Raw genomic sequence first — 114051 nt, forward strand, 5'->3', positions numbered from 1 at the left:
AACTACATCGAGATGTTCTACAACCCAACACGGCGCCATTCGAGCGCCAACGGACTATCACCGGTAGAGTTCGAACAACGTCATTCCCAACGGCTCGGGGGTGTCTAGGAAAGTCGGGGCGATTCACCTTTGCTGCCGGACGGTAGGCCCATCGTTACAATAGGACAAGCGCAACGGCAGGTTTCCGGGCGTTCATGAAGGGGATAGGGAAGAGATGACAAGGGCGCGCGCAGGTATGATGCGCCGCTTTTCCCTAACAGGCGTTTTCCTGTATGCCGAATCGCGTTGATCCATCCATGATTGAACTCAGCTCGGCCGTGATGCTGCGCCGACGGGCTGAAGCCATTGCGTGGGTCCGCATGCAGATTGCACGCTATGGCCTGAAGCATGCCGACCTAGTGGTGGCAGGGGTTTTCCCGTCGCGGCGGCGGATTGTCCGGAAAGACCGATACCGCAGCGCCGACGGCCAAACGTGGGACGGGGAGGGCGACATGCCGGATTGGCTCCAGCGAGCAGTCAACGCTTGCCAGAGTCCGGAGCACTTTCGGGTCTGAGCGAACAGGGGGGGAGTGGGCTCCCTGTGGTCCATCGCGGCTGCAGCAAGAATGTATGGGGCCAGCTCGGGCTGATGTCGATGGCCACGTAACGCTGCCAGCGGCGCTCACGTCATCGCCGCTTCGATGTGCCGCTTCATGCGTGCCAGCGGCGATTTGCCTGTCACCTTCGAGCCCTCGTCGCGGCAGCTTTTGACGTAATCGGGTTCCGTTGCGATGGTGACGGCGACTGCGTTGCGCACGAGCCGGTAGAAGGTCGCTGGATCGTCCGGTTCGATCGCCTTTTCGGAGTGGAAGTAGTCAAGATCGATGTCGAGGACGTAGGGTTTGGTCTCGACGGCCGGAACGGCGTCCTTCTGCGCCATGGTGTTGAGTTCACCCAGTTCGTTGTCGAGGTAGACCGATTCGAGAACCTGGCCTGAATGAACCGGCGCGCAATCGTCGTCGTGCGGCATCTTTTTGCAACCGATCGCGCAGATCGAACTGGTCAAGTAAATGATGCCGTGCTCGCTGTGGTTTTCGTTGGAGAGGTTCACCACGAAGCCATGGGACATGATTCCCCCCCCCCCCCATGATCGCCGTCCGAACGTGCTCGTCGTTATAGAGCTTGTAGATGGCCTCCAGCACCGAGGCTTTGTCGTCGTAGCGCAGTTCCGCGATCATGACGGGCAACAGAGCATCCATCGCATCGCGCTTGTCATCGCCCGGCGTCCGATGCGTGGCGTGGTATCGGTGCCGGAGGAACGGCTCGTATGCGTCCGTGTGATGATCGAGCGTGAGGAGGGCCGGCGCGGCTGACAGGCTGCGACGGATCTCAGCCCAAGATTGCAGGACGTGATGGTGTGACCTGACGATGTAGACGTCTTTGCCGCCAATGTTGATCTTCTCGTGAGGTTTGGCCATAGGCGATGCTCGCGTGCAACTGCATCAGCATACAACGGTGGTGTAGGGGGGGCGACCGACCGTCGAGCCGACGCCGCATTCACCGCGTTGGGGGTACGCTGAGCGCGGCATCCTCTGCGTCTAGAACCAGCGCGAAGGAGTCTCCACTGACTTCGGATTGCTTGGCAAATGCCGCTTTCACCCACGCCTCTGCTGCGGTGTCGGCGTTACATCTTTAATCTTGATATACACGTTCCAAAGCCAACAAGTCCCAAATTCGTTCATCCGAGGACTGCATGTTAAGGCGTGCTGCGTCGACGCATCCAATGATGCGGCATGGAGTAGTCCCAGGCATGCTTTGCCTTTGACGGTTTAGTTGCGGCTGTCGGTACTGTCGCTGGGCTAGAATGACCAATTGAGTTGCTGGGAGGTAGTCTCCCGGCACTGCGCTACAAAACTGGCTCGCTCTCGAACGCCAGCCGTGTCGGGGTTGATGGGGCAGCAACGCGTGCAGACGAAAATAAGGGCTACCGTGTCTATCGATATCCTAGTAACGACGGATCGCATCAACGATGATCCGATGGGGCGCGAGTTCGTTCGTCATTTGGAGACCCACGCGACAGCGCTGGGCCTCGATGACGCAGCACTCTACTACGATTTTCCAACGTACTCGGACTACGAAACCGTCACACACAAGCCAGACGCTCTGCTGCTGAGCCCCGTGCACGGTATCGTTGCGATCCGATTCGTCAGCGGGCATCAGGCTGAACGGCAACCGAGCCATGTGCTAACAGACCTAGACGAATCGCTTGGCCAGTTTTGCAGCATCCTTATTGGCCGGTTGCTGAAGAGCAAGACATTGCGGCGTGACCGCTCTAGTCTAAACATGGCTGTTACGCCTGTTATCTTCTGTGACACTTCTCGCGCCGACGAACTGTTCAATGAAGCTGAGGGCGAAGTCATCTCGTCATTAGCCGCATTTGACGAGTTTCTCGCCGCTCAAGCAGATACCCCAATGCCTGACAATGCTTTTGCCGAAGCTAGATCGGTATTGGAGGGGGCGAAAGCGCTAACGCGTGCCAGTAAGCGAGTCGTGGACGATCCGGAGGCGCAACGTCCTGCGGTAGCGCTCGCACAGCTTGAGGCGGAGATTGCCAATTTTGACCAAAAACAGCGTCGCGCAGCTTTGGTCACAATCAATGGTCCACAACGCATTCGCGGTTTGGCTGGTTCTGGAAAAACAGTCATTTTGGCAATGAAGGCGGCTCACCTTCACATGACTAGGCCAAGTGAGCGAATACTCGTGACGTTCTTTACGAAGAGCCTTCGCTCGCCGATCAAGAATCTGATCACGAAATTTTATAGGCACTATAAGGAAGTCGATCCGGATTGGAATCAGATCCATATCCGCCATGGGTGGGGAGGGGCCAATACCAGTGGAGCTTACGCTGATGCCTGTCGCCGTTCTGGAATAACGCCAAGATCGTACGGCTCAGCACGAGATGCAGCACCGGCTAAGACTGACCCGTTTGAGTTCGCATGCCGAGAGTTGCTGGACAATGCGAACATCGAGCCATATTACGATCACGTATTGATCGACGAAGGGCAAGATTTTCCTGCCGCTTTCTACAATCTTTGCTTCGAACTAGCTTCGGGCAATCGAGATAATAAAAACATCGTTTGGGCATATGACGAACTTCAAAACATTCTGAATGTTCGGATGCGCTCACCAGAGGAGTTGTTTGGTGACGACGCCGACGGTACACCGCGAATTTCACTTGCTCGTGCCGAACATGGGCTGCCGCCAGGCGCGACGAACGACACGGTACTAAGTAAGTGCTACCGTAATCAACGCGAAATCCTGGTGACCGCGCACGCGCTTGGATTCGGAATTTATTCGGACATCGTTCAGCTACTGGAAAGTCCTGATCACTGGCAGGACGTAGGATATGAAGTCCTGACGCCGGATTTTCGTGTGGGAAATCATATCGAAATCGTGCGGCCTGCCGAAAACAGTCCCGTATCGATCGAGCGAGAAGGCTTGCCGCCGCTCATTGAGCACATGATTGCAGGCAACCTTATCGAAGAGGTGGAATGGGTTGTGGAAAAGGCTCGCGAGTTCTTGCGAGGTGGACTACAGCCTGAGGATATTTTGGTCGTGGCGCTTGATGACCGAAATATGCGTGACTATTTTAAGCTGCTTTCAGCGAGTTTCGCTGGCCACCAAATTGCAACGAACAACATACATGCGGACCCATACACTGAGCCGCCTTTTACGATCCCTGGGAAGATAACGCTTTCGACGGTCTATAGAGCTAAAGGCAACGAGGCTGCCGTAGTTTTTGCTGTGGGTGTTGACGCGCTAGCGCTCAATTTGCGATCTGATCGGAATAAGTTATTTGCGGCATTCACGCGAACCAAAGCGTGGCTGCGGGTCTCCGGTTATAAGGATTCTGCTCGTAGAGTTGCTGCCGAAGTCGACGCTGCCGCAGCGTGTTTCCCGTCCCTGAAATTTGTAATGCCCGACCTCAGCAAGATCAACCTGATTCAGCGAGATCTGAGTCAACGATCGATTAGGGCAAAGCGGATTAGAAACGAATACTTTGCTAAGTTGAAAAGCGAAGGGTTCAGCGATGATGAGATCGCCGATCTGCTTTCCGCTGAGGAGAAAAATGGATCGTTCTGATGTGGTTCGGGGAATAAATCGGACTTGGGAGGCTGCGGAGCTTTTGGGTGTTGCGGAAGTTTTCGGGAGCGCCGGGCCTCTTCCTGTCAATGATGAGTTTCGTGACCTGCTATTTTCAGCCGACACGTCGTACATGGACGTGTATCTGGCCGGATTAAGCATGTCCCACTACAACGTATTGTTGGCGGACTACTCCTATTTTCAGTTCAGTTGGGAGCGCGAAGGCTACGTTCGTTATGCCTTCTATCCGAATCCTTTTATCTCGGGGAGGGAGGGGGGGCTGGCCAACTTTAAGCGCCTTAGGGAGCTTGTGGTGGCCGAAATGATTACCCATGAGGAGTATCTGTCGCTCATTGAGAACGGTTCGCTAAGCAGTGGTGTGCCGATGTTTAGATATGAAAACGCTCCCGATCAGCGAAAAAAATTTCGACATCCTTGTTCGCATTTTCACATCGGTTTTCATTCTGAAAATAGATGGCCTCTAAAGAGGGTTTTGACACCGCTCGCGTTTTCGCTGTTGGTATTCAAGGCTTACTACGGACTTCCGTGGAAAGCGAAGGGTGACGACGATGAAAAAGACGTAAGCAACGTCTTTGAGCGCATGCTTATCGAAGAAAAGGCTAACTGTCGGTTAGTCTCTAATGTGCTGTTCGAGGAAATCGAAGAACGAACTTTTTTCTTTAACTGAGGTTGATACGGTTCGTTGCTCCCCCATCCAAGCCTGCGATGTTGACCGTTCAAGACAGCTTGCCGCCGTCATTTCGTATTTGACCGGCCGCGACAAGCTTTTCCCGCAATTGCGAGTTCTCGCGCTCAAGCGATGCAATATGAGCATGGGCCTCGGCCAGAGCTTCCAGGGCGTGTTGAATTGTCTTGTTGTCTTCGTCGGATCGAGCAAGCAACGATTCCAGCAATTGGCGTGCGGCAGCGGGGAGCGCCGCACTAGTCTCGATCGCTAAAGGTGGACGAGGGTGTGCGCTACGAGCACCAATGGTCTCTTGGTTTGCTTCTCGATAGCGTTCAATTGCTCTTTGGATGGTAGGGGCCGATGGACGGCGCTTCGTGCCATTGACACCAAGTGCTGCCCGGATCAATCGGTCGTAAGTGGACTGGCCGTAAACCCGGCCAGTCACTTCCGCGATCTTGCCGATCAGCTCGCCGAGGAACTGTTCATTGTCAGTTGGGTGGTTTCGATGGGATCTATTGATCACATGCATGATCGCATCCATCTCGTCTTTCTGCCAACTGAGCGATGTGCGTCCCATTACGTTAGGCCCCCCGGCTTCAACTGCAAGTGCGGGAGCCAGTCCGACAAATCGTCCGCGACTGCACCTTCAAAGCCGTTTGGCCAGATACGTTTGTCGTGATTGGCTTCGATATAGGCGTCGAACTCAGGCAGGTCATCACTCTCGTCAGCTAGCAGAATCGGGCGCACGGCTTCGTGGCGCAGTTCCGCGAAAATCTCGCCGACCAGTTCCCCTCGATAGTGTTTGCGCATCGTGTGGAACGCAGTGGGGTGCAGGATGTAACGGGGCGGGTCGTTCAGTGCAATCGGAACACGGTGGCCACCGTACTCCAACTCGACGATGTTGATGTAGTAGCCGGTAAGACGAGAAGTCAGAGTGATCTCGAAAGTACGTATGGACGTGGTCAGGCGGCCGCGTGGCTGAAACCTGATTGTGTATTCGGATTCGTTGTCGGAGGACATCAGAAGAAACCTGTAGAGTGTGGCGGGTAGCCTAGGGCTGTAGATCCAGCGCTAAGGTGCTGGGGCTGATGACATTGTGGCACAGAGTTATAAAAATAACTATAAAAGTTATGCTGCTTGGCCGTCGTGTCTGTCGACTTTGCGTATGCCCTGTAAAGGGGCGATGGTCTCCGCCCGTACAAAAAAATGCCGGCCGTATAGGCCGGCACCATGCTCCGCCACGGTTAGATAAGTGGCTCAGGCCGGTGACAGCCCGCATTGGCTACGCCATTCGTTCATCATGTCGTTGCTGACAGGTGCTTCTTCCCCCATGCCGTTTCGGAAGTCCTTCAGCTTGGCGTCGTAGCAGTCTTGGCCTTTGCTGGACGGCTGAGGGGCGTTGATGCCCTTCGGGGCTGCTGGCGATTCTGATGCCGTGGGCTGCTGGCCGGGGACGATGTTGTCGGGGACGTTGAGCACGGCGTGAACGTGATCATCGCCCCGGTAATGGAGCAAATCCCACATCGTCTGACGCCAATTCCTGTCAAGGCGAGCGGTACTACCGTCCTGCTTCGCCAATTCGACGCCGGACCAAGCCGGCACGACTTCATCATCCTGCACGAACCACTGGAACACCTCGGTTGCCTTGGTGACGCCGCTGTATGCCTTGTCGATCTGCGCGAGCGCGTCTTTCTCGGCTTGCTCAAAACGGACGCGTTCTTGCTGCACGCCCATCTGGCTATTTCGGGCGTCATTCAGCTCCCGTTGTGCCCGCTCGACGGAGGACTGGGCCGCCTGCATTGCGCTTTCGTGGTTGACGATGGACTGTTTCAGCGCTTCAGGCGTGTCTGAACCCGATGGCGCACTATTGGCTTGCAAATGTGCAAGCTGCCTTTGGGCATCGGCGAATCGTTTCTCCAGCGTATCGGGATTCGTCTGGCGGATGCTCTCGGCGGTCTGATCGAGGCCGCGGTAATAGCCTTGATAGTCGTGCTGCGTATCGCTGACCTTCTGCTGTCGGAGCGCCGCAAGAAGCTCCGCGCCGTTTTTCAGAACACAGCGGTATTCCACCACCGTACGGCTCGTGTCGTCCTTGAACGAACGCCATTCGTCCTTCTCACACGAACTACGGTTCGACAGCGCAGTGTCGTAGGTATGCGTCGAATCTTGCGGAACGGCTGCAGCCTTGACCGTGTTCACCTCGGAATGACCGCAACCGGCCAGCGCCAGGAGCAGGACAGCCACCAAGGCAAGGGGGATGGATTTCATGTTCATAAGCGAAAGATGGTGCGGTGAGAAAGGCACATCGGCTGAGAAGTGGTCAGCCATCGCCAGATGGAGAAAGGCGCGGCGGACCGGAAGAACCAGCCCCTGCGCCGAGGGAATACGCCGCCGCCCGTCTGTAGGACGCGGCATAGGCAACGTGGTTACTGCGACACTCCGATCGTCACGTACTTGGTATCGGTGTCGAACGTGAGCGAGCTATCGGCGCCCGTCGTGCTGTTGACGGTGAGGTAGGCGTATTTCGTGATGCCGTTGGCCGTGTACTTGTAGACCTTGGCGTGCATGACCGAATGAAGAGCAGGGTCAGGACGACCCGCATAGGTGAGCGCCTGCACAATGCTGACTGGAGCGTCGGGCTGGCCGGGCGTGTCTTTGCTCGTGAACGTCGCATTGCCATTCGCATCGAACGTCGTCGTACCCGACTGCGTACAGTCTTCATACTCGGCAAAAACCACACCGCTAAGTTCTGCGAGGTTCGTCACTTCCACCATGTCGCTCGACACATAGACATACTGACCAGGCTGATTGGCGACGATCGCGCCGACGCCATTGGCCGTGCATAGCTGGCCGACACGGTTGCCCAGAGTGGACACGACGCCAGTGAACGAGCCTGCATCGGTAAACGAAGTCACGTTGCCGTCCGAGTCGATGGTTGCCTTCGCCACGTACTGGCCGCGATGCGGGTCAGCGATGGCGATGGCGAACGTGCCGTCGAGATTGATGGACGAACCGAGTCGGATGGCCGTGAGGCCCGGCGTGGTATACGCCGTCGCGGCATAGGCTTGCTGAGTCAGTGCCTGACCATTGGCCGTGTTCACTGATGCTTGGGTCTGGGTCAGACCAGAAGCCATCAGCGAAGCGCCATAGGTCTCAAGCAGGTTGTCACCCGCGTCGCCTTTTTCAGCCTTGAAGGCAGAATTGAGCGGGTTGAACCCGTTAGGCAAAGTTGGTTTGCCCGGCAGGGTCGTGAGCGCCGTTTTCAGTTTGCCCAGTGCACCGTTCAGGTTGTCCGACGTGACGGCACTGGCCAAGTCGCCGTTTTTCGCACTGTTGAACCAAGCGTCAGGGGCCTGCTTGCCGAGCACTCCGACGATGATGTCAGTCAGCGGCGTGATATTGGTCGTACCCGGCGCAGCAGCAACTGAGTGCAGCACGGTTGCCGGATCCTTGACATTGGCTTGACCACCGACAACACGGACAACACACGGATAGTCGCTGATCTTGAGCGAAGCGCTCCAAGTGCCGTCCGCGGCCGTGGTGGCAGAAGCCGTCGCACCCGATGCGCATTTCAGCATCACGCTACCGCCAATGATGGGAGCACCGATGGCGGCAACGCCAGTTGTGGTGACAGCCGCCGGGCCATCGTTGGATGCTGTGGGGCCGCCGTCGCCTCCGCCGCCACAGGCCGTCAGGGTGGCCGCCATCATGGCGCTGAGGACGAATTGACTACCCCCTAGATAGATGTTCTTCAATTTCAGATTCCTTGTTGATGGTTGGAGTGCGTGCCCGACAAGCAAACGCGAGCTCGATTCTGTCGTGTTTACTCTACAAAGCAGGGCATGAAGAAACCCGCACAAGGCGGGCGTGATGGTGTGACAGCATTGGATTGTAGAGTAAACACGTCCTAAAATGATGTGTTTACAGCGTCGTGAATCAGTCGTCAGGTGGGCATCCTGCACGCCATGACTGCCAAGCGCTCAGACACCCCGTCCGCTCGACCGGCCCCGATCTCGGTGGCCCTGGGCAAACGCATCAAGCAGTGCCGCCATGCCGCCGACAAGTCACAGGAAACGTTGGCGTTCGAGGCGCACGTCGACCGGACCTACATTTCCTCGATCGAGCGCGGGATTGCCAACCCTTCGGTGGAGACCCTGGCGAACATCTGCTACTGCCTGGGCGTGACGCTCGCCGAGTTGTTTGCGCCGCTCGATGGCGTGTCGCTCAAGCCGACCGGGCTGCGGCGCGTCAATGCCGCTACGCCGCCCGAGATCAAGCGCAGTCGCCTACGGTAGCTACGGGGGCTTGAGCCGGATCGACACGGCACCTTCCGCCGTCACGCGCCGCGTTGCCGTCGCGGTGAGCCGCAGCGGACGTTTGGCCGTCTCCAGGCGAGCGTTGAAGCCGGCCAATCTAGGCTCGGATGCGGCGGGATCGAGCAGCAGTAATGCAAGGGTCATGAATCGGCGATGGGACTGCTGTCCCTCGATGCCCACCGCCAGCGCCACATGGGTTCGCCGTCGGGTGCGCAGCGCCACGATTACCGGCCAACCTTTGGACAATTCCTGCACACAGAAGCGCAGCGCCGCTGACGGATTCCCTTCGGCGGTGACAGGCCGCACGCCGCAGTTCAGTTCAGCGAGTTGGCGGCGCAGGGCGATGGCCCGCGATTGGGAATAGCCAAGAAACTGGCGGATGCCGTTGACGGTCGGGCGCAGTTGTCCGGTGGCGAAGGCATGCTTGAGTTGCGTCACGTCGAGGTCGTGCGACGTGCCTGGCGGTACCCGTAACCGCCAACTGGTGCTGCACCTGGATTTGCACGTACTCCGGCACGCCGTCCTGCCAATGACGCGCACCGAATAAGCCCGCCGTTTGGCACTCCAGGATTTGCACATCGGGCACGCCAATGACTTCCCGATCCAGGTTGGCCAACATGAAGTCAATGGCAGGGTGTCGCAGCACGGCATTGACCTTGCGGACACGATGACCCGTCTGCTGGGTATAAGCCGCTGCCACGATCGGTTCGAGCCACGTTCCCCAATAGACAGGTTCGGTGGTGTCGTTCGGATCGGGCTTGGGGAGCTCGGCAACTTTGCCGGTCTTCTCCATCCACAACTCCGGCAGGCTCTTATAGGGGTTCAGGCCAACCGCTGCAGCGGCATCCGAGCCGCCAATGCCGGTCTTGCGAACTTCGAGCCAATGCGCGCGGGACAGCTCGATGGTCTTGACGAGCTTCAATGCGGCGCGCCGCGGCTTGTGCCGGGTGGATTCGGGTGCAGTCACGCAACCTCCAAAAAGAAGAAGGCCCGGTGAGCGAACTCCACCAGGCCGTCAGATAGGGAAAGGAGAGAGGGAAAGCTGGCTACACCACGAGCCGAAGGGCTTCATCCCACGCCTTCTGCTTGAGTGTTGCGCCGGCTCCAAACCAGGCTGAATCTCGCCGGTTATCGTCACTGCGTGCCCGGCGGTGGTGGTCCGTGTACTCGGTGATTGCATTCAACAGGCCCCACGCCGTACCGGTAGCCGATGCCATGTCGGCCCCCTTGCCGCGACCAGTGAACAGTTCCTGCACGGTCTTGATGGCACTGTCGTTGGTGGCCGGCACGCGCGTATTGGCTCCGGTTGCGTGATAGGTCAGCACGCGGCGGAAGAAGGCTTCTGCCGCTGTATCGTTGACCTTGCATTCGGACAGGGCTTTCATGCGGACCATGAACCCATCCCACGAGGACACAGCGATACCCAATTGGCGCTTCACAGCCTGCGCGTCGAATTGGCTGCGATGAGGCACTTTGACGGCGCCAGTGTTGTCGCCCAGCGCAATCGCCAGTGTGTTGTTGCAAACCACGCGGACGGAGGTGAACTGAGCAGTGGTCGCGAGCGTGCCGTCACACGCTGTTGCAAGTAGCAGATAGCCATTCACGCGATCAAGGCCCTTGAGCGTGGCGCTCTGGCCGGTCTTTGCGAGCGCCCACAGCTTCTTGCCGTCCTTCAACACACCTGCGGTCTCTAGTTCATAACCCCCTGCGTCCACCAAATCGCGATAGAACTCGATAATTTCGGCCGGCTGCACAACTTGGAATCGACGGGAGACGACCGACAACGGCAATTTCGTATCGCTTCGGTACAGCACCTTCTGCTCGGGGAAAGCGTGGATCGAACCGAGTATGGAGCCGGCGGCGCCGGAGACGAAGCGCACTTCGGCTTCTTCGATGGTCCAGTTCATGCCGGCACGTTCTGCCCACACGTCGATGGGTTGGTTGGGCGCGAGTTGGTTGCCGAGGCCGTGCCACGGAGTTTCGTTTGAGTAGGCCATACTGGTGACAAGATGCATAAAAAATCTCCTGATAGATAACGGGAAACAGAAAACAAAAATGCCTAGAGCCCGAAGGGCTCTAGGCATTGAGTAAGGAAAGGGAAAAGCGAAAGAGCCGTCAGGCGTCAGGACGCGTGTGGCTTGTCGAGAAAACATGACCACACGCCTGGCACTCGTAATTGTCGAGAACACTGGCGTCGATCTGCCCACCGATAGCCGAACCAGCGGCACAGCCGGCCGCGCTACCGAATAGCGCCCCCATCAGCCCGCCCGCCAAGCCACCGAAGATCGAGCCAACGGGACCAGCGATCATGCCGAGTGCGGCGCCGGCTTCGGCACCGCCGAGTGCGGCAGCGGCGCTACCGAGAGCGCCGGCAGCAGCGCCAACCGCACCACCAGCCTTGCGGGCATAGTCACGTGTGGCGATGCGGGTGGAGTTACAGCGGGGACAGGAAGAGCAAAGAGTCATATCAGCCTCATGAGAATTCAGGGCAAACGGCGTTGCCCAGGCATACCGGGATGGATGCTCAATGTGGTGATATATGTGCGAAATTTTCTGCGATTTAGTAAGTACCGTCGTCTGATGCCGCCCAGAGTTGGACGTCCGACGCGCGGAGCCACCATAGCGGAAGTGGCGCCGGACGGCACCATCTCCGCTTTCCATCAGGATTCTTTTGGGGCTGATGTTGCGGCCTGCAGGCCGGGCCATGGTTGTCGCTACGTGCTACTGCATTCTGGGTAGGAGTTAGTCGATTTTTCCGAGGACGAGGCCAAACAGGCCGGTTTATGATGGAAAGGAGCGCTCGCCGTTTCTCTCTCGTAACAGCCCCGAAATTCGGGCGTATTCCGAGATGGAGAAACGATGCACGTCAAACGCGCTAAGACCCTCAAGCCTTCCCAAATCCGTCATCTGCTTCGCGTCACCGAGGCCACCAGCCGCCATCCGGAGCGCGACGTTCTCATGCTGCTGTTGGGGCTCACTTGCGGCATGCGCGTGTCCGAGGTAGCCCGTATCGAAGTGGCAGATGTGATGTTGCCCGGTGGGCAGATTCGCGAAGAGGTAAGCCTGCGCGCCGCAATCACGAAAGGATGCCGACAGCGATGCATCTATCTCAGCCACCCGAAGACGATCGCAGCCTTGGAGCGCTACGTCGAACGGCGGTGGCAGAACAACAAGGGCACGGCAATGGACCGGAGCATGTGGCGCGGGCTGATGCCACAAACGACCCTGATCCTCACGCACAAGGGCGGCCCGTATGAGCTTAGCGTCAAGCGCCGTATCAATGATGCAGGCGAGCGGGTCGAGTATCTGGCGGCAGACAGCCTACAGAGCTATGTCACTGGCCTTTATCGTGCGGCAGGCCTCGGATCAGGTTACAGCAGCCACTCGGGCCGCCGCATCTTCGCTAGCCGACTGCTGGCGCAAGGGCACACGATCGAGACCGTTCAGCTTCTGCTTGGGCATGCGGAGCTGGATCACGTCGCCCCTTATCTGGAAGTGACGAAGCAAGAACTGCGAGAAGCGATGGCCGAGGTGGGCAATCACTGGGGGTAAATTACCCAGATTGAGTTAATCCATCTCTTCAATGGCTGAGCGTGCTCCTCAACCTATACCATTCAGGAAAGCTGATCGAGCGGGGCTGATATGACACGGTGCAGAGTTCGGGTGAGGGATGGTCGAATCATAGCCGGATATGCGCACGATGGAGCGCGCCTCCGAGTCATGCCTGGTGAATATGAGGCGCAATGGATTTCCATCGCCCGCGGGCAAGACCCTACCTTTCATGCGGCTCTTCGGATCATAGATGCGGATACTCGTGGCGGCGACCTCGACGTGTTCCGTACGGAATACGCTGACGATCTCCAAGATTTTCCGAATCTGCCTGAGGACAGCAAACTCGAGGTGCTTGCGATACTCGGATGACAGGGAAAAGATGACGTTTCCATCTGGTGCCACTCCCAGCAGCAACAACCCTCCAGTTATCCGATTGCTACGTTTTCGCCATGCCTGATACTCCGTCGAAGGATGCTTTGATTCGTGCGCTGACAACGCCCTTGTACTCGGACTTTGATGCAAGCAAGCACCTGCCGCAAAAGCGGCCGCTGCTCGCGCATTACACGTCGGTCGACAATATGCGCAACATCCTGATCGGCGAGGAGCTTTGGTTTTCCAACCCGCTGAGCATGAACGACTACGAGGAGCTGTATTTCGGTTTGCAGCACGGCATGCAGGCAATCCGCGCGCACAAGAATCTGTTTCAGACCTGCACCACGTTGGGCTGCTATGAGGAATTCACGGGCCAGCTTGAGGCCTGCCAGCACCGGTTTAACAGCGAACACGCACTTGACACTTACGTCGCCTGCTTCTCCGAGCACGATCCGCGCGAGGACGCAGATGGCCGCCTGTCCATGTGGCGCGGCTACGGTGGCAACGGCAGCGGTGCCGCGATCGTCATCGACACTGCGCGGTTGAACATGAATGAGCAATCCCCTTTGCTGATCGCACCGGTCGAGTACCTGAGCCGGGAAGCTCGCCTGGCGTGGATCAACCAGCGGCTGGACCTCTTCACTACCGCCCTACAGGGCTTGCGGATCAACAAGGACAACGTCAGCGTGGCCGCCACGGTGCTATTTCACCGGCTGCTCCAGGCTTCGCTCTTTTCGAAGCACCATGGCTTCTCAGAGGAGCGCGAGTGGCGGGTCGCTTATTTCCCCGGCAGGGATCGCGCGAACACCTTCAAGAGTATGTTCGGTTACTGGATCGGTCCCAGCGGCGTGCAGCCCAAGCTGAAATTTCGGCTAGCTCCGCTTGAGGGCATCACCGACCCGGATTTCGGGTTGGATAAGCTGGTGCACAGCATTATTCTCGGCCCAAGCCACAACCCCCTGTCGCAGCGAGCGACGTTGCGCATGCTGGAGCTGGAACGCCCCGTATTGGCCGAGCGCCTGCGCGTCTCGTCTACACCCTTCCGGCCAACCTGAACAACGTCAAGGAAAAACAGTATGGCACGTCGAAAATATCAACGGAAGAGTCATTTGGCCGAAGCGATAAATCGTTCCAGTCCGGGTTGGCAAGTATTTTGGGCCATCGTCGTCGCGCTGGCGTTTATCTTCTCGATAGTGATGTACTTCTCGCACTGAGAGCAAAGGAAAAGAAATGAATGATGACCCGAACGATGAGTTCGTTGCAGACCACGACGAATATGTCGACGTATGCGTCGGAGCAGCGACGTGGCAAACGGGAGATGGCCGCTACATCCTTGAGGAGGACTTTAAAGTGTCGGGCGAGGTTTGGCGCGTACACAAAAGCGATGCTGACCCGTATCCATCAAATCCGCATGCCCACTGTGTCGGCGGCGCAAAACGGTTCATCGGCTGCACCCTGCACCTCGGGACCGCACAACTGTATCGCAAGCGCGACGGTCTCGGCCGGTTCTTGGAGTCGTCACAGTTCGAGCGGCTTCTTGAACTCATTCGGCCCAAGTTTCCGGGAATTATTTTTCCGTTGGAGGCGTAGAAAAAATCCAATTTCACAAAACGTTAGAGAACATCGGTAATGAAAAGAACGGTCGCAATCGTCGGTACAGCATGCGTCTTCTACACCCTTGGCCTATTCACCCCACACTGGATTGCGCGTTACACACACAAGCAAGATATTCAGGGCATAGCCGACCACTGCAACAAACTCACTTCCGACAGCGGGAGAATGGGAGATGCCAGCAAGACCCTCTTCCGAGAGTGTTTCAGCCAGAATGTTGCCTCTTTGGTTGAGGCACGCGAGAAGTCGGCTGCGCGAGAAGCTGGTGATCTTGCAAGAAGACTGGACCAATTCTAGTAGTGGGTCGGAATAACATGAAGAAGATTTCATCTGCGCTCGCTGCCGTCTGCGGGACGGTAGTTGCTACACATGCTTCCATCACCAACGGTTCCGAGCCGACGAAGGCACCTCAATCGGTGTATGAGCACGACGTTCGTCGTGCCACGACGAGCGAGGGCCTGACGAAAGCAGACATCGCATGGCACGCGGTGAACACTTATGGCTGGGACTGCGAAGAGGTCGTCAAACAAGACGCGCCGACAAGGGATGGCTATTACGTCGTTACTTGTAGCAGCGGCAAGAAGCTGCGAGTCTATCCGCGGCCGCAACAGCATCCGCGCATCACGAATATGAGCGGCGACTACAAATAATTTGGATCGAAAAAAGCGATGCAAGCCCAAGGACCAAAGTGTCTCGCCGGTGCGATCGCGTTCGCGGTTATCGTATTTTCCGTGATGTTTCGATACGAATACCAGCATGCAGGAACCGTTCGTCTCAATCGATGGACCGGCGAGAGGTAGGAGATTTGCCAGCTTGCACGCGGCAACTGGATTTGGACGGTCGACTGCTTCGCGGCGCAAAGTGGGCGAGAACCAGGAAAAAAGTCATGAAGGTATTCGTTGTAATTGATAGCGCAATGGGTGGGAACGTGTACGCCGGTGTTCATCGGGCTCGACCTGATGCGCGGCCGGGAACCTGGGTGCTTGAAGTCAACGTCGTTGGCCTGCAGACGGACCCTGATTTTGTGTACGTCGCGCAGACCCTTGATCCGGTGATGGACGTCTATCGTTATGAAGGCGTGTACGGGGACTATGACAGGGCGCATCGCGCGTCTGGTCAAGGGGGCTCAGCGCTTCGCATCAAGATTTGAGCCTCGAAAAAGCAATGGCGGCATTCCCAGGCCCCGACAGAGAGACGTGGAAGAAGATGAGTCCATTGGCGCGCAAGGTGTATTGCGCGGCAGTATTTGCCGTCTTCCTGACTATCTGTGCGGTGTGGCTGAAGTAGCGTTGCGACAACGGAAAAGCAGATGAACGAACTCGACCTATTGAAGGCCATTCCTCCTGAGGTTGCAAAAGAAGCCTACAGCGATGCTGTGTCTGGGCCTCTAAGAGAGGCCGGCAAGATCGGGACCGACTTTGTAAAGACGGTTCGCTTGATTTTGTTCCCGTTGCAATATGGTGCCTACCTGCAGGATAGGCTCGCACGTCGGCTTAGTGAGGCTATCGCACGAGTGCCAGAAGAGAGGCGAGTCGCGCCCGTGGAGTCGATTGCGATAGAGGTGGCAGATCGTCTGAAGTACCAAGGTGACGAAAGCGTCATCGCAGAGATGTATGTGAGCCTACTGGCAAGAGCAATGGACCGCGAGCGAACTGGCGAAGCACACCCGGCTTTCGTTCATATTGTCAGCCAACTCGCTCCGGACGAGGCATTGTTGATCGAACAGATCTCCCGAGCGCAACCGTCAGCATACCTGCGCCCTCCTAACAACGGTCACGCAGTTTTCAAGGGAAGCGAGCGTGCATCCGTGATTCAAGCGTCAGCAATGTCAGATTGGCAACAACAGCAACTTCAGACTATCGCAGTTCGGCCTGAAGATCTCGCCCAGCCTAGTCTGCTGTACACATACATCGAGCATCTAGTGTCCTTGGGCATTGTGTCCTACACGAACGCACCATGGGGTCGGGACTTCCAAAATTCGAAGTCGAACGATTTCGAATTTTGGTTCATCGAACTCAATGGCCTTGGCGAGTTGTTCCATCGGGCATGCCTGTCGGATCGGGCCAAGCAGTTGCTTGGCTAGGAAAGCGATATGGCAATATCCTCGATCAGTGGCATGCCGCGCCGGGCCAAGATCTAGCAGAGTTCATGGAAGGCAACGTGCAAAACAGCGACCGCGTGCTCGTAGTTTGTACTGAACTTTACGCATATAAGGAACAGAAGCGGCAGGGTGGCGTCGCATACGAGCAGCTGCTCGTAACAAGCGAGATGATGCGGAATGTTGATACGACGAAATTCATTCCAATCGTAAGGCAGTCGACGCAGCAGCGCGTTTTGCCGCCGTGGTTGGCTGGGCGCATGCACGTCGATTTATCTGATGGCGCCGTCTACCACGGCGCCGTGGAGGACCTTGCTCGCCATTTGCACAATATCCGCCCGCCGATCCCGTCGCTGGGTCAACCGCCGATGGCGTTGAGAGGCTAGCCACCTGAAGGCCAACGAGGAGAAAGGGGGGCGTATGTCGGCTACTGGTCTATCGAGGCGGCGGCAGCGACGTTTCTGCTCGAACTGAACGATTCAAGCTACCGCGACCATCTGTTGTATCCGAAAGATCTCGTGGATTTCGCACGCAGATTCCCATCGGGCCAAGATGCAGTTGTCGACGGGGCGCACAGGCACAGTTTGCGTTGTGAAGCAGGCCAGCCATGTCCAAAGTCCGGCTACTGGTTGACCCCAGCCAAAGCAGGATCGCGACGTTCCTTCCAACTGGGCGACGTGATGCCCGAAGTCGCATCCGACTATGGAACCACCATCTGGCAGTGGGACAACGATCAATCTGATCCGAAGCTGTAGTCGTCTTCTTTTGATCGCGACGCATCGAGAACGAGCGCAGTACGTCGGAGTACTGTTGCGATAGAAAACAGAGTGAGGCGTGGTGTTCTCCAACCTGATGTGTCGCTCTCCGGCAAACATCGGGTTGAGCACATCTTGGCTACGGATTGTTCGGTCAATGTGGGTGGCCCGGGCGGGCCGCCCTTCTTAAGCACTATTTCCGCGATCTGCCCAGCGGTATTGGCCTCGTTGGAGGCAGGCTCGCCCTCCTGGGGTGATCAATAGGGCATTTTCTGTCGCTTCGCCCGGAGCGTTCGGCGTGGCCCGAGTGCGTATCGAGACGTGCGAGTAGTGGAGCTACGGTGAGTCAACGATCCGCATCAAAGCTTTTCATAGGTAGGTCCCTGAAGGGGTGGGTGCCTCTAGAATTAGATAAGACTAAATACTGAATCTTAATTTATTGAATTGGGCTCGCCGCGCTGCTGAGGTGAATGCTAACCCTTCCAATTGGGTAGATCGATTTAGGTAGATGCGACCTGATTCTCGATTTTGTTTGCCTCTTTCCCCGCTTGAGAGGGGTAAATGACGCATTAAGTTGTCGCTGCTTTCTCCGTTTACACCCCGAGTGTCCGTTGTCGCGATCACGGACTGCGTTACCCGCGAACAACTACAAAAACTGGGAGTGTCCCGCCTGATGCGGGCGGTGAAGCAGAGATGGCCGAGTCGATCCATATTGAACTGCGTGGCAAGCATGCCGTGTTTCGCCACATTGCATGCCTCTGCGCGCTCGCTTGGGGTATTCCCACATTTGGGGCGGGCGTGGTGCCAGACGGCGGAACTGTCACGACTGTGGTGTCGGGGGCAAATGGCCGGCAGATCGTCAATATCGCTCCTGCCGTGTCGGGCGTTTCGCAGAATACCTATACGCAGTTCAACGTCGGCACCGCCGGTGTCACCCTCAACAACGTCGGCATCAATGCCCGCACGATCGTCAACCAAGTCACCAGCACAAACCCCAGTCTGATCTCGGGTGAGCTGTCTGTAGCGGGGCCCAGGGCCAACGTCGTACTCGCCAATCCCAATGGCATTACGGTTGACGGAGGCTCATTCGTCAACACCGGCCACCTCGCACTATCCACAGGCCAAATCAGCTTCACCGACGTGCAGATCGCGCCGGGTCTCAATCAACGTAACGTCAACCTCGACACTAGCAGCGGCACCATCACCGTGGGGCCGAACGGTTTGACCGGGACGTTGATCGGTTTGGACATGCTGGCCAGAAACATCAATGTGCAGGGGCCAGTCACCAACACGTTTTCTTCCCCAACGGCAGTAACCCGGCTGACCGCAGGTACGAGCCGCGCCGTTATCAACACAGGTCTATCGCCAACGGACAACGGTCACGACTGGCTTCAACTGGCGCCGCCTAGTCAGCCGCAAACCGCAAGCAGCTATGCCATCGATATCACGGCGGCGGGCAGCCTTACCAGCGGCCGCATTGAATTGATCGTCACGGATAAGGGCCCGGGCGTACGCAGTGCCGGTGCATTGAATGCGTCGTATGGCGATTTCGTGCTCACGTCCAACGGAGGCGTTCAACTCACCAACGCTGCGCTGACTGCGGCTAACAACGTGAGTCTCACCGCCAAGGACGCGGTTCAGCTTAGTGGCATGAACATCAAGGCCAACAGTGGCGGATTCAACGTGGCCGCAATTGGAAACATTGGCCTGTCTGAAAGCAGCGTTGTCGCCAACGGCGCCGTGATTCTGGATGGCGCATCGGTTGCGCTTCAGAACAATGGATCAGGAACAAGCACGCTCGCATCGGTCAATAGCGGCGTGCTGATCAAGAGCGCAGGCGATATTTCCAACGTAAACACGCTGGTACAAGGTAATACCAGCATCAGCGCAAACTCGGACTCGCTCGGTGCGGTGACCCTGAATGCAGGCGGGAACGTACTGAACCAGACGACGCCAGGCAGTCAGTTGGGCATTCTGTTCGGCCAGAACGGCGACGTTTCGGTCAATGCCGCTGGCAACATCACGAATCGGAACGCGCGCATCCTGTCGAATCAACAGGTCGCCTTGTCAGCGGGTGGGGATCTCTTCAACGTCATTGACCATACCGATGGCGCTGGCGCAGGGACACCCGTGACCTATTCGAGCCGCGGCACGCGTTGGCTGGTTTTCTCCAAGCGTGAATCCGGCATGTCAGTCGACTATGGCGAGGTGATCGATCCTGCCCGGTTGGCTTACATCACGGCAGATGGCGGTAACGTCAAGATCTCCGCCAACAACGTTGTCAACGCTGGCGGTTCCATCCTGTCGAACAACGGTGATATCTCGATCCGAGCAGCCGGTGCGTTGACTACGTCGGCCGTCTTTACGGGTCAGGCGAGCTTTGGCCAGAGCTGCCTGTTCCTCTGCTCGTATCGTGCATCCAGCACTGTCCAGGCGTACGGCGGTGTAGTGCAGGCCGGCGGCAATATTGACATGACTGCCGGTTCGCAACTGTTGAACGTGGGCGGCATCGTTCAAGCCGTTGGGACATTGACGCTGTCGGCGCCAAAAGTCATTGCGCAGGGCGTGACGGGCTATTCGGGGTTTGTGCGCGAACACGACATGAAGGCTTGGTTCGGTAACAACTGGGCAGCCATCTACCGCACGGATACGGGCGGCATTTTTCAGGCAGGAACGGGGCAAATTCAGATTGCCGGCGAGGCTGATATCAACGGGGGACTGTTTTCGGCGCCGGGTGGCGTACAGGCAAGCAATGGGGTGGTCACCATTCGTCCGAGGCAGCGTACGCCCGTCACGATTCAGAACCATCTGGGTCTGATTTCCTGGGTCGGGTTCTGACATGCGACGCATCGGATTGGCTGCCGGCATGGCGGTGTTGAGCATGACCGGGGCCTTCGCGCAAACGCTTCCACCTGGGGCGTTCGTACTGCCGCGTCCTGAGCAAGACCCTGCTCAGCGTCTGCTGCAAGATCAGAGGAACCGGGAGCGTCAGCAGGAAGCGGATCAGGCGCCTGCGCAGATTGCTTTGCCACAGGCGCCCACAGTGCCAGACATTCCAAAAGATGCAGACGTTGACTCGCTAGCGGATGTCGAGCCCATGTTCGTGATTCGCGAAGTGGAATTCACCGGCGATAAAGTGCTGCCGCCCAGCGACATGCAGGCCATCGTGGCGCCGTTCCTGGGCCACAAGCTAGGTCGTAACCGAGTGAATCTGCTGCTGCGGCGGTTGACCGAGACCTTTATCGAGCGCGGGTATATCACCACGCGCGCTTACCTCGGGCCGCAGAACCTCGCTTCTGGTGTGATGAAGGTCAACATCATCGCGGGCCGGGTGGGCGGCTATACGCTGAACGGTACGCAGTTGCGTCCGCTACCGGCCGATGTGCACCCTTTCCAGACCGAAGGCGGCGGTGTGCTGACTGACGCGGGAACCGCATGGGCGTTCGGGAGCGGCGTGGGCAACGTGCTGCGCTTGCCTGACCTAGAGCAAGGCGTTGACCAGATCAACCGACTGCGCCGCAACCAGGCAGAGATTCAGATTCTGCCCGGGCAGTCGCCGGGTGACTCGATAATCGCTATCGCGAATCGCCCCGGCGACCGGTTCTTTTACGACGTGGGGATGGACAACTATGGCAGCACGCAGACCGGCAAGCAGCGCTACCGAGTGAGCGCCGAAGCGGACAACGTGATCGGCTTGCAGGAATCGATTGGGCTGAACTACGTCGGTACGCGGGACAGCAACGCAGTCGTCTTCTCGACCGCTGTGCCGGTGGGGTACCAGACCTTCAGTTACACCACGTCCATATCGGAGTATCAGCAACTAATCGGCGATGTAGCCTTGCTGCAGGGCCGGTCCTTCAGCCAGATTCTGGGCTGGAATTCAGTGTTGGGCCGCTCACGTGCAGGGCGATACAGCTTCGATCTGACGTTCACGAAAACGCGATCAGAACGCAGTGTCAACGGCCTTGATCTGTCGCCGCAAAGCCTATCGGTGCTGCGCGCCGCGCTCAACGGCTTCACGCGTTTTACAGCGTCGGGTCAACCCGCCACGGTGACGTACGAGGTCGGCTATTCCCGTGGTGTGCCATGGCTGGATGCAGACCATGATGCGCCGGGCATCACCAGTGGCGATGCACACAGTCAGTTCAACAAGCTCGATGCAACGTCGACTGTGCAAATGACGCTCGGCTCTGTCGGGCCAACATCGTGGGCGTACCGCGGGACCATTCACGGCCAACTGAGCCATGTTGCCCTGTTCGGGACGCAGCAGATCTTTCTTGGCGGCATGAGTTCGGTTCGCGGCTTCGCCGAGGGCGGCATTGCCGGCGACAGCGGCGTCTATGTACGCAACGAACTGGCTTTGCAGAACGCGCCCGTATGGCATGACGCACGCATCGAACCCTATCTTTTCCTGGACGGCGGTAAAGCGCATCTGGTGGCGCAAGGCGGCTGGCCGACGCTGGCGGGCACCGGCATCGGCGCTCGCCTCCAATGGAAATTCCGCAGTCAACTCATCACCAGCGAACTGCTGGTGGGGCAAGCACTGATTCAGCCCGCATCGCTGGGCAAGAAGGCCACCGTATTGCTGGCCACACTCAACTGGTCGATCTAATTGAAGGACTCTCCATGAAAAACCATCGCACTGTTCGCGTACTCGGGAATGCACTGCTGCTTGGCATGCTGGTGCTTGGCGCACAAGCGTCGTGGGCCGCAACGAAGGCCACTGCGCAAGCTGCCCCCGCAGACGCGGGCCCTCTGCCTGCCGGCGTGGTAGCACGAGTGAACGGCACTGCGATTACGCAGCAACAGGTGGATCAGGCAATCGCTGCAGCCAACGTGCCGGCCAGCCCGCAGGCACGCGAGGCCGTCAAGAGCCAACTGATTGCACGCGAACTCTTTCGTCAGGTCGCAGAAAAGGGCCACTACGATGCGCGGCCCAACGTGCGCGCAGCCATGGAGCAGGCCAAGACGCTGGCGATGACGCAGGACTACTTGCGTGACGCGGTGAAGCCCGCGCCGGTATCCGAAGCAGACGTACGCGCCAAGTACGACGCCATCGTGGGCTCGCTTGGCGAGTTTGAGTACAAGCCCAGCGCCATCGTTGTGAAAGACGCCGATACCGCGCAGAAGGTGCTCGACCAGATCAAGAAGGGGACGGACTTCGCGCAGTTGGCCAAACAGTACAGCCAAGGCCCCACCGCAGCGCAAGGCGGCGCGTTGAACTGGGTCTCCTTCAAGCTTCCGTTGCAAGAGGGGAAGACGCAGAACTGGCCCCTGCCGTTGGCAACTGCGCTGACGCAATTGCCTGACGGGGCAGCCTCGGCATCGCCGGTACAGGTCGACGGCGCGTTCTGGATTCTGCGTGTCGAGGCGAAGCGCCCGACGCAGATTCCGCAGTACGACCAGATCAAGGATGTCCTGCGCAAGCAACTTGAGCAGGTCGAAGTGCAAAAGGCGACCACCAAGATCGTGGTCGATCTGATGAAGAACGCCCGCATTCAGCAATAACGAAAGCGGCCCTTAGGCCGCACGACACTCGCGCACGCTCTTTTCTAGGGGGAGAGCTGCGGCTATCGCTCGAACAAGAAGCGCAACGACCATGAACACGCGCCAGCGACTCCATTTTCACCAACTCGAACAAGCCAATCTGGCACGGGATACCGCTTGCTCCGATGCGATGTTCTCGCATGCGGATGCGCAACGGCATCTTGCACAGCGCAAGTCACTGTGGAGGCGGGCTGTGGCGGGTTTGGTGGCGGTGTTCATGTGGCTGAGCCCGTTGACGGTCACCATTGAGCAGAGCCGCAGCGCTGCTGGGGTGTTGAATGCCGGCACGCACGCAACCAGCCCCGAGGCTTGGTCCGATTGGGCTGCAATGACGGCGCTGCGTATTCGCCTAGCTTGGCATGCAGCGCAGGCAGCCCCCATCGTCGACCCCAACGCACCGATTGTCTTCCGTCCCGGCGTGACGCAGACGACCGGCGTGGGCGGTGGCGTGCCGGTGGTCAACATCACGGCGCCCAACGCTGCGGGCATCTCGCTGAACCAGTTTCAGAGTTTCAATATTGATCCGGTCGGGTTGATCCTCAATAACAGCCTCATGGGCGGCACGTCTTTGACGGGCGGCCAACTGAGCGCTAACCCGAACCTGAGTAACCGTGTCGCCAGCACGATCATCAACGAGGTGACGGCAACCGGGGCGAACTACGCCAGCCTGCTTGCTGGACCGCTGGAAGTCTTCGGCGCGCCAGCCACCGTCATCATTGCCAACCCGAACGGCATCACCACGCGTGGCGTGGGATTCGTCAACACATTGGGTGTGACGCTCAGTACGGGCAAACCGCAATTCCTGTCAGGGCCGAACGGCACCACCACGGACTTCACCAACGCGCAGGCGATTGGCTACAACGTGACGGGTGGCCACATCCAGATCGAGGGAAATGCAGGTGTCAACGGACCGGGGCCCGGTATCGAAGGCACGGTCGGTACCATCGATCTGATTGGTCAGACGGTCGGCATAAATGCGCCGCTGTATGCGGGTTCGCGCATCAATATCATTGCAGGTCGCCAGTTCGTGGCGCCGACTTCTACCACTGATAGCGGGACGGTCTACGGCACGACATCGAACGGATCATCGAATACCGCAACTGCCATCAATGCAGCAAACGGCGGCGCGAACAACGGCTATGCGATCGACGCAACCGCATTCGGCGCGGTCACGGCAGGACAAATCCAGGTGGTGGGAACCGCTGCCGGGATGGGCGTTCGGATGGATGCCCAACTGGCTGCGAATGCCGGCGATCTGAACATCGCATCGAACGGTGATGTCTCCCTGGCAGGCACAGCAGCACAACAGCAGGCGAATGTGCAGGCCGCCGGAAATGTGTCGCTCACTGGCACCCATGTTGGTGTGGGTGGCTACACCATCTCTGCTGGTGGTGATGCGACGTCTACTGGTCAGGTGCAGTCGGGCAAGCAACTGAGTGCGACTGCTGGTGGCAATATCAACGTCGCCAATACGCAATCGACGGGAGATACCACGCTTGCCGCGGGCGCGAGCCTGCAAGCCGGTGCTGTGCAGAGCGGTGGCGCGCTCGCCATGAGCGCGGCCGGCAACGACGGTAGCGGTGATATCACCGTCACCGGTGCCACCGGCGCAAGCACAGCGGCGACGCTGACTGCGGCGCGTGACATCAACTTGACAGGGCAACTCAGCGCGGCGTCCGTCACCGCGCAGGCTGAGCGTGACGTTAATACGCAGACGGGCGCGAACGTACAGTCCTCGGCGGATACTGCATTGTCTGCAGGGCGCAATCTTGCGAGCCAAGGCACGCTTAACAGCGGTGGCAATCTCACGCTGACAGCGGGACAAGGTCTGTCTATTGTCGGGCAGGCTACGGCGATCGCTAGCGCTGCGTTGAACGCCGGTGGCGATACGCAAATCTCGGGTTCGCTCGCCAGTGGCGCCGCAATGACGATTGCGACAGGTGGCAATCTTTCTGTTCCAGGCTCCGTGCTGGGTAGTACCAATGTCAGCCTGAACGCCGGCCAGGCGATCGATATCGGCGGCGTCCTGATTGCACAGCAGAATGGAAACATTCATGCAGGCACAAACCTCACAGGTGCAGGGTCGCTTGCATTCGGCCAAGGCGCCACGCTCCAGACCGGAAACGATGTAGCGCTTACAGGCAAGCTGCTGTCGAACGCACTCACTGTAAAGGCTGGCAACGGCGCGAGTTTCCAAGACGTTCAAGCAGGCGGCGCCTTCAACGTTGCTGCAATGGGCGTCGCTGGCGGTGGCGATGTCGTCTTCAACGGCAACGTGGCGTCGGTAGGCGCGGTGAGTGTCACCGCGCAGCGTGATGTTGTTGTGGCGGGCAACGTTGCCGGCGGCGATCAGGTCACCTTGGCTGCCGCGCGCAACGTCAATGTCAGCGCGAGCGGTGGTGTGCAGACGGTCGGAGCGCTGAATCTGAATGCGACCACTGGCAACGTCGCTTCGGCCGGCCAGTTGACCGTTGGTAGCACGCTTGCTGCCAACGCTGGAACCGACGTAACGCTGGGTGGCAGTACGAGTGCCATCGGTGATGTCAGCGTGGGGGCAGGGCGTGATATCGCGCTGTCCGGTTCGGCATCGACCCAAGGCAACGCGCAGCTCACTGCTGCCAATAACGTCACCCTGGCTGGCAACACCGCGGTGGCAGGCAACGTGGCCGTCAACTCGGGGCGCGACACCAATGCCAGCGGCAGCCTGCAGGCCAATGCCGTGAATCTGGTGGCCGCTGGGTCGGCGACGCTGAACAACGTACAAGCCAATGGCGACCTGACCGTACAGGCGAAAGGGACCGCCGGCGGCGGCGATATCTCTGTAATTGGCACGGTGCAGGGTGCTGGAGTCGGCAATCTCGTCGCAGCTAGGGACGCTCAGGTCACCGGGAACCTGCAGCTCGCATCGAAGCTGAGCGTGAATGCTAGCGGCAATGTCACGGTTGGCGGCATGCTGCAGTCCAATGCCGATGTGCAGTTGCAGGCAAATGCGGGTTCGATCACCAATACGGGGGGAGTCCAGGCAGGCGGAAATCTGACGGCTGGTGCCGCCCAGGCCATCATTCTAGGCCCGCAGTCGAGTACCTCTGCTTTGGGTGATACGGCGCTCACGGCCGGGACCAACCTCACGCTGGGTGGCACCCTAGTGGGCCAAGGTAATGGCTCGTTGTCGGCGGGAGGCGCAATCAGTGGCAGTGGCAATACTGCCTTCGGCTTGGCAACGACGTTGCAATCGGCTGGCGATACCAATCTGACCGGGTCCCTGCGTGGCGGAACCGTGCAGATGACTGCCGGCGGCACAGCGACCCTGCAGGACGTTCAAGCAGGTTCGACTGTGAACTTGTCGGCCGGACACGATTTGAACCTGACTGGCGCTACCGCAGCGGGTGCCAATATCACGGCGTCTGCCGGCGGCAATCTGAACGTTAGCGGCAGTGTCCAATCGGCGGGCAATACCACACTGACGTCCATCAATGGATCGATGACGTCGACCGGCACCATCGCTAGCCAGGGCGCGCTCGGCATTCAAGCCGGCACGGACATCAATCTCGGCGGCGCCACTACGGCCAGTGGTGATGCGACGCTGTCGAGCGGGCGCGATCTGGTCGTATCGGGTACGTTGAATGGGCAAGGTAGCGGCACGCTGTTGGCTGGTCGCGATCTGACCGGTGCGGGTGTGATCTCGTTCGGCCGACAGGCCACGTTGGTGTCGGGGCGCGACGTTAACCAAGGGGGGCTGGTCCAGGCGCAGGCCGTCAACGTCACTGCGGGCAATAGCCTCAGTGTGAACAACATCGAGTCCGCCTCGACACTCGACCTGCAAGCACAGGGCAACAGTGGCGGCGGCGCAATCCAGGTCAACGGTTCAGCGGCGGCTGCAGGCGCTGTTCAACTGACTGCAGCGCAGGATGTTTCGATCGGCGGCAAGCTGGCGTCGGGTTCCACCGTCACCGTCAATGCGCAAGGCAATATCGGTGTGGCGGGTGCGATCGAAGCGGTCGGTAATACGTCATTGACGGCGCAGCGAGGCAGCCTCAATGCGAGCGGGGGCATTAGCAGCGGCGGCAGCCTTTCTATCGGTACGGGCCTGGATTTGTCTCTGGGTGCCAGCACCAGTGCCGTCAGCACCTTACTTCTGAGCGCGGGACGCGACGCGATCTTGAACGGCGTACTGGTCGGCAACGCGGATGGAACTGTAGCGGCTGGCCGCAATATCACTGGGGCGGGCACGCAAGCAGTGGTTCAGGCGCTGACGCTTCTGTCAGGTCAGGACGTAACGCTGACGGGCTCCATGCAGGCCAACAGCGTTTACGTCAATGCGGGCAACAATGCAGCGCTGAATAACGTGCTGTCTTCCACCACGCTAGGTGTGATCGCCAACGGCAACGCTGGTGCCGGCGACGTTGTGCTGAACGGAACCGTTGGCGCACCGGGTTCGATTGGGCTACAGGCCGCTCGTGATGTGGCGGTCAATGGCGCGTTGACGGGTGGCGCAGATGTGCAGTTGCTGGGCGCCCGAAACGTGACTGTTGCGGGGGCGGTGCAGTCGGCAGCGGATCTTCTTTTGTATGCACAGGGCGGCACGGCTTCCGTCACCGGTAGTCTCGCGACCAACCAGACGCTTTCTGTCGTTGCCGGCCTCGATGTCAACCTGGGTGGGCAAGCGTCTGCCGCCAGTTCCTTCCTGGCATTAGCCGGGCGCGACATCGCCCTTAGTGGTGCGGTAGCGGGACAGCTAGACGGCACGTTGTCTGCCAACCGCAATGTCACCGGCGCAGGCGGTGCCGCATTCGCTCAGTCGGCTACGGTAACGGCTGGCCAAGACACCAGCCTGACCGGTACGTTGCAGGGCGCAAGCGTGACGGTCACCGCCGCCAATACGGCTGGCTTGGGCAAGGTCCAGGCTGTGAACGGTCCCTTGAATGTCACCGCCAACGGCACTGGGGGTGGTGGTGATGTGACAGTTGCGGGTGCCATGACCTCGGCAGGCGATCTGACCCTGCAAGCGGCTCGCGATGTCAGCGTGACGGGGGCAGTCAATAGCGGTGGGATCGGTTCCGTTCAGGCTGGTCGCAACGCGGGTTTTGCGGATGCGCTCAACACTGTGGGCGCCTTGTCGGTTGCCGCGAATGCCGGTCAGGTGAACCTCACGACCGTGGCGACGCAGGGCAACTTGACGGCGTCGGCCGGTACGTCCCTCTCGGCGACGGGCGTTGTGGTGTCGGCAGGCTCTGCCAATCTGTCTACGGGTACGGATCTGACACTGTCTAGCGGGGTTGCCGCTCAGCATTCGGGTGCATTGGCCGCCGGCGGCAATTTGAGTGCAGCGGCTGTGGCATTTGGTGATCAGGCCAGCTTGTCTGCCGGCGGCAATATCAGCGTGACTAATGGCGTTGCCACGAATGGCACGCTGACGGCTACCGCTGGCAATAGCCTGACGCTGGGCTCCGCCCAGGCCGGCACAGCGCTGACGCTGACCGCAAAGGGGCAGGGTGGTGGCGGTGATATTGCTGTTGCGGGTAGCACCGTGGCGGGCGGCTTGCTGTCGATGACGGCGTCACGCGACGTCTCGCTCAATGGTGCCGTTCTTGGCTATGGCGCGGCCAATGCAACTGCCGGTCGGAATCTCTCGATCAGCGGTGCGTTTGGCGCCAATGCGGACGCTACGCTTGCTGCGACGAGCGGTAGCCTGAGCGTTGCCGGTCCTCTGACGATCGGGGGCAGCCTGACGGCTACGTCAGGAGCAGGGCTCTCTTTGTCGGGCGGTCTCGTCAACGGCGATACCGCTTTGACTGCGCAGGGCGGCGTGACACTCACGGGTAACCTGCTGGGCCTCGGGGCAGCCACGATCCAGGCTGGCAGCGCTATCGCTGGCGGTGGTGCGCTGAGCTTTGCCAAAGACACCAGCCTGCAAGCTGGCAACGGCATCGCCCTGGGCAGCATCGAAACGGCTGGCAAGTTCAGCGCCAATGCTGGCGGCGATATCGCCTTGGGCGCAACGACTGCGGTCGGCGACGTCAAAGTTCAGTCGACCGGTGGCAGCACCACATTCGGCGGTCAGATCGCGACGGGCGGCAACCTCAACGTGCTGGCCGCGCAGAACGTGTCCGCCACGAGTGGTGTGTCGGCCGTCGGCGCCGTCAGCATGACCGGCACGCAGGGCAACGTAACCGTTGGGGGTGTTTCTGCCAATGGCGACGCCACCTTGCAGGCAGGTCAGACGCTCGCGTTGTCCGGGACCAGCACCATAGCGGGCCAAGTCGGCCTGAGCGGGAACAATGTCACGCTGACTGGCACATTGGCAGGCTCCAAGAATGTCAACATTGCAGCGCAATCCACGCTGGATAGTAGTCAGGCACAGGTTGTCTCGACTGGAAATACAACCCTGAGCGGCACCAACGTTAAAACGGGCAACCTGCTGGTCGGTGGTGCACTCGACGCGCACGCAAGCAACCAACTGTCGCTCACGGGCCAGCAGGTGCTGGCGGTGGGGAATGCCACGCTGGCTGCAGGTGGAACGCTTGCCAACACGAGCAGTGTGCTGGCGGGTGGCAATCTCAACGTATCCGGCAATGTGGTGACCAACGCCTCCGGCGCATCGCTTGCGTCGACGGGCACCACCACGGTCTCGGCGGGCAGTTTCAGCAATGCGGGCATCGTCAATGGTGGTACGAGCAATGTTGTTGCCAGCGGCGCGCTGACCAATAGTGGGTCGCTCCTTGGCCTGAACGCACTGAACATTACGGCTGGTACACTGAACAACCAGGGTGGGTTGATCTTTGCAGGCGATCCGAGCGCCGCCGGTGGGCCGACCACCGGAGATTTGTCGCTCACACTGACCGGGGGAAATGGTGCATTCAGCAACGCCAGCGGCAACATACTGGCACAGCGGAACATGGGCATCTCGGCCGTCAACATGGCCTTTGATCCCACGCAGGGCACGATCAGCCAGGGCGGTCAGCTGAACATCAATGCCGGTTCCATCTATGTGTCGGGCACATGGAAACTGGGCGGCCAGAGTGTGACGGCCAACGGCATCAATGGCTTCACCAATGCCGGCACCATCACCGGAACATCCGCTGTCGCGCTGGGTACTAGCGGCCTGTTTACTAACGTGGGGCAGGTCAGCGCTTCAGATCTGACGATCAATGGCGCATTTTCCAACGCCGCAGGTGCCCTGCTCCATGCGGGCAATTCCCTGACGCTTAATGGCTCTGGCACGAACCGCGGCATCGTGGAATCGATGGGTTCTCTTACGGTCAACGGCGGCTCGTTCGATAACCAACTTGCCACGACACAAGCGGCAGGAAATGCCGCCTTCAATCTGAGCGGCACGCTGCAGAACACCGGCGGCACGATTACGGCGGGGAATAATGTCTCTATCACCGCGGCCAGTGTGGTGAACGACCAGACTGCACCGTCGGGGCAGCAGACCTATACAACGCAAATCAGCGATCCTTCTCTACTGTTGTCAGCAGGGATCGGGAGCGTGAACTATTGGTCCCGTGTTCACGTTTGCTGCACGATTGAGGCTTCTGACGACGTTCTGAAAACGCAGGCAGCAACTCTCGGCGATCTCTTGTCTCCGCTAGGCGGTGGGGCCGCGAGCGCTAGCGCCGTGTCGCTGCAGTACACATGGGTGTCGAATTCCAGCGTCAGCAACGCACCTTACTGGGTTGTTACTGCATCGCCCAATGGTGGCTCGCCAGTGCAAACCATCGCATTGCCCACGGTCTATCAAAGCGTGACAACGCAGACGCCGGGGACATCGGGAGTGATATCTGCCGGCAATGGGCTGACGATCACTGCAAACTCGTTGTCCAATCGTGGCGGTCAGATTTCAGCGCTGAATGGGGTTGCGCTCAATGTGCAGTCGCTCAGCAACGGCGCCGTTGCTCCCCTACTGTCGAATCAAGTGAACACCTGGGTAGACCAGGCAAGTTTTTCCTCTTTCCTGGCGCAGCTGGCATCGCTATCGGCCCCAGTCGAGTCACCGGTTGTCGGATCCTGTTTCAATAGCGTTAGCTGCGACTTCGCTCCGTCGTATTACACGTTCAATACGGGGGCGGCGGCTCCTACAGCGTCCGGTACGGCCACCACCAGCATGCCACTCGGCATGATCGCCGCTGGCGGCAATCTCACCGTTAGCGGGGGCAACCTCGTCAACGAGGGCATTCTCTACGCCGGCAACAACGTGGTGATCAACGCCGCGAGCCTGACCAACCAGGGTGGTAACCAGCAGAACTATTCCTCGCAGGTCGGCTGCGCCTCGGGTGTGCCGGATACCGCTTGCGGTACCGCTGGAAATCCGCGTGGCACCAATCCGAACACCAATACGTTCAGCTATAGCCAGCAGAACGCCTCGATCTATGCGGGACACGATCTCGTCATTGCCGCAGGACAGGTCAACAATACTTACGGCAACCTGATTGCGGGGCATAACGTTGTGGTCGGAGGCGTCGGTTCAACTGCCAGCTCCACCACGCCGGCACAAAGCCTGACCAACACCTCTGGCAACATCGTCGCGGGCAACAACGTTGAGTTGAACGTTTCGGGTGCCATCACCAACACATTGCCACCGCCGGTGACGGTGCATCAGAACTACGGTACGCAGCAGCAGTACGCCGGCTGCATGACCGCCAACGGCTACAAGGAAAGTTATTGCGAAGGCTACGTCGACCAGCAGTCGGGTAGTTCGTCCGTCATCTCCGCGGGTAACACGCTGACGATCAATGCTGGTTCACTGACAAACGTGGGCAGCCTGATCACCGCGGGCGCAAGCGCCGTGATCAATGTCGCAGGACCGGTTGTCAACAGTGCGCAGACGCTGAATGCCTATTGGCACTCGCATTGGGTGCAAGAGACGGGCATGTTCAGCAGCGACAAACGCCACGACATCTGGGCGTGCGGCTCTGCAGATCAGTGCGCGCAGCTGTATGGCAGCGCCTATACCGGTACCGGAGGCGTAATCAACCCGCCGACGCCGGTGGGCAATATTGCTGCCACCATCCAGGCGCCGAACCTGAGCATCAGTTCGAACGGCCAGATCCAAAACGTGGGCAACGTGCTCGGTACCAGCGTATCCCTGGCTGGCCAGCAACTGATCAACGGCATCACTACGTCGAACACCTACACGCCGCATGTGAATGCGCCGTCGCAGGTCATTTCGCTGTCGCCTTCAACGATGCCGGGCTTGAATCTGGGCGTCCCTCGCACCGTCGGCAGCGGCCAGTTGCCTACGCCGGTGCCAGGGAAAGCGTCTTACGTGGATGGCGAGCTGAGCCCGGCGCTGTCAGCCGGGATTGGCCCGCAGACGCTGCTGAGCAATCTGCCGGCCAACCTACAACCAAGCTCGACGCTGTTCTACTACAACCCGGACGAAGAGAACCTGCTCTTGCAGCAGGCGGCTCTGGCGCAAACCGGCAAGGCCAGCTTTGTCGACGGCCTGACTACTGACAGCCAACAAAACCTGTCAGTCACGCAGATCGAGAAAGAGGTGCTGTATCAGAATGCGCTCAACTACGCGCAGGCTAACGGCCTCCAACTGGGCACAGCGTTGACGCAAACGCAGGTCAGCCAGCTTGACCGGCCGATGCTGTGGTACGTGGAACAAACCGTTCCGGACCCGAGCTGCGCGGCCACGGGCACCGCGACGTGCCCGACCATCACGGCGCTGATGCCTCAGGTGTACCTGCCGGCCAACACCAGCGCCATGTCCGCCGGCGGCAACATCAGTGGGCAGAACGTCACGCTGAACTTCAACCAGGACGGCAACGGCAGCATCCTTAATACGGGAAGCATCAGTGCCAGCGGCACCCTGGCGGTCAACACCAACTCGCTGACCAACCAAGCGAACCAGGTCGACGTGGGCCAGATCTGGAGCAGCGTCAGCGGCGGTTACATCAATACCACAGGCACACAGGTCCAGCCGGGCGGCTTCATGAGCGCGGCCAACATGGACCTGAACGTCCAGACGCTGCAGCAGATTGGTGGAGCGCTGCAGCAGCTCAACGCAGATGGCACGGTTGATCAGGCGGGTACGCAACAATTGTTGGCGAACCTGCAGCACAGCCTGGGCGGCAATTTCACGCAGACGACGGTTGCGGACAATCTGCACCAAGATTTTGTGAAGGAAGGCGGCTCGTTTGGCGTCGAGCAACTCGTCGCTATGGTGGCAGCGGTGGCGCTGTCTTGCATTCTGGGCCCCGAGGTCATGGCGGCGTTTGATGCGCTGATTGACCCGATTGCGTTTGCAGCGATCGCACCGGGTCTGATCGACGTGGCCAGCGCGGCGTCATTCGCATTGGCGGCAGGCACCACAGCCTTCGTTTCCAGCAGCGCGAGCCAGCTTATTGCCACTGGCCATCTTGATATCGGGTCTAGTTTCCAGGGGGCGGCCGTTGCTGCTTTGACGGCCGGGTTGACGCAAGGTCTGGTTGGCAACAGTGGAATCGACACCCTCGGACCGGTGACGGAAGCAAACCCCACAACGACCCTAGCGAATCTGGGCAATACCGCTATTAACGTTGGTGAGCGTGGTTTGATCAGTGCTGGGGTGAGCACCGCGATCAACGGCGGGAGCTTTGGGCAGGCGCTGGTTGGTAGCGTAACGAACGATCTGGCTGCGATAAGTGCAAATGGGATTGGCGCTAGCGACACGTTTGGATCGGGTCCGCTCAATGTGCTGGCACACGCGGCGTTGGGGTGTGCTGCGCAGAGTCTGAACGGTGGGGATTGTGCAGGCGGGGCGATTGGTGGGGCGACGAGTGCAATCGTAGCGCCGCTAGTGCGAGATGGCCTGTATGACGGCACGCAGACCGTGACTACCGTGGATAACGGCGATGGCACTCAAACGGTAGCCACGAGCTATGACAATCGGACGTATAACGCCATAACGACTGCAATCTCGATGCTGGCTGGTGGGACGGTAGCGGGCATGTTCGGGAGCAGTTCGACCAGTGCCGCTTCCGCAGCGCAGAATGAGGCGCTCAATAACGCGACGAGCACAAAGGTTCGGCAGGTCAGCAATCAGATCCAAGCATGCAATGACCAGTCCTTTGGCTGCTATCGCAACGCGCTGGCAGCGGCACAGGCTGCATACCAGCAAGCGCAGCAGGACGTATCTGCCAGTTGCGGTTCGGGGGGCGACGCGGGAACGTGCCAAACGGCTAGGAGCGACGTTGCCCAGCTTGGGAGAACTGTGAGCGGCTTGAAGCAGTTCTTGCAGAACACTCCGGACTGTCAGTCTGTTGGATGCGTGGCAGCTACGACGGCAGGTACCGATGTGGTCGGGCTAGTTGCCGGCACGCTTATCGGCAAAGCAATTGGAGCAGTGCGTGGAGTGTTTGTGAGCGCGCCGCAGGTGGCGAGCGGGGGGCCTTCTGCATCTGCTTTGGTTCCTACCGGCGGTGATTTTGATCTGCCGAACGTCTACGCAAATCAGGTGCAGACACCTGTGGGAGTCATCTCAGGCAACGCTGTTGTGGGGACGTATGGTCCTTTGAGCCAAGGCCCACTCGCATCAGGCATCGCCAACACGTTTAGAAGTGGCACATACACGCAAGTGATTGCGCTACAGCCGACTACTTTGTATCGCGTCTACGGTGGAACCGCGAATGAGATGGGGGGCTACTGGACACAGACCCCGCCTGCAGGTCCAGTTCAATCTATTATTGATAGTGCGCTGCTACCGGAGTGGGGGAATCCAGCAACAAATGTCGTGAAGATTGAGATTCCGGTTGGAACGACATACTTTACTGGCGCCGCCGCTCCTCAGGGAGGGTTGGTTGGTGGTGGAAATCAAGTGGTATTCCCCCGTGGATTCAAAATTAATCCATCATGGATAAAAGCACCTTGAGTTTTTGCAATTGGGAACCGATTGACGGATTTGAATCACCTGGTGAATACAGGCGATTTTGCTCGTGGCTATCGGGACAAGTTGATGCAGGGATAGCGGAGATCGTGCCGGTTACCGAGCCAAGTGGTGACCTGATATTTGGCGTGGATGAGATCTGGTATCGGTGTAAAGCATCAGGTGAAACATGGCGCCTAGTAGTTCCTCAAGCACCGTTTAGGGGGTTGTGGGAGCCTCTCCGCATGAGTTCTTCGAGTTGACGGGCGCGGCGTACTACTACGGGGAATTCCAGTGTGAGCTGGACGAGGCTCACGCGGATTGGCGTGCGAATGATCGCGCGCCTTCACGGTGCTTGATATCGACAGGGTATTGATGATGGTACGGGAGATTGCAGCGTTCCTGACGCATTTAGTGTTGGGCGTGGTTTTTAACTTTGCGGCCGGTGCGGCCGCGTGGGTGATCTGGCCTAAGGTGGTCGGGGATTTTCCGAGCCCCTTATCGGGAAAGGGGCTCACAATTTGCTTACTCGCACTGTTTGCGATCTACCAAATTTGGGAGTTTGCTGGTTTCGTCTCCGATCGGCTGTACCGCATCCCGCGAAAAGAGCGGGACCCTAACGATTGGCCTCGGGCCTATTGATGGTAACTTGCCGAATCGAGTTGCGGTGCTCCGTGCGGGAAGGCAGGGCAGGCGGTCCATCACGGATCGCACGCCTTTTGGCAAGTACCGCACGTAGAAGTAGGCCAAACAGGCCAATCAAGCGAACCCGGCACGCAGGCGCATTCATTCCCAAGCGCGCTGAAGTCTCCCTGTTTGACGCAACGTGGCGATCATTCTTAGAACGCCCGTTTACCAACAAGCTGCCATGCGGCGACATACCACCGTCCGAATTGCCATCTACGCGTTGACCTTGCAGGCCGCGTTCTCACTTGTTTCCGTTACAAGTTTCCTAGTCGGGTATTGGGGGGAATGGGGGCAAGTGTTTGCTGCCTACCCGACCAAGCAACGCTGGTTGTGGCTTGTCGCGATACTTTGGTCTGTGGCCGCGCTGGTGGCCGGTGCCGCGTTGCTGCGTAGGCTTGCATGGGGGCGCACCCTCTATGTTTCGGCTGCGACGGTGGCCGGGCTTACATACTTCGCTCTCCAGCCTTGGCCTTTGGCGCTCAGCGCTGTGCCCATGTTTACGTTGACCGGCGCAATCCTGTTCAGCCGCCTCGGGGCACGTTATCTAAACGACGTGTCAGCCGCGCCGGTGGTGCGAAACAAGCGAACCATACTTGCCAGCGCTGTATTGGTAGTGTCCTCCCTTGTGTTTGCCGTTAGCTATCACGCCGTACTTTTCCGGATTGGATGGGCGACGGGGCTGCACCGTGCAGTTGTATGGTTCCTTGCATCCCTGGTCGGTCTCGTAGTCGGCGCATTTGTTTTGCCCAAGGGCGCGCGAGCTTGGGGTTTCGGTCTGGGCTTGATGGTGTCGGTGGTGATCGTGAGCGCCACCGTACTCGGTTATCTGCCATATGCACCACCGATCGTGCGTTTTCTTGGGGCCGGCTATCGCGAATACCTGCTCGACATAAAACAGATCAACTCCTTTCAGGCTGTCCTCAGCATTCTGGCGCTCGTAATGTTGCGCTGGAATGGTGTCGAACATGCCAGAAGATCACACACATGGCCCGATCAACATTGAAGGCCGCGTGTATGCACACGTTTGGGAATCCGTTTGTCTGCCGACAACCGACTGTGTCTATGCCGAAGTCTCGTTTCTTCTCAATGCTGATGTGTGTCCTTACGGCTGCGCTATTCGGACAGGTGCCGTGCGCCAATGCGGATATAGAACGCGCGGAGCAAGCGTTCCGGGACCAGCGTTTCGGAGACGCAGCCGCCGAACTCAAGCCGCTTGCACAGCATGGAGACGCGCGTGCTCAAGCGACCCTGGGCACGCTCATGATGTATGGCTATGGCGTGCCGCGAGACGATAAGGCTGCACTGCAGACGTTCACCAGGCTCGCGAAAACGAACCCCGCGCTGGGGGACAACGGACTTGCGGCGTTCTACGTGCTGCGACAACCGGGGCCGGAGGGCTATGCAAAGGCGCTTGCGTTGTACCGCAAGCATGCCCTGGAAGGTGATGCGATGTCGCAGTACGGGCTTGGCACCATGTACCTGTATGGGTACGGCGTGCCAGTCGACTATGTTCAGGCCGCACATTGGTACCAACTGTCTGCTGATCAGCACAACGTCTGTGCGTTGAGCGGGCTTGCCTATCTATACGACAATGGGCTCGGTGTTCTGCGCGATGGCGCCAAGGCGGTGAGCTTGTATCAACAGGCATTCGATGGCGGTTTTGCGTATGCCGGCTATAACCTGGGATGGTTGTACGAGAGTGGCCGCAACGTTCCAGCAGACCCGCGACGCGCGCTTGCCCTTTATGAGAACGCGGCCGCGCATGGCGTTGTCTACGCACAGACCCGGATCGGCGTCATGTATCGGGACGGACGGGGCGTCAGAGCGGATGCCGCGAAAGCGCAAGCGCTGCTGAGCAAGGCGGCCGAGCTTGGAGACCCGAACGCTTACGTCGAACTCGGCAACTGGGCGTTCGAAGGCGTTGATGGAAAGCCGGACTACGCTATAGCCATGCGGTGGTACGTCAAGGCACAGCAAGCCGGCGCGTCTGCCGGTGAGGTGGGCATCGCGATGCTGTACGAGAATGGCCGCGGGGTTCCCAAGAACGACGCAAAAGCCTTCGAGTGGTACAAGAAGGCCGCCGAGCACGGCAATGCGGAGGGACAGAGATACCTTGGGGCTTTCTATATGCGTGGGCGTGGAACTACTCAGGACAACACCATCGGCATGCGCTGGCTATTGCGGGCAGCGGAGCAGGGCGATCTGATCGCAAGGCGGATTGTGGGGCGGGTGTATCTGAATGGCACATACGTGCGTGCGAACTATGCGGAAGCGATCAAATGGTTGCGGTTGGCTTCTATAGCCGGAGACGCGCCGGCGCAGTACAGCCTCGGCTGGGCCTACTACAACGGTAGGGGCGTCAAGGCAGACTGCGTGCACGGTTACGCCTGGCAGGCAATCTCTGCAGCCCAGGGGTACGAGTTCGCGAAGCAGCACTACGCAGATACTGAGGGCAGCTATTCGTTCGATGAGATTCAACGGGCCAAGCGTATCGCTTCCAGATGGACGGCTGGGCAGGATCTGGCATTTGAAGCTGAGCCGCCGGGTTTTGTTGGGCTGGGCATCGTCAACCTAAATGCTCCATTTGCACCGGGCAACTGAAGAAAAGCTAGGTACTCGATTGACTTGGTAATGCTAAAGCGCCAGGCATCCCCAACATATCGGGATGGTCTCCGCGAGATCGATTCGCACAGAAAAAGTGACAACCGGAGAAGACCGTTGCAGCCAACATTCCAGTGCCTAACGCTGCCACTTGATGAAGTAACTGAACTCCACCACGTGCATCGTGCTCGCCAGGGCACGTTCACTACCTTCAACTTCCGAAGCGGCAATCTGGTGCGACGAGGTCAGGAGTTGCGAGGGCAGCTTGGCATTCATGCAGGCATGCGTATTACAGCAGTGCTGCGTGTTCCCGGTCGGTGGGAGACGCTCGTTGCGTGGCGCTTTGACGACGACGGACGAGAGGTATGGAAGCTAGGTAGCTCACCGGCGGCGAGCTTTACATGGTTCATTCTCGCGACGTTGGCCAGCGCCATTACCGGAGCGTGGATAGTACTAGGCGCATTGCAAGACATCCGGCCGGCATTTGGGCTCGGATTTGGTGGCTTCAGTCTTGTGCTGGTTGTCTGGAAGCCTTTCTTTGACTGGCGGAACAGTAAGAAGATCGCCGCCGCGCTCAGAGCGCATAAGAAGGCTGCCTAGTGGCACGGACGAGCCTTTGGCACAGAGGGAAATCAGGAGAGGCGCAAAGGGCAAGGTTCAGTGTGTGGCATCACGTACCGTTCTGGTCCGCTGCCGAAGCGCTGTGGCACCTGCGGAGAGGGCTTCTTGGTCCAACGGCCCAGCAAATTCGGTAAACCGTTCCTCGGCTGTACTCGCTACACGCCCGCTGGTGGTTGTCGCCACCAAGAGCCGATATAGCGAGCCTTGCTCGATGGCCGCTCCCCGAGTGGAAGGGCTTCGATCCTATACGCCTTCCCATCGAGCGTACCGGTCCACCACCTACTGTACTTGGCGGATCACGATGTCCTCGCACGCTGATGCTAACGGTAGCGACGCCCTGAGCAGCCTTGCAACGGTAGGTCTAGTCGATTGCAATCCAGAGGCTCATGTGTGCGGCCAACGGCAATGCGCGGGCACTGGCTTCGTTTTTTCCGGGAGGCGTTGGCAAGGCTCACGACGTCTTGGGCGCTAACCACGATATGGCGTATGCGGGGGTCAATACACGCTGGGCGTTTCCGGCGGCGCTGGTCGGAAAGGGCACGACTGACTCCAGAAATATGCTTCAGGTTTGCCGCGCAAGTACCGGAGTATGCGAATCCACGAAGGCCTTTGATTTTTTCGGACGTTATGCGCGTCGTCGAGGTGGCAGGGGGTTCCATCGGAGCGGATGCAGTGCCATACGTTTTGCATGGATCGGCATGGACTTATGTCCGCTTAATTTGCCTACACCGTGCCTACACGGCGATGGGGTGTGAAAAAGGGTTGCAAGCGAAACTGTTGCAACCCTTTGTTTTTATTGGCCTGCCCAGAGGGATTCGAACCCCCGACCGTCGGCTTAGAAGGCCGATGCTCTATCCAACTGAGCTATGGGCAGATATGCAGATGCAGGCTGCCCAGGCAACCCAAAAACGCGCGGCCTCCGGGTACCTGGGAGGCCGCGATTCTAACAGATGGGATGTTGCGCAGCGCTAGTGCTGGGGCGGGATTTCCGGCGGTAGCTCCCCGGGTGGCAGTTCGATTGGGGGTGTTTGGGGTTCTGGGTCGTGCACCGGGTCGTGGGCCGGTTCGTCGGGCGGCGGCATTTCCGGCGGCGGGTGCGGGGGCTGTTCGGGGGGCTGCGGCGGCGTGATGTGGGCACGCTTGGTCAGATCAGGCGAAGCGGGCATGGGCTGCCTCCATACGTGGGTCGAGTTTCGGGTTTGCCCTAATCGAGCCCGCAAGCGTCGTTCCCGCGCATCATCCAAAAGGTGATACCTAAAATACGTACCCCCCAATTGGGGGGATTTTTGATACATTTCGTGGCGTCGGGTAGTGCCACACAACAATAACGTTTCATTCGAAATTCCGCGCAATGACGCGGGACACCGTGCCTACGCACGCCAAACGGGCGTGACGAAGCCTTTTCGGTTCGGACCAGACGGGAAAAGAGGGAGTCTTGTTTGGGCAGCCAGGGAGCAATCCATGGGGCTGCTGTGTTTCGCCATGGCTGCAGGGGGCTGGGCGAGGCGCTAGCCATGGGGCAGGGAGGAAACCACAATGAGCACACGTCATGCACGACGCCCGGCAGGGTCGTCACGTAGCACTTACATCCGTAGCGCCCAGAGCGGGCGCATCGGTGACCGTTCCAACGCAGGCGATCATCGTCTGCCGCCCAGCGGCGTGCCGCGCATGCTGCTGTGGCTGCTGGCGGCGACGGTCCTCTTCGCGGTGGCGAACTACACGTTCAAGCTGTTCGGCTGAACCAAGGCCGGATCGCCTTACAACACCTTCCCCGGATTCATCAGGCCGCGCGGGTCCAGCGCCTGCTTGATTGCGCGCATCGCCGTCAGTTCAACGGGGCTCTTGTAGCGCGCGTTGTCTTCGCGCTTGAGCTGGCCGATGCCGTGTTCTGCTGAGATGGAGCCGCCGTGCGCATGAACGCTGTCGTGCACGATGCGGTTGATGCCGTCCTGGTGGGCGAGAAACGCGTCGTGCGCATGGCCTTGCGGCGGCGACACGTTGTAGTGCAGGTTGCCGTCGCCAAGGTGGCCGAACGTCACCATGCGGATGTCGGGGTAGGCTGCCGCCAGCGCGCGGTCGGTTACGTCAATGAAGTCGGCAATGCGCGAGATGGGCACACCAATATCGTGCTTGATGTTCTTGCCTTCATCGGCCTGCGCCAGCGGAATGTGTTCGCGCAGGCTCCAGAAGTCGCGCGACTGGGCCACCGATTCGGCCACCGCCGCATCGTCGATCACGCCGCGCGCGAGCGCGTCTTCCATGAGCGATTCGAACAGCGTGCGCGCGTGGGCTTCGCTTTCCAGATCGGACAATTCCAGCAGCACGTATTGCGGATATGCCTGCGGGAACGGCACGCGCAACTGTGGGTAATGCTTGCGCACCAGTTCCAGGCAAAACGCCGACATCAGCTCGAAGCCCGTCAGCAGCGTCCCTGCATGGCCTTGCGCCAGCGATAGAAACGCCAGCGCCTGACGCGGCGATTGCAGCGCCGCCAGCGCCGTCACCTTGGCGCGCGGCTGCGGAAACAGCTTCAGCATCGCGCCTGTGATGATGCCAAGCGTGCCTTCCGCGCCGATCAAAAGGTCACGCAGGTCGTAGCCGGTGTTGTCCTTGCGCAGGCCGCGCAGGCCGTTCCACAGTTCTCCGTTAGGCAGAACAGCTTCGATGCCCAGACACAGCTCGCGCGCATTGCCGTAGCGCAGGACGGCGGTGCCGCCGGCGTTGGTGGCAAGGTTGCCGCCGATCGTGCAACTGCCCTCTGCAGCGAGGCTCAGCGGGAAGAGGCGCTCCGCATCGGCGGCGGCCTGTTGCACGTTGGCCAGGATGCAGCCGGCATCCACGGTGATGGTGTTGTTGATCGGGTCGACGGCACGTACGCGCTGCATGCGCTGCAACGAGATCACCACCGCGTTGCCTTCCATGTCGGGCGTGGCGCCGCCGCACAGGCCGGTGTTGCCGCCTTGGGGAACGATCGGCACGCCATGTTTGCTGCACACGCGCACGAGCGCTGCCACCTCGTCAGCGCTGGCGGGGCGCAATACTGCGCGTGCCCGGCCCGAGAAACGCTTGCGCCAATCGGTGAGGTAAGGCGCCTGGTCTTCCGGTGCGGTCAGGACGTGCGTTGCCCCGATGGCATCAACGCAGGCTTGCAGGAAGGCATCGTGAGTCATGTCGGGTCAGGTGCTGTGGCCAGCGCGGGCTTTCGCAGCGCGCTTGAACGGGCGCAGGTAGAAGATGGTTGCGGTGAAGAACACCACGCTGAGCGTCACCTCGCCCCAAGCCAGCGAGCGCGACAGCCCAACGTCCGATGTCGCCCGTACGATGCCCTCGGTAAAGAACAGCAGGATGAACATCGACGCCCATTGCATCGTGTAGCGGTTCTTGCGCAGGACACCGGGCAGCGGCCACGCCAGCAGCAGCGCCTTGAGCGCCAGCCACGAACCGCCCGGGCGCACGGGTGCGAGCCACAGCTCCCACGCGGCGCATAGGACGATCAATACGATGAGGCTGCCTGCACTGAGCAGCGCCAGTGCCCGGGATTCGGCGACGACGTTGTTGGCGGGAGTCATGCGGCGAGCTTGAGAGCGGTCTGCGCCAGCCTCCGGCCCATGGCCGTGGCGAGCGTGCGTTCGTGGGCGGTAAGCGGTGCGGTATCGCCGCGATGCGCAACGTGTGACGGCCCGTACGGTGTGCCGCCGGCATCGGTGGAAAGCAGTTCGCTGTGCTGATACGGCAGACCGAGCACGACCATGCCGTGGTGCAGCAGCGGCAGCATCATCGAAAGCAGGGTGGTTTCCTGCCCGCCATGCATGCTGCCTGTGGAGGTGAACACGCATGCCGGTTTGCCCACCAGCGCGCCCGCCAGCCATTGCGGCGTGGTGCCATCCAGGAAGTACTTGAGCGGCGCGGCCATGTTGCCAAAGCGCGTGGGCGAGCCCAGCGCCAGGCCCACGCATTCCTCCAGGTCGCGTACTTCCACGTAGGGCGGCCCGCTATCGGGCACGTCGGGCTGCGTGACTTCGCAGACGGTGGAGACGGCGGGCACCGTGCGCACCCGCGCCTGGGCGCCGTCGACGCTTTCAATGCCTTGCGCAATGGCTTCGGCCAATGCGCGCGTGCTGCCGTGACGGCTGTAGTACAAGACCAGGATATCTTTCATAACAAAGCGTTGAGAGCGTCGCGGTATTATAGTTGCGCCCCCCAACCCCGCCTCCCGCCTCATTTTTCATGCTTTTCAACACCCGTGCGCTTCGTCAATGGAATGCCGCCAAGCTGCGTGCGCTGGCGCGTTACGCCCTGCGCCGCGCCGGTGAAGACCACCTGCCGCAAGTGGCCAGCAGCCTGACATTCACGACGGTGCTGTCGCTGGTGCCCATCCTGACGGTGGCGTTTGCGCTGTTCACGGCATTCCCGATGTTCAAGAGCTTCCGGGCGGACATCGAAGGCTACATGTTCAGCAATCTCGTGCCGGGCAGCATCAGCCGGCCGATCCTGACGTATCTCAATCAGTTTTCAAGCAACGCCAAGGGGCTGACGGCAGCAGGCCTGATCGGCCTGGTCGTGACGTCGGTGATGACCATGCTGACCGTCGAGAACGCATTGAACGCCATCTGGCGCGTGCGCCATCGACGGCCGCTCGCGCAGCGCGTTCTGGTGTTCTGGGCGCTGATGACATTTGCGCCGGTGCTGATCGGCGCGAGCCTGTCGGTCAGTTCGTACCTCGTGTCGATCTCGGCGGGCTATGTGCACAAGCTGCCGTTCGGCCTGGGCGTGATCGTGAGCCTGGTGCCGATCCTGCTTTCGGCGATTGCGTTTGCGATGCTTTACGTGTTCGTGCCGAATACCAATGTGGAACGGCGCGATGCCTTCGTTGCCGGCCTGATTGCAGCGGCGGCGTTTGAAATTGCCAAGCGCGTTTTTGGCGCTTACGTCGCGCATATCCCCACATACACAGCGGTCTACGGCGCGTTTGCCACGCTACCGATCTTCCTGACGTGGATCTATGTGAGCTGGCTGGTGACGTTGCTCGGCGCGACCATCGCATCGACGCTGCCGATCATCCGCCAGGGCTACTGGCAGCGCCGCACATTTCCGGGCAGCGAGTTCTTTGATGCGCTCGGTGTCCTGTTGCTGCTGTATCGCGCACGCGAACAGGCGCCGCGTACGGTGGCCGAACGCGATATCGGCCGGCGCCTGCAATTGGAAGCCGATTACCTGGTCGACCTGCTCACCAAGCTGAAGGCGCTGCACCTGATCGGCAAGCTACAACAGGATCGCGGCGAGGCCCATTGGGCGCTGCTGTGTGATGCGCACACGACCACGCTGCGACCGCTCTATGAAAGGCTGGTGCTGAACCTGCCACGCTTGCCGCGCACCGCCCTGGCACGCCACCTGGGTAGCACGCACGCGCTGGTCAGCCAACTGCAGAATCCGGCGCTCGACGCCACGTTGGAGAGCGTTTTCACGACGGGCGAACGCGGCGTGGCGGCGGCGGCGCAGGCGGCTACCGCACCGGCGGCGTCTGCAATGGCCGCTGCCAGCGCCGACGCCTGACGCCTCAGAACGGGATCTTCCCCGTCCAGATGTCGCGGTACATCACCCAGTCGCCTATCAGGCTGTAGAACGGATGGCGAAACGTGGCGGGCCGGTTCTTCTCGAATCCGAAGTGCCCGACCCACGCGAACGCGTAGCCGCTCACGGCCGCGCCCAGCAGCCACCACAGGTTGCCCGTGAAAACCAGCAGGAGCAGGCATACCAACGCGACCGTCGAACCGGCAAAGTGCAGGCGCCGGCAGGTGCGATCCTGGTGCTCGCTCAGGTAATACGGATAGAACTCAGCGAAGCTGCCGAAGCTTTGGGTGTCGGTGGTGGCCATGATGCGTCTCCGGGAGGCGACTGCGACTTATGCGACGACCGGGTCTCGTTCGCGCGCAAAGGCGATCAGCGCGTCGAGTGTGCCGTCTGGGCATTCTCCCATGATCGCGTGCCCGCCTGGCAGCCCGACAACGCGGCTGCCGGCCAATCCTGCTGCAACCTGGCGGCCAGCTTTCGCCGGCGTCATCTGGTCTTTCTCTCCAACGATTACGAGTGACGGGCACTTCACGGCCGCCATGGCTTCGGCGCCGCGTGCATAGGCGTTGCAGGCCGCAAAGTCTGTGTGGAAGACGGGCGCCTCGGTACCGTGCGCAATTCGCTCCATCAGCCGTTGGCTGCCGCCATGCATCCAGAAGCCTGGCCCGGGCGACGATGGCTTGTTTGCGAGGCTGGAATGCGACCACGTATTCACCATGTCAATGGCGCTGGCCGTGTTGTTGAGCGCCGCATCGAGCAGCGCATCCGACACCTTCATCGGCCAAGCCGTTGCCACCAGGGCGACGCGGCGCACGCGACTTGCGTACCGTGACGCGCACTCCAGTGCAATCAACGAGCCCATGCTGTGGCCGACGACGATGACTGGCTGCTCGACGCCAGCCGTATGCACCAGAGCCATTACCCAGTCGGCCATCGCTTCCACGGTCTGCAGCGGGGCGCCAGCGCTGCGGCCGTGTCCGGGCAGATCCACCGCCAGTACGCTGAAGCCGTGGTGCGCAAACCAGCGCGTCTGCAGCCCCCAGACCGAATGGTCGTTCTGCGCGCCATGCACGAACACGACGCACGGCAATTCGGCGTTGAACGGCTTGCCGCCGGTGTAGGCGTAGGCGCGTTCGCCTTGTACGGTCCATTCCATTAGCGGGCTCCCGTTGCGTTGGCAGCGGCTTTGCCGGGCGCAGCGGACATCGCGCGCTCGGCGGCCTTCAGGCCGCGCTTGAGATCGTCGATCAGGTCGTCGGCGTCTTCCAGACCGATGGACAGGCGGATCGTGCCTTCGCTGATGCCGGCTGCAGCCAGCGCGCCGGCATCCATGCGGAAGTGCGTCGTCGACGCGGGGTGGATGACCAGCGAGCGCGCATCGCCCACGTTGGCAAGGTGCGAGAACAGGCCGAGTGATTCGATGAACTGCTGGCCGGCACGCCGATCGCCGCGCAGATCGAAGCTGAACACCGCACCGCAGCCGCGCGGCAGCAGGCGCTTGGCCAACGCGTGGTCGGGGTGCGATTCCAGCTCGGGGTAGGCGACCGACGCCACCATCGGATGGCTCGCCAGGAAGGAGACGATGCGGCGGGCGTTGTCCACGTGCCGTGCCATGCGCAGGGGCAGTGTTTCGATGCCTTGCAGCAGTTGCCATGCGGCCATCGGGTTCATGCAGGCACCGAAGTCGCGCAGGCCCTCGCGGCGCGCGCGCAGCAGGAAGGGCGCGACAGTGCTTTCCTCGGCAAACACCATGTCGTGGAAACCCGCGTACGGTTCGGTCAGCTCGGGGTGCTTGCCGGCGGCCACGTAGTCGAACGTGCCGCCATCGACCAGCACACCGCCGATGGTCGTGCCGTGTCCACCCAGGAACTTGGTGGCCGAGTGGTAGACGAGATCCGCGCCGTGCGCGAACGGCTGCAGCAACCAAGGCGTGGTGAAGGTGGAGTCGACCAGCAGCGGCACGCCCGCGTCATGCGCAATCGATGCAATGGTCGGGATGTCCAGCACATCCAAGCCAGGATTGCCGAGCGTCTCACCAAACAGCAGGCGGGTGTTCGGGCGAATGGACGCGCGCCAGCCGTCGATGTCGCCGGGCTTGACGAAGGTCGTCTCGATACCGAAGCGGCGCAGCGTGTAATGCAGCAGGTTGTGCGAGCCGCCATACAGCGCGGAGGAGGCGACGATATGGGAACCAGCGCCCATCAGCGTGACGATGGCCAGATGCAGCGCCGCCTGGCCCGACGCTGTAGCGATGGCGCCTACGCCGTTTTCCAGCGCGGCCATGCGCTCCTCGAACACGGCAACGGTCGGGTTGGAGATGCGCGAATAGACGTGGCCCGCGCGTTCCATATTGAACAATGACGCCGCGTGTTCGCTGTCGCGGAACACAAACGACGTGCTCAGGTGGATGGGCGTGGCGCGCGCGCCGGTGGCCGGGTCGGGCGCGGCACCGGCATGCAGGGCCAGCGTGTCGAAGCGGGCTTTGGACATGGATTCAAGCACCCGGAATGGGCGCGGGAGCGGATTTGGACGGGGCATGCTAGCACTGCTCCCTGTTGCAGCGCATTCCGGGCAAACGCCGAGCGGGCGCGGTTTTTGACAGGTTTTTTCTGCGCTGCATGCTTGTCGAAGCGATCCGGTTTGGGCTACGATCAAAGCACAACCATAACGACAACCCGCGCGCGGTCGCTCCCCCGGCAGACCGGCACCCCGAACTCTGGGAGACGCAACATGAAAGTCAGCGACATCCTCCACGTGAAGGGCAACACGCTCTACACCGTGGCACCTGAAACCAAGCTCCAGGTGGCCGTGCAGACGATGGCGGAAAAAGACATCGGCTCGCTTGTGGTCATGGAGTACGGCGAACTGGTCGGCATGCTGACCTTCCGAGAAATCATCAAGGTTGTTGCCAAGAACCACGGTTCCGTGGGCGAGGGCACGACCATCCGCAAGGTGATGGACGATCATCCCGTCACCTGCACGCCCGAAACCGAGGTCAATGAAGTGCGCCGCATCATGCTGGAGCACCATGTGCGCTACCTGCCGGTGCTCGACAGCCGCACGTTGATGGGCGTGATTTCCTTCTACGACGTGGCCAAGGCCGTGTTGGAAGACCAAAGTTTCGAAAACAAGATGCTCAAGGCGTACATTCGCGACTGGCCCGAAGAAAAGGCCAACGAAGACTGATCTGCGCGATCTCTTTACCGCATTCCTGAAACCCGCCCGCCGTTGCGAGCGGGTTTTTTGTTGAACCCAGAACCGCCCGCCGATGAGCCAATCGAGCCAGTTTTCCCTGCTGAAGCAGCGTCGCTTTGCACCGTTCTTCTGGACCCAGTTCCTGGGCGCGATGAACGACAACGTTTTCAAGGTGGCGTTTTCTTCGTTGGTCACGTATCACGCTGCGCTGTTCGGCAATGCGGACCCCGCTTCTGCGGCGTTCCTGATCTCTGCAATCTTTATTGCGCCGTTTGTGCTGCTGTCGGCCACGAGCGGACAGATTGCCGATCGCATGGACAAGGCGCGGCTGATCCGGCTGGTGAAGACGTTGGAAATCGCCATCATGGCGATCGGCTGCGCGGGTTTTGCGCTGCGCCACGTTGAACTGCTCTACCTGTGCACGTTCTTGATGGGCGTGCACTCGACGCTGTTCGGGCCGGTGAAGTATGCCTATCTGCCTCAGCACCTGCAGTCGGCAGAACTGGTGGGCGGTAACGGGTTGGTGGAAATGGGCACCTTCGTCGCCATTCTGATCGGTACCATTGGCGGCGGCGAGCTGGCCAATTACACCCGCAACGGCGAGCTGATCGGCCCGCTATTTACCGGTATTGCGTGCATTGTCATTGCCGTGGCGGGCTGGATGACGGCGCGCGGTGTGCCGGTCTCGCCGGCGTCGCAGCCGGACTTGCGCATCAACTGGAACCCCATCTCAGAGACTTGGCGCAACCTGAAGCTTGCCAGCAACCAGCGCGCGGTGTTCCTGAGTTTGATGGGCATTTCGTGGCTGTGGTTCGTGGGCGCGACGTTCCTGACGTCGTTTTTTGCCTTTGCGCGTAACGTGCTCGGCGGCGATCAGAACGTCGTGACGCTGCTGCTGGCTGTGTTTTCAGTCGGCATCGGGTTGGGCTCGGTGCTGTGCGAAAAGCTCTCGGGGCGCAGGGTGGAAATCGGCCTTGTACCGTTTGGCTCGATCGGCATGACGGTGTTCGCGGTGGATCTCTACTTTGCTTCGCATGCCGAGGCATTGGTCGCCCATGACGTGCTGACCGGCATTTCCGGTTTCCTGCAGAACCACCGCCATTGGCGCGTGCTGGCCGATCTGTTCCTGCTGGCCATGTTCGGCGGCTTCTACAGCGTGCCGTTGTATGCGTTGATCCAGAGCCGCTGCGAACCGACGCACCGCGCGCGCATCATTGCCGCCAACAATATCCTCAACGCGCTGTTCATGATCGCTTCCGCCGTGCTGGCGATGGTGCTCACGCGGGCCGGGTTCACGATCCCGCAGTTGTTCCTGGTCACCGGCATCCTCAACGCCGTGGTGGCGATTTACATCTACACGCTGGTGCCGGAATTCCTGATTCGGTTCGTGATGTGGCTGCTGATCCATACCGTCTACCGCGTGAAGGTGGAGGGCTCGGAGCAGATTCCCGATGAAGGCCCATGCCTGCTGGTCTGCAACCATGTGAGCTTCGTCGATGCCGTGGTGGTGGGCGCATTCGTGCGCCGGCCTGTTCGTTTTGTGATGGACCACCGCATCTTCAAGGTGCCGTTGCTGTCGTGGTTCTTCCGCACGGTCAAGGCGATTCCGATTGCGCCGATGCATGAAGACCCGGAAATGCTCAAGCGCGCCTACGACACGATTGCCGCCGCGCTGGCGGAGGGCGAGGTCGTCTGCATCTTCCCCGAAGGCAAGATCACTGCCACGGGCGAGATGAACCCGTTCAAGGACGGTATGCGCCGCATCATCGAACGCACACCCGTGCCGGTGGTGCCGATGGCGTTGCGCGGGCTGTGGGGCAGCTTTTTCTCACGCAAGGGCGGGGCGGCGATGTCGCGACCGTTCCGACGCGGCTTCCTCAACAGGCTGGAGCTGTGCATCGGCACTCCGGTGCCAGCGCATGCCGTGTCGCCCGAAGCGATGCAGGCCGCCGTGCTGGCGCTGCGCGGGGAGCGGCTCTAGCGCTCGGCCCGCCTTAGGACTTCGATACACTGCCGGTTGGCCTGCAACCGGCCTTCAAGCTTTTCCTGACCTCCAACTCTCCCGTTACCTGCCATGAAACACGTTTCCCCGCTGCTGTGCGCTTCGTTGCTTGCCCTGGCTGCCGTGACCGCGCAAGCCGCATCACCGGCATCCGAGACGCTGCCTTCCGGTGTGATCGTCCAGACACTGACCAAGGGCACCGGCCCGTCGCCCAAGGCCAGTGACACGGTCAAGGTGCACTACCGCGGCACGCTCACCAACGGTACCGAGTTCGACAGCTCCTACAAGCGCGGCCAGCCGATCTCGTTCCCGCTGAATCGCGTGATTCCGTGCTGGACCGAAGGCGTGCAGAAGATCCAGGTAGGTGGCAAGGCCAAGCTGACGTGCCCGGCAGCCACCGCTTACGGCGAGCGCGGCGTGCCCGGCACGATTCCGCCCAATTCCACGCTGAACTTCGAGGTCGAGCTGCTGGGTATCGGCGGCTGATCTGGCGGCCGGTGGATCGGCCTTACAATAGCGTTTTCCTGATGTTTCGCGCCGCGGCCGTCGCGGCGCCTTCCTGAGCACGATCATGTCTGGCAATACCCTGGGCCTGCTGTTTTCCGTCACCACCTTCGGCGAGTCGCACGGCCCCGCCATCGGCGCTGTCATCGACGGGTGCCCGCCCGGCATGACGCTGTCTGCAGAAGACATCCAGCCCGATCTGGACCGTCGCAAACCCGGCACCTCGCGCCACGTTACGCAGCGCAAGGAAGAAGACCTCGTCGAGATCCTCTCCGGCGTGTACGAAGGCAAGACCACGGGCACCCCGATCTGCCTCTTGATCCGCAATACCGACCAGCGCAGCAAGGATTACAGCAACATCGCCGAGACCTTCCGTCCCGGCCACGCCGATTACACCTACTGGCACAAATACGGCATCCGCGATCCGCGCGGCGGCGGCCGTTCTTCCGCCCGTTTGACGGCACCGACAGTGGCTGCAGGCGCCGTCGCCAAGAAGTGGCTGCGAGAGAAGTTCGGCGTTGAGATTCACGGCTTCATGTCGCAACTGGGCGATATCCAGATCCCCTTCATGGACTGGAACGAGGTGCCGAACAACCCGTTCTTCGCGCCGAACGCCGAGATCGTTCCCGAGCTGGAAACCTATATGGATGCCCTGCGCAAGGACGGCGATTCCGTCGGCGCGCGCGTTGAGGTGGTGGCTACCGGTGTGCCGGTCGGCTGGGGCGAACCGCTGTTCGACCGGCTGGACGCAGACATCGCCCACGCCATGATGGGCCTGAATGCGGTGAAGGGCGTTGAGATTGGTGCTGGTTTCCACGCAGTCAGCCAGCGCGGCTCCGAGCATGGCGACGAGCTGACGCCGGAGGGCTTCGTCGGTAACAACGCCGGCGGCATCCTGGGCGGGATTTCGACAGGGCAGGACATTTCCGTGTCGCTGGCGATCAAGCCGACATCGAGCATCCGCACGCCGCGCCGTTCGATCGACAAGGCGGGTGATCCGGCTGTGGTGGAGACGTTCGGCCGCCACGACCCGTGCGTCGGCATTCGTGCGACGCCAATCGCCGAGGCGCTGCTCGCGCTGGTGCTGATCGACCACGCGCTGCGCCATCGCGCGCAATGCGGTGATGTGTCGGTGCAGACGCCGGCCATTCCGGCAAAAGCTTCCTGAATCGATTCGCTCAGACAACAAAAAAGACGGCTTCAAGCCGTCTTTTTTGTTGGGCGCTCGCCCGGTACTTACATGCCGACGTAGTTCGGACCGCCACCGCCTTCCGGCGTGACCCACACGATGTTCTGCGTCGGGTCCTTGATGTCGCAGGTCTTGCAGTGCACGCAGTTCTGCGCGTTGATCTGCAGGCGCTCGGTGCCCTCATCGTTCTTGACGAACTCATACACGCCAGCCGGGCAGTAGCGCTGTTCGGGGCCGGCAAACTGCGTCAGGTTGATGCGCGTCGGTACGGTCGGATCCTTCAGCGTCAGGTGGGCCGGTTGGTTCTCTTCGTGGTTGGTGTTCGAGATGAACACCGACGACAGGCGATCGAACGTGATCTTGCCGTCCGGCTTCGGATACTCGATCTTCGGGCATTCCGATGCCGGCTTGAGCGACTGGTTATCCGACTTCGTGCCGTGCAGCGTCCAAGGCGGGTTGCTGACGCCAATCTTGGGCAGCAGCCACTGCTCGATGCCGGTCATGATCTTGCCCAGCGTCGGGCTCTTCTTGAACCACAGCTTGAAGTTGCGCGACTGGTCCAGTTCTTCCTTCAGCCAGCTCTGTTCGAAGGCTGCGGGGTAGGCAGACAGCTCGTCAGCGGAACGGCCGGCCGTCACGGCTTCGAACACCGCGTCGCCGCACATCATGCCGCTCTTGATGGCCGCGTGGCTGCCCTTGATGCGAGCGGCGTTCAGGTAGCCAGCATCGCAACCGACCAGCGCGCCACCTGGGAACACCGTTTTTGGCAGCGCTTGCGGCGTGCCGTTGTTGATGGCGCGGGCGCCGTAGCCGATGCGCTTGCCGCCTTCGATATGTGCCCGGATGGCCGGATGGGCCTTCCAGCGCTGCATTTCTTCGAACGGGCTCATCCACGGGTTCTTGTAGTCCAGCCCGATCACGAAGCCGAGCGTGACCTTGTTGTCTTCGAGGTGATACAGGAAGCCACCGCCAAAGGTGTCGTCTTCCATCGGCCAGCCTGCCGTGTGCACCACGAGACCGGGTTTGGCCTTGGCTGGATCGATTTCCCAGAGTTCCTTGATGCCGATGGCGAAAGTCTGGGGGTCCTTGCCTGCGGTGAGCTTGAACTTCTCCAGTAGCTGCCGGCCGAGATGGCCACGCGCGCCTTCCGCGAAGATGGTGTATTTGCCGAGCAGTTCCATGCCGAGCTGGAAGTTCTCGGTCGGCTCGCCATCTTTGCCGATGCCCATGTTGCCGGTGGCCACGCCGCGCACCGCACCCTTGTCGTCGTAAAGCACTTCTGCGGCAGCGAAACCGGGGAAGATTTCCACGCCCAGCGCTTCGGCCTGCGTGGCCATCCACTTGACCACGTTCGACAGCGAGACGACGTAGCAGCCGTCATTGTGGAAGTTGCGCGGCACGAGCCAGTCGGGCGTACGCTTGGCGTCGGTCTCGCTCAGGAAGAGCACGTCGTCGCCGGTGACCGCCTGGTTGAGCGGGGCGCCGTCAGCTTTCCAGTTCGGGATAAGTTCGTTGATGGCGCGCGGGTCCATCACCGCACCCGACAGAATGTGTGCACCGGGCTCGGAACCCTTTTCCAGCACGACGACGGACACGTCCTTGCCCGTCTCCGCAGCCAGTTGCTTGATGCGAATTGCTGTCGCCAGGCCGGCGGGACCGCCGCCGACGACAACGACGTCATACTCCATGGACTCTCGCGGGCCGTATTGTTCGAGGAGCTGCTGCTGGTTCATAAGTGTCTCTTCGCTGCTTTTGGGACAGTTAGGGGCGTTTGCTTATTGGTATGACGGATTGCTGCATTAGAATTTTCCGCATTGTCCGGGACACGCCCGGATGCGGCAAGGGAAATTTCTGAACGATCGTTCGATTTTTTGCTAAGCTGCGCCCAAATCACACGCCGGTGTTGCTTCGGAGCGGCTCGGCGCATGTCAAACCAACACACGGGGAACACGCATCATGGGTTTGTCGATCAATCTGGAAGGCAAGGTCGCGCTGATCACGGGCGCGTCGAGCGGCCTCGGAGCGCGCTTTGCACACACGCTGGCGGCCGCCGGCGCGAAGGTCGTGCTGGCCTCGCGCCGTGTCGAGCGCCTGAAAGAACTGCGCGCCGACATCGAATCGAGGGGCGGCAGCGCGCACGTCGTGCGCCTGGACGTGACGGACCCAGACAGCATCCGCGCCGCCATCGCGCACGCTGAAACGGAGGCAGGTACCATCGACATCCTTGTCAATAACTCGGGGGTGTCGACCACGCAGCGCATGGTGGACGTTTCGCCCGACGACTTCGATTTCGTATTCGACACCAACACGCGCGGCGCCTTCTTCGTTGCCCAGGAAACGGCCAAGCGCATGATTGCGCGCGCCAAGGGGGCAGAGAAGAACGGCTCGCCGCTGCCGCAGTCGCGCATCGTCAACATTGCCTCGGTGGCAGGACTGAAGGTGCTGTCGCAGATTGGCGTGTATTGCATGAGCAAGGCGGCGGTGGTGCACATGACCAAGGCCATGGCGCTGGAGTGGGGCCGTTACGGCATCAACACCAATGCGATCTGCCCGGGCTATATCGATACCGAAATCAACCATCACCATTGGGAAACCGAGCCAGGCCAGAAGCTGGTGCAGATGCTGCCCCGCAAGCGCGTCGGCAAGCCGGAAGACCTGGATGGCCTGATTCTGCTGTTGGCGTCGGATCAGTCGGACTTCATCAACGGTGCCGTCATCAACGCCGACGACGGCATGGTGTAAGACGTTGGGGCTTAATGCCCCATCAGCCGCTGCACAAGTTCGAGTGAGGTGTTGGCGGCGTACTTCTTCATCAACCGCGCGCGGTAGATTTCGACCGTGCGCGGGCTGATCTCCAACTGCTTGCCGATCTGCTTGCTGGTCTTGCCCTCGACCAGTTGCGCGGCGATGTCGCGTTCGCGCGGCGTGAGCGCTGCCGTGACCGGGCGATGCGCTGACAGGTCCTCGAAGGTCCAGATGCCTTCGCCCAGCGGTTTCGCGCGGTCCAGCGCGCGGCCGGTGACGTGGCACCAGAACAGCTCGCCATTGGCGCGTTTCATGATGCGTTCATCGGAGTAGCTGCCGCGCGCATTCATGACGGGGATGATGCGCGCGCCGGTACGCTCGTATTCATCGTGCGTTGGATAAAGCAGCTCGAACGACTGCCCGATCATCGTCGTGCGTGCGTGGCCGAAGATGCGTGCGGCTTCATCATTGACGTCGAGCATGACCCGCTCGCGGGACATCACCATGCCGACAGGGGCAAGCTGGAACGCAGTCTGATAGTCGAGGGCGGGCATATGTATTCGTACGTATTGCTGCGTCGCGCGACGCTTGCGTATTCTCGCCAGATTGTATCGTTACTATTTTCCGGCGCTGCATCGCACAAACCCCAACTGTGTGATCGGTCAAAACCCTGCCGGATTTGTTGGACCACCAAGGAAGGAGCACGCATGAACAAAATCTTCGCCAGCGCCAGCGAGGCGCTCGCGGGCGTCGTCAAGGACGGCCAGACCATCGCCGTGGGCGGCTTCGGCCTGTGCGGCATTCCGGAAGCGCTGATTGCCGCGCTGCGCGATTCGGGGGTCAAGGGCCTCACATGCATCTCCAACAACGCGGGCGTGGATGGCTTTGGCCTGGGCCTGCTGCTGGAAACCCGTCAGATCAAGAAGATGATTTCGTCCTACGTGGGCGAAAACAAGGAGTTCGAGCGCCAGTATCTGGCCGGCGAACTCGAGCTGGAATTCACCCCGCAAGGCACGCTGGCCGAAAAGCTGCGCGCTGGTGGCGCTGGCATCCCGGCGTTCTTCACCAAGACCGGCGTCGGCACGCTGGTCGCCGAGGGCAAGGAGCTGCGCGAGTTTGACGGCGAGACGTACGTCATGGAGCGCTCGCTGGTGCCCGATGTGGCGCTGGTGAAGGCGCAGGTGGCTGACAAGTCCGGCAACCTGCGGTTCAACCTGACCGCACGCAACTTCAACCCCGCTGCGGCTACGGCCGGCAAGATCTGCATCGTCGAAGTCGAAGAGATCGTTGAAGTGGGTGATTTGGCACCGGACGACATTCATCTGCCGGGTATCTACGTGCACCGCATCGTGCTGAATGCCACGCCCGAGAAGCGCATCGAAAAGCGCACCATCCGAGCAGCCAACTAAGGAGACCGACATGGCCTGGACACAAGACCAAATGGCGGCGCGCGCTGCCCAGGAGTTGCAAGACGGCTTCTACGTCAACCTCGGCATCGGCATCCCGACGCTGGTTGCCAATCACACCGGCGACAAGGAAGTCTGGCTGCAAAGCGAAAACGGCATGCTGGGCATCGGCCCGTTCCCCACGGAAGACGAAGTGGATGCCGACCTGATCAACGCAGGCAAGCAGACCGTGACCACACTGCCCGGCAGCGCCATCTTCGGCAGCGACCAGAGCTTTGCGATGATTCGCGGCGGCAAGATCAACCTGTCGATTCTGGGTGCGATGCAGGTAAGCGAGACGGGCGATCTGGCCAACTGGATGATCCCCGGCAAGATGGTCAAGGGCATGGGCGGCGCGATGGACCTCGTGGCCGGTGTCAAGCGCGTGATCGTGCTGATGGAGCACACCGCCAAGAAAAAGGACGGCACTGAAGACCTGAAGCTGCTGCCTAAGTGCACGCTGCCGCTGACCGGCGTGGGTGTGGTCGATCGGATCATTACGGACCTTGGCGTGATCGACGTGACCGCGCAGGGCCTGAAGCTGATCGAAACCGCGCCGGGCGTTTCGCGCGAAGAGATCCAGGCCAAGACTGGCGTCAACCTGCTGTAATTCGGAGACCGCAATGCTGCAAGGAAAAACTGCCCTGGTTACGGGCTCGACCAGCGGGATCGGTCTGGGCATCGCCTGCTCGCTAGCCGCGCAGGGCGCCAACATCATCATCAACGGCTTTGGCGATGTTGAAGCGCCCAAGGCGCAGATCGCGGCCGCCGGCAAGAACGCCATCCGCATCGGATACCACGGCGCCGACATGAGCAAGCCGGCCGAGATCGAAGCGATGTTCGCCTATGCCGACACCGAGTTCGGCGGTGTGGACATCCTCGTCAACAATGCCGGCATCCAGTACGTGGCCAATGTCGAGGATTTCCCGACCGAGCGTTGGGACGCCATCATCGCCATCAACCTCACCTCGGCTTTCCACACGACGCGGCTTGCCGTGCCGGGCATGAAGCGCAAGAACTGGGGCCGCATCATCAACATCGCTTCGGCGCATGGGTTGGTGGCATCGGCGCAGAAGTCGGCGTATGTTGCAGCCAAGCACGGTATCGTCGGCTTCACCAAATCGGTGGCGCTGGAGACGGCGCAGACGGGCATCACGTCCAATGCGATCTGTCCGGGCTGGGTGCTGACACCGCTGGTGCAGAAACAGATCGATGCGCGCGCCGAGAAGGACGGCCTGTCCGCGCTCGAAGCCAAGAAGGATCTGCTGATGGAAAAGCAGCCCTCGGGCGAATTCGTCACGCCTGACCAGCTCGGTGCGCTGGCGGTGTTCCTGTGCAGCGATGCGGCCGAACAGGTGCGCGGCGTGGCGTGGAACATGGATGGTGGCTGGGTCGCGCAGTAAGCCGATCTGCTTCAGAAAAAGCCTCGCTTCGGCGGGGCTTTTTTGTTTTTGATGGACGGTGCATGTCTGCTGCACCGCCGCATGCTTGCGGGCCCGCGTACAATCAGGCTTCGCTGTCTCCGTCATTCCCATGTAGGAGTTGTTCATGCCAGTTTCGCCGCGCCTTGCCTTCGTGCAGTGCCTGAGCCCGTCCGGCTTGCACCGGATGGCGTATCACGAGTGGGGCGATGCGCAGAATCCGCGAGTGCTGGTCTGCGTGCATGGCCTCTCGCGCACCGGGCGTGATTTCGACGTGCTGGCGCAGGCGCTGTGCAACGACTATCGCGTCATCTGTCCCGATGTGGTGGGCCGGGGGCGCTCCGATTGGCTGGCCGATCCGAAAGGTTACGTGCTGCCGCAGTACGCGTCCGACATGGTCACGTTGCTCGCGCGCGTGAATGCCGAGTCTGTCGACTGGTTTGGTACCTCGATGGGTGGCCTGATCGGCATTGGCTTGGCAGGCTTGCCGCAATCGCCGATTCGCAAGCTGCTGCTCAACGATGTAGGCCCGCGGGTGACGGAATCGTCGTTGACGCGCATTGGCGCTTACCTCGGTCTGAATGTCCGCTTCAAGACCTTCGATGAGGGATTGGCGTACCTCAAGACGATCAGCGCATCATTCGGCCCCCACACGCCGGAGCAATGGCGTGCGTTGAATACCGCGATCCTGAAACCGCAAGGGGGCGAGTGGATCCTGCATTACGATCCGCGCCTCGCCGAGCCCTTCAAGAACACCACGCCCGACATGATCGCTGCCGGCGAAGCCACGCTGTGGAAGTTGTTTGAGGCGATTCCCGGCGAGGTGCTGGTGGTGCGCGGCGCGCATTCCGATCTGCTTACGCGCGAGACCGTCGAGGCCATGATGCAGCGTGGCCAACATGTGAACACGATTGAAATCCCTGACGTGGGCCACGCGCCGACCTTCATCCAGCCGGATCAGGTGGCGATCGCCCGCAAGTTCTTCCTCGGTCAATGACCGTTTGTCCGATCCCACTCGATTTGCAAGATGAGCACTGAACTGAAGCGCTACAACGTCGAACATCGCTATTCCGACGCAGCCGTCTACAACGGCGTCGTCTACGTGGCAGGGCAGGTGCCTGAGTCCACGCTCGACGCAGGCATTGCCGAGCAGACGGCAGAAGTGCTCGCCACCATCGATCGCGTGCTGGCCGCCAACGGCAGCGACAAGACGCGCATCCTGATGTGCCAGATCTTCCTGAAAGACATCAGCGAGATTGGCGAAATGAACAAGGTGTGGGACCAGTGGGTCGCCGCCGATTCCAAGAACTCGCCGCCGCGCGCCACCGTTGAGGCCGCGCTGGCCAATCCGAAGTACCGCATCGAAATCGTCGTGACGGCCGCGCAGAAGAACTGAGCCCGTCGCCCAACAGGCGAGACGCAAGCAGGACGCATCATGGAGAACAAGACCGAACGGCCGGCCGAGGGGCCCGGATCGACGGCAGAGCAGGTCGCCCGGGCGATCGAATATCTCGCGGCGAATGCCGCAGACAGCGTCACGCTGACCGGCGAGCCGCTGGAGTCGCACGCGCGCGGCACGATCGCCATACTGGAAGCGCTGCGCGTCGACACGCCATCGTTGCAGGCGGCTGCACTGTTCCTGTTGCCCACGCTGGCAATGGACAACGAAAAGGCGCTCGAGCCCGCATTCGGCGCCGAGGTCGTCAAGCTCGTGCACGATGTGCGGCAACTGCTGCGCATTGGCGCAATTGCCGGCCTCGTCAGCCCGACCGATGCCAGCATCACGCGCAAGAACGAAGCGGAAGCGCGCCGCGCGCAGGTCGAGGCGCTGCGCAAGATGTTGCTCGCGTTCGCGCAAGATATTCGCGTGGTGTTGATCCGGCTGGCGTCGCGGCTGCAGTCGCTGCGCTGGCTCGCGCAGACGAAACGCCCGGCGCCGGAAGGCATGGCGCGCGAAACGCTGGACATCTACGCGCCGCTCGCAAACCGCCTGGGTATCTGGCAGCTGAAGTGGGAGCTTGAAGACCTCGGCTTCCGCTTTGAGGATCCGGATACCTACAAGCGTATCGCCCGCCTGCTCGATGAAAAACGCATCGAGCGCGAGAAGTTCATTGGCCAGGCCATCGAGCAACTCCAAAAGACCTTGCACGATGCCGGTATTCAGGCCGAGGTCAGTGGCCGGCCCAAGCACATCTACAGCATCTGGAAAAAGATGCGCGGCAAGGAACTCGACTTTGCTGATCTGTACGATGTGCGCGCCTTCCGTGTCATCGTGGACGACATCAAGGATTGCTACACGGTGCTCGGTTTCGTGCATCACATGTGGCAGCCGATCCCGAAGGAATTCGACGACTACATCTCGCGCCCGAAGGCCAACGGCTACATGTCGCTGCATACGGTGGTGATCGGCGACGACGGCCGCGCGCTCGAGGTGCAGATCCGCACGCGCGAGATGCACCACTTTGCCGAGTACGGCGTGGCCGCGCACTGGCGCTACAAGGAGGCCGGCAGCAAAGGCTACGCCGGGCAGTTCTCCGCCAGCGAGCGCTACGACGAGAAGATCGCGTGGCTGCGCCAGTTGCTCGCCTGGAAAGATGACGCCGAGCACACCGTCGCGCACGAGGATTCCCCGTGGGAGCAACTCAAGCACACCGAGCTGGATGACCACATCTACGTGCTGACGCCCCAGGCGCGCGTGATCGCGTTGCCGCAAGGCGCAACGCCGGTCGATTTCGCCTACTACCTGCACAGCGATCTCGGCCACCGCTGCCGCGGCGCGCGCGTCGACGGCACGATGGTGCCGCTGAACACGCCGCTCAAGAACGGCCAGACCGTCGAGATCGTCACCGTTAAGCAGGGCGGGCCGTCGCGCGATTGGCTCAACACCGAGCTGCACTATCTCGTCAGCCCGCGTGCCCGCACGAAAGTGCGTGCGTGGTTCAACGCGATGGAGCTGGAAGAGACGCTTGCGCAGGGCCGGGCGCTCATCGACAAGACACTGCAGCGCGAGGGCAAGACCGCCGTCAACCTGGAAGAGTTGGCGGCCAAGCTCGGCTACAAGACGTCGGATGATCTCTATGCCGTGGTCGCCAAGGACGAGTTGAGCCTGCGCCGCATCGAGGCCGTATTGCGCTCCGATGGGGCGCCGCCGCCGGCACCCGTGGATGACGAAGCGGCCTTCACGAAGAAGAGCCGCGCCACAAGCGTTGCTCGTGGCGCCAAGAGTGGCGTGCTGGTGGTGGGCGTCGATTCACTCCTCACGCAGATGTCGCGTTGCTGCAAGCCGGCGCCGCCGGACCCCATCGTTGGCTTTGTCACACGCGGGCGTGGCGTATCGATCCACCGGCAGAGCTGTGCGACGTTTCAGCAGTTGGCTGCCCGGGCCCCGGGTCGTGTGATCCAGACGGAGTGGGGCCAACGCAGCGATTCGGTCTATCCGATCGACATCCAGGTCGAGGCGCTGGACCGGCAGGGCTTGTTGCGCGACATCTCGGAAATCCTCTCGCGCGAGAAGATCAACGTGACCGGCGTGCGCACGCTGTCGAGCAAGGGCGTCGCGAAAATGCAGTTCACTGCAGAGGTGTCAGAGGCGACGCAGCTGCAGCGCGCGCTGACTTTGATCGAAGAAGTGCAAGGGGTGTTGACAGCCCGAAGGAAGTGACGGTATAGTTTCGTTCTTCGGCAGGCTCGTAGCTCAGCTGGTTAGAGCACCACCTTGACATGGTGGGGGTCGTTGGTTCGAGTCCAATCGAGCCTACCAACGCATTTAGCAGGACGCGTCGGGTAGGGTGTCCAAGCCGTCATCCTCGCAATTCCCGGGCTTGTCCCGTACAACTGAACACAAGGCGAAATATGATTCAGGCACCGCGAACTACAACCGCTTCGGAGCGACAGTAGTCAAGGTGCGTTTTTCGCCCTTTGCGGTCTGCCCAAGCGGTGGATGGCGCAAATGAAAACGCGGCCTTGGCCGCGTTTTTTTTCGTCCGCAGTTTCGTGTCACGCGTGGCGATCAAGCTGAAAGCGCTTCGAAGCATTCGATTCGACAACCTGCTGCGCCGACTTGGCGCGGCGCACGACAGAATAACGACCGCTGCGCATCTCTGAAGCCGGAAATGCGCAACGGTGACTCCACAGGAGCAAGCATGATCGCAATCACGTTGCCGGATGGTTCCCGGCGTGAATTTCCCGGCCCCGTGACCGTGGCTGAAGTGGCGCAGAGCATCGGTGCGGGCCTCGCCAAGGCTGCGCTGGCTGGTCGCGTAGACGGTCAGATGGTCGACACGAGCTTCTCGATCGATCGCGATGCGAAGCTCGCCATCATCACAGACAAGGACGCCGATGGCGTCGACGTGATCCGTCACTCCACGGCGCACTTGTTGGCCTACGCCGTCAAGGAGCTGTATCCGGACGCGCAGGTCACCATCGGCCCGGTCATCGAAAACGGCTTCTATTACGACTTCGCCTACAAGCGCCCCTTCACGCCTGAAGACCTCGTCGCCATCGAAAAGAAGATGACGGAGCTCGCCAAGAAGGACGAGAAGGTCACACGTGAAGTGCTGAGCCGCGACGAAGCCGTCAAACTGTTCCAGGGCATGGGCGAGAAGTACAAGGCCGAGATCATCGCCTCCATTCCGGAAGATCAGGAGATTGGCCTGTACCGCGAGGGCAACTTCGTCGACCTTTGCCGCGGCCCGCACGTGCCATCCACGGGCAAGCTCAAGGTCTTTAAGCTGATGAAGGTGGCGGGCGCGTATTGGCGCGGGGACCACAACAACGAGATGCTCCAGCGCATCTACGGCACGGCCTGGGCCAAGAAGGAAGACCAGGAAGCCTACCTGCGCATGCTGGAAGAGGCTGAAAAGCGTGACCACCGCAAGCTCGGCCGCGAACTCGACCTGTTCCACATCGACGAGTACTCGCCTGGCACGGTGTTCTGGCATCCGAAGGGCTGGACGCTCTGGCAGGAGATCGAGCAGTACATGCGTCGCGTGTATCGCGAGAACGGCTACCAGGAAGTGAAGGGGCCGCAGATTCTCGACAAGACGCTGTGGGAGAAGACCGGCCACTGGGACAAGTACCGCGAGAACATGTTCATCACGGAATCGGAAAAGCGCGAATACGCGCTCAAGCCGATGAACTGCCCCGGCCACATCCTCATCTACAAGCAGGGCATCAAGAGCTACCGCGACCTGCCGCTACGCTTCGGCGAGTTTGGCGCATGCCACCGCAACGAGCCTTCGGGTGGCCTGCACGGCATCATGCGCGTACGCGGCTTCACGCAGGACGATGGTCACATCTTCTGTACGGAAGACATGATCCAGGCCGAGGTGACGGCGTTTACGACGTTGCTGCAGAAGGTCTACAAGGACTTCGGCTTTACCGAGATTCTTTACAAGCTGTCGACGCGTCCGGAAAAGCGCATCGGCACTGAAGAAAGCTGGGACCGTGCCGAGGCTGCGTTGGCCGAGGGCTTGCGTGCGTCGGGTTGTGAATTCGAGTACCTGCCGGGCGAGGGCGCGTTCTACGGCCCGAAAATCGAATATGTGCTCAAAGATGCACTCGGCCGCCAGTGGCAGTGCGGCACAATCCAGGTCGACCCGAACTTGCCGGAACGCCTGGACGCCGAGTTCGTAGGCGAGGATGGCGCACGCCATCGCCCCATCATGCTGCACCGGGCCATCGTCGGCAGCCTGGAGCGCTTTATCGGTATCTTGATCGAGCAATATGCCGGAGCGCTGCCGACGTGGCTTTCGCCCGTGCAGGTTGCGGTTCTCAGTATTACCGATTCGCACGCCGAATACGCCCAATCCGTTGCGCAATCCCTGCAAAAACAAGGATTTAGGGCGGTCGTTGATTTGCGGAATGAGAAGATTGGGTATAAAATCCGCGAGCATTCCGTGCAGAAGGTCCCATACCAGGTTGTGGTTGGCGACAAAGAGCGGGATGAAAATCAGGTGGCCGTGCGTGCCCGTGGCAACGTCGATCTAGGCTCCATGCCGCTGTCGGCGTTCGTTGAGCGACTGCAGAACGATCTCGCCAACAAGTCATGAGCTGGGCACGGCCTGTTTTTTTGATTCTTCGAGGACATCAACATCGCTACTGAGAAATCTCACCGCATCAACCGCGAGATCAGCGCACCGGAAGTCCGGCTGACCGGGGTTGAGGGGGAAGCGCTCGGCATCGTCAAGCTGTTCGACGCACTGCGTCTGGCAGAAGAGAAAGACGTCGACCTGGTCGAGATCGCGCCGACTGCGCAGCCGCCCGTCTGCCGCCTGATGGACTATGGCAAGTTCAAGTATCAGGAACAGAAGAAGGCCCACGACGCCAAGTTGAAGCAGAAGGTTATCCAGGTGAAGGAAGTCAAGTTCCGCCCTGGCACCGACGACAACGACTACGGCGTTAAGCTGCGCAACGCAACGCGTTTCCTGGAGGATGGTGACAGGGTCAAGGTTACCTTGCGCTTCCGCGGCCGCGAAATGGCTCACCAGGAACTCGGCATGCGCGTGCTGGAGCGTATCAAGACTGACCTGGAGGAATTCGGCCAGGTTGAGCAGATGCCGAAGATGGAGGGGCGCCAGGCAGTGATGATGTTGGCACCCAAGAAGAAAAAGTAATGCAGTGGTGGCCGGACGTTTCCGGCTGCGCTGAGCAGGTTCCAGACGGAAACGTCGGAAAACGCGGCAGGTGTCAAAGCCTGCAGCGATACAACAAGTGAGCCCGGGTCTTGCAAGTGTCGGCGCCAGCCGTCCACCTGGCTTCATGTCAAAAGCGGAGTTGTTCCATGCCGAAGATGAAGACGAAGAAAAGCGCTTCCAAGCGCTTTACTGCCCGTCCTGGTGGCACGATCAAACGTGGCCAAGCCTTCAAGCGTCACATCCTGACCAAGAAGACCACCAAGAACAAGCGTCACCTGCGCGGTACCGAGGGCGTCCATGAGACGAACCTGAAGTCCGTTCGCGCAATGATGCCGTACGCCTAACCCTAACTAACTACGAAAGGAGCATTTCATGCCTCGAGTAAAACGTGGGGTCACAGCGCGGGCCCGTCATAAGAAGGTTATCAGCGCAGCCAAGGGTTACCGCGGCCGCCGCAATAACGTCTATCGCATCGCCAAGCAGGCGGTCATGCGTGCTGGCCAGTACGCCTACCGCGATCGTCGTAACAAGAAGCGTGTGTTCCGCGCGCTCTGGATTGCACGTATCAACGCTGGCGCACGCGAGCATGGTCTGACCTACAGCAAGTTCATGAACGGCCTGAAGAAGGCGTCCATCGAGCTGGACCGCAAGGTGCTGTCGGACATGGCCATTCACGACAAGGTGGCTTTTGCTGCCATCGTGAACCAGGTGAAAGCCAACGTCGCCTGAGTTGGATTGGCCGGGCGGGCTGCTGGAATTGCCCAGTGACTTTGCCGGCCGATCACCCTGACGGGGCTCTCACCGAGCCCCGTTTTTTATTCCGCGCATTTCGCGGACCCGAATCACCCGAATTTTTTCGCTCGCCTTCCCATGTCACTGGATCTGGATCAAGTCGTCGCCGATGCCCAAAACGCGTTTGCCTCTGTGGAGGACAACGCCTCGCTGGAAAACGAGAAGGCACGCTTTCTCGGTAAGTCCGGCGTGCTGACCGACTTGCTCAAAGGCTTGGGCAAGCTCGACCCGGAGACACGCAAGTCCGAAGGCGCGCGCATCAACCAGGCCAAGAGCCGCGTTGAAGAGGCGCTGACCGCCCGCCGCCAGGCGCTGGCCGATGCGCTGATGAACGCCCGTCTGGCCGCCGAGGCGATCGACGTGACGCTGCCCGGCCGCGATGTAGCCGAGGGCAGCCTGCACCCGGTGATGAACACCTGGGAGCGCGTCGCCAAGATCTTCGGCTCGATCGGTTTCGATGTGGCTGACGGCCCCGAAATCGAATCGGACTGGATGAACTTCACTGCGTTGAACAACCCGGACAACCATCCGGCGCGCTCGATGCAGGACACCTTCTACATCGATGGCCGCGACAGCGAAGACAAGCTCTTGCTGCTGCGCACGCACACCAGCCCGATGCAGGTGCGTTACGCCCGCATGCACGTTGAGAAATACAAGCACCTCGACCGCATTCCGCCCATCAAGGTCATCGCGCCGGGCCGCACGTACCGCGTCGATAGCGACGCTACGCACTCGCCGATGTTCCATCAGGTCGAAGGCCTCTGGATTGCCGACAACATCAGCTTCGCAGACCTGAAGGGCGTCTATGCCGACTTCCTGCGCAACTTCTTTGAGCGGGACGACATCCAGGTGCGTTTCCGCCCGTCGTACTTCCCGTTCACCGAACCGTCGGCCGAGATCGACATGGCGTTCGGCAACGGCAAATGGCTGGAGATTTCCGGTTCTGGCCAGGTGCACCCGACCGTGGTGCGCAACATGGGCCTGGACCCTGAGCGCTACATCGGCTTTGCGTTCGGCTCCGGCCTGGAGCGCCTGACGATGCTGCGCTATGGCATCAACGACCTGCGCCTGTTCTTCGAGGGCGATGTGCGTTTCCTGCGCCAGTTCGCGTAAGCGCCGAGCGCTCGCACTGGTACCTCGTCGCCCCGTTAATCGAATTTCTTTTCTGTCGCGCCATGCAATTTCCGGAATCCTGGCTTCGCAGTTTCGTCAATCCGTCGATCACCACGGATGAGCTCTCCCATCGCCTGACGATGGCGGGTCTCGAGGTGGAAGAGGTCGACCCCGTTGCGCCGCCGTTCTCGCAGATCGTCGTCGGCCATGTGGTCGAGGTCAACAAGCACCCGGATGCCGATCGCCTCAATGTCTGCAAGGTCGATGCGGGCACGGGCGAGCTGCTGCAGATCGTCTGCGGCGCGCCGAACGTGTCGGTGGGCATCAAGGTGCCGTGCGCGATGGTCGGTGCCGAGCTGCCGCCTGGCGAAGATGGCAAGCCGTTCAAGATCAAGATCGGCAAGCTGCGCGGCGTGGAGAGCTACGGCATGCTGTGTTCGGCGCGCGAGCTGAAGCTGTCGGAAGATCACGGCGGTCTGCTGATCCTGCCGGAAGACACGCCGGTCGGCGAAGACATTCGCAAGGTGCTGGATCTGGATGACCAGATCTTCATCATCAAACTCACACCCAACAAAGCGGATTGCCTGTCGATCCATGGGGTGGCGCGCGAAGTGTCCGCGCTGACCGGCGCCCCCATCACTGTGCCGTCGATGGCGCCCGTGGCGGTGACGCTCGCTGACAAGCTGCCGGTCAAGGTGGAAGCACCGGACCTGTGCGGTCGCTTTTCGGGTCGCATCATCCGCGGCGTGAACGCGCACGCGAAGACGCCGGCCTGGATGGTTTCGCGCATCGAGCGCGCGGGCATGCGCAGCGTGTCGGCGTTGGTTGATATTTCGAACTACGTGATGCTGGAGCTAGGCCGTCCGTCGCACGTCTTCGACCTGGACAAGATCCACGGCGGCCTGACGGTGCGCTGGGGCAAGGCTGGCGAACAACTGAAACTGCTCAACGGCGACACCATCACCGTCGACGAAAAGGTCGGCGTGATCTCGGACGAGCAGGCCATCGAAAGCCTTGCCGGCATCATGGGCGGCGACAAGACGGCTGTCACGCTCGACACACAGAACATCTACGTCGAAGCCGCATTCTGGTGGCCGGAAGCCGTCCAAGGCCGCGCGCGGCGCTACAACTTCTCGACGGATGCAGGCCATCGCTTCGAGCGAGGCGTTGATTACGCGACCACCGTTGAACACATCGAACGCATCAGTGCGCTGATCCTCGAAATCTGCGGCGGCCAGGCTGGCCCGATCGACGATCAGATCGTCAATCTGCCCAAGCGCGAGCCGGTGCGCATGCGCGTCGCACGTGCTGCACGTGTGCTCGGTATTCCGCTGTCGCACGATGTTGTGGCAGACGTGTTCAAGCGCCTAGGCCTCACGTTCAGCGTGGACGGCGATGTGTTCATCGTCGAGCCGCCGTCGTATCGCTTCGACCTGGAGATCGAGGAAGACCTGATCGAAGAGGTCGCCCGCATCTACGGCTTCGAGCAGATTCCCGCCAAGCCGCCAGTGGCCGAGAGCGCGATGCGCCCGACCGACGAGGCGCGCCGCACCATGCACGACGTGCGTCATGCTGTGGCCGCGCGCGATTACCACGAGGTCGTCAACTTCGCCTTTGTCGAAAGCGAGTGGGAGGCCGACTTTGCCGGCAACACCAACCCGATTCCGCTGCTGAACCCGATTGCCAGCCAGTACTCGGTGATGCGCAGCACGCTCATCGGCGGCTTGCTCGACAAGGTCCGTTACAACGTGAACCGCAAGGCTTCGCGCGTGCGCATGTTCGAGGTGGGGCGCGTGTTCCACCGCGATGCGAGTGTCGCCGACGGTGGCCTGTCGATCGCAGGCTACGCACAACCGATGATGGCGGGCGGCATTGCGTATGGTCCGTCCAAGGAAGAGCAGTGGGGCGTGCAGGCACGTCCGGTTGATTTCTTCGATGTGAAGGGCGATGTCGAGTCTCTGCTGTGGCCGCTGCAGGCGCGCTTTGAGCGGGCCGAACATCCTGCGCTGCATCCAGGCCGCTCGGCGCGCATAGTGCTGAATGGCCGTGCCGTCGGCTGGATTGGTGAGCTGCATCCGCGTTGGCTGCAGAAGTACGATTTGGCGACCGCGCCGGTGGTGTGGGAAGTCGAGCTCGATGCCATTACCGCAGTAGGCCTGCCGAAGTATCGTGAAGTGCCGCGCGTGCCGGCCGTGACGCGCGACATCGCGCTGGTCGTGCGCCAGGATGTGGCGGTGCAGGACCTGGTCGACACGTTCGAGAAGGCGGCTGTCGGCGCCCCATGGCAGCGTTATCTGCAGGGCGTTGTGCTGTTCGATGAGTTCCGTCCGAAGTCCGCCACCGCTGCCATTGGGGCGCAGGAGAAAAGCCTTGCCTTCAGAATTACGTTGCAAGATACTGACAGCACCCTTCAGGACGACATTGTCGAGGCCGCCACACAGCAATTGATTCGAGCGGCCGGCGATGCATTCGGCGCGCGCCTGCGCGCCTGACGTCTCAGACGTCCGCACTGCGCTAGAGACCGCTCGAACGAACCTCCGCATTCGGATCGAATACGCTAAGCGAATCCTATGAACGATCAACACGCGCCAGCGTTGGCGGCATCCTTGGGCGACTCGCTCGGTTCTTCTTCGGCAGCATTGGCCGACGCACGTGATGCGCGCGGTCAGGACGTGCCGACGCTTACCAAAGCCGAGCTTGCCGAGATGCTGTTCGAGCAGGTTGGCTTGAACAAGCGTGAGTCGAAGGACATGGTCGAGGCGTTTTTCGACGTGATTCGCGAGGCGCTCGAACAGGGCGACAGTGTCAAGCTGTCCGGCTTCGGTAACTTCCAGTTGCGCGACAAGCCGCAGCGTCCGGGCCGAAATCCAAAGACGGGGGAGATCATCCCCATCACCGCGCGTCGCGTCGTGACGTTCCACGCCAGTCAGAAGCTCAAGGCGCTCGTTGAAGAGCGCGTCGAGCCGCTGCCTGTCGACATCGCGTAATTTTGCTGCGTGATCTCGTTTAGCCGTCTGTTCAATCCGTTTCTCTCGCCAGCCCTGTAGTTCAGCCCTGTATGGCCGCCGATAAACACACGGAGCGGGTCAACCTGCCGCCGATTCCTGCCAAACGCTACTTCACCATTGGGGAAGTGAGCGACCTGTGCGCCGTCAAGCCGCACGTGCTGCGCTATTGGGAGCAGGAGTTCACACAGCTCAAGCCCGTCAAGCGACGCGGCAATCGGCGTTACTACCAGCATCATGAAGTGCTGCTGATCCGGCGTATTCGCGAGCTGCTGTACGAGCAGGGTTTCACGATCAATGGCGCGCGGAACAGGCTGGACGAGTTGCGGCATGGCGTGGCTGCCGCGTCGCCGGTCGAGGCCGATGAGCAGGAAATGGAAGCCGCGGCGCCGATCCCCGCCGCTGCGAGTGGTTCGGTTGATGTTCAGAGCTTGCGGCGTGAGCTGTCGGCCGTGTTGGAAGTGCTGCGTACCGACCAGCCATAAGCCGATATTGCAGACAAGAAGCGCGCAGATAGAAACGAAAAAGCCCGCGTAACGAGATCCGTTACGCGGGCTTTTGTTTTGGTCGGGGCGAGAGGATTTGAACCTCCGACCACCTGCACCCCATGCAGGTACGCTACCAGGCTGCGCTACGCCCCGAAGCCTGAAAGTATAACAGAGGCGTGGCGCCGATGACTAGTAGTTCGCTCACAGTTCGAGCACTTGCCGTGTGGTCGTGTTCCGTATGGCTGCGGCAAAGAAAGTCCTTGCGCTAGAGTGCGCTCTAGCACCTGTAATCGGAGCATTCACACTAGGAGGCTCCCATGAACGCGCTCGAGAACAAGCAGATCTTGCAGGCCGCTTTTGCCGAACTGGCTGTGAGCAACGCCAAGCCATTCGTTGATCTCATGACGGATGATTTCTGCTGGGTTTGCACCGGTACGACGCAGTGGTCTCGTCGCTATGCCGGTAAGCAGACGGTGCTGGATGAGCTGTTCGCGCCGCTGCGCGCGAAGCTCGGTCGCATCACGACGGTTGCCAATCGCTTTATTGCCGATGGCGATACCGTGGTCGTAGAGGCGCAAGGTCGCAACACGACGCGCGATGGCTTTGCCTATAACAATCAGTACTGCTTCGTCATCCACATGCAGGAGGGCAAGATGCGCGAACTGATCGAATACTTTGACACCGATCTCGTCAACCGGGCGCTTGGCCATCCGGCAGCTGTCTCCACCGCGTCCCATGGCTGAGCGCGATTCGGCTCGGTTGCTGATCGGTGCCTTGGCTGAGCGCACGGGCCGCAGCATTTATACGATTCGCTGGTACGAGGCGCAGGGGTTGATTCCTGGCGTTGCGCGCGATGCAACGGGCCGACGTATTTATACCGAGCAGCATGTCAACTGGCTCGAGTTGATGGAGCGCCTGCGCAACACAGGGATGTCCGTCGCACAGATGCGCGAATACACGGCGCTGGTGTGCGAGGGCCGTAGCACCTTGAAAGCTCGACATGCGTTGCTGGTGGCACATCGCGCGCAGGTGACGCGAATGATCGCGGAGTGGACGCACTCGCTTGCGATGATCGACGGCAAGATCGATTTCTACGGCGAATGGGTGGCCACGGGAACGCGGCCCGCACGCGAGCCTAGCCTGTCGCAAAGCACCACGAAAACGCGCACGCATCGCAAGCCCAAGCGCTAGCGATGGCGGGGACGTTGGCGGATGATCAATCCGGTGCGCGCCGATACCGCGCTGGCGTCATTCCCAGTTGCTGCTTGAACGCCTTGCCGAATGCCGCCTCGGATTGATAGCCGACGCGCGCCCCGATTTCTCCTGCACTGAGCCGCGTATGGACCAACGCGTCGCACGCGAGCGTCATGCGCACGCGCGTGAGAAAGTCCCACACCGTCATGTCGGCGCGCGCCTTGAAGTGCCGCGCGTAGGTGGCGCGCGACATGGCTGCCAGATCGGCGAGGGTGTCGATGGTCCACGCACGCTCTGGCGCGCTGAGCATGGCTTGTACGGATGGTCCGAGGCGCGTGTCTGACAGCAGCGTCAGCGTGCCGGGGCTCGCGTTTTCCTGCTGGCCATACACGCGCAGTGCCATTGTCAGCAACGCTTGGCTCAACGAGGTAACGATCGCCAGCGCGCCGGGCGCGCGGGTTTCGGCTTCGTCGCGCATCAGTGCGATGAGCGCCTGCAGTGCCGGATACGACGCGCTATCACTCAATGACACGTGCAGCGGATCAGGTAGCGTACGCACTAGCAACGTGGTCGAGCCGTGCTCGTGAACGAAGCGGCCGCAAAGCAGGTCGACGTCGGCGGCACCCCGGCCGGTTTGGCGAAGCGGCAGCATGCCGTCATGCGAGTTGCGGGGTTTCCGGGTGGGTGCGTCGGCAGCGCTGAGGTCGTGAATGGTGTGTGCCGCGCCACGCGGGAACAGGATGAAATCGCCTTCGCGCAGCGTGAGCGTGCCGCCGCCAGCGTCGACCAGGCAACTGCCCGACAGCACCAGGTGGAACAGCACTTGCCCATTCGGCTCCGGATCATGCGGGATCGAGAAGGGCCCTTGGAACAGGCAGCGCAAATCGAGGCTGGCCTGCGGCCGGGTGAGTTGAATGAATTGGCTGAGCGCATCCATTGAGACGATTTCGATAGAAATTGCGTTTATCAAGTATTCAACGGATCGCACGTCAAGGCAATACTCTTCCCAACGGCGCGGCATCGGGCCAGCGCCACATCACCGGAGCACATCATGCTGAACTGGGTCGAGTATCGGAAGGAATTGCTGGGTCGCATTGGCGAGATCGGTCGGATCACGCCGGATACGGTCAAGGGCTACAAGACGCTGTCGGCGGCCACGACGGGCAGCCTGGACGCGAAGACCCGCGAACTGATCGCGCTGGCCGTGGCGGTGACCGCGCGTTGCGATGGCTGTATCACCGTGCACACCGCCGAGGCGGTCAAGCATGGTGCAACGCATGAGGAGATTGCCGATGCGCTCAGCGTGGCGATTTCGCTCAATGCCGGCGCCGCGTTGGTGTACTCGGCGCGCGTGATGGATGCGGTGCAGGCCTACGAGAAGGCCTGACCACGTCCGCTACCGAGCGATCCGCAGGCGGCAGGTTGCCTGTCGGGTCCCGCCGGGGGAGAGCAGGTGCAGGCCTTCGCCGTGGTGGATCGCATTCGGCAGGCCCATCCAAGGTTCGACGCAGTAGAAGTCCGACGTGGCGTTTTCCGTCCACGTGGTGATGGCGTGCCAGGGCACCGGTGCGCCGTCGACCTCGAAACGAATGCGCCGGCCGAGCGGTGCTTCTGCATGCGGCGGGATGACGAGCGTGGCCGCGCCGGCGTCATCGAGCAGGTGATAGCGATCTTGGAGCGCCGGGTCGTCGAGCTGGTAGGTCCTGCGCCCTGGCTCGGGTCTGTGGAGACTGCCATCGGGCAGTTGGCGCGACAGCCGCGCCGGCGGCATTGACAGCTCGGTTGCGCCACGCAGCGCGTGCGGTAGCGCCAGGTAGAAATGATGGCCCGCGTAAAAGGGCATCGGCGCATGCGCGTCGCCTTCGTCCAGATGCTTCACGGAGAAGGTCGCCTCCAACCCTTCGTCAATCAGCCGGTACGTCACGCGAAATTCGAAGGCGAACGGATAGCCCTGGCGCGTTTGAGGGCTGTCGCGCAGCAGCATGACGATGTGTGCGTCGCTTGCGTCTTCCACCTCGAACGGCATGTCGCGAGCAAAGCCGTGTTGCGGTAGCGCGTGAAGTTGTCCGCGCGCGTCGCGCCAGCGGCCGACTTCGCCATCTACAAAATGCCGGCCGATGAAGGGAAATAGCAGCGGATTGCCGCCGCGCACTTTGGCCGGATTCGACCAGTCGGCTGTTTCGGGCCAGAAGAGGATGTCTTCACCGCGATGGCGCCAGCGCACCAGCCGACCGCCGGCTTCCGGTGCGAGCAGCAGCATGGAGCCATCGGCGCGCGTGTCACCGATGCGGATGAGCGTGCGATCCTGAAAGCGTGCGGTGGGCAGGTCGTGCATGGGTTGGGCGGAGTGACTTGTTGGCATGGGAATCGCATACTAGATTGTCAATGCGTTTTGCCCGGAGGGAAACCATGTCCGTCAATTGCGTGCTGCCCGCTCATACCGTTCCCCCGCCCGACGAGCCTTCGCCGCCGGGAATCCCGCCCGATCTGCCATCTCCCGATGAACCGCCGCCGCCAGTCGAGCCACCGGAGCTGTCGCGGAAGTAATCTGCTGTTACCAATCGTCACAGCTTTGCGTGAAGCGGTTCGTAAGATAGCGCCAGTTCTCGCGCGACTGCGCGTTTCTACAACCACAATACGAGCCAAATCATGTCGATTCTTCCGCGTCTGACCCTGTGCGCAGTGCTGGCGGCCTCCCTGGCCGGTTGTGTCGTGGCGCCACCGCAGCCCACGCGCACGGTGGTGGTGCGTGAGCCGGTTCCCGTTGCGGCGCCGGTGGACCCGCGCGCGCGCTTTGACCAAATCCAGGGCCGCCTCGCGGAAGAATTCCACCGTATCGACGTTCGCCAATCGCAGGGCTACATCGATCCGTACCGCGCTGACGGCCTGCGCGACCGCCTGCGCCGCATCCGCCAGGAAGCCAACGACATGGCCAGTCAGCATCGCGGTGGCTTGTCCGGCGATGAGCAGCACGCGCTGAACGACGAACTCGGTGCCGTGGCGCACGATATCGGCCGCTAAGCCGCATTCTTCCGGTCTCCTCATTCGCCGATGTTGCGTTGCAATATCGGCGAAATGCATTGTTGCGCGGCGTTGCGTGCGCAGCCGGCGGAAGCTGATACGCTTGCGTTCCTCCTGAACGAGCAAGCCCGACACCGACGCGGCTTCCAGCGGCCGGTTCTGGCCTTGTGCCGTGCGAAAGATCATCCACTGCGACTGCGATTGTTTTTACGCTGCCATCGAAATGCGCGACGACCCGCGCCTGGTGGGCAAGCCGCTGGCCGTCGGTGGGCGGCCGGAGCGGCGCGGTGTAGTCGCAACCTGCAACTACGAGGCGCGCAAGTTCGGCATCCATTCGGCCATGCCCATGGCGCAGGCCGTCAAGCGTTGCCCGGACTTGCTGATCGTGCCGCCGTCCATGGAAAAGTACCGCCAGGTTGCGCGCCAGATATTCGCCATTTATCACAGCTATACGCCGCTGGTGGAGCCGCTTTCGCTGGACGAGGCATACCTGGACGTGACCGACAGCCCGATGCTGGCGGGCAGTGGCACCCGCATCGCTGAAGACATCCGCCGCCGGGTGCGCGAAGAGATCGGCATTACCGTGTCGGCCGGCGTTGCGCCCAACAAGTTCATCGCCAAGATCGCCAGCGACTGGAACAAGCCTGACGGCCTGTTCGTCGTGCGGCCGGAGCAGATCGACGCGTTTGTGGCGGAGCTGCCGGTCGATCGCCTGTTCGGCGTGGGGAAGGTGACCGCTGCCAAGCTGCGCCGCCTGGGTGCGGAAACCTGTGGTGATTTACGCGGCTGGGGCACCGATCGCTTGCAGCAGCATTTCGGCGTGTTCGGTTTTCGGCTTCACGACCTTTGTCGCGGCATCGACCACCGGCAGGTGCAACCTTCGCAGATCCGCAAGTCGGTCAGTGTGGAAGAGACCTACGCCACCGATCTGCGCACGCTCGATGACTGCCAGCGCGAGTTGATCATCCTCGTCGAGCAGTTGGCCGCCCGCGTCGAGCGCGCCCGCGCAGGCAACATGATCCACAAAACCTACGTCAAGCTGCGTTTTGCCGATTTTCGTGGCACGACGGTGGAGTGCATCTCGCCGCAGGTGTCCTTGCCGGTGTTCTCCAAGCTGCTGGCGCAGGGGTTTGAGCGCCGCGGCATCCCAGTGCGATTGCTTGGCGTGGGTGTGCGGCTGTATGAATCGGATGCGCATGCGCGCCAGCAACCGCTGTTTGCGGAAGACCCCGCCGCCGGGTGAAATTGAGCCCATCGACCCGGCAATTGGGTACGAATTGTCCTATTTTCCTGTCTGCACTACGGCGATAGAAGGGCGGAATGTCGCCTGCGGGTAGAATGCCCGCTTTTTTGCATAATCCGCCGCCGCGCATCACACGTGCGCGACAGTGCATGCCGTCACATTCGGCAGCGCGCAGACAGGAGACGCAGTCAATGAGTTTGTTTCGTACCAAAAACGTCGATCACATGATCCGCACGGGCCACAGCAATACGGGCCTGAAGAAAGTCCTCGGACCCCTCGACCTGACCTTTCTGGGTGTTGGCGCCATCATCGGTACCGGCATCTTCGTTTTGACCGGCACCGGCGCGCTCACAGCTGGGCCGGCGCTAACGTTGTCCTTCATATTCGCCGCGCTCGCCTGCGGGTTTGCCGCGCTGTGTTACGCCGAATTCGCCTCGACCATCCCCGTGTCGGGCTCCATCTATACGTACGCCTACGCCACGATGGGCGAACTGGTCGCCTGGATCATCGGCTGGGATCTGATGCTTGAATATGGTTTGGCCACATCCGCTGTTTCGGTGGGGTGGTCCGGCTATTTCCAATCGCTGCTGTCAGGCTTCGGCCTTCACCTGCCCGTGGCGCTCACCGCTGCGCCGGGCGCAATTCCGGGAGTGCAGACGCTGTTCAACCTGCCGGCGCTGGTGATCATGCTGCTGATCACGACGCTGCTGTCGTTCGGCATTCGCGAGTCGGCGCGCGCCAACAACATCATGGTCGCCATCAAGGTGACGGTGGTGCTGCTGTTCATCGTCGTGGGCGTACGCCACGTGCAGCCCGCCAACTGGCAACCGTTCATGCCGTTCGGTATGGAGGGCGTGTTCGGCGCGGCGGCCATCGTGTTCTTTGCTTTCATCGGTTTCGATGCGGTCACCTCGGCCGCCGAAGAGGTGCGCAACCCCAAACGCGACTTGCCGATCGGCATCATCGGTTCGCTGGCGGTGTGCACGATTCTCTACGTGCTCGTAGCCGCCATCATGACGGGCATCGTGCCGTTCGCGAAGTTTGCGGGCGTGGATCACCCCGTGTCGCTGGCATTGCAGATGGCCGGTGAAAGCTGGGTGGCGGGTTTTGTCGATCTCGGTGCCATCATCGGCATGACGACCGTGATCCTGGTGATGGCGTATGGCCAGACACGCATCATCTTCGCCATGTCGCGCGACGGGCTGCTGCCTAAGCGTCTGTCGCACATTCATCCGCGCTATGCGACGCCGTTTCTGAATACCTGGGTGGTCGGCATCGTCTTCGCGGTGATCGCTGCATTCGTCCCGCTGAATGTATTGGCGGAGCTAATCAACATTGGCACGCTGGCGGCGTTCTCGCTGATTGCCATTGCCGTGCTGGTGCTGCGTCGTACGCGCCCGGACCTGCATCGCGGCTTCCGCTGCCCCGGCGTGCCGGTGGTGCCGCTGCTGGCCATCGGCATGTGTCTGTTCCTGATGAGCCATCTGCAGGCCGTAACCTGGATCGCCTTCGTGGTGTGGGTAGCGATCGGCTTGCTGGTGTACTTCGGCTATGCGCGCCGTCGTTCGCTGCTGCACACGTCGGAACATGGCGCTGCGCCAGTTTCCGAAACGGTCCACTGATCGATAACGCGCGTCCATTCCCTGACGACATGGCTGCCACGCGGCCAACCCTGTCGTTCAGATCGCCGGCTGAGGTGGTTTTCCCTCAGTCGGCGCGCAACTATTACAACGCCGATGTATTGCGTTCAACCGCCGCGCTTTTTTGCGACGGTTCCAGCGCATCCGGCGCTGACATCAACGTGTCGCAAACCATGTGGTTGCATGAGCAGGCACAGTTTGGCTTCACGTCCGGCACGCGCCTTGCATGTGGCTTTCGCTTTGCTCAAACGAGCAAGCGCTCAACCCTGACAAAAAAGCATAGCTGCGACGAAGGGCGCGCGAAGCCTGATGCCGCCTGGGGTGGCGGCCCCAAGCCACCATTCACCGGCAGCGATGCTGCAAATGACGCTCGCACGTGCATCGCAAGCTGTGGTTAAAATGATCTGTGCAGCCAGACACAATGTCTGACGAAACCTTGCCGGCCCCCCCGCAAAGTTTCCACGCAACAGCGTGTGCGTTGTTGTCCATTGCAATCGGAGGGCTTTGACGATGGAAATCAAGTTCGAAAAGAAAGAGGCGTACGACATCAACAACGAAGGCCTGCTGTTCGACGCACTGGTCGACGGTGAAAAGGTGACTTGCGTGGCAACGCGCGAGGCGCTTTGGGAAGGGCTGGAAGGTGATCAGGTGTTGTCGCTTCAGGCAGCCTTCGAGGCTGGCCAAGAGCGGATCCAGGATGCCGCCCGTGTGCTTATTGCAGACTGCGTGCAGCGATCTCATGGATTAGATGACTTGCCGCAACCGATCGTGGTCAAGCGCGCGCATATTGCGGTGATCTGAGTCTGATCGATTGCCTGCGTAGACATCGGCGTGCCCGATGCTCTGCATGGCGGACACATCGTCCGCCGACTGAAAAGCCGGTCCGCGTGGCCGGCTTTTTCATTGCGCCGCAGTTTCCCGACTTGACATGGCTGCAATCCGATCAGATGATTAACATGTTAATTATATGGGGCGGGAGACGCCATGCTGCGAGGCAGAGTGGTATTGCCGGAAGGTCAAGTCGTGGAGACGGTGTTTGCATCCGCCGCGGAGTGTGCCAGTTCGTTTCGTTGGCTGCCGCCGGTCGAAGGTACCGTCGTCGGCGCGTTACTGAACTACCGCGACGAACTGGATGCGCTTGGCAACGCGCTATCTGCGCCGCCTTACCAAGCGCCGCCTAAGGCGCCAATCCTCTATCTCAAACCGGCAAACACGCGCATTGGTCATGGCCACGATGTCGTGCTTCCGGCAGACATCGACGGCGTTTGGGCCGGTGCCTGCCTGGGCGTGGTGATCAGTCGTACAGCCACGCGTGTGCCGGCGTTGCGCGCCGCGGATTTCATCGCCGGCTACACGATCGTCAATGACCTGACCGTGCCGCATGCGAGCTACTACCGCCCGGCGATCCGCCACAAGTGCCGCGATGGCTTTTGTCCGATCGGACCATGGATAGTCGATCGCGATGATGTGCCTGACGCTGATGCGCTCGATATCACCGTGCGCATTAACGGTGAGATCAAACAGCGCGCAAATACATCGACACTGGTGCGGCCTGTCGCACAACTGCTTGCCGACGTGACGGCATTCATGACGCTTGAAGCGGGCGATGTGCTGCTCGTTGGCATGCCGGAGAATCCGCCGCTGGCGCGCGCAGGGGATCGCATCGATATCGACATCGCCCGCATTGGCACACTGACGACCACGTTGATCTGCCAATCGGAGGTTTCGCGATGAAACACGCGCGTATTGCCTATGACGGCGCGATCCGCCACGCCACGGCCATGCCCGGCGACGACACCCGCCTCAGACTGGCCGACGGCCGCGTCTTGCACGAAACCGAAGTCGTCTGGTTACCGCCGGTCCAGCCACGCACGGTCTTCGCGCTGGGCCTGAACTACGCCGACCACGCGAAGGAGCTGGCCTTCAAAGCGCCCGAGGAGCCGCTCGCGTTCCTGAAAGGGCCAAATACGCTGATTGGCCATCGCGCCCACACCGTGCGCCCGCTTGGCGTCGCGTTCATGCATTACGAATGCGAGCTGGTCGTGGTGATCGGCAAGACCGCGCGCAATGTGCCGCGCGAGCACGCCTATGAATACGTGGCTGGATATACGGTGGCCAACGATTGCGCCATCCGCGATTACCTCGAGAACTACTACCGCCCGAACCTGCGTGTGAAAAGCCGCGATACCTGCACGCCTATCGGGCCATGGCTCGTCGACCGCGACGATGTGCCCGATCCGATGAACCTCGCGTTGCGTACCACCGTCAACGGCCGCGTCACGCAAGAAGGCAGCACGCGCGACATGATTTTCGACGTTCCCGCGTTGATCGCGTGGTTCTCCAGCTTCATGACGCTCAGCCCCGGCGACATGATCCTGACCGGCACGCCCGAGGGTTTGGCCGATACGCAACCCGGCGACGAAGTCATCACCGAAATTGAAGGCATCGGCCGGCTGGTGAGCACCATCGTTGCCGAAGAACCGAACAAGGAGCCCGCATGAGCCGCGTCAACATGGAACCTGTCAAGCATTGGATCGACGGTCGCCACGTCGACAGCGTCGAGCGTTTCGTCACGACCAATCCGGCGACGGGCGAGGCCATAGCCGAGGTCGCATCGGGCGGTGAGGCGGAGATCAACGCGGCGGTAGCGGCGGCCAAGGCTGCATTCCCGGCCTGGGCCAACACGCCGGCCAAGCAGCGCGCCAAGCTGATGCGCCGCTTGGGCGAGCTGATCGAGCAGAACGTGCCGCACCTGGCTGCGCTGGAAACGATGGACACCGGTCTGCCGATCGCGCAGACGAGCAAGCAGCTCATTCCGCGCGCTTCCGAGAACTTCCATTTCTTCGCCGAGGTGTGCACGCAGGTCAACGGCCGCACATATCCGGTCGATGACCAGATGCTGAACTACACGCTGTATCAGCCGGTGGGCGTTTGCGCGTTGATCTCGCCGTGGAACGTGCCGTTCATGACGGCCACGTGGAAGGTCGCGCCGTGCCTGGCGCTTGGCAATACGGCGGTGCTGAAGATGTCGGAGCTGTCGCCGCTGACAGCGGATCAACTCGGCCGCCTGGCGCTGGAAGCCGGTATTCCGCCGGGCGTGCTGAACGTGGTGCAAGGCTATGGCGCCACGGCAGGCGACGCTCTGGTGCGCCATCCGGATGTGCGGGTGGTGTCGTTCACCGGCGGCACGACCACCGGCAAGCGCATCATGGAGCGGGCCGGCCTGAAGAAATTCTCGATGGAGCTGGGCGGCAAATCGCCCGTGCTGATCTTCGACGATGCGGACCTGGAACGCGCGCTGGATGCGTCGCTGTTCACCATCTTCTCGATCAACGGCGAGCGCTGCACAGCCGGCTCGCGCATCTTCGTGCAAGAGAGCATCTACGACGATTTCGTGAACAAGTTTGCCCAGCGTGCCAAGCGGCTTGTGGTGGGCGACCCAGCGGATGAAAAGACCCATGTTGGCTCGATGATCACGCGCGCGCATTGGGAGAAGGTCACGAGCTACATCCGCCTGGGCGAACAGGAAGGCGCGAAGATTCTGGCCGGCGGCGCGGAGAAGCCCGCCGGGCTGCCCGCCCACCTGCAAAACGGCAACTTCGTTGCGCCCACGGTGCTGGCTAACGTCGATAACCGCATGCGAGTCGCCCAGGAGGAAATCTTTGGCCCTGTGGCCTGCCTGATCCCCTTCCAGGATGAAGCCGATGGCCTGAAGCTCGCCAATGACGTGGAATATGGCTTGGCTTCGTACATCTGGACGCAGGATGTCGGCAAGGTGCACCGTGTGGCGCGCGGTATCGAGGCCGGCATGGTATTCGTCAACAGCCAGAACGTGCGCGATCTGCGTCAGCCTTTTGGCGGCGTCAAAGCATCCGGCACCGGGCGCGAGGGCGGCGAGTACAGTCTGGAGGTGTTTGCCGAGATCAAGAACGTCTGTATCTCGATGGGTAGCCACCACATTCCGCGCTGGGGCGTTTGACGCACCGCCGGAGACACCACAACAAGGGCGGAAGGAGACACCATGGGCAAGTTGGCCTTGGCCGCGAAGATCACCCACGTGCCGTCGATGTACCTGTCGGAACTGCCGGGCAAGCACCATGGCTGCCGCGCGGCGGCCATCGAGGGCCACCGCATCATCGGGCAGCGCTGCCGCGACTTGGGGGTGGACACCATCGTCGTGTCCGACGTGCACTGGCTAGTCAACGCCGGCTATCACGTCAACTGCAACGCGCGCTTCGAAGGCGTTTACACGAGCAACGAGCTGCCGCATTTCATCAAGGACATGCGGTATGCGTATCCGGGCAACCCGGCGCTGGGCCAATTGATTGCAGAGACGGCAACGGCGCGCGGCGTGTTCACGCGTGCCCACGAAATCAACAGCCTCGAACTCGAATACGGCACGCTCGTGCCGATGCGGTACATGAACAGTGACCAGCACTTCAGGGTTGTGTCGATCGCGGGCTGGTGCGCGTGGCACACACTGGATGAAAGCCGCCACTTCGGCGCCGCGCTGCTCGAAGCCATCGAGGCGAGCGACAGCACCGTCGCGTTCCTCGCCAGCGGATCGCTCTCGCACCGTTTCAACGACAACGGCAGCCCCGAAGAATCCATCCACCAGATCAGCCGCGAATTCTTCAAGCAGGTTGATCTGCGTGTGGTCGAGCTGTGGAAGCAGGGCGACTGGAAGACCTTCTGCGCGATGCTGCCCGAATACGCATCGCTGTGCGAAGGCGAGGGCGGCATGCACGACACGGCCATGCTGCTCGGCCTGCTTGGCTGGGATGCCTATGACCGGGGCGTCGAAGTCGTCACCGAGTATTTCGCCAGTTCTGGCACGGGGCAGATCAACGCGATCTTTCCGTTGCCCACGCGTGGTCAAACTGGAGTGTGAGGAGGTCGCCATGCCGCATGTGATCGTCGAATACACCAACAACCTGGGCGACGACGCCCGTATCCCGCAATTGCTGCAGACGGTAAACGAGACGCTGATGGCGCAGAACGGCGTGTTTCCGACCGGGGGTATCCGTTCGCGCGCCATCAAGCTGACCGACTACCGCGTGGCCGACGGCAAGGAGGACGACGCCTTCGTCCACGTCACGCTCAAGATCGCAGCGGGCCGTACGCCCGAGGTCAAGAAAGCCGCGTGCGATGCGCTGTTCGAGGCAATCAAGGCGCATTTTTCGGAAGCCTTCGCGCGCCGCTATCTGGCGCTGTCGATGGAGCTGACCGAGTTCGACGAGGGCGGCAGCTACAAGCACAACAACATCCACGCGCGTTTTCGCAAGGGTTGACGCATGCTCGACACCACGACCATCCAGGCCATCGCGCGCCGCTTGCACCAGGCCGAGATCGACCGCAGGCAGATCCGCCAGGTTTCGCTTGACCACCCCGACATCACCATCGACGATGCCTACGCCATTCAGCGCGAATGGGTCGCGATGAAGCTTGCAGAGGGGCGGCGCCTGAAGGGCCACAAGATCGGATTGACGTCGCGCGCCATGCAGCAGTCTTCACAGATCGACGAGCCGGACTACGGCGCGCTGCTTGACGACATGTTCTTTGCCGAGGGCAGTGAGATCCCCGCCAGCCGCTTCATCGTGCCGCGCGTGGAGGTGGAGCTTGCCTTCGTGCTCGGCAAGCGGCTAAAAGGGCCGGAGGTGACGCTGTTCGATGTGAACGACGCGGTGGACCACGTGATACCGGCGCTGGAGATCATCGACGCGCGTTCCCAATCGATCGATCCGGACAGCGGGCGTCCGCGCAAGGTGTTCGACACGATCGCCGACAACGCCGCCAATGCCGGCGTCGTGATGGGCGGCCGACCCATCCGTATGCGCGATGTGGACCTGCGCTGGGTCAGTGCGATCTTTTCACGCAATGCCGTCATCGAAGAGACGGGCGTGGCGGCCGGCGTACTGAACCACCCGGCCAACGGTGTCGTCTGGCTGGCCAACAAGCTGGCACCGCACGGCGTGGCGCTGGAGCCGGGCCAGGTGATCCTTGGCGGATCGTTCACACGGCCAGTGCCTGCCCGGCCCGGTGATACATTCCATTGCGACTACGGTCCGCTTGGCAGCATCGCCTGCCATTTTGTCTGACCGTCAACCGTCTAACGCTCAAAGGATGTCTTCGCAATGCAGCTTCCGGTGAACAACTTCAAGCGTGCGTTGGCAGAACGCCGGCCGCAGATTGGCCTGTGGCTCGCAATGACGCATCCGTACCCGGCAGAGATCGTGGCCGGTGCCGGCTTCGACTGGCTGCTGATCGACAACGAGCATGCCCCGAACCAACTGCAATCGACACTCGCGCAATTGCAGGCGGTTGCGCCGTATGCATCGCATCCCATTGTGCGACCCGCGTGGAACGATCCGGTCGAGATCAAGCGCCTGCTGGATATCGGCGCGCAGACCCTGCTCGTGCCGATGGTCCAGAACGCCGACGAGGCGCGTGCCGCCGTCGAATCGATGCGCTATCCCCCGAACGGAATTCGCGGCGTTGGCAGTGCGCTGGCCCGTGCTTCACGCTGGAACCGGGTGGACGATTACCTGCACCAGGCCGACGCGCAGATGTGCACGCTGATTCAGGTCGAAACTGCTGAGAGCCTGGAGCATCTCGACGCGATTCTTGCCGTGCAAGGCGTCGACGGCGTATTCATTGGCCCTGGCGATCTCGCAGCATCCATGGGGCACCTCGGCGCGCCGGGGCATCCGGAAGTCCGCAAGGTGATCGACGGCGCGATTCGGCGCATCGTTGCGTCCGGAAAGGCGGCGGGCATTCTGTCGGCCGACCAGGCGCAGGCGAAGCACTATCTGTCGCTCGGTGCGACCTTCGTGGCGGTGGGGACGGATGTCACGCTGTTGGCGCGTAGCGCCGAACAGCTGGCCCAGGCATTCAGGGCGGAGGACGCTGCCAAGCCGCAGGCGGGCGGCAGCGTGTATTGATGGGCGTTACTCGTCGCCAGTGAAACGCCCCATCGGCGTGTGCGTTTCCATGACGTGGATCGATTCGTCGATGGCGGCGTAGAGCGCGTCCAGCCGCGCGCGGCCCAACTGCGCTTCGATGCGTGCATATTCCGCATCCACTTGCGGCTCCACATCGGCCAGGAACTGGCGGCTCTTGGGCGTGAGCGAAATCACCTGCCGGCGCTGGTCCACCGACGACTTTGTCCGCACGATCATCTCGGACTGTTCCATTGCGGCCAACATACGCGTCAGGCTCGGACTCAGGATCAGACATGCATCGGCGAGCTGGTTGGGCTCCATGTCGCCGGTATCGTTGAGCGTACGCAGCACGCGCCATTGCTGCTCGGTGATGCCGTGCTCGCGCAGGATCGGCCGAAAGCGCGCCATGAAGGTCTCACGGGCGCGCAGCAGGAGATGCGGAAGATTGCGGTGCTTGAAAGCAGAAGCCATGCGGGGCGCTCCTTATGCGCTGCGCAAGGCGGCGACGACGGGGGTGTGGTCCGAAGGCTGCTCCCACGTGCGCGGCACGCGGTCGATATGGCACGACTCGCACAGCTTGGCGAGCTCAGGCGACAGCATGATGTGGTCGATCCGCAGGCCGGCATTGCGCTTGAAGCCGAACATGCGGTAATCCCACCATGAGAACAGCTTGTCTTCCTGCTCGAACATGCGGAAGGCATCGACCAGCCCGGCGCCTTGCATCGCACGAAACGCCGCGCGTTCTTCCGGCGACACCAGGTTCTGGCCCTCCCACTTTTTCGGGTCGTGCACGTCGCGGTCTTCGGGGGCGATGTTGAAATCTCCCAGCAGCATCAGCCGTGGGTTTGCCGCCATCTCGCTCGTCAGCCACGCCTGCAGTGCTTCCAGCCAGCGCAGCTTGTAGACGAACTTGTCGGAGTCGAGCGCCTGCCCGTTCGGAATGTAGGCGGAAATCACGCGGACCGGGCCACCGTCCACGTCATACGTGGCGGCCACGATGCGCTGCTGATCGTCGGCAAAACCGGGGATGTTCTTCACAACATCGCGGCCTTCAGGCACCGACGCCTTGCGCGCGAGGATGGCGACACCGTTGTACGTCTTCTGACCTGTGAACAACGATGAATAGCCGGCGGCGTCCAGCTCGGCCAGCGGATAGCGATCGTCGGGGAGCTTGAGTTCCTGCAGGCAGAGCAGGTCGATCGGCGTTGCGTCGGCTTCGCGCTCGGCCAGCCATTGCAGCACGTGCGGTAGGCGGACCTTCAAAGAGTTAACGTTCCAGGTTGCGACGCGCATGAGGGCTCTGTCCTTGCAAATGGCGACGGCGCACAGTTTGGCGCCGTTCAGGGGTGCGATATTGTGCCATCAAGCGCTGCGGGCTCGAATGAAAAACGCCGCTTCGGCGTTAGCACGAAGCGGCGTTTTTATGGCTGGCATAACAGACCGTTACGCGGCTTCCGCCATCATGCCGCCATGGCGCAACAGTGCGTCGATGCTGGGTGCGCGACCGCGGAAGGCCGTAAACGATTCGATGGCCGGGCGGCTGCCACCGACGGCCAGCACTTCACGGCGATAGCGTGCGCCGGTTTCCGCATCGAGCACCGAGCCGCCCAGCTTGCTGGCCTCTTCAAAAGCCGCATAGGCATCTGCTGACAGCACCTCGGCCCACTTGTAGCTGTAATAGCCCGCCGCATAGCCGCCCGCAAAGATGTGGCTGAACGTGTTCGGCCAGCGCGACAGCTCTGCCTGCGGCACCACGTGGAAGCGATTGTTGATCTGGCGCGACAGCTCCAGCACTGACGTCGCGCCCTTGGGGTCGAAGTCCGTGTGCAGGTGCATGTCGAACGTCGAGAACACGATTTGGCGCAGCGTCGCCATGCCGTTCTGGAAGTTCTTCGCGGCCAGCATGCTGTCGTACAGCTTGCGTGGCAGAGGTTCGCCGGAATTCACGTGGCGGGTCATGCGCGAGAGCACTTCCCATTCCCAGCAGAAGTTCTCCATGAACTGCGACGGCAGCTCCACCGCATCCCATTCCACGCCGTTGATGCCAGACACGCCGAGTTCATCCACTTGCGTGAGCATGTGGTGGAGGCCGTGGCCGAACTCGTGGAACAGGGTGATGACCTCGTCGTGGGTGAACAACGCGGGCTTGTTGCCGACCGGGCCCGAGAAGTTGCAGGTGAGGTAAGCCACCGGGGTTTGCACGCCCGCTTCGCCCAGCAGCTTGCGGCCACGTGCGTCGTCCATCCACGCGCCACCACGCTTGCCTTCGCGCGCGTACAGGTCGATGTAGAACTGTGCAAGCAGCTCACCTTGGGCAGATTCGACGCGGAAGAAGCGTACGTCCGGGTGCCATACTTCAGCCGCCTCTGGCCGGATCTTCACCGAGAACAGCGTCTGCACGACGTTGAACAGGCCATCCAGCACGGCGGGTTCCGGGAAGTACTGCTTCACCTCCTGCTCGGAGAATGCGTAACGTGCCTCGCGCAGCTTTTCCGACGCATAGGCCATGTCCCATGGTTCGAGCTTGTCGATGCCGAGCGTGGTCTTGGCGAAGGCCTGCAACTCTTCCCAATCCTTCTCCGCGAACGGACGGGCGCGGTCGGCCAGCTCACCCAGAAAGCGCAGCACGTCTTCGGGCGAGTCGGCCATCTTCGGCACGAGCGACACCTCGCCGAAATTGCGATAGCCGAGCATGTGCGCTTCTTCGGTGCGCAGCGTGAGCTGTTCGGCCATGTTGGCGGTGTTGTCCCACTCGGCCTTGCCGTCGCCGTACTGCGCGCCCAGTTCGGACGCACGCGTGACGTTGGCTTCGTACATCGTGCGGCGCAGTGCGCGATCGTCTGCGTATTGCAGCACCGGAAAATACGACGGGAAGTGCAGCGAGAACTTCCAGCCGGTCGCTTCCGGATTGTCGCGGCGAGCCGCTTCCTGTGCCGCCTGCTTGGCGTCATCGGGCAAGCCGGCCAGGCGGGCTTCGTCGTCGATGATGAGTGCGTAGGCGTTGGTGGCATCCAGGACGTGGTCGCTGAAGGCCTTGGTCAGTTGCGCCTGCTGTTCCTGAATGGCCGCAAAGCGCGGCTTCTGGTCTTCCGGCAGTTCTGCGCCGCCAAGGCGGAAGCCGCGCAGTTCGTTCTCAAGCAGCTTCTTGCGCGCTGGCGACAGAGTGGCGTATTCGGCGCTGTCGGCAATCGCCTTGTACTTTTCGAACAGTTCCAGATCCTGACCCAGGCCCGACCAGAACTCGGTCACACGCGGCAGATTGGCGGCATGGGCTTCGCGCAGTTCCGGCGTGTCGGCGACGGCGCTCAGATGGCTGACGATGCCCCAGGCGCGGCCCAACGGCTCGGTCGCCTCTTCCAATGCGGTGACGACGGTGTTCCAGCTGACAGGCGTGGCGGGGTCCTTGACCTGCGCCACCGCCGATGCGGCACGCTCAAGCAGCACATCGACGGCCGGCGTGATGTGTTCGGGACGGATGTCCGCAAAGCGCGGCAGACCAGAAAAATCGAGCAGCGGATTGTTGGCCGGGGTAGCAACCTTGGGCGAAATGTCGGTCATGGCGGGCTCGGTAGAGAAATTCGGGGGACAAAAAAAGCGTCCGATCCAACAGGTGGGGACGCTTTTTCCGTTTCCAACTGGATCAGGGTGAAGCTTACGCCGCCAGGGCGGCTCCTTGGGCAGCGCGCTCGGCGGCTTCCAGGGTGTTGATCAGCAGCATCGTGATCGTCATCGGGCCGACACCACCCGGCACGGGCGTGATGTAGCCCGCGACTTCCTTGACGCCGGCAAAGTCGACGTCGCCGCACAGCTTGCCGGCGTCGTCGCGGTTCATGCCGACGTCGATGACGACTGCGCCGGGCTTGACCATATCGGCGGTGATGATGTTGCGGCGGCCCACGGCGGCCACGATGATGTCGGCCTCACGCGTGTGCGCGGCCAAGTCGCGCGTCTTGCTGTTGCAGATGGTGATGGTGGCACCGGCTTGCAGCAGCAGCATCGCCATGGGCTTGCCGACGATGTTCGAGGCGCCGACCACCACCGCATTGGCGCCGCGCACCGGGTAGTTGATCGATTCCAGCATCTTCATGCAGCCGTACGGCGTACACGGGCGGAACAGCGGGGCGCCGGTCATCAGGGCGCCGGCATTGGCCACGTGGAAACCGTCCACGTCCTTCTCGGGCGCGATGGCTTCGAGCACCTTGTGGCTGTCGATGTGCTTGGGCAGCGGCAGCTGGACCAGGATGCCGTGGATGCGCGGGTCGCGGTTGAGTGCGTCGATGCGGCCGAGCAGGTCGGCTTCAGACAGGTCAGCGGGGTAGCGGTCGAAGCTGGACAGGAAGCCGTTGTCTTCGCACGCCTTGATCTTGTTGCGCACATAGACCTGGCTGGCCGGGTCTTCGCCGACGAGGATCACGGCGAGGCCGGGCTGGTGGCCGCGCGCGGTCAGGGCGGCGGCGCGTTGTGCGGCCTCGGCGCGGAGTTGTTTGGCAAGCGCGTTGCCGTCAATGAGTTGGGCGGTCATGGCTGGGCGGAGGAGGGAGAGGGCAAACCACGATTATAAATCGCCGCCTTCCTTCCAGCCGCCCTGATGAGCACTTGGTCGTGCCTGCGGCCTATCAGGCGTTGCGCGACAAAGCCAGACGCAGCAGGTCTGCCACCGTGTTCACGTTGAGCTTTTCCATGATGTTGGCGCGGTGCGCTTCCACCGTCTTGATGGAAATGCCCAGATCGTCGGCGATCTGCTTGTTCAGACGGCCGGCGACGATGCGCTCCAGCACTTGCTGCTCGCGTGTGGTCAGGCGGCCGAGAAGGTCCTTGGCAGCCTTTTGCTCGCGGGCGACCGAGTCTTCGCTGCGGGCCTTGCTGAGCATGCGTTCAACCAGCTCGCGCAGTTCGGATTCGTCGAACGGTTTTTCGATGAAGTCGACCGCACCTTTCTTCATGGTCGACACCGCCATCGGCACGTCGCCGTGGCCCGTGACGAAGACGATCGGCATGCGGCTGTTTTCGGCCAGCAGGCGATCTTGCAGCTCGGGGCCGCTCATGCCTTGCATGCGCACGTCGAGGATCAGACAGCCGACGCCTTCGCCACGCTTGTCGTCGACCAGGAATTCTTCGGCACTGCGGTAGGTGCGGACGGTGTAGCCGTTGCCTTCGAGCAGCCACGTCAACGAGTCACGCATGGCTTCATCGTCATCGACGACGAACACGGTTTCGTTGCGCGGCGCAACTGCGGCGGGCGTTGTGCTCATGGAGGAGTCCTCGGTCTACGTTCTATGTTTTAAAAACGATCTACAGCGGATTCAGCGGCAGGATGATTTTAAACGTACAGCCGATGCCATCGGCGTTGTTTTCTACCCAGAGCCTGCCGAGGTGGGATTCTATGATGGAGCGGCAGATATTCAGCCCCATGCCCATGCCGTCGGATTTTGTGCTGAAGAACGGCTCGAACAGCCGCTCCTTGGTGCTGTCGTCTACACCCGGGCCCTGGTCGATCACCTCGATCAGCACAGAGTTTTCGGGGTCGTTGATCAGGTTGGCGTGCAGGCGCAGGACGCTGGCGGCGCGCAGGCGCGGGTGGGCGGCCATGGCTTCTGCAGCGTTCTTGAGCAGATTGACGAGCACCTGCTCGATCAGCACCGGATCGACGTACAGATGCGGCAGGTCGCCCGGCAAGCGCGTGAGGATGGTGATGCCGCGCCGGGTGGCCTCCAGTTCGGCCAGGCCCACGGCGTCGGCGACGATGTCGCGCAGGTCGGATTCGCGCCGCTGCGGCTGACTGCGTTTCACAAAGCCGCGGATGCGCTGGATGATCGTGCCGGCACGCACGGCCTGGGCGGAGGTCTTTTCCAGCACCGGGATCAGCTCTTCCGGCGTGCTGCGCCCGGACTTAAGACGGCCCACCGCACCCATGCAGTAGTTGTTGATGGCAGCCAGCGGCTGGTTCAGCTCGTGTGCCAGCGACGAGGCCATCTCGCCCATCGTCGTCAGTCGGCTGGTGAACTGCAGGCGTTCTTCGTGCTGGCGGGTCATTTCTTCAGCGGCCTTGCGCACGGTGATGTCGGTGGCGATCTGCATCTGCGCAAGGTGGCCGTCCACCCACTGGATGTAGCGGCGCCGCACTTCAAACCACTTCTGCATCGACGGCACGTAGATTTCCCGCGCATCTGCAGCGTGAGGCGTCAGTTCTGAGGCGGGCAGGCCCGCGTAGGCGTCCACAAGGTCCAGTGCATCGCTGGAAACGTCTTCGGTGTTGACGTCGTTGCCGGAGAGCTGCAGATGGCCGAACGCTTCCCAGCCGAAAAGCTGGCGGTAGTAGCGGTTGGCGAACAGCAGCTCGGCCTTGTCGGTCGAGAGCACCGACACGGCCGCGTCCAGGCTCTCGAGCACCGTGGTGAAGCGGTCGTGCGCGGCGGCCAGATCTTCGCGGGCGCGCTTGGGCTCGGTGATGTCCGTGATGGAGCTCATCCAACCGGTGTGCCGGCCGCGTGCGTCGATGAGCGGCGAGACGTACATCCGCGCATAGAAGCTCGTGCCGTCGCGGCGCATCATGCGCAATTCCATGCCGTTGGCAGGTGCCTTGCCACGCAGGGTCAGCTCGATGTGCTTCTGCATCTCGCCAATCTCATTGGGCGGCCAATACGGGAAGGGCGGCATGCGGCCGACCAGCTCAGCCTCCGTCCAACCGATCATGCGGCAGAACGCCGGGTTCACGTAGGTGATGCGGCCGTTGAGGTCGAGCGAGCGCATGCCGATCACCATGGAGTTCTCCATGGCGCGGCGGAATGACGTTTCCGCCAGCAGTGCGCGCTGTGCTTCCGAACGGCGGCTGGTGTGGCGCCACACGCTCCACAGGCTCCAGATCACGAAGCAGGACAGGCCGGCCACCAGCCACATCAGCATGTTGTTGGGCAGGTTGGACGGCGCGGGATACGCCTCGGCCCGCAACGACAGCGAATGCCCCGGCGGGTCGAGCAGCACCTCGTACGACGCGGCCGCCTTGGGCACCGGCCGCAATGACGTGCTCGCGCGGATCACGTTGTTCTTGTCGACCAGCGAGAAGCGGTAGCGGTCGGTCAGCTCGCCCGGCAGCAATTGCGTGAGGATGCCCGTGACCGAATACATGGCGCCCACCGTGCCCAGGAATTCGTTGTCGCGCACGATCGGAACTTCCATGAGCATGAAGCTCTCGCCCCGCTCGTTCTGGATGGGGCGCGAATAGACGGCGCGCTGCGTCTCACGGGCGGCGTCGTAGGCGGACTGGATTTCGGGCTCAAGCGGATGGTCGCGCGTTTCGCGCACGCGCGCGGTGAACTCGGAGGTGGACGGGAACGCCCAGCGCGGGCGGCGCGTGGCGTCCAGCCAATTGATGAAGACCAGCTCTGGGTTCTCGCGCAGGAGCTGGCGGGCCGCATCGCGGTAGGCGCTCGGATCAAGCTGCGCGGCACCGATATCGCGCGCCAGGGCGGCCACTTGATCCTGATTGCTTTGCAGTGACAGGCGCACCTTCTGCTCGGCCCAGGCGGCATCGCGGTAGAGCGCGTCGCGCTGCTGCTGTACCTCCGTGGCGTGCAACTGATACAGGATGAAAATCATCGCGCCGGCAAACAGGACGATCGCCACCAGCGGGATGAACATGAACCAGTTGGTCGACCACAGCCGGGCCAGGCGCGTCAGCCACAGGCGGCGAGGCATGTTCGGGCGCACGATTTCGTCTGATGGCAGTTCAGACGCGTTTGCGGAAATGGGCGCAGGCGCAGCAGGCGTTGGCGGCCCGGACTTGGCGGCCGGGTCCTGCGAAGCGTGGGAGGGGGCAAGCATGATGGGCGGACGAACGCCGGAATTCTGCGGAGGTAAAGGAGTGGGCATCTGTGCAACTGCGCAAAACCAAGTGTAACGGCAATCAACTTGCGGGTCGCTTGGGGAAACCGATTGGTGAGCTGTCTTGTTCGCTCAGAAAATGCTGCACTGCAATGTCAAAAGTGATTTGTTTTGCGTTGCGGCAATATTCCACATTATAAAAAACCATATCGCAATTTGAAAATTCCGCTTGTGCTGCGTTTGTGGGTGCCCATAGAATCAGCGCAAAAGTCGGGGTGGCCCTTGCGTGCGTGCAAACGCGTGTAGCAGTGGGGCACCTCACAAGAGACGCAACTATCGTTACTGCTACCAAGGAGACCGCCATGTCGGCCGTACCAGAACAAGTCCTGGGTGCCACGAGCGCCAGCGACGTTGATCCCCAGGAAACCAAGGAATGGCTGGAGGCGCTGCAAGGCGTCATCGGCGCGGAAGGCCCGCAACGTGCGGCGTTCCTCCTCGACAAGCAGATCGAATACGCACGCATTAACGGCGTGACGTCTCCGCTGCACGCAGAAACCCCCTATATCAATACGATCCCGGTTGAGAACCAGGACCGCATTCCTGGCAACCAGGAAATCGAGCACCGCATCCGCTCGTACACGCGCTGGAACGCCATGGCGATGGTGCTGCGTGCGAACAAGGACACGAACGTCGGCGGTCATATCTCGTCGTTCGCTTCGGCGGCCACGCTGTATGACGTCGGCTACAACCACTTCTGGCACGCCCCGTCTGACAAGCACGGCGGCGACATGGTGTTCGTCCAGGGCCACTCGGCGCCGGGCGTGTACTCGCGCGCTTTCCTGCTGGGCCGTCTGAGCGAAGAGCAACTCGACAGCTTCCGCCAGGAAGTGGACGGCAAGGGCATCTCGTCGTACCCGCACCCGTGGCTGATGCCGGATTTCTGGCAGTTCCCGACCGTGTCGATGGGCCTGGGCCCGATCATGGCGATCTACCAGGCGCGCTTCACCAAGTACCTGGCTAGCCGAGGCCTGATCCAGAACTGGGAAAACCGCAAGGTCTGGGCGTTCCTGGGCGATGGCGAAACCGACGAGCCGGAATCGCTGGGCGCGATCGGCATGGCCGGCCGTGAAAAGCTGGACAACCTCGTCTTCGTGATCAACTGCAACCTGCAGCGCCTGGACGGCCCGGTGCGTGGCAACGGCAAGATCATCCAAGAGCTGGAATCGGAATTCCGCGGCGCAGGCTGGAATGTCATCAAGGTCATCTGGGGCAGCCGCTGGGATCAACTGCTTGCCCGCGACACGAAGGGCCTGCTGATGAGCCGCATGATGGAATGCGTCGACGGCGAGTACCAGACCTTCAAGTCGAAGAGCGGCGCCTATGTGCGCGAGCACTTCTTCAACACGCCGGAACTGAAGGCCATGGTGGCCGACTGGTCCGACGACGACATCTGGGCGCTGAACCGCGGCGGCCATGATCCGCACAAGATCTACGCGGCATTCCAGTCGGCAAGCAACCACAAGGGCCAGCCGACCGTCATTCTCGCCAAGACCATCAAGGGCTACGGCATGGGCGAAGCCGGCGAGGCGATGAACATCGCCCACCAGCAGAAGAAGATGCCGGTGGACGCCATCCGCAAGCTGCGCGATCGCTTCAACATCCCGGTTGCCGACGATCAGCTCGAGCACGTTCCGTACGTCAAGTTCGAAGAAGGCTCGAAGGAACTCGAATACATGCGCAAGGCGCGCATGGACCTGGGCGGCTACCTGCCGGCCCGTCGCCAGAAGGCCGACCCGCTGCAGATTCCGGCGCTGGCCGCGTTCGACGCATTGCTCAAGGCCACCGGCGAAGGCCGTGAAGTGTCCACGACGATGGCGTTCGTGCGCATTCTGAACATCCTGCTGAAGGACAAGAACATCGGTAAGCACGTCGTGCCCATCGTGCCCGATGAGTCGCGCACGTTCGGCATGGAAGGCCTGTTCCGCCAGGTTGGTATCTGGAACCAGGAAGGCCAGAAGTACGTGCCGCAGGATCACGACCAACTGATGTTCTACAAGGAATCGCAGACGGGTCAGGTGCTGCAGGAAGGCATCAACGAAGCCGGCGCCATGTGCGACTGGATTGCCGCCGCCACGTCGTATTCGACGCATGGCGTGGCGATGATCCCGTTCTACATCTACTACTCGATGTTCGGCATCCAGCGTATCGGCGACCTCTGCTGGGCCGCTGGCGACATGCGTTCGCGCGGCTTCCTGCTGGGCGGCACCGCAGGCCGTACCACGCTGAACGGCGAAGGCCTGCAGCACGAAGACGGCCACTCGCACGTGTACCACGCAGCTATCCCGAACTGCATTTCGTATGACCCGACCTTCCAGTACGAACTGGCGGTGGTGATGCAAGACGGCCTGCGTCGCATGTATGTCGAGCAGGAAGACGTCTATTACTACCTGACGGTGATGAACGAGAACTACGAGCACCCGGAAATGCCGGCGGGTGTCGAGGCGGACATCATCAAGGGGATGTATCAGTTCAAGAAGGGCGTCGAGAACAGCAACGCACCGCGCGTGCAACTCCTGGGCTCGGGCACGATCTTCCGTGAAGTGATTGCTGCGGCCGAGCTGCTCAAGAAGGACTGGGGCGTAGAGTCGGACCTGTGGGGCTGCCCGAGCTTTACCGAGCTAGCCCGGGAAGGCAATGCCACCGCGCGCTGGAACCTGCTCAACCCGACGGCTCCGCAACGCGAGTCGCACGTCGAGAAGCTGCTCAAGAACGCACGCGGCCCGGTCATCGCATCGACCGACTATGTTCGTACCTTCGCCGAGCAGATCCGCGCCTTTGTGCCGCGTCGCTACGTGGTGCTGGGCACCGACGGCTTCGGCCGCTCGGATACCCGCGAGAAGCTGCGTCACTTCTTCGAGGTGGACCGCTACTGGGTGACAGTCGCGTCGCTCAAGGCGCTCGCCGACGAAGGCGTGCTGCCGCGCGAAAAGGTGGCCGAGGCACTGAAGAAGTACAACCTCGATCCGAACAAGCCCAACCCGATGACCGTATAACGGAGCCGCCGGGCGCGCGGGTTGCGTCCCGGCCGGGCACCGCCCCGACAGACTTTCGCCTAGTGTATTTGCGTGCACGATGCGGTAGCCTGCCGGGCAGCGCGTGTCTACCGCCGGACGCGCTCGCCGCCAGACCTCTGGAGACAGAAGAATGAGTCAAGTCGTAGAAATCAAGGTGCCGGACATCGGCGACTACAAAGACGTCCCGGTGATCGAAGTGCTGGTCAAGGCGGGCGATACCGTCAACGCCGAGGATTCGCTGGTCACGCTGGAATCGGACAAGGCGACCATGGACGTGCCCTCGCCCAAGAGCGGCGTCGTCAAGGAAGTGAAGATCAAGGTGGGCGACACCGTGTCGGAAGGCTCGCTGGTGCTGCTGCTCGAAGAGCAGGGCGCTGCTGCCGTGCCGGCCCCGGCGCCCCAAGCTGCACCCGCGCCGGCTCCGGCCGCTGCTGTGCCGGCGCCCGCACCTGCCGCACAAGCGCCCACCCCTGCGCCGACTGCCGCCGGTGGCGGCACCGTTGAAGTGAAGGTGCCGGACATTGGCGACTACACCGACGTGCCGGTCATCGAGATCAGCGTGAAGGTGGGCGACAAGGTGGAAGCCGAGCAATCGCTGATCACGCTCGAGTCGGACAAGGCCACGATGGATGTGCCTTCGCCGGCCGCTGGTGTCGTCAAGGAAATCCGCGTGAAGGTTGGCGATGCCGTGTCGCAAGGCACGCTGATCGTCGTGCTGGAAGGCGCAGGCGGCGCTGCCGCTGCACCGGCACCTGCACAAGCTCCGGCCCCGGCCCCGGTTGCCGCTGCGCCGAGCCCGGCCCCGGCGGCTGCGCCCGCAGCCGCTCCGGCCGCAGCGCCCGCTACGTACACCGCGGATACGGTTGGTACGGTGGGCAAGGCCGCCCACGCCAGCCCGTCGGTGCGCAAGTACGCGCGTGAGCTGGGCGTGGACGTCCACCTCGTTGGCGGCACGGGCCCGAAAAACCGCATCACGCAGGAAGACGTGCAGCGCTACGTCAAGGGCGTGATGAGTGGCCAGGCCGCGGCGCCTGGCAAGGCTGCGGCGGGTGCGCCGGCCGGCGGTGGCGAGCTGAACCTGCTGCCGTGGCCGAAGGTCGACTTCACCAAGTTCGGCCCGATCGATCCGAAGCCGCTGTCGCGCATCAAGAAGATTTCGGGTGCAAACCTGCACCGCAACTGGGTCATGATCCCGCACGTCACCAACAACGACGAAGCGGACATCACCGAGCTGGAAGCCTTCCGCGTGCAGATGAACAAGGACCACGAAAAGGCCGGCGTGAAGTTCACGATGCTGGCGTTCGTGATCAAGGCAGTCGTTGGTGCGCTCAAGAAATTCCCGACCTTCAACGCTAGCCTGGACGGCGACAACCTCGTCTTCAAGCAGTATTTCCACATCGGCTTTGCGGCCGATACGCCCAACGGGCTGGTGGTGCCGGTGATTCGCGATGCGGACAAGAAGGGCCTGATCGACATCGCCAAGGAAATGGCGGACCTGTCGAAGGCTGCCCGCGAAGGCAAGCTCAAGCCGGACCAGATGCAGGGCGGTTGCTTCTCGATCTCTTCGCTGGGTGGTATTGGCGGCACGAACTTCACGCCGATCATCAACGCACCGGAAGTGGCCATCCTGGGCCTGTCGCGCGGCTATCAGAAGCCGGTTTGGGACGGCAAGCAATTCGTGCCGCGCCTGACGCTGCCGCTGTCGCTGTCGTACGATCACCGCGTGATCGACGGCGCGGAGGCTGCGCGCTTCAACGCGTATCTGGCCAGCGTGCTGGCGGACTTCCGCCGCGTCAGCCTGTAAGCCCACGCGGGCTCGGCACGCATCTGGCTTCGAGCCTGTGCGTGCCGGCCCGCATGGGTTTGCAGCGGTCGGCGGACTGGTCAGTGGACTGATGGCGAGGACGACATGACGACGTGCGTGGTGGTCAAGAAAGACGGCGAAGTGGCGATTGCGGCCGACTCACTCGTGACGTTCGGCGATACGCGCCTGGCGCGCGGCTACGAGCAGAACCAGAAGATCTTCCAGGTGGGCGATTCGCTGATCGCGCTGGCGGGCACGACGGCCCACTTTCCGGTCATGCGGAGCCTGCTGGCGGGGCTGGCCGATGAGTGCCGTCTCGGCACGCGCGACGACGTGTTCCGAACCTTCCTCAAGGTGCACGAAAAGCTCAAGGACGAGTATTTCGTCAACACCAAGGAAGACGACGACGACCCGTACGAGTCGTCGCAGATCACCTGCCTGATCGCCAACGCAACCGGCATCTACGGCGTCTATTCGTACCGCGAGGTGTTCGCGTTCGACCGCTTCTGGGGCATCGGCTCGGGGCGCAACTTTGCGCTGGGGGCGATGTCGGCGGTGTTCGATATGCCGGGCAAGTCGGCGGCGGACGTTGCACAGGTGGGCGTGTCGGCAGGCGTGGAGTTCGACAAGAGTTCGGGCGGCCCGATCGAAGTGCACACAGTCCGTCTGCAGGATTGAAAAGCGTCAGCGGGCCCGGGCGATGCCGGGTGCCGACGACAAGAACAAGGAGTCAGGAATGAGCGTGGTGGAAATCAAGGTGCCGGACATCGGCGATTTCGATGCGGTGGAAGTCATCGAAGTGCTGATCAAGGCGGGCGATACCGTGGCGCCCGAGCAGTCGCTGATCGTGCTGGAATCCGACAAGGCCAGCATGGAAGTGCCGTCGGACGTGGCCGGCAAGATTGTCGACGTGAAGGTCAAGGTGGGCGACAAGGTTAGCAAGGGCACGGTGATCGCGACGGCGGAAGCCGGCGCTGCTGCTGCTCCGGCGCCTGCTCAAGCTCCGGCTCCGGTGGCGGCGCCTGCTGCCGCACCGGCAGCATCGGCCCCCGCACCTCAAGCGGCCAAGCACGCCGGCGGCGCTGACATCGAATGCGACATGCTCGTCCTCGGCTCCGGCCCGGGCGGTTATTCGGCAGCCTTCCGCAGCGCCGATCTGGGCATGAACACCGTGCTGGTCGAGCGTTTCTCCACGCTGGGCGGTGTCTGCCTGAACGTGGGCTGCATCCCGTCGAAGGCGCTGCTGCACACGGCCGCCGTGATGGACGAAGTCAAGGCCATGGCCGCACACGGCATTGTCTACAGCGAGCCCACGGTTGATATCAACCAACTGCGCAAGCACAAGGAATCCGTCATCGGCAAGCTGACGGGCGGGCTGGCCGGCATGGCCAAGGCGCGCAAGGTGCAAGTCGTGCGCGGCGTCGGTACGTTCCTCGATCCGAACCATCTGGAAGTCCAGCTGACCGATGGCGCCGGCAAAGCGGCCACCGGTGAGAAGAAGGTCATCCGCTTCGCAAAGGCGATCATCGCTGCAGGTAGCGAGGCCGTGAAGCTGCCGTTCATTCCCGAAGATCCGCGTATCGTCGATTCGACCGGTGCACTGGAGCTGCGCGAAGTGCCGGCCAAGATGCTGGTTATCGGCGGTGGCATCATCGGCCTGGAAATGGCCACGGTGTACAGCACGCTGGGCACCCGCATCGACGTGGTGGAAATGCTCGACGGCCTGATGCAGGGCGCCGACCGCGACCTCGTCAAGGTGTGGGACAAGATGAACAAGAACCGCTTCGACAAGGTCATGCTCAAGACCAAGACGGTCGGGGTGGAAGCCAAACCGGACGGCATCTACGTCAAGTTCGAAGGCGAAGCCGCACCGGCCGAGCCGCAGCGCTACGACATGGTGCTGGTGGCCGTGGGCCGCGCGCCAAACGGCAAGCGCATCGGCGCGGAAAAGGCCGGCGTGGCCGTGACCGACCGCGGCTTCATCGACGTGGACAAGCAGCAGCGCACGAATGTGCCGCACATCTTTGCGATCGGCGACATCGTCGGGCAGCCGATGCTGGCACACAAGGCCGTGCACGAGGGCCATGTGGCGGCCGAGGCCGCACATGGCGAGAAGGCGTATTTCGATGCCAAACAGATTCCGTCGGTCGCCTATACCGATCCGGAAGTGGCCTGGGCAGGCCTGACCGAAGACCAGTGCAAGGCACAGGGCATCAAGTATGGCAAGGGCGTCTTCCCGTGGGCTGCGTCGGGCCGCGCAATTGCCAACGGCCGCGACGAGGGCTTCACCAAGCTCATCTTCGACGAGGAAACCCACCGCATCATCGGTGGCGGCATCGTCGGCACGCATGCGGGCGACCTTATCGGCGAGGTTTGCCTGGCCATTGAGATGGGCGCGGATGCTGTGGATATCGGCAAGACCATCCACCCGCACCCGACGCTGGGTGAGTCGGTAGGTATGGCTGCAGAAATCTATGAGGGCGTTTGCACGGACGTGCCGCCGGCTCGCAAGCGTTGAACTGCAATTAACTGCCAGAATTCGGAGGCACCTTCGAAATCGAGCTGACAAAGGGAAGGGGAAGGGCCGCTAAATTGGGCGGCCCTTTGTCTTTGGAGTGACGTTGGCCGGTCAGTGTCGAGGCTCGGCTCGGCGCCGATGGCGGCGCAGCAGGCGCACCGCTGCGATCAGGCGGCGCCACATCTGTTGCATTAGCCCATGCCGCCGGGCGCGCCAGACGGCGATTCGAACCTGAAGGGCTTGCCAAGTCGGCGTTGCCTGCAGGGCGGCAATCATGCGTTGCTTCCATGCCAGAAACGCGGATTCCCAGCGTGCATACCACGCGATCGTGTGCAACTGTGGCCGAACGGCGGAATAAATGCGCACGCCCAGCCCCGTACTGACGATTTTCGCTGCAACCAGAACCAAGGCGCCTGCAATGAGATGGCCCCGCGCCAGGACGTAGACGGCCGCAAGCTTGAACGGCAGCAATGCGATCATGGGAAGGGCAAAGGCGCAGAGGGCTTCGATCGGCTCCAGCTGCGCCAACTTCCGCTCCGCCGCTTGGACCCAAGGAAGCGCCGCCAGACGGGCGGTTGCCTGCTGCATGACGTTCCATATCCACTCTTCTAACAGCAGGATAAGCGCAGCCGCGACGATCAGACTTCGCTTGGTCAGGGATTCGCGAGACATTGGGCAGGAGAGGAGGGCGGTGAGCCGCAATACAGGATGGAGCGTCGGCTGCGTGCAAAAGTTCGCAATTTGAAGAGCGAGACGTTTCAGGCGCACACAAAAAACCCGGCCGAAGCCGGGCTAAAGGTACCCACTGATCACCACTGAGGACAGGTTTCGGTAGCGGGACCGAGGAGACAATCGAACGAACACGGTGGAATGGACCACCACCCGCGCATTTGGGTTCCGCGCAAATGCACGCAAACGCCGTGTTTGGAAGAATGGCTCGACGGCCAAAACAAAACGGGCCTCCCGGAGGAGGCCCGCTTGAACAAGCAGGTAGCTGCAGCAGCTTAGCGCTTAGGCAGCGGTCGTTGCCGACTTCTTGCCGGTAGCAGCGCGCGCTTGGGCGGATGCTTGGGCGGTTGCCTTGCTGGCAGCGTTGGCAGCAGCGTGGAAGTTGCTTTCAGCCAGTTCCACAGCTTGCTTGGTAGCCTTCTGCACCGAGTCGTACGCGTTGTTGGCGGCCGACAGGGCCGACTTCACCAGGGCAACTGCCGATTCCGAACCGGCCGGAGCGTTCTTCGACACGTTGTCGACGAGCGCTTGCAGCTTGCGGCTGTTTTCAGCGATCTGCACTTCAGCTGCCTTGCTGAATTCGGTTTGCGTGTCCGAAGCGATTTCGTACAGGTGACGGCTGTAAGCGAGAACCTTTTCAGCCAGGGGTTGCACGGCGGCGGTTTGCACCGACAGCAGCTCTTGGGCGTCCTTGGCGGTCAGTGCCTTCTTGGCATGTTCCACGTTCTCGGCCAGGGTAGCCTTGACGACCTGCAGGTTCAGTTCGACCAGCTTTTCGACGCCTTCAAATGCCTTGTTGGTCAGGCCGAAGAAGGTTTCCAGGTTGGCCTTGTGCGCCGCAGCGATCTGTTCCTGAGTCAGCATGTTGTCTCTCCAAATACAAAGGTGGGTCGGGGAATCAAAATGAAAATTTAGATCGCCCAGATGTACAAAGCATGACGGTCTGCGTCGGGCCTTCCAGGCGACATCGCGATCAAATTAGGGATGGTGCATCGCAACAATTTCATTGTTGTTGAATGTCCAACCAGTGTCAAGCGCCATTTGTGCATCGCACAAAAATCAAAAATCGTTGATTTTTTATGCACAGGAATTGCGCCGCAAACCGTTTGGCGGGATTTTTTGTGGCAGAAAAATGCGTGTCTGTGGTGCAGGCGAAATGCATTTGACCACTTCCGGCGGTAAATCCGTCTCAAAAAACACACGAGTGCAGCGTAGGTTAGGATGCGCCCGAGTGCCATTTTTGTTGCGTTGCGATTTCTGATTCACATGCGGGCGTTCTATACCGACCATTTTGTCTTGCCGCTGCCGCCTGGCCATCGGTTTCCGATGCGCAAGTACAGCGACCTGCGTGCACGGGTGTTGGCCGATGTGCCGGGGCTGTCCATGTATGAGGCGCCGCGCGCCGAGGACGACGCGTTGCTGCTAGCGCACACGACCGAATATGTTGAGGCCGTAAGCGCCGGTCGGCTTGACCTGGCGCGCCAGCGCGAGATCGGGTTTCCTTGGTCGCCGGAAATGGTGGAGCGCAGCCGCCGTTCGGCCGGTGCAACGATGGCCGCAAGCGCAGCCGCGTTGGCGGATGGGATTGCCGTCAACCTGGCGGGCGGGACGCACCATGCCTATGCGGACAAGGGCGGTGGCTTCTGTGTATTTAATGACGCAGCCATCGCCTCGCGCTGGATGCAGCGCCAATCAGGCAGGTCGCCGGCGGATTTCCCGGTCGCCATCATCGATCTGGACGTGCATCAGGGCAACGGCACGGCGTCGATCCTGCGCGATGACGCCACCGTTTTCACCTTGTCGCTGCACGGCGAGAAGAACTACCCGTTCCGTAAGGAGGCGTCGGATCTGGACATCGGCCTGCACGATGGCTGTGGCGACGAGGACTATCTGCAGGCGCTGACTGGCGCACTCGACATCCTGGCCGGGCGCTTCAAGCCGCAGTTGGTCATCTATCTGGCCGGCGCGGATCCCCATGAAGGGGATCGCCTCGGCCGGCTCAAATTGACCCTGCAGGGTCTGGCCCGGCGCGATCAGGAAGTCTTCGACTTCGCCTATCAGCGTCGCATACCGATTGCCGTTACCATGGCGGGTGGCTACGGCAACAATATCGACGATACCGTGGCCGTCCACGCGCAAACCATCGCGCTGGCTGCCCGGCACGCACAGCGTTGGGCGGCTCGCGACGAGGCTGCCGCCGCATCGAACTTTCTTCCGCTTTCCGCATGACCCCAGCGTCTTCCGTCGCGCCAGCCTCAGCGCGCGGCTCCCTGTTTGTCGTCGCCATGCCCTGGCTATTCGTGCTGATCTGGAGCACGGGCTTTATCGTGGCCAAGTACGGCATGCCGTACGCCGAGCCGATCACGTTCCTGTTTTTCCGCTTCGTTGGCGTGCTTGTGTGCTTGCTGCCGCTGGTATGGCTGGCGCGCGTGCCGCTGCCACGCCGCGCCGGCACGGCCGAAACCGATTGGGTGACGGTCGGTCACATCGCGGTGGCTGGTCTGCTGATGCAGTGGGGCTATCTGGCAGGTGTATGGGCGGCGGTCAAGCTGGGCATGCCGGCAGGCATGACGGCGCTGATCGTCGGCATGCAGCCGATTCTGACGGCCCTGTATGTCTCGATGCGCGGGGAGCGTGTGTCGCGCCGCCAATGGGCGGGTCTACTGTGCGGCATCGCAGGTGTAGGCCTCGTGGTAGCGAATAAGCTGCATCTGGCGGGCGTAGGCGCGACGACGCTTGCACTTTGCGTGGGCGCGTTGCTCTCGATCACCGTAGGCACGCTGTATCAAAAGCGCCATTGCCCGGTGTTTGATCTGCGGATGGGCGCGTGCATCCAGTTCGGGGCGTCGGCGCTGCTGTGTCTGCCGTTCATGTTTCTGTTCGAGACGCGCGAGGTGCATTGGACGCTGCCGATGATCGGCTCGCTGGTGTGGTCGGTGCTGGCGCTGTCGATCGGCGCGATCTCGCTGCTGTTTGTGCTGATCCGCAAGGGCGCGGCCACCAAGGTGACGTCGCTCTTGTATCTCACGCCGCCGACGACCGCCGTGATGGCGTGGGCGCTGTTCGGCGAGCGTTTTCCGCCGCTGGCAGCGCTCGGCATGGTGATTGCCGCGTGTGGTGTGGCGCTCGTTATCCGCAAGTGACCGAGGTTCAGGGGCTGGCGTATCCTGATCACTTTCCATTGCCACCCGCCTGCTGCCCATGAGTACGCCACGCCAGACGCGCGACGACTACCGCCACTTCCACACCATCACCACGCGCTGGATGGACAACGACGTCTACGGCCACGTCAACAACGTCGTCTATTACAGCTACTTCGACACCGTGGTGAACGCCTACCTGATCCAGCAGGGCGTGCTGGATCCGGAGCATAGCGACACCATCGGCCTTGTCATCGAGACGCAATGTAATTACTTCGCGCCGCTGTCGTTTCCCGACCCGGTCGTGGCAGGGCTGCGGGTTGCGCGCCTGGGCAACACGAGCGTGCGCTATGAGGTGGGCCTGTTCCGCGGCGACGCGCAAGAGGCCGCAGCGCAGGGCCATTTCGTGCACGTCTATGTCGACCGCGAAACGCGTCGACCGGTGCCGCTGCCCGATGCGCTGCGTGCCGTGCTTGAGCCGCTTGCATCCAATATCACCGCTTGAATGTTGCGCATCGCCATGACCGACCGACGTCCCGTCTCCGCAGAAGTCGAACTCGTGGATCAGGCAATCACTTCGCGCCGGTCCGTTCGCGCGTTCCTGCCGACGCCTGTCGCACGCGAAGACATCGAAGCGATTCTGGATGTCGCGCGCCGTGCGCCGTCCGGCAGCAATACGCAGCCGTGGAAGGTCTATGTGCTGACGGGCGAATCGAAAGCGCGCTTGTCCGAGTCCGTGTTGGCGGCGTATGACCATCCGGAGGTCGATACGCTGCATCGAGAGGAGTATCCGTACTACCCGCGCACGTGGATTGATCCGTACCAGAGCCGGCGCCGCAAGGTCGGCTGGGATCTGTATGGCTTGCTCGGTATCGAGCGCGCCGACAAGGAACGCATGCACACGCAGCACGCGCGCAACTTCCGCTTCTTCGATGCGCCGGTTGGCATCATCTTTACGATCGACCGCGTGATGGAGCAGGGCAGTTGGCTCGATTACGGCATGTTTCTAGAGGCCGTAATGGTGGCGGCGCGTGCTCGCGGCATCGATACGTGTCCACAGGCCGCTTTCACGCAGTTCCATCGGATCATCGCTGAGCATCTCGCGCTGACCGAAGATGAGATGGTCGTCTGCGGCATGTCGATGGGTTATGCGAACCTCGCTGCCATCGAGAACACGCTTATCACCGAGCGCGCACCTGTCTCCGACTTCACTCGCTTTCTCGATTGACGTCGTCATCGCGCGACCGCCTGCTCGCTACAGCGCACATCTTCGTGCAAAGCGAGAATTGGCGGAGAAAAGTCGTCGAATTATGTCAACAGATACGGCCGATCCGTCGTTAGACTTTGGTCTGCGACTCAGCGTGCGACGTGCGCGTGTTGTGAGGAGGTGTTGGAGCGAGTTGTATACCGTGATTGTCGGCATGCACGACGGAGTTCACGGGGTACGCTCTCAGATTCCGGTGCTGATTCCGCACTGCCGCTCATGTGCAGCTTGCGCAACTTTCTTCGCGATTGGGATTCTGCTGCGGCAGACAATTGCGTCGAAATGATGACCGAATGATAAGGCTCCCGAGGTCAAACTTTAAGGCCGTGAGCTAAGTCCTTCATCTTGCTAAGAATTTTGTTTTTGCCTACACTTGCGCCATCTCACGCGCGGGTGATCGAACCATGTCACGGTCTGTTTCCTCATTTTTTCGACGTCTCGGCTTCGTTTCGCTGATGACCGTCGCGCTCGCTGCCGTCTCCGTCGCTACCGTGGCCAACGCTGCCACGAGCGACAAAAAGCCCGCTGCCAGCAAGAAAGCCAAAGTCAAATCCAAGGGTAAGACCGTCGTCAATCGCAAGGCCAGCGCCAAAGTCGCGGCTGCGAGCAGCGATGAGGTCGCCTCCACCAAAGTCCGCAAGGTTGTTACCGTCAAAGGCAAGCGCCGCGTGATCATGGTCGAGCGCGGTGCGCGTCCGGTGCGTGCGTCGTTCGTGCCGGCATCCCCGACGCTTGGTGAAGCGATGGGTCTGCGTTCGACGCCCGATGCGTTGGCGCTGCGTTCCTCCGTCGCCCTGGTGATGGACCAGAACAACGGCGAAGTGCTGTTCCAGAAGAATTCGTCGGCTGTGTTGCCGATTGCGTCGATCACCAAGCTGATGACGGCGCTGGTCGTGACCGATGCACATCAGCCGATGGACGAGCTGCTTGAAATCACGGATGAAGATCGTGACTACGAGCGCAACACCGGCTCGCGCCTGCGCTTCGGCACGATGCTCACGCGTGAAGACCTGCTGCTGCTGGCGCTGATGTCGTCGGAAAACCGTGCAGCCTCGGCGCTGGGTCGCAACTATCCGGGCGGTCGTCCTGCATTCGTTGCCGCCATGAACCGCAAGGCGCATGAGCTGGGCATGAACGACACGCACTATGTGGATTCGAACGGCCTGTCGAGCAGCAACGTGTCGAGCGCGCAGGACCTCGCCAAGATCGTGATGGCTGCCTACAAGGTGCCGCTCATTCGTCAATTCACCACCACCCCTGAACATACGGTCAACGCCAACGGCCGCACGCTGCACTACGTCAACACCAACCGTCTGGTGCGTGGCGGCGAGTGGGATATCGGTCTGCAGAAGACCGGCTTCATCAACGAAGCTGGCCGCTGCCTGGTGATGCAGGCCAACGTGCATGGCCGCAACGTCGTGATGGTGTTCCTGGATTCGGCTGGCAACCTCACGCGCTTTGCAGACGCCACACGCGTGCGCAATTGGCTGGAGCGCAACCCGCACATCGAGCCGGCCACGCAAGCTGCTGCGCCGTTGCGGAATGTGCCTGTGTCGACGCAGCCGGCAACCGTGCTGGCCTCGGAGCAGCACGGCGCCTGAGCCGCGGCTTCGCCCAACAAAAAAGCGCGTCATTGAACGCGCTTTTTTGTTGGGCGAAGCCGCGGCTCACTCTGCGCGCACGGCGTCCCCTTCGTATGTGTAGCCCATGCCTTTGGAGATCTGTAGCGCGGTGTCCTTGAGGTTGTCGAGCCAACTCTCCTGCAATCGATCTGCCGGCGCAGACAGCGACAGACCTGCCACCAGCCGCCGCGAATCATCGTAGATCCCGGCAGCGATACAGCGCACGCCGAGTTCCAGTTCTTCGTTGTCACGTGCGTAGCCATTCGTGCGTACCCAGTTGAGTTCGCGTTCGAGCTTGGGCAGGTCCGTGATCGAGGTGCGAGTGTGGCCTGACAAACCGGTACGCGTGGCATAGGCTCGCACACGGCCGACTTCGTCTGCAGCCAGGAATAGCTTCCCGACCGAAGTCAAATGCAGCGGTGCGCGGCCACCGATAGCGCGCACCACCTGCATGCCCGAGCGCTCGGAATATGCGCGCTCGATGTAGACGATTTCATCGCCCTGGCGCACCGAAAGATTGACGGTCTGGCCGGTCAGGCGATGCAAGGCGCGCATCGGAGCGAGGGCCGCTTCACGCACCGAGAGGCGTGCCTTGACGAGGTTGCCCAGCTCCAGCAGACGCATGCCCAGACGGTAGCTGCCCGGGTCGGAGCGATCGACGAAGCGGCAAGCCACCATGTCGTTCAGGATGCGGTGCGCGGTAGACGGGTGCAGGCCGGTGCTGGCGGAGAGCGCCTTCAGGCTGACCGGATCTGCGTGGTCGGCAAGCGCGTCGAGCAGCATCATCATGCGTTCGATGACCTGAATGGACGTCTTGCCGGGGTCCTTGTCTGCTTCTGCCATGGGTGCAGTGGGTTGCGGATGCGATGCAAAATTCTATCCCACGATGTGAAAATGCGCACCATCCCGACGCATGATTCCCGGTATTTTTGAGGAGTTTCTCGGTCGGCCGGCTACTGTGCTTGACGGGCCCCGTGAAGCGCACTCATGACTGACATGAAGAAGTTCTGTGCCTTGAGGGCCGCGCCGGACATGGCAGCGGGCGCATAATGGCGGCTTCCCGCAGAACACAAGAGACTCCCATGCGCGTAGGTTTGTTCGTCACTTGCCTCATTGATCTGATGCGGCCCGACATCGGGTTTTCGGTGCTTAAGCTGCTGGAAAAGGCCGGCTACGACGTCGTCGTGCCGCCCGCGCAGACCTGCTGCGGCCAGCCCGCCTACAACTCCGGCGATCGGCCGCTGGCGCGCGATCTTGCGGAGAAAACGCTTAAGGAATTCGAGCAGTTCGACTACGTCGTCATCCCGTCTGGTTCGTGCGGCGGCATGATCCGCAAGGGCTACGCCGATCTCTTTCGAGATGATCCGGAGCTCGCGGGCCGCTACGAGCGCCTGGCGCCGCGTGTGTACGAATTGACGGACTTTCTCGTCAACGTGGCCCGTGTCGAGACGCTCGATTCCCAATTTCACGGCCACGTGACGTACCACGATTCGTGCTCCGGGCTGCGCGAGCTGGGCGTGAAAACACAGCCGCGAGAGCTGCTCGGCAAACTGGAGGGTGTGCAATTGACCGAGATGCCCGCCTGCGAAGCATGCTGCGGCTTCGGCGGCACGTTCTCGATCAAGTACGGCGATATCTCCACCGCCATCGCGGATGAGAAATGCGCCAACATCAAGGCCAGCGGCGCCGATGCCGTGGTGCTTGGGGATGTGGGCTGCATGCTCAACATCGAAGGCCGGCTGCGCCGTACTGGCGACACGCACACGCGTGTGCTGCACATCGCGCAAGTCCTTGCCGGCGACGCGTAAATCGCAACTGCCCTAGAACACGACGGAGACGCAATCGCATGCAAGTCCGCAGCATGGAATTCAAGGCGCGCGCCGGGCAGAAGCTCGCCGACAAGCGCCTGCAGCAGAACCTCACCAAGCTCTCGACCAAGTTCGTCACCGCACGGGCGGCGGCCATCCAGGACATCGATTTTCAGGCCACGCGTGAAGCGCTGAAGGAGCGCCGCAACCGCGCGCTGGAAAACCTCGACGTCTGGCTCGCCACGTTCGAGGCAGAGGCCACACGCCGTGGCGCCAAGGTTTTGTTTGCGGAAACCACGGCCGATGCCGCGCGCCTGGTTGCAGAAATCGCCCGCAAGCACGAGGTCAAGAAGGTCATCAAGAGCAAGTCGATGGTGACCGAAGAGATGCGCCTGAACCAGGTGCTGGGCGAGATGGGCGTGCAGAGCATCGAGACCGATCTGGGCGAGTACATCCTGCAGATCAACGACAGCGAGCCGCCGTCGCACATCATTGCGCCGGTGGTGCACAAGGACAAGGAGGAGATCGCCGATCTCTTCGCCAAGACGCACAACAAGCCGCGCCTGACCGATATTCCCGAGATGACGCGCGAGGCGCGCGAAGTGCTGCGGCCCGAGTTTCTGTCCGCTGACATGGGCGTGACGGGCGGTAACTTCATCATTGCCGAGACGGGTTCCGTTGCCGTCGTCACCAACGAGGGCAACGAGGGCATGTGCACGATCATGCCGCGCGTGCACGTTGCCGTGACGGGCATCGAGAAGGTGTTGCCGACGCTTGAAGATTTGGCGACCGTCATGCGTTTGTTGCCGCGATCGGCCACCGGCCAGGCGATCTCGAACTATTTCTCGCTGCTGACGGGGCCGCGCGCGCCCGGCGAGAAGGACGGCCCTGAGCATATGTACTTCGTCATCGTCGACGGCGGCCGCAGCGGTCTGATCGGCGGCGAATTCCAGGAGATGCTGCGCTGTATCCGATGCGGCGCGTGCATGAACCATTGCCCGGTCTATCAGAAGATCGGCGGTCATGCGTATGGTTGGGTGTATCCGGGCCCGATGGGCAGCGTGCTGACGCCTAGCTACGTTGGGCTGTCGAACGCGTTGGACCTTCCGCAGGCGGCCACGCTGTGCGGTGAATGCAATCGCGTGTGCCCTGCGTCCATCCCGTTGTCGGATCTGCTGCGCACGCTGCGCGAGAAACAAATGGAGCGCGAACTGCGCCCGCAAGCTGAGCGCTTTGGCTTGCGCGTGTGGGGCTTCGTAGCACGGCGACCGGCGTTGTACTCGGCTGGCACGTGGGTCGCAGCGCGCGTGCTGCGCTGGATGGGCGGTGACAAGAAACTGATCCACTCGCTGCCAGTCGGCAAAGGTTGGACCGATACGCGCGACATGCCGGCTCCCGCAGGCAAAACGTTCCGCGAGTTGTACCGTGAAAAGAAAGCTCGAGCATGACTACCGCTGAATCTCTCCAGACGCTGCGCGCCGCGCTCGATCGTCACGCCAAGTCGCCTGACGTGCCGCGCCTGCTCAACCAGTGGCGCGACGATGCAGTGCTCGCGCCGTTGGCGGTCTTGCCGCCGGCGTACGACCAGGTGCGGCGTTCCTTGCTGCAGCGGCTGGATATGGCGGTGTCGTTTGGCGAGGAAAGCTGCTCGTTCTCGCCGTCGTCGTTGCTCGCGGAAATGCGTTTGTGGACGGACAAGGCTGAGGCCAAGCTCGGCAGCATGTAATCGTGGGGCGACATGGAACGCGGGATGCGTGCTAGTGTCTGACAGGTTATTCCCGTGTCAGCCCATGCTATGAATCAGACCGCTCGCGAAATCATGCTGTACGACGCCCAAAAGAAGAGTTCGGGCGTAGCCTATCTCTGGTGGTTTCTGTTGGGCTTTCTTGGGGCACATCGCTTCTATCTGAAGCGGCCGGGCAGCGGTATTGCACAGGCCATTGCCAACATCGGAGGCACATGGCTGGCGTTTCGTGACATGGGTAACACCGCAGGCTGGGTGCTTGCCGTCATCGGGGGGCTGTGGGTGCTGGTGGACATGTTCCTGATCCCGGGGATGGTCCGCGCATACAACACGGTCCTCGCCGAGCGGCTCTCGACCGCCCCCTGAAAGGAATCGACCTATGAGCAAAATGACTTTGTGGAAGCGCGTCGCGCTGTGGGCGGCAGGTTTGGCTTGCGTGGGCGGCGCCTTGGCAGGTTGTACGACTTCGCGAGATCAATACAGCCAGAGTTCCAACATCAGCACGTACGGCGTAGTCGACGTCGGGATCGAGCGCACGTCGCGCTGATCGTCATTCCGTGGCTGGTGGCGCTACGTCTTCAAACTGCCGCCACTCGCCATTGACGAGCAGTTCCAGCGGCTGGAACAGCGCCTTATAGGCCATCTTCCGGCTCTGCTCTATCCAGTAGCCGAGATAAACGTAGGGCAGGTCCAGCGCCTGCGCCTGGGCGATCTGCCACAGCACGTTGTAGGTTCCGTAGCTCGCCTTCTGTTCGATCGGGTCGTAGAACGTGTAGACCGACGATAGCCCGTCTTCCAGCACGTCGATCATGCTCACCATGCGCAGCTTGCCCGCCGATGGCGATTCGGGTGGCTCTCGAAACTCCACCAGACGCGAATTCACCCGGCTCTGTAGCAGGAACTGCTCGTATTGATCGCGGCTGTCGTGGTCCATGCCGCCGCCCGCGTGACGGACGGACTGGTACAGGAGATAGAGCTGATAGTGCTCTTCGACATAGGTAAGCGGTGCAACCAGCGCCTCAAGCCCTTGATGCCGCTCGGCGGCACGCCGTTGCGCACGCGATGGCGCATAACGATCAACGACGACGCGGCATGGCGTGCATGCATGGCAGTCGTCGCAATGCGGGCGGTAGGTGAAGATGCCGCTACGCCGGAAGCCGGCGCGCACGAGCTTTGAATAGACGTCGGCATTGATCAGGTGCGCCGGCGTGGCGACCTGCGAGCGCGCCAAGCGGCCATCGAGATAGCTGCATGCGTAAGGCGCGGTGGCATAGAACTGCAATGCCGAGAGGGGGAGTTCCTTAAGCTTGCTCATTGCGCACGGTCCACCGGCGGAGCACCGATTTGTCGAAGTGCCATGGCACGATGGCCGGCGCGTTGGCCGCTTCGCGCACATGTGCGAGAAACGCCGCGCGCGGCACCGGGGCTCCGCCCAGCGACGCCAGATGCTCGGTCTCCTGCTGGCAGTCTATCATCGCGACGCCCTGACCGCCGAGGAAGGCGCAGAGCGCCGCGAGCGCGATTTTCGAGGCATCGGTGCGACGGGCAAACATCGATTCGCCGTAGAACATGCGGCCGAGCGCCACCCCATACAAGCCACCCACGCGTTGGCCGGCGTGCCACGTCTCGACGCTATGCGCGTAGCCGCGGCGGTGCAGGGCGGTATAGGCCTGAATGACGTCTTCAGTGATCCACGTGCCGTGCTGCCCAGGGCGCGCTGTGGTGGCACACGCGACCATCGTTTCGCGGAAGGCGTGGTCGATGCGGATTTCCCAAGCCGGGTCGTCAAGCACACGGCGCAGCGTCTTGCGAAAGGTGGTTGAGACGCGAAAATCCTCGGGGCGAAGCACCATGCGCGGGTCTGTGCTCCACCACAGCACCGGCTGGCCCTGGGCATACCACGGAAAAATGCCTTGCCGATACGCGATCAGCAGCCGCTGCGGCGATAGCTCCGCGCTGGCGGCCAGTAGCCCCGGCGCTTCGGATTCCGGCCCGAGCGCGCGATCGACCGGCGGAAAGGGATCGTGCGGATCCAGCCAGGCGATCATGATGCAGACAACGTGAGGTAGGCGTTACAGCGTCGTGGCCGGCGTGTCGATCGCGGCCGAGCGCATCGGCTTGTAGATGTCGAGCGTATGGAGGCGGAAGCTGCCGTCGGCCAGCTTGCCAGCCGCGCGATCGGCGAAGAAGCAACGCAGCGTGTGGATGACGGTCGGGAAGGCCAGGTCATCCCACGGGATGTCGGCTTCATTGAAGAGCGCGACTTCCAGGCTTTCTTCGCCCGGCGCGAAATCCAGATCGTTCAGCTTGGCTAGGTAGAACATGTGCACTTGATGCACATGCGGCACGTTGAGTACCGAATACAGCTCGCCGATTTCGACGTTGGCGCCGGCTTCTTCCTGGGTTTCGCGGTTGGCGGCCTGGGCGGTGGTCTCCCCGATTTCCATGAATCCTGCGGGCAAGGTCCAGAAGCCGTAGCGCGGTTCAATGGCGCGCTTGCACAGGAGGATCTGATCGTTCCAAACGGGCACGGTGCCGACCACGTTGCGCGGATTCACATAGTGAATCGTATTGCAATGGTCGCAAACGTCGCGCAGTCGGTTGTCACCGGCGGGAATGCGCGAGACGACTGACTGGCCGCAGTTGGAACAGAATTTCATGGGGAATCGTCGCGGGTGGAATATCTCAGTGTATCACCGCAGCGAGGCGGCCCCGCGCAGCGCGGGGTGGGACGGCAGTATCGACTGAGTTGCCCGCAAAACGGTGCGTGGAAACGTAGAAAAGCAAAAAGCCCGCTGTGTGCGGGCTTGATGATTCGGCTCAGGTCTTGGAGCGAGCCGTTCTACTTTGGCTGGTTGCGGGGGCAGGATTTGAACCTGCGACCTTCGGGTTATGAGCCCGACGAGCTGCCAGACTGCTCCACCCCGCGTCCGTAGAAACGCATTCGACTTTCTGGCTGGTTGCGGGGGCAGGATTTGAACCTGCGACCTTCGGGTTATGAGCCCGACGAGCTGCCAGACTGCTCCACCCCGCGTCCGTCGAATAAAAAATTATAGCGACATCTGTGCGGCGATGCAACACTTTTCTCGTCTGCATGCATTTTGATGGTGCGTATTGCCCCTGTAACGGGCCCGCGAAGTCAGGCGCGGACTGGCCTTTGGACACTTCGTGCCTAGCCGCGTTCGAAAGCGGCGCGCACGGTGCATTGCGGCGTGCCGGCCGTTTACAATGCCGCCTTTCGCGTTCTTCTCTTGATTCCGATCGTGCTCAACGCCCTGTACCCGTTTGCCCGCCCGCTGCTGTTTTCGATGGATCCCGAAGACGCGCATCACTTCACGCTGAACCAGCTCAAGCGGGCACACGCGATGGGGCTCTCAGGCTGCATCGGTGCACGCGTAGCCCCGCAGCCGCGCACGGTGATGGGCGTTAAGTTTCCTAACCCGGTTGGGCTGGCGGCTGGCTTGGACAAGGACGGTGCGTATATCGATGCACTCGGCGCGCTCGGCTTCGGTTTTATTGAAGTCGGCACGGTCACTCCGCGCGCGCAGCCAGGCAACCCGCGCCCCCGCATGTTCCGCTTGCCGGCGGCCAATGCGCTCATCAACCGCATGGGTTTCAACAATGGCGGTGTCGATGCATTCATCAATAACGTGAAGGCATCGAAATGGCGTGAGGCGGGCGGCGTGCTCGGCCTGAACATCGGCAAGAACGCAGACACGCCGATCGAGCGTGCTGTCGACGATTACCTGCATTGCCTTGAGCGTGTGTATCCGCACGCGAGCTACGTGACGGTGAACATTTCATCGCCGAACACGAAGAACCTGCGTCAGCTCCAGGGCGCGAGCGAGCTGGATAGCCTGCTCGGTACGCTGCGCGATGCGCAACAGCGTCTTGCAGACCAGCATAAGCGCTACGTGCCGGTGGCACTGAAGATTGCGCCAGACCTGGACGACGACCAGATTGCCAACGTTGCCGACGCGCTGCTGCGCCACAAGATGGACGGCGTGATTGCGACCAACACGACGATCAGCCGCGAGGCTGTCGCCGGTCTGGCACATGCGGAAGAGGCGGGCGGACTGTCGGGTCAGCCTGTGCGTGAAGCCTCGACGCGGGTGATTCGCGCATTGCATGGTTTGCTGGGCGATGCGGTGCCCATCATTGGCGTGGGCGGCATCCTCGCCGGGGAGCATGCACGCGAGAAGATCGACGCTGGCGCGCAGTTGGTACAGCTGTATACGGGGTTGATCTATCGCGGGCCGGCGCTTGTGGCGGAATGCGCCCGCGCACTGGCGCGTTGAAGGCGGCCGCGCTCAGCGGCGAAGCAGGAAGAGGATGAGCGCGCTGGTGGCCACCACGGCGGCTGCCAGGTCGTACGGCCCAGCGTAATCGGCCCACACAGTTGGGTCGAGCCGCTGCATGAAAGCCGGTTGTGCCAACGGCAGGATCATGCGCGGGATCGCAAACAATAGGGCGGCCACGACCAGCAGCACAATCAATGCGGTCAGCGAAGGCTTGGAGCGCCCCAAGATGCGGATGGATGATTGGGGCAAGGCCGTCCCCGTTTTGGAAGCGTCGGGCAGCTGATTGCCAGCTGCTCAACAAAAATTTGCAATGAACGTTTGTCAGGCATTTTCCTACAAAGTTCTGTAGGTTGCAGTCCTACTTTCGGCTATGTGTAGCAGAGCCTACATAATGTGTTGCCCTTGAACCGAGGTGGCCGACCCGCGCTGCACAATGTGCTTTATTCGGGAGTTTGTGTGCCAGGGCAACGTTATTTCGGCCCTACAGAACGCTTTATTTGCATGGCTGTGCATCGTGATGCACTGCGGCAACGAATGCCCGTCTGAGGGGTTGGCGTGGCGGAGGCGGGGAGTACAATCCGCCCTCATTGTGCAATGCACGATTTTTTGAGCGGCCAGCCATTCGGCCGATTTCCAAGTTCATGAGTCAAGCTCTCACAGCAACCGGGTCGCCCCAGACCAACGTGAACCTGCGCGCTATGGTGATCGGCGCCGTGGGTGTGGTGTTCGGAGACATCGGCACCAGCCCCCTGTATTCGCTCAAGGAGTGCTTCAGCCCCGATCACGGCATTCCTTTCTCCAGCGGTGCTGTGCTCGGCATCATCTCCATGCTGTTCTGGGCGATGGTGATCGTGGTGTCGCTCAAGTATGTGCTGTTCGTCATGCGCGCCGACAACAACGGCGAGGGCGGCATTCTTGCGCTGATGGCACTGTCGCTGCGTACGGCCAATACCAATTCCAAGCGCATGTCGCTGCTGATGATGCTGGGCGTCTTTGGTGCCTGCATGTTCTATGGCGATGCGGTGATCACGCCGGCCATCTCGGTCCTGTCGGCCATGGAAGGTCTTGAAATTGCCGCGCCCGCGTTGACGCCGTTCGTCTTGCCGATCACGCTCGTGATTCTGGCGGTGCTGTTCTTCATCCAGCGAAGCGGCACGTCGGTGGTCGGCAAGTTATTTGGTCCGGTAATGCTGCTGTGGTTTGCCGCGCTGGCCGCGCTGGGCATGATGAATCTGGTGAAGGCGCCGCAGATCCTGGTGGC

General features: G+C 61.4%; 105 protein-coding genes, 5 tRNA genes and 2 pseudogenes (1 of these 112 only partly in view). 74 read left to right on the forward strand and 38 right to left on the reverse strand.

All coding sequences use genetic code 11. The features are described from left to right. On the forward strand, nucleotides 1-108 hold a 108-nt coding region (locus ACU8YE_RS05685), incomplete at its 5' end, for an IS3 family transposase (RefSeq protein WP_322018241.1). Between the two features lie 164 nt (nucleotides 109-272). Beyond that, nucleotides 273-554, forward strand: coding sequence for a histidine biosynthesis protein (locus ACU8YE_RS05690; RefSeq protein ID WP_446928289.1), 282 nt, complete (start codon nucleotides 273-275; stop codon nucleotides 552-554). Nucleotides 555-661: 107 nt separating this feature from the next. Here ACU8YE_RS05690 and ACU8YE_RS05695 read toward each other — a convergent pair whose 3' ends face one another. Next, nucleotides 662-1108 carry a hypothetical protein gene (locus ACU8YE_RS05695; protein ID WP_446928469.1) on the reverse strand — a complete coding sequence of 149 codons (447 nt, stop codon included), beginning with the start codon at nucleotides 1106-1108 and terminating at the stop codon, nucleotides 662-664. Between the two features lie 31 nt (nucleotides 1109-1139). Beyond that, a pseudogene (locus tag ACU8YE_RS05700) lies at nucleotides 1140-1457 on the reverse strand (UPF0489 family protein); the annotation flags it as partial. Between the two features lie 511 nt (nucleotides 1458-1968). Between ACU8YE_RS05700 and ACU8YE_RS05705 the strand changes: the two are divergent. Both ACU8YE_RS05705 and ACU8YE_RS05710 read left to right on the forward strand, forming a co-directional pair. Next, nucleotides 1969-4122 carry a DEAD/DEAH box helicase gene (locus ACU8YE_RS05705; RefSeq protein WP_446928290.1) on the forward strand — a complete coding sequence of 718 codons (2154 nt, stop codon included), beginning with the start codon at nucleotides 1969-1971 and terminating at the stop codon, nucleotides 4120-4122. Next, a complete protein-coding gene (locus ACU8YE_RS05710; protein ID WP_446928291.1) occupies nucleotides 4109-4810 on the forward strand; it encodes a DUF2290 domain-containing protein in 702 nt (233 codons plus the stop codon). The genes ACU8YE_RS05705 and ACU8YE_RS05710 overlap by 14 nt, the downstream gene beginning before the upstream one ends. 49 nt (nucleotides 4811-4859) lie before the next feature. Here ACU8YE_RS05710 and ACU8YE_RS05715 read toward each other — a convergent pair whose 3' ends face one another. The 4 genes from ACU8YE_RS05715 to ACU8YE_RS05730 form a co-directional block, all read right to left on the reverse strand. After that, nucleotides 4860-5351, reverse strand: coding sequence for a hypothetical protein (locus ACU8YE_RS05715; RefSeq protein ID WP_446928292.1), 492 nt, complete (start codon nucleotides 5349-5351; stop codon nucleotides 4860-4862). 35 nt (nucleotides 5352-5386) lie between these two features. Beyond that, on the reverse strand, nucleotides 5387-5830 hold the full coding sequence (locus ACU8YE_RS05720; protein WP_446928293.1) for a hypothetical protein: 444 nt from the start codon (nucleotides 5828-5830) through the stop codon (nucleotides 5387-5389). A gap of 237 nt (nucleotides 5831-6067) precedes the next feature. Beyond that, nucleotides 6068-7078 carry a hypothetical protein gene (locus tag ACU8YE_RS05725; RefSeq protein ID WP_446928294.1) on the reverse strand — a complete coding sequence of 337 codons (1011 nt, stop codon included), beginning with the start codon at nucleotides 7076-7078 and terminating at the stop codon, nucleotides 6068-6070. Between the two features lie 158 nt (nucleotides 7079-7236). Then, nucleotides 7237-8565 (reverse strand): hypothetical protein, encoded by a 1329-nt coding sequence (locus ACU8YE_RS05730; RefSeq protein WP_446928295.1) that lies wholly within the window; start codon nucleotides 8563-8565, stop codon nucleotides 7237-7239. A gap of 198 nt (nucleotides 8566-8763) precedes the next feature. Here ACU8YE_RS05730 and ACU8YE_RS05735 point away from each other — a divergent pair, with 198 nt between their 5' ends. After that, nucleotides 8764-9105 carry a helix-turn-helix domain-containing protein gene (locus ACU8YE_RS05735; protein ID WP_446928456.1) on the forward strand — a complete coding sequence of 114 codons (342 nt, stop codon included), beginning with the start codon at nucleotides 8764-8766 and terminating at the stop codon, nucleotides 9103-9105. On the opposite strand, the gene ACU8YE_RS05740 is transcribed toward ACU8YE_RS05735, so the two are convergent. From ACU8YE_RS05740 to ACU8YE_RS05755, 4 genes and pseudogenes are all read right to left on the reverse strand, one after another. Then, nucleotides 9106-9564, reverse strand: a complete 459-nt coding sequence (locus tag ACU8YE_RS05740; RefSeq protein WP_446928470.1) for a hypothetical protein — start codon at nucleotides 9562-9564, stop codon at nucleotides 9106-9108. It lies immediately after the preceding gene. Between the two features lie 10 nt (nucleotides 9565-9574). Beyond that, nucleotides 9575-10093: pseudogene (locus tag ACU8YE_RS05745) on the reverse strand (YqaJ viral recombinase family nuclease); the annotation flags it as partial. A 79-nt stretch (nucleotides 10094-10172) separates the two neighbouring features. Continuing rightward, entirely contained in the window at nucleotides 10173-11141 is a 969-nt protein-coding gene (locus tag ACU8YE_RS05750; RefSeq protein ID WP_446928296.1) for a DUF932 domain-containing protein, read from the reverse strand. Nucleotides 11142-11241: 100 nt separating this feature from the next. Further along, nucleotides 11242-11592, reverse strand: a complete 351-nt coding sequence (locus ACU8YE_RS05755; protein WP_446928297.1) for a hypothetical protein — start codon at nucleotides 11590-11592, stop codon at nucleotides 11242-11244. 393 nt (nucleotides 11593-11985) lie between these two features. Between ACU8YE_RS05755 and ACU8YE_RS05760 the strand changes: the two genes are divergently transcribed. From ACU8YE_RS05760 to ACU8YE_RS05835, 16 genes are all read left to right on the forward strand, one after another. Beyond that, nucleotides 11986-12678: a tyrosine-type recombinase/integrase gene (locus ACU8YE_RS05760; protein WP_446928298.1), complete on the forward strand. Its 693-nt coding sequence runs from the start codon at nucleotides 11986-11988 to the stop codon at nucleotides 12676-12678. 168 nt (nucleotides 12679-12846) lie between these two features. After that, nucleotides 12847-13047: a hypothetical protein gene (locus ACU8YE_RS05765; RefSeq protein WP_446928299.1), complete on the forward strand. Its 201-nt coding sequence runs from the start codon at nucleotides 12847-12849 to the stop codon at nucleotides 13045-13047. An 80-nt stretch (nucleotides 13048-13127) separates the two neighbouring features. Beyond that, the gene (locus tag ACU8YE_RS05770; protein ID WP_446928300.1) at nucleotides 13128-14105 is read left to right on the forward strand and encodes a DUF2971 domain-containing protein; all 978 of its coding nucleotides are present in this window, start codon (nucleotides 13128-13130) and stop codon (nucleotides 14103-14105) included. 175 nt (nucleotides 14106-14280) lie between these two features. Continuing rightward, the gene (locus ACU8YE_RS05775) at nucleotides 14281-14640 is read left to right on the forward strand and encodes a hypothetical protein (protein WP_446928301.1); all 360 of its coding nucleotides are present in this window, start codon (nucleotides 14281-14283) and stop codon (nucleotides 14638-14640) included. Between the two features lie 335 nt (nucleotides 14641-14975). Next, nucleotides 14976-15311, forward strand: a complete 336-nt coding sequence (locus ACU8YE_RS05780) for a hypothetical protein (RefSeq protein ID WP_446928302.1) — start codon at nucleotides 14976-14978, stop codon at nucleotides 15309-15311. A 236-nt stretch (nucleotides 15312-15547) separates the two neighbouring features. After that, complete coding sequence (locus ACU8YE_RS05785) at nucleotides 15548-15811, forward strand: hypothetical protein (protein ID WP_446928303.1); 264 nt, start codon at nucleotides 15548-15550, stop codon at nucleotides 15809-15811. 159 nt (nucleotides 15812-15970) lie between these two features. Continuing rightward, a complete protein-coding gene (locus tag ACU8YE_RS05790) occupies nucleotides 15971-16744 on the forward strand; it encodes a DUF4393 domain-containing protein (RefSeq protein WP_446928304.1) in 774 nt (257 codons plus the stop codon). Continuing rightward, entirely contained in the window at nucleotides 16708-17145 is a 438-nt protein-coding gene (locus tag ACU8YE_RS05795) for a toll/interleukin-1 receptor domain-containing protein (RefSeq protein WP_446928305.1), read from the forward strand. The genes ACU8YE_RS05790 and ACU8YE_RS05795 overlap by 37 nt, the downstream gene beginning before the upstream one ends. A gap of 51 nt (nucleotides 17146-17196) precedes the next feature. Next, entirely contained in the window at nucleotides 17197-17514 is a 318-nt protein-coding gene (locus tag ACU8YE_RS05800) for a hypothetical protein (RefSeq protein WP_446928457.1), read from the forward strand. Between the two features lie 693 nt (nucleotides 17515-18207). Continuing rightward, on the forward strand, nucleotides 18208-20352 hold the full coding sequence (locus ACU8YE_RS05805; RefSeq protein WP_446928306.1) for a two-partner secretion domain-containing protein: 2145 nt from the start codon (nucleotides 18208-18210) through the stop codon (nucleotides 20350-20352). Nucleotides 20353-20395: 43 nt separating this feature from the next. Then, nucleotides 20396-22126: a ShlB/FhaC/HecB family hemolysin secretion/activation protein gene (locus ACU8YE_RS05810; RefSeq protein ID WP_446928458.1), complete on the forward strand. Its 1731-nt coding sequence runs from the start codon at nucleotides 20396-20398 to the stop codon at nucleotides 22124-22126. A 14-nt stretch (nucleotides 22127-22140) separates the two neighbouring features. Further along, nucleotides 22141-23022, forward strand: a complete 882-nt coding sequence (locus tag ACU8YE_RS05815; protein ID WP_446928307.1) for a peptidylprolyl isomerase — start codon at nucleotides 22141-22143, stop codon at nucleotides 23020-23022. Between the two features lie 91 nt (nucleotides 23023-23113). Further along, nucleotides 23114-34918: a two-partner secretion domain-containing protein gene (locus ACU8YE_RS05820; RefSeq protein WP_446928308.1), complete on the forward strand. Its 11805-nt coding sequence runs from the start codon at nucleotides 23114-23116 to the stop codon at nucleotides 34916-34918. A 345-nt stretch (nucleotides 34919-35263) separates the two neighbouring features. Beyond that, the gene (locus ACU8YE_RS05825) at nucleotides 35264-35554 is read left to right on the forward strand and encodes a hypothetical protein (protein ID WP_446928309.1); all 291 of its coding nucleotides are present in this window, start codon (nucleotides 35264-35266) and stop codon (nucleotides 35552-35554) included. Between the two features lie 184 nt (nucleotides 35555-35738). Further along, nucleotides 35739-36602 (forward strand): hypothetical protein, encoded by an 864-nt coding sequence (locus ACU8YE_RS05830; RefSeq protein ID WP_446928310.1) that lies wholly within the window; start codon nucleotides 35739-35741, stop codon nucleotides 36600-36602. Between the two features lie 59 nt (nucleotides 36603-36661). Beyond that, entirely contained in the window at nucleotides 36662-38200 is a 1539-nt protein-coding gene (locus tag ACU8YE_RS05835; protein ID WP_446928311.1) for a tetratricopeptide repeat protein, read from the forward strand. A 138-nt stretch (nucleotides 38201-38338) separates the two neighbouring features. On the opposite strand, the gene ACU8YE_RS05840 is transcribed toward ACU8YE_RS05835, so the two are convergent. Then, complete coding sequence (locus ACU8YE_RS05840) at nucleotides 38339-38476, reverse strand: hypothetical protein (protein WP_446928312.1); 138 nt, start codon at nucleotides 38474-38476, stop codon at nucleotides 38339-38341. 1142 nt (nucleotides 38477-39618) lie between these two features. Next, nucleotides 39619-39695, reverse strand: a tRNA-Arg gene (locus ACU8YE_RS05845). Nucleotides 39696-40357: 662 nt separating this feature from the next. Here ACU8YE_RS05845 and ACU8YE_RS05850 point away from each other — a divergent pair. Beyond that, nucleotides 40358-40561, forward strand: coding sequence for a hypothetical protein (locus tag ACU8YE_RS05850; RefSeq protein ID WP_446928313.1), 204 nt, complete (start codon nucleotides 40358-40360; stop codon nucleotides 40559-40561). A gap of 17 nt (nucleotides 40562-40578) precedes the next feature. On the opposite strand, the gene ACU8YE_RS05855 is transcribed toward ACU8YE_RS05850, so the two are convergent. Genes ACU8YE_RS05855 through wrbA form a run of 3 tightly spaced genes read right to left on the reverse strand, consistent with a single transcriptional unit; the run spans nucleotide 40579 to nucleotide 42980 of the window. After that, nucleotides 40579-41991 (reverse strand): FAD-binding oxidoreductase, encoded by a 1413-nt coding sequence (locus ACU8YE_RS05855; RefSeq protein WP_446928314.1) that lies wholly within the window; start codon nucleotides 41989-41991, stop codon nucleotides 40579-40581. 6 nt (nucleotides 41992-41997) lie between these two features. Continuing rightward, the gene (locus tag ACU8YE_RS05860; RefSeq protein ID WP_446928315.1) at nucleotides 41998-42390 is read right to left on the reverse strand and encodes a DUF2069 domain-containing protein; all 393 of its coding nucleotides are present in this window, start codon (nucleotides 42388-42390) and stop codon (nucleotides 41998-42000) included. Then, nucleotides 42387-42980, reverse strand: a complete 594-nt coding sequence (gene wrbA / locus ACU8YE_RS05865) for an NAD(P)H:quinone oxidoreductase (RefSeq protein WP_446928316.1) — start codon at nucleotides 42978-42980, stop codon at nucleotides 42387-42389. Before wrbA ends, ACU8YE_RS05860 begins: the two co-directional genes overlap by 4 nt. A gap of 68 nt (nucleotides 42981-43048) precedes the next feature. Here wrbA and ACU8YE_RS05870 point away from each other — a divergent pair, with 68 nt between their 5' ends. Continuing rightward, nucleotides 43049-44374: a YihY family inner membrane protein gene (locus ACU8YE_RS05870; protein WP_260802352.1), complete on the forward strand. Its 1326-nt coding sequence runs from the start codon at nucleotides 43049-43051 to the stop codon at nucleotides 44372-44374. 4 nt (nucleotides 44375-44378) lie between these two features. Here ACU8YE_RS05870 and ACU8YE_RS05875 read toward each other — a convergent pair whose 3' ends face one another. Genes ACU8YE_RS05875 through ACU8YE_RS05885 form a run of 3 tightly spaced genes read right to left on the reverse strand, consistent with a single transcriptional unit; the run spans nucleotide 44379 to nucleotide 46882 of the window. Continuing rightward, nucleotides 44379-44696, reverse strand: a complete 318-nt coding sequence (locus ACU8YE_RS05875; protein WP_232040282.1) for an Mpo1-like protein — start codon at nucleotides 44694-44696, stop codon at nucleotides 44379-44381. A gap of 27 nt (nucleotides 44697-44723) precedes the next feature. Next, nucleotides 44724-45548: an alpha/beta fold hydrolase gene (locus tag ACU8YE_RS05880; RefSeq protein ID WP_440838146.1), complete on the reverse strand. Its 825-nt coding sequence runs from the start codon at nucleotides 45546-45548 to the stop codon at nucleotides 44724-44726. Continuing rightward, nucleotides 45548-46882 (reverse strand): O-acetylhomoserine aminocarboxypropyltransferase, encoded by a 1335-nt coding sequence (locus ACU8YE_RS05885; RefSeq protein ID WP_316880379.1) that lies wholly within the window; start codon nucleotides 46880-46882, stop codon nucleotides 45548-45550. The genes ACU8YE_RS05880 and ACU8YE_RS05885 overlap by 1 nt, the downstream gene beginning before the upstream one ends. 240 nt (nucleotides 46883-47122) lie before the next feature. On the opposite strand from ACU8YE_RS05885, the gene ACU8YE_RS05890 reads away from it, so the two are divergent. The 4 genes from ACU8YE_RS05890 to aroC all read left to right on the forward strand — a co-directional run bounded on the left by ACU8YE_RS05890 (nucleotide 47123) and on the right by aroC (nucleotide 51261). Continuing rightward, nucleotides 47123-47578: a CBS domain-containing protein gene (locus tag ACU8YE_RS05890; RefSeq protein WP_004634176.1), complete on the forward strand. Its 456-nt coding sequence runs from the start codon at nucleotides 47123-47125 to the stop codon at nucleotides 47576-47578. An 82-nt stretch (nucleotides 47579-47660) separates the two neighbouring features. Beyond that, nucleotides 47661-49568 (forward strand): MFS transporter, encoded by a 1908-nt coding sequence (locus tag ACU8YE_RS05895; RefSeq protein ID WP_446928317.1) that lies wholly within the window; start codon nucleotides 47661-47663, stop codon nucleotides 49566-49568. Nucleotides 49569-49661: 93 nt separating this feature from the next. Beyond that, nucleotides 49662-50075, forward strand: coding sequence for an FKBP-type peptidyl-prolyl cis-trans isomerase (locus ACU8YE_RS05900; protein ID WP_232040278.1), 414 nt, complete (start codon nucleotides 49662-49664; stop codon nucleotides 50073-50075). An 85-nt stretch (nucleotides 50076-50160) separates the two neighbouring features. Then, the gene (gene aroC, locus ACU8YE_RS05905; RefSeq protein WP_446928318.1) at nucleotides 50161-51261 is read left to right on the forward strand and encodes a chorismate synthase; all 1101 of its coding nucleotides are present in this window, start codon (nucleotides 50161-50163) and stop codon (nucleotides 51259-51261) included. Nucleotides 51262-51329: 68 nt separating this feature from the next. Here aroC and ACU8YE_RS05910 read toward each other — a convergent pair whose 3' ends face one another. Further along, nucleotides 51330-53015, reverse strand: a complete 1686-nt coding sequence (locus ACU8YE_RS05910; protein ID WP_446928319.1) for an electron transfer flavoprotein-ubiquinone oxidoreductase — start codon at nucleotides 53013-53015, stop codon at nucleotides 51330-51332. 223 nt (nucleotides 53016-53238) lie between these two features. Here ACU8YE_RS05910 and ACU8YE_RS05915 point away from each other — a divergent pair, with 223 nt between their 5' ends. Continuing rightward, a complete protein-coding gene (locus ACU8YE_RS05915) occupies nucleotides 53239-54024 on the forward strand; it encodes an SDR family oxidoreductase (protein WP_232040275.1) in 786 nt (261 codons plus the stop codon). Nucleotides 54025-54035: 11 nt separating this feature from the next. Here ACU8YE_RS05915 and ACU8YE_RS05920 read toward each other — a convergent pair whose 3' ends face one another. Then, entirely contained in the window at nucleotides 54036-54581 is a 546-nt protein-coding gene (locus tag ACU8YE_RS05920) for a LuxR C-terminal-related transcriptional regulator (RefSeq protein ID WP_004636022.1), read from the reverse strand. A 153-nt stretch (nucleotides 54582-54734) separates the two neighbouring features. Here ACU8YE_RS05920 and ACU8YE_RS05925 point away from each other — a divergent pair, with 153 nt between their 5' ends. The 15 genes from ACU8YE_RS05925 (at nucleotide 54735) to ACU8YE_RS05995 (ending at nucleotide 68923) form a co-directional block, all read left to right on the forward strand. Beyond that, nucleotides 54735-55436 (forward strand): CoA transferase subunit A, encoded by a 702-nt coding sequence (locus tag ACU8YE_RS05925; RefSeq protein WP_045203198.1) that lies wholly within the window; start codon nucleotides 54735-54737, stop codon nucleotides 55434-55436. A 10-nt stretch (nucleotides 55437-55446) separates the two neighbouring features. After that, nucleotides 55447-56082: a 3-oxoacid CoA-transferase subunit B gene (locus ACU8YE_RS05930; RefSeq protein ID WP_232040273.1), complete on the forward strand. Its 636-nt coding sequence runs from the start codon at nucleotides 55447-55449 to the stop codon at nucleotides 56080-56082. Between the two features lie 13 nt (nucleotides 56083-56095). Further along, nucleotides 56096-56875: a 3-hydroxybutyrate dehydrogenase gene (locus tag ACU8YE_RS05935; protein ID WP_414560728.1), complete on the forward strand. Its 780-nt coding sequence runs from the start codon at nucleotides 56096-56098 to the stop codon at nucleotides 56873-56875. Nucleotides 56876-57020: 145 nt separating this feature from the next. Next, nucleotides 57021-57890 carry an alpha/beta fold hydrolase gene (locus ACU8YE_RS05940; RefSeq protein WP_232040271.1) on the forward strand — a complete coding sequence of 290 codons (870 nt, stop codon included), beginning with the start codon at nucleotides 57021-57023 and terminating at the stop codon, nucleotides 57888-57890. A 30-nt stretch (nucleotides 57891-57920) separates the two neighbouring features. Next, nucleotides 57921-58289, forward strand: coding sequence for a RidA family protein (locus tag ACU8YE_RS05945; RefSeq protein ID WP_316871475.1), 369 nt, complete (start codon nucleotides 57921-57923; stop codon nucleotides 58287-58289). 39 nt (nucleotides 58290-58328) lie between these two features. Then, nucleotides 58329-60554, forward strand: coding sequence for a RelA/SpoT family protein (locus tag ACU8YE_RS05950; protein ID WP_322016798.1), 2226 nt, complete (start codon nucleotides 58329-58331; stop codon nucleotides 60552-60554). A gap of 22 nt (nucleotides 60555-60576) precedes the next feature. Beyond that, nucleotides 60577-60653: transfer RNA gene (locus ACU8YE_RS05955), tRNA-Val, on the forward strand. A gap of 382 nt (nucleotides 60654-61035) precedes the next feature. Beyond that, on the forward strand, nucleotides 61036-62943 hold the full coding sequence (gene thrS / locus ACU8YE_RS05960) for a threonine--tRNA ligase (protein ID WP_232042967.1): 1908 nt from the start codon (nucleotides 61036-61038) through the stop codon (nucleotides 62941-62943). Nucleotides 62944-62985: 42 nt separating this feature from the next. Further along, the gene (gene infC, locus ACU8YE_RS05965) at nucleotides 62986-63507 is read left to right on the forward strand and encodes a translation initiation factor IF-3 (protein WP_373407661.1); all 522 of its coding nucleotides are present in this window, start codon (nucleotides 62986-62988) and stop codon (nucleotides 63505-63507) included. A gap of 167 nt (nucleotides 63508-63674) precedes the next feature. Further along, the gene (gene rpmI, locus ACU8YE_RS05970) at nucleotides 63675-63872 is read left to right on the forward strand and encodes a 50S ribosomal protein L35 (RefSeq protein ID WP_004636003.1); all 198 of its coding nucleotides are present in this window, start codon (nucleotides 63675-63677) and stop codon (nucleotides 63870-63872) included. 28 nt (nucleotides 63873-63900) lie between these two features. Further along, nucleotides 63901-64257: a 50S ribosomal protein L20 gene (rplT, locus tag ACU8YE_RS05975; protein WP_012762124.1), complete on the forward strand. Its 357-nt coding sequence runs from the start codon at nucleotides 63901-63903 to the stop codon at nucleotides 64255-64257. A 147-nt stretch (nucleotides 64258-64404) separates the two neighbouring features. Then, nucleotides 64405-65433 carry a phenylalanine--tRNA ligase subunit alpha gene (gene pheS / locus ACU8YE_RS05980; RefSeq protein ID WP_446928459.1) on the forward strand — a complete coding sequence of 343 codons (1029 nt, stop codon included), beginning with the start codon at nucleotides 64405-64407 and terminating at the stop codon, nucleotides 65431-65433. A gap of 62 nt (nucleotides 65434-65495) precedes the next feature. Beyond that, entirely contained in the window at nucleotides 65496-67925 is a 2430-nt protein-coding gene (pheT, locus tag ACU8YE_RS05985; protein WP_446928320.1) for a phenylalanine--tRNA ligase subunit beta, read from the forward strand. Between the two features lie 78 nt (nucleotides 67926-68003). Further along, nucleotides 68004-68420, forward strand: coding sequence for an integration host factor subunit alpha (locus tag ACU8YE_RS05990; RefSeq protein WP_232042965.1), 417 nt, complete (start codon nucleotides 68004-68006; stop codon nucleotides 68418-68420). A 71-nt stretch (nucleotides 68421-68491) separates the two neighbouring features. Then, nucleotides 68492-68923: a MerR family transcriptional regulator gene (locus tag ACU8YE_RS05995; RefSeq protein ID WP_446928321.1), complete on the forward strand. Its 432-nt coding sequence runs from the start codon at nucleotides 68492-68494 to the stop codon at nucleotides 68921-68923. A gap of 79 nt (nucleotides 68924-69002) precedes the next feature. On the opposite strand, the gene ACU8YE_RS06000 is transcribed toward ACU8YE_RS05995, so the two are convergent. Continuing rightward, nucleotides 69003-69079 (reverse strand) — tRNA-Pro (locus ACU8YE_RS06000). A 164-nt stretch (nucleotides 69080-69243) separates the two neighbouring features. Between ACU8YE_RS06000 and ACU8YE_RS06005 the strand changes: the two genes are divergently transcribed. Beyond that, complete coding sequence (locus ACU8YE_RS06005; RefSeq protein WP_446928322.1) at nucleotides 69244-69669, forward strand: nuclear transport factor 2 family protein; 426 nt, start codon at nucleotides 69244-69246, stop codon at nucleotides 69667-69669. Beyond that, entirely contained in the window at nucleotides 69662-70117 is a 456-nt protein-coding gene (locus tag ACU8YE_RS06010) for a MerR family transcriptional regulator (protein ID WP_446928323.1), read from the forward strand. Before ACU8YE_RS06005 ends, ACU8YE_RS06010 begins: the two co-directional genes overlap by 8 nt. A 25-nt stretch (nucleotides 70118-70142) precedes the next feature. On the opposite strand, the gene ACU8YE_RS06015 is transcribed toward ACU8YE_RS06010, so the two are convergent. Continuing rightward, nucleotides 70143-71057: a cupin domain-containing protein gene (locus ACU8YE_RS06015; protein ID WP_440838159.1), complete on the reverse strand. Its 915-nt coding sequence runs from the start codon at nucleotides 71055-71057 to the stop codon at nucleotides 70143-70145. A 114-nt stretch (nucleotides 71058-71171) separates the two neighbouring features. On the opposite strand from ACU8YE_RS06015, the gene ACU8YE_RS06020 reads away from it, so the two are divergent. After that, a complete protein-coding gene (locus tag ACU8YE_RS06020) occupies nucleotides 71172-71507 on the forward strand; it encodes a carboxymuconolactone decarboxylase family protein (protein WP_232042960.1) in 336 nt (111 codons plus the stop codon). A 9-nt stretch (nucleotides 71508-71516) separates the two neighbouring features. On the opposite strand, the gene ACU8YE_RS06025 is transcribed toward ACU8YE_RS06020, so the two are convergent. Further along, nucleotides 71517-72455, reverse strand: a complete 939-nt coding sequence (locus tag ACU8YE_RS06025; protein ID WP_260802719.1) for an aldose epimerase family protein — start codon at nucleotides 72453-72455, stop codon at nucleotides 71517-71519. 314 nt (nucleotides 72456-72769) lie between these two features. On the opposite strand from ACU8YE_RS06025, the gene ACU8YE_RS06030 reads away from it, so the two are divergent. From ACU8YE_RS06030 to hpaI, 12 genes are all read left to right on the forward strand, one after another. Further along, the gene (locus ACU8YE_RS06030; protein WP_232042959.1) at nucleotides 72770-73141 is read left to right on the forward strand and encodes a hypothetical protein; all 372 of its coding nucleotides are present in this window, start codon (nucleotides 72770-72772) and stop codon (nucleotides 73139-73141) included. 172 nt (nucleotides 73142-73313) lie between these two features. Continuing rightward, on the forward strand, nucleotides 73314-74384 hold the full coding sequence (gene dinB, locus ACU8YE_RS06035; RefSeq protein ID WP_260802363.1) for a DNA polymerase IV: 1071 nt from the start codon (nucleotides 73314-73316) through the stop codon (nucleotides 74382-74384). A 191-nt stretch (nucleotides 74385-74575) separates the two neighbouring features. After that, nucleotides 74576-76006, forward strand: coding sequence for an amino acid permease (locus ACU8YE_RS06040; RefSeq protein WP_446928324.1), 1431 nt, complete (start codon nucleotides 74576-74578; stop codon nucleotides 76004-76006). 29 nt (nucleotides 76007-76035) lie between these two features. Then, nucleotides 76036-76422: a hypothetical protein gene (locus ACU8YE_RS06045; RefSeq protein ID WP_446928325.1), complete on the forward strand. Its 387-nt coding sequence runs from the start codon at nucleotides 76036-76038 to the stop codon at nucleotides 76420-76422. A gap of 112 nt (nucleotides 76423-76534) precedes the next feature. Beyond that, nucleotides 76535-76825: a DUF1488 family protein gene (locus tag ACU8YE_RS06050; protein WP_024975517.1), complete on the forward strand. Its 291-nt coding sequence runs from the start codon at nucleotides 76535-76537 to the stop codon at nucleotides 76823-76825. A 183-nt stretch (nucleotides 76826-77008) separates the two neighbouring features. Further along, nucleotides 77009-77758, forward strand: coding sequence for a fumarylacetoacetate hydrolase family protein (locus ACU8YE_RS06055; protein WP_446928326.1), 750 nt, complete (start codon nucleotides 77009-77011; stop codon nucleotides 77756-77758). Continuing rightward, complete coding sequence (locus ACU8YE_RS06060; RefSeq protein ID WP_446928327.1) at nucleotides 77755-78525, forward strand: fumarylacetoacetate hydrolase family protein; 771 nt, start codon at nucleotides 77755-77757, stop codon at nucleotides 78523-78525. The genes ACU8YE_RS06055 and ACU8YE_RS06060 overlap by 4 nt, the downstream gene beginning before the upstream one ends. After that, nucleotides 78522-80003, forward strand: a complete 1482-nt coding sequence (gene hpaE, locus ACU8YE_RS06065) for a 5-carboxymethyl-2-hydroxymuconate semialdehyde dehydrogenase (protein ID WP_446928328.1) — start codon at nucleotides 78522-78524, stop codon at nucleotides 80001-80003. The genes ACU8YE_RS06060 and hpaE overlap by 4 nt, the downstream gene beginning before the upstream one ends. A 42-nt stretch (nucleotides 80004-80045) precedes the next feature. Beyond that, the gene (hpaD, locus tag ACU8YE_RS06070) at nucleotides 80046-80915 is read left to right on the forward strand and encodes a 3,4-dihydroxyphenylacetate 2,3-dioxygenase (RefSeq protein WP_446928329.1); all 870 of its coding nucleotides are present in this window, start codon (nucleotides 80046-80048) and stop codon (nucleotides 80913-80915) included. A 10-nt stretch (nucleotides 80916-80925) separates the two neighbouring features. Next, on the forward strand, nucleotides 80926-81315 hold the full coding sequence (locus tag ACU8YE_RS06075) for a 5-carboxymethyl-2-hydroxymuconate Delta-isomerase (RefSeq protein WP_316871178.1): 390 nt from the start codon (nucleotides 80926-80928) through the stop codon (nucleotides 81313-81315). A gap of 3 nt (nucleotides 81316-81318) precedes the next feature. Continuing rightward, nucleotides 81319-82122 (forward strand): 2-oxo-hept-4-ene-1,7-dioate hydratase, encoded by an 804-nt coding sequence (hpaH, locus tag ACU8YE_RS06080; protein ID WP_446928330.1) that lies wholly within the window; start codon nucleotides 81319-81321, stop codon nucleotides 82120-82122. 36 nt (nucleotides 82123-82158) lie between these two features. Continuing rightward, nucleotides 82159-82965: a 4-hydroxy-2-oxoheptanedioate aldolase gene (gene hpaI / locus ACU8YE_RS06085; protein ID WP_446928331.1), complete on the forward strand. Its 807-nt coding sequence runs from the start codon at nucleotides 82159-82161 to the stop codon at nucleotides 82963-82965. Nucleotides 82966-82971: 6 nt separating this feature from the next. On the opposite strand, the gene hpaR is transcribed toward hpaI, so the two are convergent. The 6 genes from hpaR to ACU8YE_RS06115 form a co-directional block, all read right to left on the reverse strand. Next, nucleotides 82972-83436, reverse strand: coding sequence for a homoprotocatechuate degradation operon regulator HpaR (gene hpaR, locus ACU8YE_RS06090; RefSeq protein ID WP_147214547.1), 465 nt, complete (start codon nucleotides 83434-83436; stop codon nucleotides 82972-82974). A gap of 12 nt (nucleotides 83437-83448) precedes the next feature. Then, nucleotides 83449-84258, reverse strand: coding sequence for an exodeoxyribonuclease III (xth, locus tag ACU8YE_RS06095; RefSeq protein WP_232042951.1), 810 nt, complete (start codon nucleotides 84256-84258; stop codon nucleotides 83449-83451). A gap of 150 nt (nucleotides 84259-84408) precedes the next feature. Then, a complete protein-coding gene (locus ACU8YE_RS06100) occupies nucleotides 84409-86523 on the reverse strand; it encodes a M3 family metallopeptidase (protein WP_446928332.1) in 2115 nt (704 codons plus the stop codon). A gap of 94 nt (nucleotides 86524-86617) precedes the next feature. Then, the gene (folD, locus tag ACU8YE_RS06105; protein WP_260802373.1) at nucleotides 86618-87487 is read right to left on the reverse strand and encodes a bifunctional methylenetetrahydrofolate dehydrogenase/methenyltetrahydrofolate cyclohydrolase FolD; all 870 of its coding nucleotides are present in this window, start codon (nucleotides 87485-87487) and stop codon (nucleotides 86618-86620) included. 94 nt (nucleotides 87488-87581) lie between these two features. Then, nucleotides 87582-88217: a response regulator transcription factor gene (locus ACU8YE_RS06110; RefSeq protein ID WP_024975528.1), complete on the reverse strand. Its 636-nt coding sequence runs from the start codon at nucleotides 88215-88217 to the stop codon at nucleotides 87582-87584. Nucleotides 88218-88257: 40 nt separating this feature from the next. Beyond that, the gene (locus ACU8YE_RS06115; protein ID WP_446928333.1) at nucleotides 88258-90786 is read right to left on the reverse strand and encodes a PAS domain S-box protein; all 2529 of its coding nucleotides are present in this window, start codon (nucleotides 90784-90786) and stop codon (nucleotides 88258-88260) included. Nucleotides 90787-91148: 362 nt separating this feature from the next. Here ACU8YE_RS06115 and aceE point away from each other — a divergent pair, with 362 nt between their 5' ends. The 4 genes from aceE (at nucleotide 91149) to lpdA (ending at nucleotide 98182) form a co-directional block, all read left to right on the forward strand. Continuing rightward, entirely contained in the window at nucleotides 91149-93839 is a 2691-nt protein-coding gene (gene aceE, locus ACU8YE_RS06120) for a pyruvate dehydrogenase (acetyl-transferring), homodimeric type (protein WP_232042947.1), read from the forward strand. Between the two features lie 151 nt (nucleotides 93840-93990). Next, nucleotides 93991-95664: a dihydrolipoyllysine-residue acetyltransferase gene (gene aceF / locus ACU8YE_RS06125; RefSeq protein ID WP_446928334.1), complete on the forward strand. Its 1674-nt coding sequence runs from the start codon at nucleotides 93991-93993 to the stop codon at nucleotides 95662-95664. A 105-nt stretch (nucleotides 95665-95769) separates the two neighbouring features. Beyond that, on the forward strand, nucleotides 95770-96342 hold the full coding sequence (locus ACU8YE_RS06130) for an MFS transporter (protein WP_252691464.1): 573 nt from the start codon (nucleotides 95770-95772) through the stop codon (nucleotides 96340-96342). A gap of 58 nt (nucleotides 96343-96400) precedes the next feature. Further along, the gene (lpdA, locus tag ACU8YE_RS06135) at nucleotides 96401-98182 is read left to right on the forward strand and encodes a dihydrolipoyl dehydrogenase (RefSeq protein WP_260802376.1); all 1782 of its coding nucleotides are present in this window, start codon (nucleotides 96401-96403) and stop codon (nucleotides 98180-98182) included. A gap of 111 nt (nucleotides 98183-98293) precedes the next feature. On the opposite strand, the gene ACU8YE_RS06140 is transcribed toward lpdA, so the two are convergent. Continuing rightward, complete coding sequence (locus ACU8YE_RS06140; protein WP_414560710.1) at nucleotides 98294-98854, reverse strand: hypothetical protein; 561 nt, start codon at nucleotides 98852-98854, stop codon at nucleotides 98294-98296. A 339-nt stretch (nucleotides 98855-99193) separates the two neighbouring features. Further along, the gene (locus tag ACU8YE_RS06145) at nucleotides 99194-99775 is read right to left on the reverse strand and encodes a phasin family protein (protein WP_024975535.1); all 582 of its coding nucleotides are present in this window, start codon (nucleotides 99773-99775) and stop codon (nucleotides 99194-99196) included. Between the two features lie 357 nt (nucleotides 99776-100132). Here ACU8YE_RS06145 and ACU8YE_RS06150 point away from each other — a divergent pair, with 357 nt between their 5' ends. From ACU8YE_RS06150 to pbpG, 5 genes are all read left to right on the forward strand, one after another. Then, nucleotides 100133-101140, forward strand: a complete 1008-nt coding sequence (locus ACU8YE_RS06150) for a histone deacetylase family protein (RefSeq protein ID WP_446928335.1) — start codon at nucleotides 100133-100135, stop codon at nucleotides 101138-101140. After that, nucleotides 101137-102054 carry a DMT family transporter gene (locus ACU8YE_RS06155; protein WP_260802378.1) on the forward strand — a complete coding sequence of 306 codons (918 nt, stop codon included), beginning with the start codon at nucleotides 101137-101139 and terminating at the stop codon, nucleotides 102052-102054. The genes ACU8YE_RS06150 and ACU8YE_RS06155 overlap by 4 nt, the downstream gene beginning before the upstream one ends. Nucleotides 102055-102112: 58 nt before the next feature. Further along, nucleotides 102113-102556, forward strand: a complete 444-nt coding sequence (locus ACU8YE_RS06160; protein ID WP_232042940.1) for an acyl-CoA thioesterase — start codon at nucleotides 102113-102115, stop codon at nucleotides 102554-102556. Between the two features lie 15 nt (nucleotides 102557-102571). After that, the gene (locus ACU8YE_RS06165) at nucleotides 102572-103279 is read left to right on the forward strand and encodes a nitroreductase (RefSeq protein ID WP_414560706.1); all 708 of its coding nucleotides are present in this window, start codon (nucleotides 102572-102574) and stop codon (nucleotides 103277-103279) included. Between the two features lie 440 nt (nucleotides 103280-103719). Continuing rightward, on the forward strand, nucleotides 103720-104916 hold the full coding sequence (gene pbpG / locus ACU8YE_RS06170; protein WP_316871189.1) for a D-alanyl-D-alanine endopeptidase: 1197 nt from the start codon (nucleotides 103720-103722) through the stop codon (nucleotides 104914-104916). 66 nt (nucleotides 104917-104982) lie between these two features. Here the strand turns inward: pbpG and ACU8YE_RS06175 are convergent, their stop codons facing one another. Further along, nucleotides 104983-105780, reverse strand: coding sequence for an IclR family transcriptional regulator (locus ACU8YE_RS06175; RefSeq protein ID WP_232042937.1), 798 nt, complete (start codon nucleotides 105778-105780; stop codon nucleotides 104983-104985). Nucleotides 105781-106019: 239 nt separating this feature from the next. Between ACU8YE_RS06175 and ACU8YE_RS06180 the strand changes: the two genes are divergently transcribed. The 5 genes from ACU8YE_RS06180 to ACU8YE_RS06200 all read left to right on the forward strand — a co-directional run bounded on the left by ACU8YE_RS06180 (nucleotide 106020) and on the right by ACU8YE_RS06200 (nucleotide 109036). Beyond that, entirely contained in the window at nucleotides 106020-106745 is a 726-nt protein-coding gene (locus ACU8YE_RS06180; RefSeq protein WP_260802381.1) for a (Fe-S)-binding protein, read from the forward strand. 38 nt (nucleotides 106746-106783) lie between these two features. Next, nucleotides 106784-108193, forward strand: a complete 1410-nt coding sequence (locus ACU8YE_RS06185) for a LutB/LldF family L-lactate oxidation iron-sulfur protein (protein ID WP_440476551.1) — start codon at nucleotides 106784-106786, stop codon at nucleotides 108191-108193. Continuing rightward, nucleotides 108190-108471, forward strand: a complete 282-nt coding sequence (locus ACU8YE_RS06190) for a hypothetical protein (RefSeq protein WP_440838166.1) — start codon at nucleotides 108190-108192, stop codon at nucleotides 108469-108471. Before ACU8YE_RS06185 ends, ACU8YE_RS06190 begins: the two co-directional genes overlap by 4 nt. 69 nt (nucleotides 108472-108540) lie before the next feature. Further along, nucleotides 108541-108855 carry a TM2 domain-containing protein gene (locus tag ACU8YE_RS06195; RefSeq protein WP_232042933.1) on the forward strand — a complete coding sequence of 105 codons (315 nt, stop codon included), beginning with the start codon at nucleotides 108541-108543 and terminating at the stop codon, nucleotides 108853-108855. Between the two features lie 13 nt (nucleotides 108856-108868). Further along, nucleotides 108869-109036: a hypothetical protein gene (locus ACU8YE_RS06200; protein WP_232042932.1), complete on the forward strand. Its 168-nt coding sequence runs from the start codon at nucleotides 108869-108871 to the stop codon at nucleotides 109034-109036. 3 nt (nucleotides 109037-109039) lie between these two features. Here the strand turns inward: ACU8YE_RS06200 and ACU8YE_RS06205 are convergent, their stop codons facing one another. The 5 genes from ACU8YE_RS06205 to ACU8YE_RS06225 all read right to left on the reverse strand — a co-directional run bounded on the left by ACU8YE_RS06205 (nucleotide 109040) and on the right by ACU8YE_RS06225 (nucleotide 111523). Next, nucleotides 109040-109804: an arginyltransferase gene (locus ACU8YE_RS06205; RefSeq protein WP_232042931.1), complete on the reverse strand. Its 765-nt coding sequence runs from the start codon at nucleotides 109802-109804 to the stop codon at nucleotides 109040-109042. Then, a complete protein-coding gene (gene aat, locus ACU8YE_RS06210; RefSeq protein WP_316871193.1) occupies nucleotides 109791-110537 on the reverse strand; it encodes a leucyl/phenylalanyl-tRNA--protein transferase in 747 nt (248 codons plus the stop codon). Before aat ends, ACU8YE_RS06205 begins: the two co-directional genes overlap by 14 nt. Nucleotides 110538-110561: 24 nt before the next feature. Next, complete coding sequence (locus ACU8YE_RS06215) at nucleotides 110562-111149, reverse strand: NUDIX hydrolase (RefSeq protein ID WP_446928336.1); 588 nt, start codon at nucleotides 111147-111149, stop codon at nucleotides 110562-110564. A gap of 192 nt (nucleotides 111150-111341) precedes the next feature. Then, nucleotides 111342-111418: transfer RNA gene (locus ACU8YE_RS06220), tRNA-Met, on the reverse strand. Nucleotides 111419-111446: 28 nt separating this feature from the next. After that, nucleotides 111447-111523, reverse strand: a tRNA-Met gene (locus tag ACU8YE_RS06225). A 229-nt stretch (nucleotides 111524-111752) separates the two neighbouring features. On the opposite strand from ACU8YE_RS06225, the gene ACU8YE_RS06230 reads away from it, so the two are divergent. Continuing rightward, nucleotides 111753-112787, forward strand: coding sequence for a quinone-dependent dihydroorotate dehydrogenase (locus ACU8YE_RS06230; RefSeq protein ID WP_440476555.1), 1035 nt, complete (start codon nucleotides 111753-111755; stop codon nucleotides 112785-112787). Between the two features lie 12 nt (nucleotides 112788-112799). On the opposite strand, the gene ACU8YE_RS06235 is transcribed toward ACU8YE_RS06230, so the two are convergent. Next, nucleotides 112800-113039: a hypothetical protein gene (locus tag ACU8YE_RS06235; protein ID WP_232042928.1), complete on the reverse strand. Its 240-nt coding sequence runs from the start codon at nucleotides 113037-113039 to the stop codon at nucleotides 112800-112802. A gap of 392 nt (nucleotides 113040-113431) precedes the next feature. Here ACU8YE_RS06235 and ACU8YE_RS06240 point away from each other — a divergent pair, with 392 nt between their 5' ends. Next, nucleotides 113432-114051, forward strand: partial view of a potassium transporter Kup gene (locus ACU8YE_RS06240; protein WP_232042927.1) — the start only. The gene runs 1282 nt beyond the window's last position; 620 of the gene's 1902 nt are visible here — the first part of the coding sequence; the start codon lies at nucleotides 113432-113434; its stop codon lies off the right edge, out of view.

The organism is Ralstonia sp. VS2407 (assembly GCF_052950655.1).

Coding starts and splice junctions, on each gene's coding strand:
- ACU8YE_RS05720 (WP_446928293.1), bottom strand. CDS start 5,830: ATGTCCTCCGACAACGAATCCGAATACACAATCAGGTTTCAGCCACGC.
- ACU8YE_RS05760 (WP_446928298.1), top strand. CDS start 11,986: ATGCACGTCAAACGCGCTAAGACCCTCAAGCCTTCCCAAATCCGTCAT.
- ACU8YE_RS05900 (WP_232040278.1), top strand. CDS start 49,662: ATGAAACACGTTTCCCCGCTGCTGTGCGCTTCGTTGCTTGCCCTGGCT.
- ACU8YE_RS05870 (WP_260802352.1), top strand. CDS start 43,049: ATGCTTTTCAACACCCGTGCGCTTCGTCAATGGAATGCCGCCAAGCTG.
- ACU8YE_RS06145 (WP_024975535.1), bottom strand. CDS start 99,775: ATGCTGACTCAGGAACAGATCGCTGCGGCGCACAAGGCCAACCTGGAA.
- ACU8YE_RS05770 (WP_446928300.1), top strand. CDS start 13,128: ATGCCTGATACTCCGTCGAAGGATGCTTTGATTCGTGCGCTGACAACG.
- ACU8YE_RS05920 (WP_004636022.1), bottom strand. CDS start 54,581: ATGCCCGCCCTCGACTATCAGACTGCGTTCCAGCTTGCCCCTGTCGGC.
- pbpG (WP_316871189.1), top strand. CDS start 103,720: ATGTCACGGTCTGTTTCCTCATTTTTTCGACGTCTCGGCTTCGTTTCG.
- ACU8YE_RS05880 (WP_440838146.1), bottom strand. CDS start 45,548: ATGGAATGGACCGTACAAGGCGAACGCGCCTACGCCTACACCGGCGGC.
- aroC (WP_446928318.1), top strand. CDS start 50,161: ATGTCTGGCAATACCCTGGGCCTGCTGTTTTCCGTCACCACCTTCGGC.
- ACU8YE_RS05840 (WP_446928312.1), bottom strand. CDS start 38,476: ATGAATGCCAAGCTGCCCTCGCAACTCCTGACCTCGTCGCACCAGATT.
- ACU8YE_RS05950 (WP_322016798.1), top strand. CDS start 58,329: ATGGAGAACAAGACCGAACGGCCGGCCGAGGGGCCCGGATCGACGGCA.
- ACU8YE_RS06185 (WP_440476551.1), top strand. CDS start 106,784: ATGCAAGTCCGCAGCATGGAATTCAAGGCGCGCGCCGGGCAGAAGCTC.
- ACU8YE_RS05725 (WP_446928294.1), bottom strand. CDS start 7,078: ATGAAATCCATCCCCCTTGCCTTGGTGGCTGTCCTGCTCCTGGCGCTG.
- ACU8YE_RS06200 (WP_232042932.1), top strand. CDS start 108,869: ATGAGCAAAATGACTTTGTGGAAGCGCGTCGCGCTGTGGGCGGCAGGT.
- hpaE (WP_446928328.1), top strand. CDS start 78,522: ATGAGCCGCGTCAACATGGAACCTGTCAAGCATTGGATCGACGGTCGC.
- ACU8YE_RS06100 (WP_446928332.1), bottom strand. CDS start 86,523: ATGACCGACATTTCGCCCAAGGTTGCTACCCCGGCCAACAATCCGCTG.
- ACU8YE_RS06205 (WP_232042931.1), bottom strand. CDS start 109,804: ATGAGCAAGCTTAAGGAACTCCCCCTCTCGGCATTGCAGTTCTATGCC.
- ACU8YE_RS05935 (WP_414560728.1), top strand. CDS start 56,096: ATGCTGCAAGGAAAAACTGCCCTGGTTACGGGCTCGACCAGCGGGATC.
- rplT (WP_012762124.1), top strand. CDS start 63,901: ATGCCTCGAGTAAAACGTGGGGTCACAGCGCGGGCCCGTCATAAGAAG.
- ACU8YE_RS05890 (WP_004634176.1), top strand. CDS start 47,123: ATGAAAGTCAGCGACATCCTCCACGTGAAGGGCAACACGCTCTACACC.
- lpdA (WP_260802376.1), top strand. CDS start 96,401: ATGAGCGTGGTGGAAATCAAGGTGCCGGACATCGGCGATTTCGATGCG.
- thrS (WP_232042967.1), top strand. CDS start 61,036: ATGATCGCAATCACGTTGCCGGATGGTTCCCGGCGTGAATTTCCCGGC.
- ACU8YE_RS05885 (WP_316880379.1), bottom strand. CDS start 46,882: ATGTCCAAAGCCCGCTTCGACACGCTGGCCCTGCATGCCGGTGCCGCG.
- ACU8YE_RS05755 (WP_446928297.1), bottom strand. CDS start 11,592: ATGACTCTTTGCTCTTCCTGTCCCCGCTGTAACTCCACCCGCATCGCC.
- ACU8YE_RS06020 (WP_232042960.1), top strand. CDS start 71,172: ATGCTGAACTGGGTCGAGTATCGGAAGGAATTGCTGGGTCGCATTGGC.
- ACU8YE_RS05850 (WP_446928313.1), top strand. CDS start 40,358: ATGAGCACACGTCATGCACGACGCCCGGCAGGGTCGTCACGTAGCACT.
- xth (WP_232042951.1), bottom strand. CDS start 84,258: ATGCGCGTCGCAACCTGGAACGTTAACTCTTTGAAGGTCCGCCTACCG.
- ACU8YE_RS05815 (WP_446928307.1), top strand. CDS start 22,141: ATGAAAAACCATCGCACTGTTCGCGTACTCGGGAATGCACTGCTGCTT.
- ACU8YE_RS06045 (WP_446928325.1), top strand. CDS start 76,036: ATGGCTGCCACGCGGCCAACCCTGTCGTTCAGATCGCCGGCTGAGGTG.
- ACU8YE_RS06155 (WP_260802378.1), top strand. CDS start 101,137: ATGACCCCAGCGTCTTCCGTCGCGCCAGCCTCAGCGCGCGGCTCCCTG.
- aceF (WP_446928334.1), top strand. CDS start 93,991: ATGAGTCAAGTCGTAGAAATCAAGGTGCCGGACATCGGCGACTACAAA.
- ACU8YE_RS05915 (WP_232040275.1), top strand. CDS start 53,239: ATGGGTTTGTCGATCAATCTGGAAGGCAAGGTCGCGCTGATCACGGGC.
- ACU8YE_RS06190 (WP_440838166.1), top strand. CDS start 108,190: ATGACTACCGCTGAATCTCTCCAGACGCTGCGCGCCGCGCTCGATCGT.
- hpaD (WP_446928329.1), top strand. CDS start 80,046: ATGGGCAAGTTGGCCTTGGCCGCGAAGATCACCCACGTGCCGTCGATG.
- ACU8YE_RS06215 (WP_446928336.1), bottom strand. CDS start 111,149: ATGAAATTCTGTTCCAACTGCGGCCAGTCAGTCGTCTCGCGCATTCCC.
- wrbA (WP_446928316.1), bottom strand. CDS start 42,980: ATGAAAGATATCCTGGTCTTGTACTACAGCCGTCACGGCAGCACGCGC.
- ACU8YE_RS05990 (WP_232042965.1), top strand. CDS start 68,004: ATGAACGATCAACACGCGCCAGCGTTGGCGGCATCCTTGGGCGACTCG.
- ACU8YE_RS06040 (WP_446928324.1), top strand. CDS start 74,576: ATGAGTTTGTTTCGTACCAAAAACGTCGATCACATGATCCGCACGGGC.
- aceE (WP_232042947.1), top strand. CDS start 91,149: ATGTCGGCCGTACCAGAACAAGTCCTGGGTGCCACGAGCGCCAGCGAC.
- ACU8YE_RS06115 (WP_446928333.1), bottom strand. CDS start 90,786: ATGCTTGCCCCCTCCCACGCTTCGCAGGACCCGGCCGCCAAGTCCGGG.
- hpaH (WP_446928330.1), top strand. CDS start 81,319: ATGCTCGACACCACGACCATCCAGGCCATCGCGCGCCGCTTGCACCAG.
- ACU8YE_RS05855 (WP_446928314.1), bottom strand. CDS start 41,991: ATGACTCACGATGCCTTCCTGCAAGCCTGCGTTGATGCCATCGGGGCA.
- ACU8YE_RS05875 (WP_232040282.1), bottom strand. CDS start 44,696: ATGGCCACCACCGACACCCAAAGCTTCGGCAGCTTCGCTGAGTTCTAT.
- ACU8YE_RS05710 (WP_446928291.1), top strand. CDS start 4,109: ATGGATCGTTCTGATGTGGTTCGGGGAATAAATCGGACTTGGGAGGCT.
- ACU8YE_RS05895 (WP_446928317.1), top strand. CDS start 47,661: ATGAGCCAATCGAGCCAGTTTTCCCTGCTGAAGCAGCGTCGCTTTGCA.
- ACU8YE_RS06015 (WP_440838159.1), bottom strand. CDS start 71,057: ATGGATGCGCTCAGCCAATTCATTCAACTCACCCGGCCGCAGGCCAGC.
- ACU8YE_RS06195 (WP_232042933.1), top strand. CDS start 108,541: ATGAATCAGACCGCTCGCGAAATCATGCTGTACGACGCCCAAAAGAAG.
- ACU8YE_RS05695 (WP_446928469.1), bottom strand. CDS start 1,108: ATGTCCCATGGCTTCGTGGTGAACCTCTCCAACGAAAACCACAGCGAG.
- ACU8YE_RS06150 (WP_446928335.1), top strand. CDS start 100,133: ATGCGCCCGAGTGCCATTTTTGTTGCGTTGCGATTTCTGATTCACATG.
- ACU8YE_RS05910 (WP_446928319.1), bottom strand. CDS start 53,015: ATGAACCAGCAGCAGCTCCTCGAACAATACGGCCCGCGAGAGTCCATG.
- aat (WP_316871193.1), bottom strand. CDS start 110,537: ATGATCGCCTGGCTGGATCCGCACGATCCCTTTCCGCCGGTCGATCGC.
- hpaI (WP_446928331.1), top strand. CDS start 82,159: ATGCAGCTTCCGGTGAACAACTTCAAGCGTGCGTTGGCAGAACGCCGG.
- ACU8YE_RS05780 (WP_446928302.1), top strand. CDS start 14,976: ATGAAGAAGATTTCATCTGCGCTCGCTGCCGTCTGCGGGACGGTAGTT.
- ACU8YE_RS05790 (WP_446928304.1), top strand. CDS start 15,971: ATGAACGAACTCGACCTATTGAAGGCCATTCCTCCTGAGGTTGCAAAA.
- ACU8YE_RS06060 (WP_446928327.1), top strand. CDS start 77,755: ATGAAACACGCGCGTATTGCCTATGACGGCGCGATCCGCCACGCCACG.
- ACU8YE_RS06025 (WP_260802719.1), bottom strand. CDS start 72,455: ATGCACGACCTGCCCACCGCACGCTTTCAGGATCGCACGCTCATCCGC.
- ACU8YE_RS06140 (WP_414560710.1), bottom strand. CDS start 98,854: ATGTCTCGCGAATCCCTGACCAAGCGAAGTCTGATCGTCGCGGCTGCG.
- ACU8YE_RS06160 (WP_232042940.1), top strand. CDS start 102,113: ATGAGTACGCCACGCCAGACGCGCGACGACTACCGCCACTTCCACACC.
- ACU8YE_RS06165 (WP_414560706.1), top strand. CDS start 102,572: ATGACCGACCGACGTCCCGTCTCCGCAGAAGTCGAACTCGTGGATCAG.
- ACU8YE_RS06175 (WP_232042937.1), bottom strand. CDS start 105,780: ATGGCAGAAGCAGACAAGGACCCCGGCAAGACGTCCATTCAGGTCATC.
- rpmI (WP_004636003.1), top strand. CDS start 63,675: ATGCCGAAGATGAAGACGAAGAAAAGCGCTTCCAAGCGCTTTACTGCC.
- ACU8YE_RS05690 (WP_446928289.1), top strand. CDS start 273: ATGCCGAATCGCGTTGATCCATCCATGATTGAACTCAGCTCGGCCGTG.
- hpaR (WP_147214547.1), bottom strand. CDS start 83,436: ATGGCTTCTGCTTTCAAGCACCGCAATCTTCCGCATCTCCTGCTGCGC.
- ACU8YE_RS05940 (WP_232040271.1), top strand. CDS start 57,021: ATGCCAGTTTCGCCGCGCCTTGCCTTCGTGCAGTGCCTGAGCCCGTCC.
- ACU8YE_RS05715 (WP_446928292.1), bottom strand. CDS start 5,351: ATGGATGCGATCATGCATGTGATCAATAGATCCCATCGAAACCACCCA.
- ACU8YE_RS06110 (WP_024975528.1), bottom strand. CDS start 88,217: ATGAGCACAACGCCCGCCGCAGTTGCGCCGCGCAACGAAACCGTGTTC.
- ACU8YE_RS06050 (WP_024975517.1), top strand. CDS start 76,535: ATGGAAATCAAGTTCGAAAAGAAAGAGGCGTACGACATCAACAACGAA.
- ACU8YE_RS05995 (WP_446928321.1), top strand. CDS start 68,492: ATGGCCGCCGATAAACACACGGAGCGGGTCAACCTGCCGCCGATTCCT.
- ACU8YE_RS05835 (WP_446928311.1), top strand. CDS start 36,662: ATGCCGAAGTCTCGTTTCTTCTCAATGCTGATGTGTGTCCTTACGGCT.
- folD (WP_260802373.1), bottom strand. CDS start 87,487: ATGACCGCCCAACTCATTGACGGCAACGCGCTTGCCAAACAACTCCGC.
- ACU8YE_RS06180 (WP_260802381.1), top strand. CDS start 106,020: ATGCGCGTAGGTTTGTTCGTCACTTGCCTCATTGATCTGATGCGGCCC.
- ACU8YE_RS06055 (WP_446928326.1), top strand. CDS start 77,009: ATGCTGCGAGGCAGAGTGGTATTGCCGGAAGGTCAAGTCGTGGAGACG.
- ACU8YE_RS06010 (WP_446928323.1), top strand. CDS start 69,662: ATGGCTGAGCGCGATTCGGCTCGGTTGCTGATCGGTGCCTTGGCTGAG.
- ACU8YE_RS05750 (WP_446928296.1), bottom strand. CDS start 11,141: ATGCATCTTGTCACCAGTATGGCCTACTCAAACGAAACTCCGTGGCAC.
- ACU8YE_RS05785 (WP_446928303.1), top strand. CDS start 15,548: ATGAAGGTATTCGTTGTAATTGATAGCGCAATGGGTGGGAACGTGTAC.
- ACU8YE_RS05820 (WP_446928308.1), top strand. CDS start 23,114: ATGAACACGCGCCAGCGACTCCATTTTCACCAACTCGAACAAGCCAAT.
- ACU8YE_RS05945 (WP_316871475.1), top strand. CDS start 57,921: ATGAGCACTGAACTGAAGCGCTACAACGTCGAACATCGCTATTCCGAC.
- ACU8YE_RS05765 (WP_446928299.1), top strand. CDS start 12,847: ATGCCTGGTGAATATGAGGCGCAATGGATTTCCATCGCCCGCGGGCAA.
- pheT (WP_446928320.1), top strand. CDS start 65,496: ATGCAATTTCCGGAATCCTGGCTTCGCAGTTTCGTCAATCCGTCGATC.
- ACU8YE_RS06130 (WP_252691464.1), top strand. CDS start 95,770: ATGACGACGTGCGTGGTGGTCAAGAAAGACGGCGAAGTGGCGATTGCG.
- ACU8YE_RS05810 (WP_446928458.1), top strand. CDS start 20,396: ATGACCGGGGCCTTCGCGCAAACGCTTCCACCTGGGGCGTTCGTACTG.
- ACU8YE_RS06075 (WP_316871178.1), top strand. CDS start 80,926: ATGCCGCATGTGATCGTCGAATACACCAACAACCTGGGCGACGACGCC.
- ACU8YE_RS05860 (WP_446928315.1), bottom strand. CDS start 42,390: ATGACTCCCGCCAACAACGTCGTCGCCGAATCCCGGGCACTGGCGCTG.
- ACU8YE_RS06030 (WP_232042959.1), top strand. CDS start 72,770: ATGTCGATTCTTCCGCGTCTGACCCTGTGCGCAGTGCTGGCGGCCTCC.
- ACU8YE_RS05930 (WP_232040273.1), top strand. CDS start 55,447: ATGGCCTGGACACAAGACCAAATGGCGGCGCGCGCTGCCCAGGAGTTG.
- ACU8YE_RS05925 (WP_045203198.1), top strand. CDS start 54,735: ATGAACAAAATCTTCGCCAGCGCCAGCGAGGCGCTCGCGGGCGTCGTC.
- ACU8YE_RS06005 (WP_446928322.1), top strand. CDS start 69,244: ATGAACGCGCTCGAGAACAAGCAGATCTTGCAGGCCGCTTTTGCCGAA.
- ACU8YE_RS05775 (WP_446928301.1), top strand. CDS start 14,281: ATGAATGATGACCCGAACGATGAGTTCGTTGCAGACCACGACGAATAT.
- ACU8YE_RS05795 (WP_446928305.1), top strand. CDS start 16,708: ATGCCTGTCGGATCGGGCCAAGCAGTTGCTTGGCTAGGAAAGCGATAT.
- ACU8YE_RS05805 (WP_446928306.1), top strand. CDS start 18,208: ATGGCCGAGTCGATCCATATTGAACTGCGTGGCAAGCATGCCGTGTTT.